This window comes from Streptomyces sp. B93, from assembly GCF_018070565.1.
In the GTDB taxonomy this organism is placed as follows: Bacteria; Actinomycetota; Actinomycetes; order Streptomycetales; family Streptomycetaceae; genus Streptomyces.
Genome location: NZ_JAGPXL010000012.1, coordinates 1 through 115,343, shown reverse-complemented (window position 1 = coordinate 115,343; position 115,343 = coordinate 1). Strand labels below are relative to the sequence as shown.

General features: G+C 70.8%; 87 protein-coding genes and 7 pseudogenes (1 of these 94 running past the window's edge). 35 read left to right on the top strand and 59 right to left on the bottom strand.

The window, feature by feature from the left end; genetic code table 11:
- The 4 genes from KBY47_RS14670 to ngcE all read right to left on the bottom strand — a co-directional run.
- Positions 1-772 carry the 5' portion of an ROK family transcriptional regulator gene (locus KBY47_RS14670; RefSeq protein WP_210921532.1) on the bottom strand. The gene continues 440 nt to the left of window position 1, outside the view, so the window shows 772 of its 1,212 coding nt (coding positions 1-772); the start codon lies at positions 770-772; its stop codon lies beyond the left edge, outside the window.
- A gap of 221 nt (positions 773-993) precedes the next feature.
- Positions 994-1,917, bottom strand: coding sequence for a carbohydrate ABC transporter permease (locus tag KBY47_RS14665; protein ID WP_210921531.1), 924 nt, complete (start codon positions 1,915-1,917; stop codon positions 994-996).
- Between the two features lie 16 nt (positions 1,918-1,933).
- On the bottom strand, positions 1,934-2,869 hold the full coding sequence (locus KBY47_RS14660; protein ID WP_210921530.1) for a carbohydrate ABC transporter permease: 936 nt from the start codon (positions 2,867-2,869) through the stop codon (positions 1,934-1,936).
- Positions 2,870-2,927: 58 nt separating this feature from the next.
- Positions 2,928-4,388 (bottom strand): N-acetylglucosamine/diacetylchitobiose ABC transporter substrate-binding protein, encoded by a 1,461-nt coding sequence (gene ngcE, locus KBY47_RS14655; RefSeq protein ID WP_210921529.1) that lies wholly within the window; start codon positions 4,386-4,388, stop codon positions 2,928-2,930.
- A gap of 479 nt (positions 4,389-4,867) precedes the next feature.
- On the opposite strand from ngcE, the gene KBY47_RS14650 reads away from it, so the two are divergent.
- The 3 genes from KBY47_RS14650 (at position 4,868) to KBY47_RS14640 (ending at position 11,937) form a co-directional block, all read left to right on the top strand.
- A complete protein-coding gene (locus tag KBY47_RS14650; protein ID WP_374103081.1) occupies positions 4,868-8,611 on the top strand; it encodes a GH92 family glycosyl hydrolase in 3,744 nt (1,247 codons plus the stop codon).
- 120 nt (positions 8,612-8,731) lie between these two features.
- Positions 8,732-9,889: a PP2C family protein-serine/threonine phosphatase gene (locus KBY47_RS14645; RefSeq protein ID WP_210921527.1), complete on the top strand. Its 1,158-nt coding sequence runs from the start codon at positions 8,732-8,734 to the stop codon at positions 9,887-9,889.
- Positions 9,890-9,957: 68 nt separating this feature from the next.
- A complete protein-coding gene (locus KBY47_RS14640; protein ID WP_210921526.1) occupies positions 9,958-11,937 on the top strand; it encodes an alpha-glucuronidase in 1,980 nt (659 codons plus the stop codon).
- On the opposite strand, the gene KBY47_RS14635 is transcribed toward KBY47_RS14640, so the two are convergent.
- From KBY47_RS14635 to KBY47_RS14610, 7 genes and pseudogenes are all read right to left on the bottom strand, one after another.
- Positions 11,931-12,650 carry a beta-galactosidase trimerization domain-containing protein gene (locus tag KBY47_RS14635; RefSeq protein WP_374103080.1) on the bottom strand — a complete coding sequence of 240 codons (720 nt, stop codon included), beginning with the start codon at positions 12,648-12,650 and terminating at the stop codon, positions 11,931-11,933. The genes KBY47_RS14640 and KBY47_RS14635 overlap by 7 nt on opposite strands.
- 14 nt (positions 12,651-12,664) lie before the next feature.
- Positions 12,665-12,910 (bottom strand): annotated as a pseudogene (locus KBY47_RS37370) (beta-galactosidase); the annotation flags it as partial.
- Entirely contained in the window at positions 12,907-13,584 is a 678-nt protein-coding gene (locus KBY47_RS14630) for a hypothetical protein (RefSeq protein WP_210921525.1), read from the bottom strand. The pseudogene KBY47_RS37370 and the gene KBY47_RS14630, both read right to left, overlap by 4 nt.
- Positions 13,581-15,092 (bottom strand): xylan 1,4-beta-xylosidase, encoded by a 1,512-nt coding sequence (locus KBY47_RS14625; RefSeq protein WP_210921524.1) that lies wholly within the window; start codon positions 15,090-15,092, stop codon positions 13,581-13,583. Before KBY47_RS14625 ends, KBY47_RS14630 begins: the two co-directional genes overlap by 4 nt.
- Positions 15,089-16,741: an extracellular solute-binding protein gene (locus KBY47_RS14620; RefSeq protein WP_210921523.1), complete on the bottom strand. Its 1,653-nt coding sequence runs from the start codon at positions 16,739-16,741 to the stop codon at positions 15,089-15,091. Before KBY47_RS14620 ends, KBY47_RS14625 begins: the two co-directional genes overlap by 4 nt.
- 35 nt (positions 16,742-16,776) lie before the next feature.
- A complete protein-coding gene (locus KBY47_RS14615; protein WP_210921522.1) occupies positions 16,777-17,649 on the bottom strand; it encodes a carbohydrate ABC transporter permease in 873 nt (290 codons plus the stop codon).
- Entirely contained in the window at positions 17,643-18,554 is a 912-nt protein-coding gene (locus KBY47_RS14610; RefSeq protein WP_210921521.1) for a sugar ABC transporter permease, read from the bottom strand. Before KBY47_RS14610 ends, KBY47_RS14615 begins: the two co-directional genes overlap by 7 nt.
- A 219-nt stretch (positions 18,555-18,773) precedes the next feature.
- Between KBY47_RS14610 and KBY47_RS14605 the strand changes: the two genes are divergently transcribed.
- Positions 18,774-19,763 carry an acetylxylan esterase gene (locus tag KBY47_RS14605; RefSeq protein WP_210921520.1) on the top strand — a complete coding sequence of 330 codons (990 nt, stop codon included), beginning with the start codon at positions 18,774-18,776 and terminating at the stop codon, positions 19,761-19,763.
- Positions 19,764-19,944: 181 nt separating this feature from the next.
- Here KBY47_RS14605 and acnA read toward each other — a convergent pair whose 3' ends face one another.
- From acnA to KBY47_RS14570, 7 genes are all read right to left on the bottom strand, one after another.
- Positions 19,945-22,662, bottom strand: a complete 2,718-nt coding sequence (acnA, locus tag KBY47_RS14600; protein WP_308405157.1) for an aconitate hydratase AcnA — start codon at positions 22,660-22,662, stop codon at positions 19,945-19,947.
- A 303-nt stretch (positions 22,663-22,965) separates the two neighbouring features.
- Positions 22,966-23,214: an acyl carrier protein gene (locus KBY47_RS14595; protein WP_210921518.1), complete on the bottom strand. Its 249-nt coding sequence runs from the start codon at positions 23,212-23,214 to the stop codon at positions 22,966-22,968.
- 25 nt (positions 23,215-23,239) lie between these two features.
- The gene (locus KBY47_RS14590) at positions 23,240-24,253 is read right to left on the bottom strand and encodes a beta-ketoacyl-ACP synthase III (protein ID WP_210921517.1); all 1,014 of its coding nucleotides are present in this window, start codon (positions 24,251-24,253) and stop codon (positions 23,240-23,242) included.
- Positions 24,253-25,257, bottom strand: a complete 1,005-nt coding sequence (locus tag KBY47_RS14585; RefSeq protein ID WP_210921516.1) for an AvrD family protein — start codon at positions 25,255-25,257, stop codon at positions 24,253-24,255. Before KBY47_RS14585 ends, KBY47_RS14590 begins: the two co-directional genes overlap by 1 nt.
- Before the next feature lie 37 nt (positions 25,258-25,294).
- A complete protein-coding gene (locus tag KBY47_RS14580) occupies positions 25,295-25,741 on the bottom strand; it encodes a nuclear transport factor 2 family protein (protein WP_210921515.1) in 447 nt (148 codons plus the stop codon).
- Positions 25,742-25,747: 6 nt separating this feature from the next.
- On the bottom strand, positions 25,748-26,359 hold the full coding sequence (locus tag KBY47_RS14575) for a flavodoxin family protein (RefSeq protein WP_210921514.1): 612 nt from the start codon (positions 26,357-26,359) through the stop codon (positions 25,748-25,750).
- 124 nt (positions 26,360-26,483) lie between these two features.
- Positions 26,484-27,194 (bottom strand): AAA family ATPase, encoded by a 711-nt coding sequence (locus KBY47_RS14570; RefSeq protein ID WP_210921513.1) that lies wholly within the window; start codon positions 27,192-27,194, stop codon positions 26,484-26,486.
- Between the two features lie 464 nt (positions 27,195-27,658).
- Here KBY47_RS14570 and KBY47_RS14565 point away from each other — a divergent pair, with 464 nt between their 5' ends.
- Entirely contained in the window at positions 27,659-29,188 is a 1,530-nt protein-coding gene (locus tag KBY47_RS14565; RefSeq protein WP_210921512.1) for a UDP-N-acetylglucosamine 1-carboxyvinyltransferase, read from the top strand.
- Positions 29,189-29,517: 329 nt separating this feature from the next.
- Here KBY47_RS14565 and KBY47_RS14560 read toward each other — a convergent pair.
- Positions 29,518-29,719, bottom strand: a pseudogene (locus KBY47_RS14560) (transposase); the annotation flags it as partial.
- A 235-nt stretch (positions 29,720-29,954) separates the two neighbouring features.
- On the opposite strand from KBY47_RS14560, the gene KBY47_RS14555 reads away from it, so the two are divergent.
- The 3 genes from KBY47_RS14555 to KBY47_RS14545 all read left to right on the top strand — a co-directional run bounded on the left by KBY47_RS14555 (position 29,955) and on the right by KBY47_RS14545 (position 32,748).
- Positions 29,955-30,899 carry an SDR family oxidoreductase gene (locus KBY47_RS14555; RefSeq protein WP_210921511.1) on the top strand — a complete coding sequence of 315 codons (945 nt, stop codon included), beginning with the start codon at positions 29,955-29,957 and terminating at the stop codon, positions 30,897-30,899.
- 411 nt (positions 30,900-31,310) lie between these two features.
- Positions 31,311-32,189, top strand: a complete 879-nt coding sequence (locus KBY47_RS14550) for a cyclase family protein (RefSeq protein WP_210921510.1) — start codon at positions 31,311-31,313, stop codon at positions 32,187-32,189.
- A gap of 166 nt (positions 32,190-32,355) precedes the next feature.
- Complete coding sequence (locus KBY47_RS14545; protein ID WP_210921509.1) at positions 32,356-32,748, top strand: ester cyclase; 393 nt, start codon at positions 32,356-32,358, stop codon at positions 32,746-32,748.
- A 389-nt stretch (positions 32,749-33,137) separates the two neighbouring features.
- Here the strand turns inward: KBY47_RS14545 and KBY47_RS14540 are convergent, their stop codons facing one another.
- The 5 genes from KBY47_RS14540 to KBY47_RS14520 all read right to left on the bottom strand — a co-directional run bounded on the left by KBY47_RS14540 (position 33,138) and on the right by KBY47_RS14520 (position 39,440).
- The gene (locus KBY47_RS14540; protein ID WP_210921508.1) at positions 33,138-35,390 is read right to left on the bottom strand and encodes a xanthine dehydrogenase family protein molybdopterin-binding subunit; all 2,253 of its coding nucleotides are present in this window, start codon (positions 35,388-35,390) and stop codon (positions 33,138-33,140) included.
- Positions 35,387-36,544: an XdhC/CoxI family protein gene (locus KBY47_RS14535; protein ID WP_210921507.1), complete on the bottom strand. Its 1,158-nt coding sequence runs from the start codon at positions 36,542-36,544 to the stop codon at positions 35,387-35,389. Before KBY47_RS14535 ends, KBY47_RS14540 begins: the two co-directional genes overlap by 4 nt.
- A 66-nt stretch (positions 36,545-36,610) precedes the next feature.
- On the bottom strand, positions 36,611-37,588 hold the full coding sequence (locus tag KBY47_RS14530) for a xanthine dehydrogenase family protein subunit M (protein WP_210921506.1): 978 nt from the start codon (positions 37,586-37,588) through the stop codon (positions 36,611-36,613).
- Positions 37,588-38,211 (bottom strand): (2Fe-2S)-binding protein, encoded by a 624-nt coding sequence (locus KBY47_RS14525; protein ID WP_210921505.1) that lies wholly within the window; start codon positions 38,209-38,211, stop codon positions 37,588-37,590. Before KBY47_RS14525 ends, KBY47_RS14530 begins: the two co-directional genes overlap by 1 nt.
- 389 nt (positions 38,212-38,600) lie before the next feature.
- Positions 38,601-39,440, bottom strand: a complete 840-nt coding sequence (locus tag KBY47_RS14520) for a helix-turn-helix transcriptional regulator (protein WP_210921504.1) — start codon at positions 39,438-39,440, stop codon at positions 38,601-38,603.
- 446 nt (positions 39,441-39,886) lie between these two features.
- Here KBY47_RS14520 and KBY47_RS14515 point away from each other — a divergent pair, with 446 nt between their 5' ends.
- The 5 genes from KBY47_RS14515 to KBY47_RS14495 all read left to right on the top strand — a co-directional run bounded on the left by KBY47_RS14515 (position 39,887) and on the right by KBY47_RS14495 (position 43,364).
- Entirely contained in the window at positions 39,887-40,189 is a 303-nt protein-coding gene (locus KBY47_RS14515; protein ID WP_210921503.1) for a DUF485 domain-containing protein, read from the top strand.
- Positions 40,186-41,739: a transporter gene (locus tag KBY47_RS14510; RefSeq protein ID WP_210921502.1), complete on the top strand. Its 1,554-nt coding sequence runs from the start codon at positions 40,186-40,188 to the stop codon at positions 41,737-41,739. The genes KBY47_RS14515 and KBY47_RS14510 overlap by 4 nt, the downstream gene beginning before the upstream one ends.
- A gap of 95 nt (positions 41,740-41,834) precedes the next feature.
- Positions 41,835-42,443, top strand: a complete 609-nt coding sequence (locus KBY47_RS14505) for a dihydrofolate reductase family protein (RefSeq protein ID WP_210921501.1) — start codon at positions 41,835-41,837, stop codon at positions 42,441-42,443.
- Between the two features lie 48 nt (positions 42,444-42,491).
- Entirely contained in the window at positions 42,492-42,815 is a 324-nt protein-coding gene (gene cutA, locus KBY47_RS14500; protein WP_210921500.1) for a divalent-cation tolerance protein CutA, read from the top strand.
- Between the two features lie 117 nt (positions 42,816-42,932).
- Positions 42,933-43,364: an OsmC family protein gene (locus KBY47_RS14495; protein ID WP_210921499.1), complete on the top strand. Its 432-nt coding sequence runs from the start codon at positions 42,933-42,935 to the stop codon at positions 43,362-43,364.
- Between the two features lie 35 nt (positions 43,365-43,399).
- Here KBY47_RS14495 and KBY47_RS14490 read toward each other — a convergent pair whose 3' ends face one another.
- Positions 43,400-43,987, bottom strand: a complete 588-nt coding sequence (locus KBY47_RS14490; protein WP_210921498.1) for a rhodanese-like domain-containing protein — start codon at positions 43,985-43,987, stop codon at positions 43,400-43,402.
- Between the two features lie 82 nt (positions 43,988-44,069).
- Here KBY47_RS14490 and KBY47_RS14485 point away from each other — a divergent pair, with 82 nt between their 5' ends.
- Positions 44,070-44,357 carry a metal-sensitive transcriptional regulator gene (locus KBY47_RS14485; RefSeq protein WP_210921497.1) on the top strand — a complete coding sequence of 96 codons (288 nt, stop codon included), beginning with the start codon at positions 44,070-44,072 and terminating at the stop codon, positions 44,355-44,357.
- A gap of 13 nt (positions 44,358-44,370) precedes the next feature.
- On the opposite strand, the gene KBY47_RS14480 is transcribed toward KBY47_RS14485, so the two are convergent.
- The 9 genes from KBY47_RS14480 to KBY47_RS14440 all read right to left on the bottom strand — a co-directional run bounded on the left by KBY47_RS14480 (position 44,371) and on the right by KBY47_RS14440 (position 55,749).
- The gene (locus KBY47_RS14480; RefSeq protein ID WP_210921496.1) at positions 44,371-45,117 is read right to left on the bottom strand and encodes a sulfite exporter TauE/SafE family protein; all 747 of its coding nucleotides are present in this window, start codon (positions 45,115-45,117) and stop codon (positions 44,371-44,373) included.
- Positions 45,114-45,470 (bottom strand): rhodanese-like domain-containing protein, encoded by a 357-nt coding sequence (locus KBY47_RS14475; RefSeq protein ID WP_210921495.1) that lies wholly within the window; start codon positions 45,468-45,470, stop codon positions 45,114-45,116. Before KBY47_RS14475 ends, KBY47_RS14480 begins: the two co-directional genes overlap by 4 nt.
- Entirely contained in the window at positions 45,467-46,816 is a 1,350-nt protein-coding gene (locus KBY47_RS14470; RefSeq protein WP_210921494.1) for an MBL fold metallo-hydrolase, read from the bottom strand. Before KBY47_RS14470 ends, KBY47_RS14475 begins: the two co-directional genes overlap by 4 nt.
- A 130-nt stretch (positions 46,817-46,946) precedes the next feature.
- Complete coding sequence (narI, locus tag KBY47_RS14465) at positions 46,947-47,708, bottom strand: respiratory nitrate reductase subunit gamma (RefSeq protein ID WP_210921493.1); 762 nt, start codon at positions 47,706-47,708, stop codon at positions 46,947-46,949.
- Positions 47,705-48,379 carry a nitrate reductase molybdenum cofactor assembly chaperone gene (gene narJ / locus KBY47_RS14460; protein ID WP_210921492.1) on the bottom strand — a complete coding sequence of 225 codons (675 nt, stop codon included), beginning with the start codon at positions 48,377-48,379 and terminating at the stop codon, positions 47,705-47,707. The genes narI (KBY47_RS14465) and narJ (KBY47_RS14460) overlap by 4 nt, the downstream gene beginning before the upstream one ends.
- Positions 48,376-50,043, bottom strand: coding sequence for a nitrate reductase subunit beta (narH, locus tag KBY47_RS14455; RefSeq protein WP_210921491.1), 1,668 nt, complete (start codon positions 50,041-50,043; stop codon positions 48,376-48,378). Before narH (KBY47_RS14455) ends, narJ (KBY47_RS14460) begins: the two co-directional genes overlap by 4 nt.
- Before the next feature lies 1 nt (position 50,044).
- The gene (locus KBY47_RS14450) at positions 50,045-53,722 is read right to left on the bottom strand and encodes a nitrate reductase subunit alpha (protein ID WP_210921608.1); all 3,678 of its coding nucleotides are present in this window, start codon (positions 53,720-53,722) and stop codon (positions 50,045-50,047) included.
- Positions 53,723-53,990: 268 nt separating this feature from the next.
- Complete coding sequence (locus KBY47_RS14445) at positions 53,991-54,479, bottom strand: hemerythrin domain-containing protein (RefSeq protein WP_210921490.1); 489 nt, start codon at positions 54,477-54,479, stop codon at positions 53,991-53,993.
- 19 nt (positions 54,480-54,498) lie between these two features.
- The gene (locus tag KBY47_RS14440) at positions 54,499-55,749 is read right to left on the bottom strand and encodes a NarK/NasA family nitrate transporter (protein ID WP_210921489.1); all 1,251 of its coding nucleotides are present in this window, start codon (positions 55,747-55,749) and stop codon (positions 54,499-54,501) included.
- 282 nt (positions 55,750-56,031) lie between these two features.
- On the opposite strand from KBY47_RS14440, the gene KBY47_RS14435 reads away from it, so the two are divergent.
- A complete protein-coding gene (locus KBY47_RS14435) occupies positions 56,032-56,469 on the top strand; it encodes a pyridoxamine 5'-phosphate oxidase family protein (RefSeq protein ID WP_210921488.1) in 438 nt (145 codons plus the stop codon).
- Here the strand turns inward: KBY47_RS14435 and KBY47_RS14430 are convergent.
- From KBY47_RS14430 to KBY47_RS14405, 6 genes are all read right to left on the bottom strand, one after another.
- Positions 56,466-57,470, bottom strand: a complete 1,005-nt coding sequence (locus KBY47_RS14430; RefSeq protein WP_210921487.1) for a nitroreductase family protein — start codon at positions 57,468-57,470, stop codon at positions 56,466-56,468. The genes KBY47_RS14435 and KBY47_RS14430 overlap by 4 nt on opposite strands.
- 59 nt (positions 57,471-57,529) lie before the next feature.
- A complete protein-coding gene (locus KBY47_RS14425; protein ID WP_210921486.1) occupies positions 57,530-57,973 on the bottom strand; it encodes a hypothetical protein in 444 nt (147 codons plus the stop codon).
- On the bottom strand, positions 57,973-60,564 hold the full coding sequence (locus KBY47_RS36540) for a multicopper oxidase domain-containing protein (RefSeq protein WP_210921485.1): 2,592 nt from the start codon (positions 60,562-60,564) through the stop codon (positions 57,973-57,975). Before KBY47_RS36540 ends, KBY47_RS14425 begins: the two co-directional genes overlap by 1 nt.
- The gene (locus tag KBY47_RS14415) at positions 60,561-61,775 is read right to left on the bottom strand and encodes a TIGR04053 family radical SAM/SPASM domain-containing protein (RefSeq protein WP_308405156.1); all 1,215 of its coding nucleotides are present in this window, start codon (positions 61,773-61,775) and stop codon (positions 60,561-60,563) included. Before KBY47_RS14415 ends, KBY47_RS36540 begins: the two co-directional genes overlap by 4 nt.
- Before the next feature lie 276 nt (positions 61,776-62,051).
- Entirely contained in the window at positions 62,052-62,543 is a 492-nt protein-coding gene (locus KBY47_RS14410; RefSeq protein ID WP_210921483.1) for a hypothetical protein, read from the bottom strand.
- Entirely contained in the window at positions 62,540-63,397 is an 858-nt protein-coding gene (locus tag KBY47_RS14405; protein WP_210921482.1) for a DUF2249 domain-containing protein, read from the bottom strand. Before KBY47_RS14405 ends, KBY47_RS14410 begins: the two co-directional genes overlap by 4 nt.
- A 521-nt stretch (positions 63,398-63,918) precedes the next feature.
- Here KBY47_RS14405 and epsC point away from each other — a divergent pair.
- From epsC to KBY47_RS14365, 8 genes and pseudogenes are all read left to right on the top strand, one after another.
- A complete protein-coding gene (gene epsC, locus KBY47_RS14400; RefSeq protein ID WP_210921481.1) occupies positions 63,919-64,530 on the top strand; it encodes a serine O-acetyltransferase EpsC in 612 nt (203 codons plus the stop codon).
- Positions 64,457-65,377, top strand: a pseudogene (gene cysK / locus KBY47_RS14395) (cysteine synthase A). The gene epsC and the pseudogene cysK overlap by 74 nt, the downstream one beginning before the upstream one ends.
- Positions 65,378-65,502: 125 nt before the next feature.
- Positions 65,503-69,189: a nitrate reductase subunit alpha gene (locus KBY47_RS14390; RefSeq protein WP_210921480.1), complete on the top strand. Its 3,687-nt coding sequence runs from the start codon at positions 65,503-65,505 to the stop codon at positions 69,187-69,189.
- Position 69,190: 1 nt separating this feature from the next.
- Entirely contained in the window at positions 69,191-70,723 is a 1,533-nt protein-coding gene (gene narH, locus KBY47_RS14385; RefSeq protein WP_210921479.1) for a nitrate reductase subunit beta, read from the top strand.
- On the top strand, positions 70,720-71,493 hold the full coding sequence (narJ, locus tag KBY47_RS14380) for a nitrate reductase molybdenum cofactor assembly chaperone (protein ID WP_210921478.1): 774 nt from the start codon (positions 70,720-70,722) through the stop codon (positions 71,491-71,493). The genes narH (KBY47_RS14385) and narJ (KBY47_RS14380) overlap by 4 nt, the downstream gene beginning before the upstream one ends.
- Positions 71,490-72,236 carry a respiratory nitrate reductase subunit gamma gene (gene narI / locus KBY47_RS14375; protein WP_210921477.1) on the top strand — a complete coding sequence of 249 codons (747 nt, stop codon included), beginning with the start codon at positions 71,490-71,492 and terminating at the stop codon, positions 72,234-72,236. The genes narJ (KBY47_RS14380) and narI (KBY47_RS14375) overlap by 4 nt, the downstream gene beginning before the upstream one ends.
- Entirely contained in the window at positions 72,233-72,844 is a 612-nt protein-coding gene (locus tag KBY47_RS14370) for a vitamin K epoxide reductase family protein (protein ID WP_247694696.1), read from the top strand. The genes narI (KBY47_RS14375) and KBY47_RS14370 overlap by 4 nt, the downstream gene beginning before the upstream one ends.
- A 43-nt stretch (positions 72,845-72,887) precedes the next feature.
- Complete coding sequence (locus tag KBY47_RS14365; RefSeq protein ID WP_210921476.1) at positions 72,888-73,199, top strand: cupin domain-containing protein; 312 nt, start codon at positions 72,888-72,890, stop codon at positions 73,197-73,199.
- Here the strand turns inward: KBY47_RS14365 and KBY47_RS14360 are convergent.
- Positions 73,174-73,398, bottom strand: coding sequence for a DUF397 domain-containing protein (locus KBY47_RS14360; protein ID WP_210921475.1), 225 nt, complete (start codon positions 73,396-73,398; stop codon positions 73,174-73,176). The two genes, KBY47_RS14365 and KBY47_RS14360, sit on opposite strands and share 26 nt — an antisense overlap.
- Positions 73,386-73,541 (bottom strand): annotated as a pseudogene (locus KBY47_RS14355) (XRE family transcriptional regulator); the annotation flags it as partial. The gene KBY47_RS14360 and the pseudogene KBY47_RS14355, both read right to left, overlap by 13 nt.
- Between KBY47_RS14355 and KBY47_RS14350 the strand changes: the two are divergent.
- A pseudogene (locus tag KBY47_RS14350) lies at positions 73,542-74,081 on the top strand (tyrosine-type recombinase/integrase); the annotation flags it as partial.
- Positions 74,082-74,222: 141 nt separating this feature from the next.
- Here the strand turns inward: KBY47_RS14350 and KBY47_RS14345 are convergent.
- From KBY47_RS14345 to KBY47_RS36535, 4 genes are all read right to left on the bottom strand, one after another.
- On the bottom strand, positions 74,223-74,594 hold the full coding sequence (locus KBY47_RS14345) for a hypothetical protein (RefSeq protein ID WP_210921474.1): 372 nt from the start codon (positions 74,592-74,594) through the stop codon (positions 74,223-74,225).
- Positions 74,595-75,137: 543 nt separating this feature from the next.
- A complete protein-coding gene (locus KBY47_RS14340; RefSeq protein ID WP_308405155.1) occupies positions 75,138-75,884 on the bottom strand; it encodes a class I SAM-dependent methyltransferase in 747 nt (248 codons plus the stop codon).
- Positions 75,881-77,353, bottom strand: coding sequence for an asparagine synthase-related protein (locus tag KBY47_RS14335; protein ID WP_210921473.1), 1,473 nt, complete (start codon positions 77,351-77,353; stop codon positions 75,881-75,883). Before KBY47_RS14335 ends, KBY47_RS14340 begins: the two co-directional genes overlap by 4 nt.
- 364 nt (positions 77,354-77,717) lie before the next feature.
- Positions 77,718-78,002: a hypothetical protein gene (locus tag KBY47_RS36535; protein ID WP_247694695.1), complete on the bottom strand. Its 285-nt coding sequence runs from the start codon at positions 78,000-78,002 to the stop codon at positions 77,718-77,720.
- Between the two features lie 200 nt (positions 78,003-78,202).
- On the opposite strand from KBY47_RS36535, the gene KBY47_RS14325 reads away from it, so the two are divergent.
- The 4 genes and pseudogenes from KBY47_RS14325 (at position 78,203) to KBY47_RS14310 (ending at position 82,153) form a co-directional block, all read left to right on the top strand.
- Positions 78,203-79,543 (top strand): tol-pal system YbgF family protein, encoded by a 1,341-nt coding sequence (locus tag KBY47_RS14325; RefSeq protein WP_247694694.1) that lies wholly within the window; start codon positions 78,203-78,205, stop codon positions 79,541-79,543.
- A 405-nt stretch (positions 79,544-79,948) separates the two neighbouring features.
- Positions 79,949-80,623, top strand: a pseudogene (locus KBY47_RS14320) (replication initiator); the annotation flags it as partial.
- A complete protein-coding gene (locus tag KBY47_RS14315) occupies positions 80,623-80,847 on the top strand; it encodes a helix-turn-helix domain-containing protein (protein WP_210921472.1) in 225 nt (74 codons plus the stop codon). The pseudogene KBY47_RS14320 and the gene KBY47_RS14315, both read left to right, overlap by 1 nt.
- Positions 80,847-82,153, top strand: a pseudogene (locus tag KBY47_RS14310) (tyrosine-type recombinase/integrase). The gene KBY47_RS14315 and the pseudogene KBY47_RS14310 overlap by 1 nt, the downstream one beginning before the upstream one ends.
- A 93-nt stretch (positions 82,154-82,246) precedes the next feature.
- Here KBY47_RS14310 and KBY47_RS14305 read toward each other — a convergent pair.
- The 6 genes from KBY47_RS14305 to KBY47_RS14280 all read right to left on the bottom strand — a co-directional run bounded on the left by KBY47_RS14305 (position 82,247) and on the right by KBY47_RS14280 (position 96,901).
- On the bottom strand, positions 82,247-82,915 hold the full coding sequence (locus KBY47_RS14305) for a hypothetical protein (protein ID WP_210921471.1): 669 nt from the start codon (positions 82,913-82,915) through the stop codon (positions 82,247-82,249).
- A gap of 6 nt (positions 82,916-82,921) precedes the next feature.
- Complete coding sequence (locus KBY47_RS14300) at positions 82,922-89,842, bottom strand: RHS repeat-associated core domain-containing protein (RefSeq protein ID WP_247694693.1); 6,921 nt, start codon at positions 89,840-89,842, stop codon at positions 82,922-82,924.
- A gap of 121 nt (positions 89,843-89,963) precedes the next feature.
- On the bottom strand, positions 89,964-94,274 hold the full coding sequence (locus KBY47_RS14295; protein ID WP_247694692.1) for a LamG-like jellyroll fold domain-containing protein: 4,311 nt from the start codon (positions 94,272-94,274) through the stop codon (positions 89,964-89,966).
- 312 nt (positions 94,275-94,586) lie between these two features.
- Positions 94,587-95,021, bottom strand: coding sequence for a DUF6299 family protein (locus KBY47_RS14290; RefSeq protein WP_210921470.1), 435 nt, complete (start codon positions 95,019-95,021; stop codon positions 94,587-94,589).
- A gap of 136 nt (positions 95,022-95,157) precedes the next feature.
- Positions 95,158-95,556: a RidA family protein gene (locus KBY47_RS14285; protein WP_210921469.1), complete on the bottom strand. Its 399-nt coding sequence runs from the start codon at positions 95,554-95,556 to the stop codon at positions 95,158-95,160.
- On the bottom strand, positions 95,546-96,901 hold the full coding sequence (locus KBY47_RS14280; RefSeq protein WP_210921468.1) for an acyl-CoA dehydrogenase family protein: 1,356 nt from the start codon (positions 96,899-96,901) through the stop codon (positions 95,546-95,548). Before KBY47_RS14280 ends, KBY47_RS14285 begins: the two co-directional genes overlap by 11 nt.
- Positions 96,902-97,018: 117 nt before the next feature.
- On the opposite strand from KBY47_RS14280, the gene KBY47_RS14275 reads away from it, so the two are divergent.
- From KBY47_RS14275 to KBY47_RS14255, 5 genes are all read left to right on the top strand, one after another.
- Positions 97,019-98,620, top strand: a complete 1,602-nt coding sequence (locus tag KBY47_RS14275) for an AMP-binding protein (RefSeq protein WP_210921467.1) — start codon at positions 97,019-97,021, stop codon at positions 98,618-98,620.
- Positions 98,621-98,648: 28 nt separating this feature from the next.
- On the top strand, positions 98,649-99,461 hold the full coding sequence (locus KBY47_RS14270; protein ID WP_210921466.1) for a PaaX family transcriptional regulator C-terminal domain-containing protein: 813 nt from the start codon (positions 98,649-98,651) through the stop codon (positions 99,459-99,461).
- Between the two features lie 185 nt (positions 99,462-99,646).
- Positions 99,647-100,198, top strand: a complete 552-nt coding sequence (gene cysC, locus KBY47_RS14265) for an adenylyl-sulfate kinase (RefSeq protein ID WP_210921465.1) — start codon at positions 99,647-99,649, stop codon at positions 100,196-100,198.
- Complete coding sequence (gene cysD, locus KBY47_RS14260; RefSeq protein ID WP_210921464.1) at positions 100,195-101,097, top strand: sulfate adenylyltransferase subunit CysD; 903 nt, start codon at positions 100,195-100,197, stop codon at positions 101,095-101,097. The genes cysC and cysD overlap by 4 nt, the downstream gene beginning before the upstream one ends.
- 2 nt (positions 101,098-101,099) lie before the next feature.
- Positions 101,100-102,317 carry a sulfate adenylyltransferase subunit 1 gene (locus KBY47_RS14255; RefSeq protein WP_210921463.1) on the top strand — a complete coding sequence of 406 codons (1,218 nt, stop codon included), beginning with the start codon at positions 101,100-101,102 and terminating at the stop codon, positions 102,315-102,317.
- Here the strand turns inward: KBY47_RS14255 and KBY47_RS14250 are convergent.
- Together KBY47_RS14250 and KBY47_RS14245 are read right to left on the bottom strand one after the other, a co-directional pair.
- The gene (locus KBY47_RS14250) at positions 102,286-104,622 is read right to left on the bottom strand and encodes a bifunctional salicylyl-CoA 5-hydroxylase/oxidoreductase (RefSeq protein ID WP_247694691.1); all 2,337 of its coding nucleotides are present in this window, start codon (positions 104,620-104,622) and stop codon (positions 102,286-102,288) included. The two genes, KBY47_RS14255 and KBY47_RS14250, sit on opposite strands and share 32 nt — an antisense overlap.
- Before the next feature lie 35 nt (positions 104,623-104,657).
- Positions 104,658-105,485: an enoyl-CoA hydratase family protein gene (locus KBY47_RS14245; RefSeq protein WP_210921461.1), complete on the bottom strand. Its 828-nt coding sequence runs from the start codon at positions 105,483-105,485 to the stop codon at positions 104,658-104,660.
- Between the two features lie 281 nt (positions 105,486-105,766).
- Between KBY47_RS14245 and KBY47_RS14240 the strand changes: the two genes are divergently transcribed.
- A complete protein-coding gene (locus tag KBY47_RS14240; RefSeq protein WP_210921460.1) occupies positions 105,767-106,222 on the top strand; it encodes an ATP-binding protein in 456 nt (151 codons plus the stop codon).
- A gap of 14 nt (positions 106,223-106,236) precedes the next feature.
- Here KBY47_RS14240 and argF read toward each other — a convergent pair whose 3' ends face one another.
- Positions 106,237-107,244, bottom strand: coding sequence for an ornithine carbamoyltransferase (argF, locus tag KBY47_RS14235; RefSeq protein WP_210921459.1), 1,008 nt, complete (start codon positions 107,242-107,244; stop codon positions 106,237-106,239).
- A gap of 102 nt (positions 107,245-107,346) precedes the next feature.
- Positions 107,347-108,570 carry an arginine deiminase gene (locus tag KBY47_RS14230; protein WP_210921458.1) on the bottom strand — a complete coding sequence of 408 codons (1,224 nt, stop codon included), beginning with the start codon at positions 108,568-108,570 and terminating at the stop codon, positions 107,347-107,349.
- A gap of 289 nt (positions 108,571-108,859) precedes the next feature.
- On the opposite strand from KBY47_RS14230, the gene KBY47_RS14225 reads away from it, so the two are divergent.
- Positions 108,860-110,161 (top strand): cation:proton antiporter, encoded by a 1,302-nt coding sequence (locus tag KBY47_RS14225; protein WP_210921457.1) that lies wholly within the window; start codon positions 108,860-108,862, stop codon positions 110,159-110,161.
- 12 nt (positions 110,162-110,173) lie between these two features.
- On the opposite strand, the gene KBY47_RS14220 is transcribed toward KBY47_RS14225, so the two are convergent.
- From KBY47_RS14220 to KBY47_RS14210, 3 genes are all read right to left on the bottom strand, one after another.
- Complete coding sequence (locus KBY47_RS14220) at positions 110,174-112,717, bottom strand: polynucleotide kinase-phosphatase (RefSeq protein ID WP_210921456.1); 2,544 nt, start codon at positions 112,715-112,717, stop codon at positions 110,174-110,176.
- Positions 112,714-114,177, bottom strand: coding sequence for a 3' terminal RNA ribose 2'-O-methyltransferase Hen1 (locus tag KBY47_RS14215; RefSeq protein ID WP_210921455.1), 1,464 nt, complete (start codon positions 114,175-114,177; stop codon positions 112,714-112,716). The genes KBY47_RS14220 and KBY47_RS14215 overlap by 4 nt, the downstream gene beginning before the upstream one ends.
- A 78-nt stretch (positions 114,178-114,255) precedes the next feature.
- The gene (locus tag KBY47_RS14210) at positions 114,256-115,179 is read right to left on the bottom strand and encodes an LLM class F420-dependent oxidoreductase (protein ID WP_210921454.1); all 924 of its coding nucleotides are present in this window, start codon (positions 115,177-115,179) and stop codon (positions 114,256-114,258) included.
- Between the last annotated feature and the right edge of the window lie 164 nt (positions 115,180-115,343).

The window sequence follows — 115,343 nt, the reverse complement described above, 5'->3', positions numbered from 1 at the left end:
CCCGGTTTCCGCACCGGCAGACGGGACCGGACTCATCGAGTGTAATATGACCGATTTCTCCAGCGGTGCCGCCGGGCCCCCGGTAGATCTTCCCATCGATCACCAGGCCCGCGCCGACACCGCTCGCGACCTTGATGTACGCCAGGTCGCGCACACCCTTGCCGCTGCCCCAGACCAGCTCGCCGAGCGCGCCGAGGTTGGCGTCGTTGTCCACGTGCACCGGCACCCCGAGCCGCTCCCGCAGCTCCTCGGCGGGCTTGGTGCCGCCCCAGCCGGGCAGGATGGCGGTCGAGCCCAGGGTGCCGGACTCCACGTCGATCGGGCCGGGTACGCCGAGGCCCACGCCCGCGACCTTGGAGCGGTCCACTCCGGTCGCCGCGATCAGCCGGTTGACCAGCTGTTCCGCCCGGTCGAGCCCTTGCGAGGCGGAGGCGTCCACGTCCAGCGGCTCGGACTCCTCGGCCAGCACCTGGTGGGCGAGGTTCCCGACCGCGACGCGCAAATGGGTGTGGCCGAAGTCGACGCCGACGACGATCCCGGCGTCCCCGCTCAGGGAGACGCTCCGGGCCCGGCGTCCGCCCGCCGAAGTGGGCGTGACCTCGACGGTTCCGCCTTCCTTCAACTCCCGGACGATGTTGGAGACGGTGGCTGCCGACAGGCCCGTCGTCCTCGCGATCTCCGCCTGGGTGAGCGATCCGGCCAGCCGCACGGCTCGTACGACACGCTCCAGGTTGGCTCGGTGCAGCGACGACTGCGACCCCGGAGTCTCCACGACGACCTCCTGCGCGCGGGACCGCTTCGATGAGGCCCCGTCCATGTCCAACTAGTGAACTCTAAGCTGAGCCGTTCGGGGTGCCGCCCGTCAAGAGGTTGAACAGTTTCCGTGAGCGTGCACAGACCTGCGCACGCCGTCACCAGGGGCGGGAACGGCGTGCGCACGGAGAACTGCGGAGGGCTACCGGGCCTTGTCTCCAGGGCCGGAGGTCGGCCGGGTCACTTCAGCGTGGCCGAGGTCAGTCCGGCCTGCACCTGACGCTGGAAGGAGAGGTAGACCACCAGCATCGGGACCATCGCGATCGTGACGCCCGCGAACAGGGCGGGCAGATCGGAGGCGTACCCCTGTTGCTGCTGGAGCTGGATCAGGCCCTGGGTGAGGACGTAGCGCTCGGGGTCGTCGCCGCTCTGCGGCTGCATGAGGACCGTCGGCAGGATGAACTGGTTCCACTGGCCCAGCGTGTTGAAGATCCCCACGCTGATCAGACCCGGCTTGGCCATCGGCAGCATCACCTGGAAGAAGGTCCGCGAGTGCGAGGCCCCGTCCAGGATCGACGCCTCGAAGACCGCCGTCGGCAGGGTCCGGAAGAAGGCGTGCATGAAGAAGACCGTGAACGGCATGGAGTAGGCGACGTACACCAGGATCAGGCCCTGGTAGGTGTTGAGCATGTCCAGCCGCCGGACCATGAAGAACAGCGGCACCAGGGCGAGGAAGACCGGGAACATCGCGCCCGCGACGAAGAAGTAGTACAGCAGCCGGTTGCCCCAGAACTCGTAGCGGGCGAGCACGTACGCCGCCATCGAGCCGAACAGCATCGTCAGCGGCACCGAGAAGGCCAGCACGATGACGGTGTTGAGGAAGTAGTCCCCGATGCCCTTCTCCCAGGCGCGGGAGAACACGTCGAGGTCCCAGTGCTGCGGCCAGCCGAAGGCCGAGCCGCCGATCTGGGCGTCGGTCTTGAAGGAGCTGAGCACCAGCCACAGCAGCGGCAGGACGATCAGCAGGGCCCACAGGGCGAGGAAGCCGTGCGAGAAGACGTTCAGGACGACGCCCTCGCCGCGCCGGTCGCCCGGCCGGAGGGCCGGGCTGTCCTCGGTCCGCCGGACGGGGGCGGCAGCGGGCTCCTTGATGGGTGCGCTCATGGTGGTCTCCCCCGCCTCAGAACTCGACGCGCTCGCGGCGGGTGGCGCGCAGCATCACGACGGACAGGATCAGGGTCAGCAGCAGCATGACCACGCCCATGGCGCAGGCGTAGCCGCTCTTGCCGTAGATGAGGAAGTTGCGCATCAGGACGGTCGCCATGACCTCGCTGTGGTGGTCGGGGCCGCCGCCGAACTCGCCCCGGGGCACGGTCATGGTGGAGACCAGGATGAACATGTCCATCGCGGCGATGCCGAGGTAGACCCAGGCGGTCTGCACCGAGTCCCACAGCAGCGGCAGGGTGATGCGGAAGAACGACTGGGCGCGGCCCGCGCCGTCGATGAGCGCGGCCTCGTAGACGTCCCTGGGGATGGACTGCATCGCGGCGGAGAACAGCACCAGGTAGAAGCCGACGCCGTGCCAGACGACGACCGCGATCAGCAGCCACAGGACGAGGTCGGGTTCGTTGAGCCATTCCACCGGCCGGTCGGCGTCGACCAGGCCGGTCTTGATGAGGAGGCCGTTGAGCATGCCGCCGCCGTCACTTCGGTACACCGCCTCGAAGAGCACCGCGAGAATGGCGAGCGACAGTACCTGCGGGAAGAAGTAGACGACCTTGTAGAACCGGGAACCGGCGACTCCGGAGACGCCGCCGGCCCGGCCGCGTCCGCCCGCGTTCAGCATGAAGGCGAAGAACAGGGCGAACAGAATGGTGATCACCGGGATGAACACCAGGAACAGGATGTTGTGCCAGATGGCCCGCAGGAAGACGTCGTCCTGGAACAGTGCCTTGTAGTTGTCCAGGCCGACGAACTCGAAGGTCTGCGACTGTCCCTTCCAGTCGGTCAGCGAATAGCCGAACGTCTGGAGGTACGGCCAGATGACGAAGATCAGATAAAGCGCCACAGGGGCGAAGAGAAACCCCGCGACGAACCGGTACTGCCCTTTGCGCATTGGCGTTCCTGCCTGCCCCTGGTGTTCCGGACGGTGACCTCTGGCACCCCTTTTGACGCTATTCCCGGCGGTTGTTCTTGGCGGAGGGGTCCTTCGCGGCCTCGTTGACGGCCGTCTGGGCCCGCTTCAGCCATTCCTTGGGCTGGATGCGCTGGGCCATCAGTTCGTTGGAGGCGTTCTGGATCGCGGTGTCCATCTCGCTGTACCACTCGGTGTACAGGTAGCGGAAGGTGTTGTCACCGGCCGCCTTGGACGCCTCGACCGTCGACTGGGTGCCGGGCCGCAGCTGCACGCTCGGGTCGACGCCGTCCTGGAGGATGGTCAGCGAGTTGGCCTCCTTGGCGAACAGCGTCGACCACTTCTTGGAGAGCATCATCCGCATGAATTCCTTGGCCGCGGGGAGGTTCCTGGCCTTGGACGGGATGATGAAGGGCTCGCCGGAACCGGCCCGGATCGCCTCGAAGGGCATGCTGCTGCCCTCCAGCAGCGGCATCGGCAGGAACTTCATGTCGAAGTCGTCCGGGGTCTGCTTCAGCTGCTCGTTCTCCAGCCAGGAACCGGAGGTGATGAAGGCGGCCTTGTACTGGTTCCAGCGGGTCTGCGACTCGGTGTGGGTCAGGCCGTTGGTGCCGGGCATCAAGTAGCCCTTCTCCACGACCTCGTAGATCGCCTCGACGGCCGCCAGGGCGGCGTCGGAGCCGACGAACGCCTTGGGGTCGAGGTTGTCGATCGCCTTCATGGCGTCCAGGCCGCCCTTCTTGGCGATCAGGTCCATGATGGCGACGTTGATGTAGTACGGGTACTTGCCCTGGTGGGCGAGGCCGCCGATGCCCTCGGACTTGGCGTCCTTGCAGATGGCGAGGAAGTCGTCCCAGGTCTGCGGCTCCTCCCAGCCCTTGTCGGCGAAGAGCTTGCCGGAGTACCACAGGCCCCACACCGTGTAGATGTAGTTGAGGGCGACGACCTTGCCCTCCTGGAGGCCCGGGTCGAGGGTGCCGGGAATGACGGTGTCGCGGACCTTCTTCGAGGGGTCGTCGACCGACGGGGCGTCCAGCACCTCGGCCAGGTCGAGGAGCTGACCGTTCTTGTAGAGCACATCGATCTTGATCTTCTGGGCGCCGGAGTTGTCCACGATGTCCGGCGGGTTGCCCGCGTTGAAGCGGGGCTGGAGCTTGCCGGTGATCTCCTGGGTGCCGGTGTGGCTGGAGGTGACGCCCCACTGCTTCTGGAAGTCGGCCTCCCACGCCTTGGCGTAGTCGTCGCCGTAGCCGCCCTTGAAGATGACGACGTCGAGTTTGCTGCCCTCCTTGAGACCGAAGGGGTTCTCCTCGGAGGTCTTTCCCTGGGAGTTGTCGTCACCGGAGTCGTCGCCCCCGCCGCTCGCGCAGGCGGAGAGGAAACTCATCGCGGGTACGGAGACCAGGCCAAGGGCCGCGGACCGCTTGATCAGGGAGCGGCGGCCGACGCCCGGTGCGCCGACATGGTCGGAACCGTTGTTCTCGGCGGAAGTGGATCCCATGCTCAAGTCCTCGCCTTCTTCCAGGACTCAGGCGGTGAACCGGATCCTCCCCGGCACCGCGGTGGGGTCAAGCAGGTCTTACGAGAAGCCGTGCAGGAAGTCGTGCAGGAAGCGCCGTGCATGTGAAGCCGTACTGCGACGTGCCCGTGTGCGTGCGAAGTGCCGACAGGTATAGTCCACTTCCCGCCAGCGGAGCAAGATCGAATGCAAGGTTGGCCGTTGGTCTTTTCCGAGTTGAGACCTCGCGGAAATATGAGCCGCCTGTGGGTGGCTTGCCGGAAAAATCCATGACATTGACCCCCAATGCCCCGAGCAACACCCTTGACAGCGCCCACCACTTGAGCCCCTACTGATCCTTGCGCACCTAAGGTGACAACGTTGTCCACAGCGCAGGGAGGTACGGGCGAATGCAGCGCGGAACGCGGCACAGAGTTGGGCCCAGATGGAGTACGGCGGTCGTGTGCACGGCCGCCTTTGTCATGGCCGTGGGCACCCCGGGCGCGGCGGTCGCCCTGCCCGAGGCACCCTCGGCGCCGGGCCGGGAGTTCGCGTCCTCGTTCGAGTCTGGCGAGCCGGCGCCCGACTGGCGGAACACCGTCGACACCGCACCGGACGGCAGCCCACGCGCCTCGGGCGTCGACGGCGGCTTCAGCAACGGCATCCCGGGCAATGTGACCGACCGGGTCACGGACGTCCGGGCGAACGGCGAGAACAGCGGGGCCGGGGAGGTGAAGGAGAACCTCGTCGACGTGGAGCCCGGCACCAAGTGGCTGGTCTTCCAGCCCACCGGCTGGGTCGAGTTCGACCTGGACGCGCCGGTGCGGCTGGAGACGTACGCGCTCACCTCGGCCAACGACTTCGCCGAACGCGACCCGAGGGACTGGACCCTGAAGGGCTCGGCGGACGGCACCGACTGGCAGACCCTGGACACCCGCACGGGCGAGACCTTCTCGGAGCGGTTCCAGACCAGGACCTACGACCTCGCCGAACCGGCCGAGTTCCGCCACTTCCGGCTGGAGATCACCCGCAACAACGGGGCGTCCAACATCGTCCAGCTCGCCGATGTGCAGTTCTCGACCGGCGGTGACTCCGACCCGATCCCGCCGGACATGCTGACGGGGACCGACCGCGGCCCGGTCGGCTCCCCGACCGCGAAGGCCGGGGTGGGCTTCACCGGCAAACGGGCACTGCGCTACGCCGGGCGGCACACGGCCGACGGCAGGGCGTACTCGTACAACAAGATCTTCGACGTCGACGTGGCCGTCGGACGGGACACCGAACTGTCGTACCGGATCTTCCCGTCGATGGCCGACGGCGACCTGGACTACGACGCCACGAACGTCTCGGTGGACCTGGTGTTCACCGACGGCACCTCGCTGAGCGGGCTGCGGGCGACCGACCAGCACGGCTTCCCGCTGTCCCCGCGCGGGCAGGGCGCGGCGAAGGTGCTCTACGTCAACCAGTGGAACAACGTCGTCTCGCGGATCGGCTCGGTCGCCGCGGGCAAGACGGTGGACCGCGTACTGCTGGCCTACGACTCCCCCAAGGGCCCGGCGAAGTTCCGGGGCTGGATCGACGACGTGTCGCTGAAGCCGGTCGCCCCCGAGAAGCCGAAGGCCCATCTGTCGGACTACGCGGTCACCACCCGCGGCACCAACTCCACCGGTGGCTTCTCGCGCGGCAACAACTTCCCGGCGACGGCCGTGCCGCACGGCTTCAACTTCTGGACGCCGGTGACCAACGCGGGCACGCTGAGCTGGCTGTACGACTACCAGCGGGCGAACAACGCGGACAACCTGCCCACCATCCAGGCGTTCAGCGCGAGCCATGAGCCGAGCCCGTGGATGGGCGACCGGCAGACGTTCCAGGTGATGCCGTCGGCCGCGTCCGGCACCCCGGACACCGCCCGCGCCGCCCGCGCCCTGCCCTTCCGCCACGAGAACGAGACGGCCCGCCCGTACTACTACGGCGTCCGCTTCGAGAACGGCGTCAAGGCGGAGATGACGCCCACCGACCACGCCGCGATGCTCCGCTTCACCTACCCCGCCGACGACGCCAGCGTCCTCTTCGACAACGTCACCGACCAGGCGGGCCTCACCCTCGACAAGGACAGCGGCACCTTCACCGGCTACTCGGACGTGAAGTCCGGTCTGTCCACCGGTGCCACCCGCCTCTTCGTCTACGGCGTCTTCGACAAGCCCGTCACCGACGGCGCCTCCAGCGGCGTCAAGGGCCACCTGCGCTTCGACGCGGGCGCCGACCGCACGGTGACCCTGCGGCTGGCGACCTCGCTCATCAGCGTCGACCAGGCCAAGGACAACCTGCGCCAGGAGATCCCGGAGGGCAGGTCGTTCGGTGCCGTGCGGGACGCCGCGCAGCGCCAGTGGGACCGCATCCTCGGCAAGGTCGAGGTGGAGGGCGCGACGCCGGACCAGCTGACGACGCTCTACTCCAGCCTCTACCGCCTCTACCTCTACCCCAACTCGGGCTTCGAGAAGGTCGACGGCAAGGACAAGTACGCCTCGCCCTTCTCCCCCATGCCGAACCCGGACACGCCCACCCACACCGGCGCCAAGATCGTCGACGGCAAGGTGTACGTCAACAACGGTTTCTGGGACACGTACCGGACGACGTGGCCCGCGTACTCCTTCCTCACCCCCAAGAAGGCGGGTGAGCTGGTCGACGGCTTCGTCCAGCAGTACAAGGACGGCGGCTGGACCTCACGCTGGTCCTCCCCCGGCTACGCGGACCTGATGACCGGCACCTCCTCCGACGTGGCGTTCGCCGACGCCTACGTCAAGGGCGTCGGCTTCGACGCGAAGGCGGCGTACGAGGCGGCGGTGAAGAACGCGACGGTCGTACCGCCGTCGGGCGGCGTGGGCCGCAAGGGCATGACGACCTCGCCCTTCCTCGGCTACACCAGCACCGCCACCCACGAGGGCCTGTCCTGGGCCCTGGAGGGCTACCTGAACGACTACGGCATCGCCAGGATGGGCCAGGCCCTGTACCGGGAGACCGGCGAGAAGCGCTACAAGGAGGAGTCGGAGTACTTCCTGGACCGCGCCCAGGACTACGTCAACCTCTTCGACTCCGAGGCGGGCTTCTTCCAGGGCCGCGACGCCAAGGGCGACTGGCGCGTGGAGTCCTCGAAGTACGACCCGCGCGTCTGGGGCCACGACTACACGGAGACCAACGGCTGGGGCTACGCCTTCACCGCCCCGCAGGATAGCCGCGGCCTGGCGAACCTCTACGGCGGCCGGAAGGCCCTGGCGGACAAGCTGGACGAGTACTTCAGCACCCCGGAGACCGCCTCCCCCGAGTTCGTCGGCTCCTACGGCGGTGTCATCCACGAGATGACCGAGGCGCGCGACGTCCGGATGGGCATGTACGGCCACTCCAACCAGGTCGCCCACCACGCCATCTACATGTACGACGCGGCGGGTGAGCCCTGGAAGGCCCAGAAGAACGTCCGTGAGGTGCTCTCCCGGCTCTACACCGGCAGCGAGATCGGCCAGGGCTACCACGGCGACGAGGACAACGGCGAGCAGTCGGCCTGGTACCTGTTCTCCGCCCTCGGCTTCTACCCGCTGGTAATGGGCAGCGGCGAGTACGCGATCGGCTCCCCGCTGTTCACCAAGGCGACCGTCCACCTGGAGAACGGCAAGGACCTGGTGGTGCGCGCCCCGAAGAACAACGCGCGCAACGTCTACGTCCAGGGCCTGAAGGTCAACGGCCGCCCCTGGACGTCGACCTCGCTGCCGCACTCGCTGCTCGCCAAGGGCGGGGTCCTGGAGTTCGACATGGGCCCGCGCCCGTCGTCGTGGGGCACGGGCGACGAGGCGTCCCCCGTCTCCATCACCAAGGGCAACCAGAAGCCGGACCCGCGCGCGGACGTCCTGAAGGGCGCGGGCGCCCTCTTCGACGACACCTCGGCGACGGAGGCGACGACGACGTCGGTGGACCTGCCGGTGCCGTCGGGCACGAAGGCGGTCCAGTACACGCTGACCTCCCCCGCCGACCGGTCGAAGGCCCCGACCGGCTGGAAGCTCCAGGCCTCCGACGACGGCACCAAGTGGCGCACCCTCGACGAACGCTCCGGCGAGTCCTTCGCCTGGGACCGCCAGCTACGCGCCTTCTCGGTGAACCAGCCGGGCACGTACACCAAGTACCGCCTGGTCCTGGCGGGCGAGGCCACGATCGCGGAGGTGGAACTCCTGGCCTGACCCGCCTCCCTTCCTTCCTCACCCGCTGATCGGCGAGGCCCCGGAGCCATCCTCCTCCGGGGCCTCGCCCCGTGGTGTCCTCGCTCGCAGGCCGATCCGTGTTGGTGCACTGTGGGAGGTATGAGCCGAGGAGAGCGACGCTTGGCCGACCTCGGGCAACCGTGGCCACCGAGCCACGTACTGCTGCCGATCACGCTCATGCTCATCGGCCTGATCACCGCCCTGGACATCGTGAGCACGACGAAGATCGTCCTCGGCCCCCTGCTGGTGATCGCGCCCGCGCTCATCGCCTGGTCCGAGGGCCCTTGGGTGACCGGAGGCGTGGGGGCGCTGGCCGTGGGTGCGCAGGCCCTCATCGGCTGGAACTCCGGCCTGCTGTTCTCCCGGGCCCTGATCATGCAACTGGTGGCTCTCACGGTGCTCTCGTGCCTGGTCGTGCTCCTGTGCGTGGTGCGCGACCGCAGCGCACGCAGGCTCGCGCAGGTACGGTCGGTCGCCGAGGCGGCCCAGCACGTGCTGCTGTGGCCGCTGCCCGGTACGCTCGGCCCGCTCCAGCTGGCCAGTCTGTACCTGGCCGCCGAGGACGAGGCCGAGATCGGCGGGGATCTGTACGCCGCGGCCCGTACCGATCACGCGACCCGCGTGATGATCGGGGACGTGCGGGGCAAGGGCCTGCCCGCCATCGGCGAGGCCGCCCTCCTGCTCGGCGCGTTCCGCGAGGCCGCCCACCAGCACTCCAGCCTGCCCGAACTGGCCGCCGCCCTGGAGCGGAGCGTCGTCCGCTACCTCGCCGACTTCGAACCCGTCGAGGAGACGGGGGAACGCTTCGTGACGGCTCTCCTGCTGGAGATCCCCGACGACGACCCGGTCATCCGGATGACCAGCTGCGGCCACCCCGCGCCCCTGCTGCTGCGTCCGGGCAGTGCCGTGGCCGTCCCCGACCTCACCCCCGCGCCCCCGCTCGGCCTCGGCCTGTCCGCTTCCGGCCTCTACACCCTCGACGCGGTGCCCTTCGGCGCCGGGGACACCCTCCTTCTCTACACCGATGGCGCCATCGAGGCCCGCGACCGTGACGGCGCCTTCTACCCCTTCAAGAAGCGCGCCGCCCAGTGGACCGGCTGCTCTCCCAAGGTCCTGCTCCGCCACATCCAACGCGACCTGCTCGCCCACACCGGCGGACGCCTGGGCGACGACGCCGCCCTCATCGCCATTCGCCGTACCCCCGCCTCACGCCCCTCGGACCACGGGCCACGCGCCGACACCACTCGCGCCGCATGATCTCCCACCACCTTGGTAAGGCTCAGCCAACCCCGTCATCGAGCCGAGCCCACCCGGTTGGAGCCGTCATGCCCTTCACCGTGCCCGCCCTGCCCGAAGGTGTCGACCCGGCCTGGCTGCCGCCCAGCGCCTTCCGGGCGGTCGGGTCCCGGCGGACGTTGATCCAGGGTTCCGGGCCGCTCGTGGAGACGGTGCACGGTGAAGCGGAGTGGGCGTGTGCCCGGTTCGGGGGCGGGGTGGACCGCGCCCCCGGGTCGGGGGCGTCGGCGTACGACTTGGTGTTCCGGGCCGAGGGGGGATTCCGCGACGAGGAGTTCGCCTGTGGGCGCTCGGGTGGCACGACCGTCGTCACCGCGTCCGGGGGGCGCGGGCTGCTGTACGGGCTGTTCCATGTCGTACGGCTCGGGGAGGACGCCTTCCGCGGGGAGCGGCCCGCCGAGATCCATCGTCCGGCGGTGGCGCTGCGCATGCTGGACCACTGGGACAACGTGGCCGTGCATCCCGTGATGGGGCAGGTGGAGCGGGGGTACGCGGGTGGATCGCTGTTCTGGGTGGACGGGCGGGCGCGCGAGCAGTGGGAGCGGGTGCGGGCGTACGCCCGGCTCCTTGCCGCCTGCGGGATCAACGCGGTGGCCGTGAACAACGTCAACGTGCACGAGACCGAGGCACATCTGCTCACCGACCGGATCGGTGACGTCGCCGCGCTCGCCGAGCAGTTCCGCGGCTACGGCATCCGCACCCACCTCTCCGTCACCTTCGCCGCGCCGGTCGTGCTGGGAGGGCTGGCCACCGCAGATCCGCTGGATGCCGGGGTGCGGGGGTGGTGGGCCGAGGCGACCGCCCGGGTGTACGAGTCCGTACCCGACTTCGGGGGGTACGTCGTCAAGGCCGACTCCGAGGGGCAGCCGGGGCCCTTCGCCTACGGGCGCAGTCACGCCGACGGCGCCAACATGCTGGCCGCCGCGCTGGAGCCGTACGGCGGTACGGTCCACTGGCGGGCCTTCGTCTACGACCACCGTCAGGACTGGCGGGACCGCTCCACCGACCGGGCGCGCGCGGCGTACGACCACTTCGCGCCGCTGGACGGGGGGTTCGCCGCCAACGCCGTGCTCCAGGTCAAGCACGGGCCCATGGACTTCCAGGTGCGTGAGCCGGTGTCGCCCGTCATCGGGGCGATGCCCCGGACCCGGCTCGCGGTGGAGTTCCAGGCCACCCAGGAGTACACCGGGCAGCAGCGGCACGTCTGCTGGCTGGGGCCGATGTGGAGCGAGGTGCTGCGGTTCCGGCCCGACGCCGAGACGGCCGTGGGGGCGCTCGCGGACGGTCTCGTCGCCGTGTCCAACGCCGGGGACGACCCGTACTGGACCGGACACCCGCTCGCCCAGGCCAACCTCTACACCTTCGGCCGGCTCGCCTGGGACCCCGGTGCCGGTCCAGGGGACGTTCTGCGCGAGTGGATCGGCCTCACCCACCCCGACGCCCCCGAGCGGCTGGTCGACGGGGTGCACGCCGTGCTCGACGGTTCCTGGCGGACGTACGAGAAGTACACCGCCCCGCTCGGGGTCGGGTTCATGGTGCAGCCGGGGCACCACTACGGGCCGAGCGTCGACGGGTACGAGTACAGCCCCTGGGGCACCTACCACTTCGCCGACCGTGACGGCGTCGGCGTCGACCGCAGCGCCGCCACCGGCACCGGGTACGCGGCGCAGTACGCCAAGGTGTGGGCCGAGGTGTACGAGTCGCCCGACACCTGCCCCGACGAGCTGGCGCTCTTCTTCCATCACCTCCCCTACGGGCACGTCCTGCGCGGTGGCTCCACCCTGATCCAGCACATCTACGACACCCGCTTCGAGGGCGTCGCCGAGGTGGAGGCGGCCAGGGAGGTGTGGGGCTCGCTGGCCGGCCTCATGGAACCGGCGCGGCACGCGCGCGTGGCGGAGCTGTACGAGGAGCAGCTGCGGTCGGCCCGGGAGTGGCGGGACCAGGTCAACAGCTACTTCTTCCGGAAGTCGGGGGTGCCCGACGCGCGCGGGCGGCGCATCTACTGAGCCGCGTGCAGGACGGCCACCCCGTACGGATCCAGCGTCAGGGGTCCGCCCCGCTCCAGCCGTTTGCCGGTCAGCAGGTCGACGGCCGTGCCGGCCGCGGTCAGCGACGCCGGGGCGGGGGCGTGGTTGAGGAGGAAGAGCAGGGGCGTGCCGTCGGCGGCGATCCGGGTCGCCGTCTCCACGCCGCGGTGATCCGCGTACCGGCCCAGCAGGCCGTGCCGGGACAGGACGCGGCGGGCGATCCGGTCCACGCCCCGCTGGTCGAGTACCGTCGCGACGTACCAGGCCTCGCCGCCACCGGCGCCGTGGCGGTTGCGGGTGACGGCGGGCGTGCCCGCGTAGAAGTCGGTGCCGTAGGTCGCGACCGCTTCGGCGCCGGTCAGCCGCACGATCTCGAAGACGAGCCGTGCCTCCGTCTCCAGCCGGTGTGCCAGGTCACCCTTGATCATGTAGAGGGCGGGGGCCATGGCCACGTCGTAGTGGCCCACGTCCGTCGTGTGCGGGACCACGTCCACGTCCGCGCCCGCCTCCCGTGCCGCCCGGTAGTGGGCGTGGACGACGTCCAGGTAGCGGACCAGCCGGGACGGGCCGTCGGGGGTCTCCAGGGCCCACCAGCTGTCCCAGTCGAAGACGAGCGCCGTCCGGGCGGGCGTGCGCTCGCCCAGCGTCGCGGCGCCCAGCGGTTGACCTCGGGGTGGCGTTTCGCCAGCCACGGCGGGACGGCGGCGGTGCCGGTCGCCGGGCAGACGCGGCGGCCCTCGGCGGCGGCGCGGGCGAGGACGCGGTCGAGGGCCGTGAAGTCATAGGTGTCCGGGCCCGGTTGGGTGAGGGACCAGGTGAAGACGCCGACCGTGAGGGTGTCGATCCCGGCCTCGGTGAACAGGCGGTGGTCCTCGTCCCCCACTTCCTCCGTCCACTGCTCGGGGTCGTAGTCGCCGCCGTAGGGGATCTTGGGAGTGCGGGGGGCCGTCATGCCGTGAAGTTCTCCTCGGTCTCGGCGATCACCGGTCGGCTGCCGTGCAGCAGGGAGAGCAGGAGCGGGGCGGCCAGCAGGGCGGGCAGGGCCTCGGTCAGCAGGGTGGTCGCCGTGGCGGTCAGCACCAGCAGGGACGCGGCGGCGAGGGTGGCGCGGCCGTGCCGGAGCAGGTAGTACGCGGCGAGGCGGGCGGTGTCGCGGGCGCGGAAGGTGAACAGGGAGGTCAGGACGAGGGAGTGGGCGCCCCAGAGCAGGGAGACCAGGCCGGTCAGCGCCAGGAGCGCCGCCCACCAGCCGGGCAGTCCGGTGGCCGGGAAGTGGGTCAGGGTGAAGGCGATCACCGTCAGCCAGGCCAGCAGCGGGGCCCACAGCTTCAGCGCGGGCAGGGCGTTGAGCCGCCAGCCTCGCCGGTAGGCGCGGGCAGGGTGGAGGTCGGTGAGGTCGCGGTCGCGGTGGTGCAGGGCGTAGACGGCGGCGGACAGGGCGGGGCCGAGCGGGAGGAGGCAGAGCGCGGCGAGGGGGAGGTTGGCGGGGTCCGGGCCCAGCAGGAGCAGTCCTGCTGGGCCCGGGGCGGCGGCGAGGAGCAGCAGCGCCTCGACGGTGACGAGGGTGTGGATCAGGGCGGCGGCGCGGGACAGGGGGCCCGCGCCGAAGTCCGTCGTCGTGCTCACGGTGCGGGGTTCCCGCCGAGCAGCCGCCGCTCGTCCCACCAGGGCGGTGTCTCGTCCTCGACGGGGGTCAGCTCGACGAGGGTGACCTCGTGGCGGGCCAGGGTGAGCGTCAGCTCCGCCCGTCCCTCGGTCACGGGGACGCGGGCGTGGGAGCGGGCGGGTTCGGCCGCGTCGTACAGCATGTCCAGCTGGGCGGGCCTGGGTGAGCGGGGGCTGCCCATGTGCCGCCAGGCGGTGTAGGCGTTGCCGCGTTCCTCGTCCACGGAGGAGCGTCGTACGAAGGCCTCCGCCCCGGCGAGGGGGAGGGACAGCCGGAGGGTGTGTCCGTCGGGGCCGGGGGTCTCGCCGGAGGCGTCGACCGGTGCCCAGGCGAGCACGGCGACGCGGCCGTCGCGGTGCCGGGTGACCAGGTGGTCGTCGCCCCGGGCCAGCAGTTCCTCGCCGGAGCGGGCCAGGAAGGCGTACAGGTGGTACGTCGGTTTGCGGACCTGCCGGTGGGTGAGCAGCCCGAAGCCGCCGTGGAAGAGCGCGGTCGGCACGCCCGCCTCCTCGAAGACGTCGCTGAACGTCCAGTAGGAGAAGGAGTCGGCGTGCGCGTGCCCGCCGGTGACGACGGGGGCGAGGTAGGCGGCGTTGAGGGCGGTGTCGTGGATGAGGTTGTCGGGGCAGTAGGAGGAGTTGAACTCGGTGATGTGCACGGGCAGTCCGGCCAGGGAGGTGTCCTCGAGGACGCGGCGCGGCGCGGCGAACTGGTCGAGCAGGTCGCCGGCGGGGGCCAGGGTCTGGTGGCTGCCGAAGGGGACGTGCTGGGCGGGGCCGGAGGCGTAGGCGTGCCGGGAGACGAAGTCGACGGGGGGCTTGCGCCGCTCGGCGAACTCGGCGAACCCGGTCAGCCACTCGTCGGCGCCGGGTGAGATCGCGGGCCCGCCGACCTGGAGTCCGGCGTCGACCTCCTTCACGGTGTGCGCGGTGATCTCGTAGAGCCGGTGGTACGCCGCCTCGTCTGTGTCGAGCCAGAACATGGGGAGGTTGGGTTCGTTCCACACCTCGATGGGCCAGGTGCGGACCTCGTCGACGCCGTAGCGGTCGATGAGGTGGGTGAGGGTGGCGCGGACCAGGGCCGCCCACTCCTTGAAGTCGGCGGGCGGGGTGACGTTGCCGCGCCACCAGAACACCGTGAGGTCGCCGGAGGCCAGGCCGGACGGCATGAACCCGAGTTCGAGGAAGGGGCGGATGCCCGCGTCGAGGAGGGCGTCGATGACCTGGTCGGCGTAGGTGAAGCTGTGGTGGACGTGCCGGGCGCCCTGCCACTCGTAGGGGCGGTGGATGCCCATGCCGTCGCTGAACAGGCCGTGGCCGCGCAGGTACCGGAAGCCGATGTCGCGCTGGAGGAGGCGCAGGGACTCCTGGTAGTCGTGGCGCAGGGCGAGGTCGAGGCGGCCGGTGCCGACGCAGTACCGCCAGGCGTCGGGGAAGGCGCCCTGGGGCTCGGCGGGGACGTGGATCATGCGTGCTCCTTCCGGAACCGCTCGTACGCCGTGTGGTGCAGCTCGATGAAGCGGTCCATGTTCTTGGCCTTCAGTTCGGAGACGTAGTCGTCCCACTCGGACAGCGGGCGCTTGCCGAGGATGAACTGGAGGGTGTTCTGGGTGACGTGGTCCTTGAGCGGGGTGTCCCAGAGGGTGGCCTGTTCCTGCTCGGTGGACTTCAGGGGGTGGGCGGGGTCGACGGGGAGCTGTTCGCGCTGGGCCATGGTGTCCTCGAACTCCTTCTCGTCCGGGCTGAAGGAGGAGGAGACCAGGTCCCAGCTGCCGCCGTAGGTGAAGACGCCGTTGAAGAAGCCGAAGTCCTTCTGGAGGTCCTTCGGGGCGTCCGGGTCGGAGCCCATGAGGCTGATGCCGTCGGCGAGTTCGTAGCGGCCGCCGGAGTGCTGGTAGGTGGTGCCCTCGACGCCCCACTTGCAGAACCGCTGGCCCTCGTCGGAATACCAGAGCCAGTCCACGAACTGCATCAGCGCGACGAAGTCGTCGCCGTCCAGCGCCTTGCTGGAGATCATCACGCCGTTCTCCAGGCGGGAGCCGCCGAGGACCACCGGCCCGGCGGGGCCGAGCGGTACCGGGATCATGTCGATGGTGGCGCCCTCGACCTGCTTGGTGAGGTTGTAGCGGTAGTTCTGCACCAGCTCCTGCGGGTTGGCGCTGATCGAGAAGGACCGTTCCGACAGGAGCTTCTTCACGGCCTCGTCGTCGGTCTGGGTGAAGCTCTCGGGGTCCATCAGCTTCTCGGCGACCAGTCTGCGCAGGTACTCCACGAACTGCCGGTAGGCGTCGGTGGCGCCGGTGAAGACGAACCGCTTCTGCCCCGCGTCCCAGCTGGTGTTGGCGTAGGCCCAGCCCGCCTTGACGCCGTACGCCTGGCCCAGGTAGCGGGTCAGGGCACCGGCGGGGAAGGGGGTGTTGGTGCTCCAGCGGTCGGAGAAGGGGTAGCGGTCGGGGTACTCGGCCTTGACCGCCTTGAAGACGTCGTACACCTCGTCCCAGGTGGTGGGCGCCGCGAGGCCCAGCCGGTCCAGGACGTCGGTGCGCAGGGCGAGGGAGTAGCCGGACTTGACCTTCTCGTGCAGGCCGGGCAGCAGGTAGAACTTGCCGTCGGACTGGCGGATCGAGTCCAGCTCGGGCGCCAGGTTCCACTTCTTGACGGTGTCCTGGAAGTGCGGCATGAGGTGGGTGTAGTCGCTGACCGGGAGGATCGCGCCGGAGGAGACGAAGGCGACCTCGGACGGGTGGTACGTCTTGGGGATCAGCAGGGGCGCGTCGCCCGCGCCGATGAGGAGGCTGCGCTTCTTCTCGTAGTCGCTGAGGGGGACGTTGACGGGCTTGAGGGTGATGCCGGTGCGGCGGGTGAGTTCCTTCCAGAACAGCCAGCCGTCCTTCATGGGGTAGGTCGGGTTGTCGTTGTGCAGCACGGAGAACGACAGCGGCCTGGCGGCCTTGAAGCGGTCGCCGACGCGGTAGTTCTTCATCGCGCCGTGTCGTTTCCTGGTGAGGTCCTTGGGGTCGCCGCCGTCGTCGCCGCTGCCGCAGCCGGTGAGGGCGGCGAGCGAGGCGAAGCCCGCGGCGGCGAGTATCTGGCGGCGGGACAGCTGTCCGGAGTTCATCGGGGCTCCCTGAGGTGGAGTCGTGGGGGGACGTCTCAGCCCTTGACCGCGCCGAGCATCACGCCCGAGACGAAGTAGCGCTGGATGAACGGGTACACGCACAGGATCGGGAGCGCGGTGAGCACGATCGTCACCGCCTGGATGTTCGCGGCGACCTGGGTGAGCTGTTCCGTGGTGGCTCCGGCGTTGCCGCCGCCGGTGGCGCCCGCGATCAGGTTGCGCAGGTAGACGGTGACCGGCATCAGCTCGGAGCGGTCCATGTAGAGGAAGGCGCCGAACCAGGAGTTCCAGAAGGACACCGAGTAGAACAGCACCATCGTCGCGACGACCGCCTTCGACAGCGGCAGCACGATCCGCAGCAGGATGCCGTACGTGCTCAGCCCGTCGATCTGGGCGGCCTCCTCCAGCTCGGTCGGCAGGTTCTCGAAGAAGGCCTTCATGACGAGGAGGTTGAAGACGCTGATGGCGTTGGGGACGGCCAGCGCCCAGATGGTGTTCTTCATGCCGAGGCTGGTGATCAGCACGTAGTTCGGGATCAGGCCGCCGGTGAAGAACATGGTGAACACGGCGATGCCGACCAGCAGTCCGCGTCCCTTGATGTGCTTCTTGGACAGGACGTAGGCGTAACAGGTCGTCAGCACCATGGCGACGGCGGTGGACACGACGGTGTAGAGCACGGTGTTGCCGTAGTTCCGCCAGAACATGGCGTCCTGGAAGACGATCTCGTACGTGGTGAGGTTGAACCCCTTGGGCCACAGGGTCACCTCGCCGGAGCGGATCTGGCGTTCCCCGCTGAAGGACCGGGCGACGATGTTGACGAAGGGGTAGAGGGTGACCAGCACGACCAGGCTGAGGATGACGCCGTTGACGCCCTGGAAGACCCGGTAGGAGCGGCTCGGTCTCACCACAGGCTCGTCCCCACCGTGCGCCGGGAGAGCTGGTTGGCGGAGGTGATCAGCACCAGGCCGATGACCGCCTCGAAGAGGCCGATGGCGGCGGCGTAGCTGAAGCTGTTGGACTCCAGGCCGGTGCGGTAGAGGTACGTCGAGATGACGTCGGCGGTCGGGTAGGTGAGGGGGTTGTAGAGCAGCAGGACCTTCTCGAAGCCGACGGCCATGAAGGTGCCGATGTTGAGGATCAGCAGCGTGATCATGGTGGGCCTGATGCCGGGCAGGGTGACGTGCCAGATCTGCCGCCAGCGGTTGGCGCCGTCGATGCGGGCGGCCTCGTAGAGGTCCTCGTCGATGGTGGTGAGCGCGGCGAGGTAGAGGATGGTGCCCCAGCCCGCGGTCTGCCAGATCTCCGAGCCGACGTAGATGGTGCGGAACCACTCGGGTTCCTGGATGAAGCGGACCGGGTCATGGCCGAACCAGCCGAGGACGTGGTTGACGGGGCCGTCGGTGGCGAGCATCTGGATGGTGATGCCCGCGACGATCACGATCGACAGGAAGTGCGGGAGGTACGACACCGACTGCACGAAGCGCTTCAGGGAGCGGCGGCGCACCTCGTTGAGGAGCAGGGCGAGCACGATCGGGATCGGGAAGCAGAACAGCAGCGTGAGCCCGCCGAGCCACAGGGTGTTCCGGAAGACCTGCCAGAACGTGGGGTCGGTGAGGAACATCTCGACATAGCGCAGCCCCACCCACTCCTCGCCGAAGATCGATCCGCCCGGTTCGAAGCGGCGGAAGGCGATCACGTTGCCGATCATCGGCAGATAGCGGAAGACCAGGAAGAACAGCAGCGGCAGGACGGCCAGCGAGTACAGCTGCCAGTCCCGGCGCAGCGCCCGGCGCCAGCTGGTGCGCGTGCTCATGCATGAGCCTCCCGGAGGGCGGGGCACCGAAACCGCTTGCCGTGGCGAAAGTTTCGGATGTGTCCCGGTAACTTTGCGGCAAAGTTAGGGGCCTGTTTTATGGGTGTCAATGGGTGTGACAGCCTGCACCCGGAGTGGGTTATGGCCTTGCAGAAGCCCGGCAACGCGAAACATTCAGAGATAGATCCGCAACGATCGGACGAGTGAACAGGAGGTCCCGTGCCCGCCTTCGACCTGCCGCTGGAGGAGTTGGAGCGCTACCGCCCGACCGTCGACGAGCCCCCCGACTTCGACGCCTTCTGGCAGCACACCCTGAAGGAGGCGGGGGCCGCCGAACCCGTGGTCTCGGCCCGCCCCGTCCCTACCGGGCTCCGGCTCACCCGCACCTGGGACGTGACCTTCCGCGGCTTCGCGGGCGACCCGGTGCGCGCCTGGTTCAGCCTCCCCGCCGACGCGCGCGAACCCCTCCCGGCCGTCGTCGAGTACGCCGGGTACGGCCGCGGCCGGGGTCTCCCCCACGAGCGGCTGACCTGGGTGAACGCCGGGTACGCCCATCTGCTCATGGACAACCGGGGCCAGGGCGACCAGTACGGCAGCGGCGGCGGCACCCCCGACCCGCACGCCGCCGCGCCGGGCGGTCCGGGCCCGGCCGTACGGGGCCTGCTCGCGCCGCACGACCACCACTACCGCCGCCTCGTCACGGACGCCGTCCGGGCGGTCGCCGCGGTGCGCGCCCTGCCCGGCGTGGACCCCGGCCGGGTGGTGGCGGTCGGCAACAGCCAGGGCGGCGGGCTGGCGCTCGCCGTGGCGGGGCTGGTGCCCGGCCTCACGGCGGCCCTGGTCACGGCCCCGCTGTTGTGCGGCATCCGGCGCGCGCTGGACCTCGCCGACGCGGGTCCCTACGGCGAGATCGCCGCGTACCTCGCCGTCCACCGCGGCGCCGAGGGGCCCGCCCACCGCACCCTCGCCTATCTGGAGGGCGTCTCCTTCGCCCGCCGCGCCCAGGCACCGGCGCACTTCGGCGTGGGCCTGCGGGACACGGTGTGCCCGCCGAGCGGGGCCTACGGCGCCTTCAACCGGTACGCGGAACTGACCGGCACCGATCCACGCCGGGAGATCCACGCCTACCCCTACAACGGCCACGAGGGCGGGGACGCCGTGCACGTTCGGCGGCAACTGGACTGGCTGGCGGGGGTGTTGGCCGAGTGAGCGGTCCGAGGCGGGGTGGGAGCGGAGAGGCGCGGCGGGTTCCGGTCCACAGCGCTTGGGAGCGCTCCCACCCCGGTGGAGTGGAAGGTAGCGCCGAGCGGGCCGGATGTAAACACGTACGGCGAGGGCCGCACCCCCGGGCGAACCGGGGATGCGGCCCTCGACTTCCGTGCCGTACCGCCTACTTGCGGATCAGGTTGCGCAGCACGTACTGCATGATGCCGCCGTTGCGGTAGTAGTCGGCCTCGCCGGGGGTGTCGATGCGGACGACCGCGTCGAACTCGACACCCGTGTCGGTGGTGACCTTGACCGTGCGCGGGGTGGTGCCGTCGTTCAGCTCGGTCACGCCGGTGATGGAGAAGGTCTCCTCGCCGGTCAGGCCGAGGGAGGAGGCCGAGGCGCCCTCCGGGAACTGGAGCGGCAGCACGCCCATGCCGATGAGGTTGGAGCGGTGGATGCGCTCGTAGGACTCGGCGATGACGGCCTTGACGCCGAGGAGGGCCGTGCCCTTGGCCGCCCAGTCGCGGGACGAGCCGGAGCCGTACTCCTTGCCCGCGAGCACGACGAGCGGGATGCCCTGCTCGATGTAGTTGCGGGAGGCGTCGTAGATGAAGCTGACCGGGCCGCCGTCCTGGGTGAAGTCGCGGGTGTAGCCGCCCTCGGTGCCCGGCGCGATCTGGTTGCGCAGGCGGATGTTGGCGAACGTGCCGCGGATCATGACCTCGTGGTTACCGCGGCGGGACCCGTACGAGTTGAAGTCGCGGCGCTCGACGCCGTGCTCGGTGAGGTACTTGCCCGCGGGGGTGTCGGCCTTGATGGCACCGGCCGGGGAGATGTGGTCGGTGGTGACCGAGTCGCCGAGCTTGGCGAGCACGCGGGCGCCGGTGATGTCCTCGACCGGGGCGGGCTTCATCTGCATGCCCTCGAAGTACGGGGGCTTGCGGACGTACGTCGACTCAGCGTCCCACTCGAAGGTGTTGCCGGTCGGGATGGACAGCGCCTGCCACTGGGCGTCACCGGCGAAGACGTCGGAGTAGGACTTGGAGAACATGTCCTCGCCGATGGCGTTCGCCACGACGTCGTTGACCTCGGCCTCGGAGGGCCAGATGTCCTTCAGGAAGACCGGGTTGCCGTCCTGGTCGGTGCCGAGGGCGTCCTTGGTGATGTCCACCTTCATGGAGCCCGCGATGGCGTACGCGACGACCAGCGGCGGGGACGCCAGGTAGTTCATCTTGACGTCGGGGTTGATACGGCCCTCGAAGTTCCGGTTGCCGGAGAGCACCGAGGTGACGGCGAGGTCGTGGTCGTTGACGGCCTTGGAGACCTCCTCCGGCAGCGGGCCGGAGTTGCCGATGCAGGTGGTGCAGCCGTAGCCGACGAGGTTGAAGCCGACCTTGTCCAGGTACGGGGTGAGGCCCGCCTTGTCGAAGTAGTCGGTGACGACCTTGGAGCCGGGCGCGAGGGTGGTCTTCACCCACGGCTTGCGGGTGAGGCCCTTCTCCACCGCCTTCTTGGCCACCAGCGCGGCGGCGACCATGACGTACGGGTTGGAGGTGTTGGTGCAGGAGGTGATGGCCGCGACGGTGACGGCGCCGTGGTCGATCTCGTACGACGACCCGTCGGGGGCGGTCACGGTGACCGGGTTGGACGGCGTGCCGTTCGGGGCGACGGCCGGGGCGTCGGAGGCCGGGAAGGACTCGACACCGGCCTCGTCGACGGCGTCGACGTAGTTGCGGACGTCCAGCTTGAACTGCTCGGCGGCGTTCGCGAGGACGATGCGGTCCTGCGGGCGCTTGGGACCGGCGATCGACGGCACGACCGTCGACAGGTCCAGCTCCAGCTTCTCGGAGAAGTCCGGCTCGGCCTTCGGGTCGAGCCAGAGGCCCTGCTCCTTGGCGTACGCCTCGACGAGCGCGACCTGCTGCTCCGAACGGCCGGTCAGGCGCATGTAGTTCAGCGTCTCGTCGTCGATCGGGAAGATCGCGGCGGTGGAGCCGAACTCCGGCGACATGTTGCCGATGGTGGCGCGGTTGGCGAGCGAGGTGGCGGCCACGCCCTCGCCGTAGAACTCGACGAACTTGCCGACGACACCGTGCTTGCGCAGCATCTCGGTGATGGTGAGCACCAGGTCGGTGGCGGTGGTGCCGGGCTGGAGTTCGCCGGTGAGCTTGAAGCCGACGACGCGCGGGATGAGCATGGAGACCGGCTGGCCGAGCATCGCGGCCTCGGCCTCGATGCCGCCGACGCCCCAGCCGAGGACGCCGAGGCCGTTGACCATGGTGGTGTGGGAGTCGGTACCGACCAGGGTGTCCGGGTAGGCCTTGCCGTCGCGGACCATGACGACGCGGGCGAGGTGCTCGATGTTCACCTGGTGGACGATGCCGGTGCCCGGCGGGACGACCTTGAAGTCGTCGAACGCGGTCTGGCCCCAGCGCAGGAACTGGTAGCGCTCCTTGTTGCGGCCGTACTCCAGGTCGACGTTCTGCTTGAAGGCGTCGTTGGTGCCGAACTTGTCGGCGATGACCGAGTGGTCGATGACCATCTCGGCCGGGGAGAGCGGGTTGATCTTGTTCGGGTCGCCGCCCAGCTCCTTCACGGCCTCGCGCATGGTGGCGAGGTCCACGACACAGGGCACACCGGTGAAGTCCTGCATGATCACGCGGGCCGGCGTGAACTGGATCTCCTGGGCGGGCTGGGCCTGGGAGTCCCAGCCGCCGAGCGCGCGGATGTGGTCGGCGGTGATGTTCGCGCCGTCCTCGGTGCGCAGCAGGTTCTCCAGCAGGACCTTCAGGCTGTAGGGGAGCCGGGCCGAGCCCTCCACCTTGTCCAGGCGGAAGATCTCGTACGACTCGTCGCCCACCTTCAGCGTGCTGCGGGCGTCGAAGCTGTTCGCCGACACGACAGTCTCCTTCATTTATGTGCGCGTACCACCGCAATCCTGCCGCCACGCCGTCTTGGCCGATCCGCTAAGGTAAGGCTAAGTTAGGTAACCCTTACCGAGGTGGCGGCTGCGGTGCGCCTCGGCAGATATCTCGATGTCGAGATAACTCTAGTACATGCGGGCTGGATGGTCATGCCCGGAGTCCCGTGTACCCGGTGTCGGCCGGTGCGGTGACTCGTGGGCGGCACGAAAAACTCGTGGCTCGCACGAAGAAAGGGCCCGGCGACCGCTTGCCGCGGTCGCCGGGCCCTGGGGGTCGGATCAGCCGGTGACGCCCTTCTCCGACAGCAACTCGGCCGTTCCGGCGGGGGTTCCGGCGGCCGCCAGTTCGTCTCCGGCCACCTCCACCCCGTACCGCTTGGCGAGGATGACACTCAGCTCGATCAGGACCAGGGAGTCCAGGTCGAGGCTCTCGAACCGCGTGTCGACGCCCGTGTCGGCGGGGACGTCGAAGTGCGTCTTGAGGAGGTCGAGCACGGCTTCCGGGTCGAGGGTGACTCGCCCTGTCATGGCGTTTCCTTTCGCAGAGCTGTGGTCATGCGGGAGTGGTCCCCGGCCAGGTCAGTGCGGCGGAGCCCCAGGTCAGACCGGCGCCGAAGGAGGTCAGCAGCAGCCGGTCACCGAGCTGGAAGCGGCCCTGGGCGGCGGCGTCGGCCAGGGCCAGCGGGATGGAGGCGGCCGAGGTGTTGCCCACCTGCTCCAGATGGGTGACGACGCGCGCCGGGTCCACGCCCAGCTGCCGGGCCAGTGCTTGCAGGATGCGCAGGTTCGCCTGGTGGCCCACCACGTGGTCGACCTGGTCGAGGTCCCAGCCCACCCGGTCGAGCACGGCCGACGACGACTGGGCCATCCGGCGGACGGCGTGCGGGAAGACCTCCCTGCCGTTCATCCGCACGTACTGGTCCCCGGGCTCCGGCGGGCGGTCGGTGGAACGCGACCGGGAACCGTTGCCCGGGATGACGACCAGATCGTGGAGCGTGCCGTCCGAGCCCAGGTCGAAACCCAGCACCGCACCGGCCTCGTCGGCGGTGCCTCGGCGCAGCACCACCGCTCCGGCGCCGTCGCCGAAGATCACCGCCGTACTGCGGTCGGTGGGGTCGAGGAACGGGCGGAACGTCTCCGCGCCGATGACGAGCACGCGTTCGGCGTGCCCGGCCACCAGGGCGGCGGACGCGGTGGCGAGCGCGTACACGAAGCCCGAGCAGCCCGCCCCGAGGTCCAGGGCGGCGACCGTGCCGAGGCCGAGGCGGGCCGCCACGTCCGGCGCGGTCGCCGGGACCTGCCGGTCGGGGGTGCTGGTGGCCACGACCACCAGCCCGATCTCGCCGGGCGCGTCGGCCGCCGCCGACTTCAGCGCCCGGTGTCCGGCCTCGACGGCGAGGTCGCTGGTGGCCACGCCGGGATCGGACCAGTGGCGCTGCCGGATGCCGGTCCGCTGGACGATCCACTCGTCGCTGGTGTCCAGGCTCCGGGTGAGTTCCTCGTTGGTGACGACCCGCCGGGGAACGTGGGTGCCGAGCCCGGCGAGGACGGCGGCGGGTGCGCTCATCATCCCTCACCTCCCCGGCCCGCGTGGTGCACGGGCTCGTTGAGGAGGTGCGCCACGGCGACCCGGGTCCGTACGCCGTGCAGGGCGCCGACCACCTCGGCCGACCGCCAGGTCCCGGCCGCGGTGGGCAGCCGCCGGGCCCGCTCGAGACGGGCCGTCACCTCGCCGTCGTACGGCGGCGGGGTGCCTTCGTCGAGCGTGAGGGTCGCCCGCCGCATCCAGAGGTTGTTGCTGTCGGCGCGGTCGACGCCGTCCAGCGTGTAGAGCATGACCTGCCCCAGCTGCATGACCGCGACCAGGGTGTCGATCATGGTGGCCGGCGCGTCGTCCTGGGCGACCCCCGCCCCGTCCGGGACCAGCGCCACCCGGGCCGACGCCTGACGGTCGTCCTCGCCGTCGCCCGTGACGCGCACATCGGTGAGCAGTTGGCGGCGCGCGGCGTGCGGGACGCCGTAGGGCCGGTCGATCCACGGGCCGGGCAACTCCTCCTCCAGGTAGTACGTCCCTTCGCCGCCGACCGGCCGGCGGCCGGGGCTGTGCCGGGCGCGCACCCGGGCCGACAGCGAGCCGACCCGGCAGTCCAGTGTGGTCGACCACTCCTCACCGGCCGTCTCGGCGGCGACGAGCCGGCCGCTCACCGGCATCTTCGCCAGGCCCTCCTCGTCCGGGCTGGAACCGGCCTTCATGTCGATCGACCGCACCTCGAACCGGGCGTCCGGGGCGAGGCCGTAGGCGTGCGCCGCGTACAGACCGGTGAGCCGGGCGGCGAAGAGCATCACGTCGATGGAGCTGAGATGGGGTTTCTGGTGCTGGTCGCCCTTGCGGGACCAGAGGCCCGGAATGGCGACATGGGCCGTGGCCTCGATGGCCCCGGCATCGTCGGGTCCCGGGGTTGCCGTGAGGTCGGTCAGCGAGTGTTCGACGCGTTTGAACCCCTCGCCGAGGAATCTGCTGTCTCGTGGTCCTAAGAAGTCGTCGATGGACGCGAGTTCCAGGGAAGGCACAGGTGCTCCTGTTCCCGCCGAAGAACCGCCGCCACGTTCAACGGCGGGAGCGGTCGGCTCGCTCGCCGCTGACTGCGGTGAAGGCTTCGGCGATGGCGTAGCTGTCCTCGTACATGTGGTAACGGACTATCTGTCCGTCCTCTACCGAGAAGTGCAGTGCGTAGGCGTTGGTGAAGGTCTTGCCGGTGGCCAGCACGCCGAAGGCGGACTCGGCCATGACCACCGCGTGCGGCCCGTCGACGAGGCGGGCGTGGAGGGTGAAGCTCTGCGGTGCGGTCAGCACCTTCGGGAAGACCCCGAAGAACTCGGAGATCTCCTGCCTGGTGGACCGGGCACCCGTCCAGGGCACCTGCGGGCTCCCCGACACCCGGAAGTCGACGCGCTCGGCGAACAGGTCGAGCAGACCGGGCAGGTCCCCGGCGCCGAACCTCTCGAAGAACGCGTCCACGACCGCCGCGGTGGTCTGCTGCTGTGCTGTCGTCATGTCACATCACTCCGCTCTCGACGGCTCGGCCGCCAGGGCCGCGCGGCCCGCCAGGTGGATCGCCGTCAACTGCGCGACGCGCTCGCCGAGGTGTTCGGCGGTGGCGATGTCCGCCTTGTGCATGACGTCCGGGGGCAGGTCACCGGGGAGGGTGGCGGCGGCGCCGTTGAAGTAGCCGAGGCGGTTGAGGTCGTTCTCGCTCTCGTGGCTGAGGTGCCAGCCCGGGAGCAGGCCGAGGCTGACCCAGATCATCCCGTGCTGGGCTCCCAGGGTCGCGAAGTAGCCGAGGGTGGAGTCCTTGTCGCCCGCCTTGCAGGCGCCGATGGTGAACCCCGACCCGAGCTTGTCCTTCCATGCCTGCCGGGCCCAGCGCTTGTTGGTCGACTCGGCGAAGGTGTGGAACTTCCCCGACGCCGATCCCATGTACGTGGGGGCGCCGAAGACGATCGCGTCGGCGTTGTCGAGGGCCTCCCACTTGGCGTCGTCCATGGTGTCGACGGTCACCATGGTCACTTCGGCGCCCGCGGCCAGCGCTCCGGCCCGGACGGACTGCGCCAGCACCTCCGTGTGTCCCCTGCCCGAGTGGTAGGCGATGACGATCACGGGTGGCTTTTCCATCTGCTGTTCTCCTTCGACCGGAAGGCGGTTTCGGATGACTTGCGGCGATTTCAGAAGACTTCAGGCATGTGAGGCTTCAGGCATATGAGGCTTGAGACATGCGGGGCTTCAGACACGTGAGGCTTCACGCACCGGCCGGGACCCGCTCGTGCTCCATGCGGAAGTCCTGGCGGCCGTACTCCTGCCGGGCCCGCTCGATGGCCTCGGCCGTGCTCATGACGGGCGTGAGGCCGAAGATCTCGACGATGGCCTCCAGCCGCTCCGCCACGGTGCCGCCGACCACGTGGTAGGGGATCTCCAGCTCGTCCAGCGTGGCGAGCAGCATCCCGTCGATGGTGGTGCGGAACTCGTCGTTCATCGGACGGTGGCCGTCCGCGGCGATCGGCAGTTCGTGGCGCAGATGGACGTAGGCGTCGTAAGTGGCCTTGACGTGCTGCTTGAAGGCCTGTCCGTACTGTTCGACGACCTTGCCGAAGAAGACCATCTCCTCCGGCGTGGTCCTCGCCAGGCCGTTGCCGCCGCCGGCGGTGGCGTTGGGGTTCATGCCGTAACGGAGGCGGGCGGCGCCGTAGAGCCATTCCTGGAGGGAGGACCCGTCGGAGATGAAGTGGTCCCCGAGCAGGGCCTCCTGGACCGCGCGGCCGGTGTGGCGGCGCATGGTGAGCTGGAGGAACTGCGCGGGCGTCACGTCCGCGAGCTTCACGCCCGGCAGGGCCTCCGGCATGATCTCCCGGATCGTACGGGCGAGCGAACGCGGTACGCCGGTGTAGTGCGACAGCGCCATCACTGTCGAGGTCTTGCCTGATGAGTAGGTTCCGGACACGGCTATCTTCATGGGTTCTCCAGTTCCGGACAGCGCCCTGCCGGGCGCGGGGCGCCGCCGCGCGGGGCGAAGATCGCGAGGAGGGGTGACTGCCTGCCGCGCCGGGCACCGGAAGGGGGCCCGGCCGCGGACCCGATCGTTCTCCAGTTCGAGCACCGGGGGTTGCGAACTCGGCTTCGGCTTCCACGAAACGGGCCGAAAAAGGCAGTCGCTCCCATTCACTGCCATACGACTGTTTTCGGGCAGGGGGAGCGTTCAGACAGCGTGACACGGACGACAACTTCACGCCAAGAGCCGCCAGGCGTGACGCGGGTCACATCAACTACCGCTGGACACAGGGAAGTTGGCATCCGGGCGACAGCACCCGCCGAGCCGGGGTACCCGCGGGACGGGAAAGCCCAGGTGACGCTGACAGCACGTCACCCGAACGGCCCCCTCGACAGGCGCCATCTCATATCTGAGATAACCTCGACCTCATGGCAGACGACTACCTCGTACGCATCGGCAGGCTCATCCGTGACGCCCGGCAACACCGGGGCTGGACGCAGTCCCAACTCGCGGAGGCGCTCGGAACCAGCCAGAGCGCGGTGAACCGCATCGAGCGCGGCAACCAGAACATCAGCCTTGAGATGATCGCCCGCATCGGTGAGGCCCTCGACAGTGAGATCGTCTCTCTGGGCTACGCGGGCCCGATGCATCTGCGGGTCGTCGGCGGCCGTCGCCTCTCCGGCGCCATCGACGTCAAGACGAGCAAGAACGCGTGCGTGGCGCTGCTGTGCGCCTCACTGCTCAACCGGGGGCGCACGGTGCTGCGCCGGGTGGCGCGCATCGAGGAGGTGTACCGCCTGCTGGAGGTGCTCGGCTCCATCGGCGTCCGCACCCGCTGGATCAACGAGGGCGTCGACCTGGAGCTGATCCCCCCGGCCGAGTTCGACCTGGACTCCATCGACGCCGACGCGGCGGTGCGCACCCGCTCGATCATCATGTTCCTGGGCCCGCTGCTGCACCGCATGGACCGCTTCAAGCTGCCCTACGCCGGTGGCTGCGACCTCGGCACCCGCACCATCGAGCCGCACATGATCGCGCTGCGGCGGTTCGGCCTCGACATCGCCGCGACGGAGGGCCAGTACCACGCGGTCGTCGACCGCACCGTCCGCCCGGACCGCCCGATCGTGCTGACCGAGCGCGGCGACACGGTGACGGAGAACGCGCTGCTGGCCGCCGCCCGGCACGACGGCGTCACCGTCATCCGCAACGCCTCCTCCAACTACATGGTCCAGGACCTGTGCTTCTTCCTGGAGGCGCTGGGCGTGCGGGTCGAGGGCATCGGTACGACCACGCTCACCGTCCACGGTATCCCGAACATCGACGTGGACGTGGACTACTCCCCCTCCGAGGACCCGGTCGAGGCGATGAGCCTGGTCGCCGCGGCGGTCGTCACCGAGTCCGAACTGACGGTCCGCCGCGTCCCCATCGAGTTCCTGGAGATCGAGCTGGCGGTCCTGGAGGAGATGGGCCTCGACCACGACCGCACCCCCGAGTACGTCGCCGACAACGGCCGCACCCGCCTGGTCGACCTCACGGTCCGCCCCTCCAAGCTGGAGGCGCCGATCGACAAGATCCACCCGATGCCGTTCCCCGGCCTGAACATCGACAACGTCCCCTTCTTCGCGGCCATCGCGGCGGTCGCCCAGGGCAAGACCCTCATCCACGACTGGGTCTACGACAACCGCGCCATCTACCTGACCGACCTCAACCGCCTCGGCGGCCGCCTCCAACTCCTCGACCCCCACCGCGTCCTGGTGGAGGGCCCCACGCGCTGGCGCGCCGCCGAAATGATGTGCCCCCCGGCCCTGCGCCCCGCGGTCGTCGTCCTGCTGGCGATGATGGCGGCGGAGGGTACGTCGGTCCTCCGCAACGTGTACGTCATCAACCGGGGGTACGAGGACCTGGCGGAGCGGCTGAACTCGATCGGGGCGCAGATCGAGATCTTCCGGGACATTTGATGTGACGATGCCGCCGCATCCCGCCTGACTTGCTACTTAGCGGGTCAGGGAGGGGTGCGGCGGCATCTCTGGGACCTTGGGCCTGCGGCGAGCTTCGGAAGTGGAAGTACTTCCGCAGCGTGAACCCGGGGTCGGAGTGCCCCATCCAGCTGCCAGGGAGACGATCGATTCGTCAGAGCGCCGTCGGAACTGCCCTCGTCCAGCGGGGCGATCACGGCCCGCCGTGGCCAGAGCGGGCTTCCGCACGCACGAGTTGAAATAGTTTCGGTTGATCGCCTTCCGCTCGCGTCCCGTCATCGGGAGACCGTAAGAGGGCACCTGATCTGTATTCATGCCATAGCGGCGGTCAAATCCGTTTCGATTCGCCACGTCGGTGTGGATTCTCCTGTGAGTTCGCGGGACGTTTTGTCGGCCGTCGCCCAGTGGATCATTCGCCTGGGAGCGCTCCGGGAGGGCTTCGCAGTCCCGTGCCAGGCGGCGGTGCCGCATCAGCCAGCCGAAGGTCCGCTCGATCACCCACCGTTTCGGCAACGGTTCGATCGCGTTGACGATCTCCCGCAAGTCGTACACCCGAGCCGCCACTGCGGTACGCACGACGAGCACTCACACCCCGCCCAACGACCGCCAGCACCGGCAGTCACAACAACATCCCTGACTACCAACGACATAGATCAGATGCCCCTAAGGGGTGGATCGTCAGGCCCTGAATAACGCCGTCCACTTCCGCGACAGTTGAGCCGACGACCTGACCTCTAGGAGTGAACCCATGTCACGCACACCCATCGACATCACCATCCCCGACCTGTCGGGAAAACTCGCCGTCGTAACCGGCGCCAGCGACGGCATGGGTCTGCGGATAGCCGCACGCCTCGCGCAGGCAGGTGCAGAAGTGATCATGCCCGTACGCAACCTGCGCAAGGGGGAGACCGCGATCAATGCGATCCGGGATTCCGTTCCCGCCGCGAAGGTCTCACTACGAAACCTCGACCTGTCGTCGCTCACGTCCGTTGCTGCACTCGGTGACTCGTTGCGCGAAGAGGGGCGACCCATTCACCTCCTGATCAACAACGCGGGCGTCATGACCCCACCGGACCGACAGACCACAGCCGACGGGTTCGAGCTGCAGTTCGGCACGAACCACCTGGGTCACTTTGCCCTCGTTGCGCATTTGATGCCGCTGCTGCGGGCCGGCCGCGCGCGCGTTACCTCGCAAGTGAGCATCGCCGCCAATCAGGGCTCCATCAACTGGGACGACCTGAACTGGGAACGCAGCTACGTCGGGCCTCGCGCCTACAGCCAGTCGAAGATCGCATTCGGTCTGTTCGGTCTGGAGCTCGACCGACGCAGCCACGCGGGCGGATGGGGTATCACCAGCAACCTCTCACAACCGGGACTCGCTCCGACGAACCTGCTCGCGGCGCGCCCCGAACTGGGCCGCGACAAGGAGGTGTCAGGCCGAAGGATGATCCGCCTCCTGTCCGGGAAGGGCATCCTGGTCGGGACGGTCGAAACGGCAAAGCTGCCCGCACTCATGGCCGCCACGGACCCCAACGCCAAGCCCGGCGGTCTCTACGGTCCACAATGGCCTGGACGCCTCGGGGGGCCTCCCGCCGAGCAGAAGCTCTACTCGCGACTGCGCAGCACGGACGAAGCCGCACGCGTCTGGGAAGTCTCCGAGCAGCTGACGAAGACGACTATCGGTGCCGTCTGAGAGGGACCGGGACCCCGTCACCCTCGTCGGCGTGTGAGCGCAGCGACCAGAACCCTCCCGGTGGCTGTCCGCCGCTCTTCCCTTCACATGGGCGACGACCCGGACGAGTCGGTCCGGGTCATCCACGAAGCACTGAACGCGGGGGTCAACCAGGCAGGGCTCACCGGATCGTCCCGCCCGGAACCGGCGTCGGACCTCTCGACCAGGCGTACGTGCCGCCGTCGATCGAGCGAACCGAACTGCGCCGCTGCCCCGTCGGCGAGCGGCTGATCACGTGAGACCGGTACGCCACCAGCTGCCAGCCGAGCCCGGAGCAAGGATGACGGCGCAGAAGTCAACCATCCGCCATTGCCGTTGCCGTTGCCGCGGCCATTGCAGTCCGAGCACATCATGACGAAAGGAGCCACCGACATGGCCGATACCAGCGAGACGGACCTGCCAGACAATTGGGGCCGATGGGGAGCGGACGACGAACTCGGCACGCTCAACCTGATTACCGACGAGGTCCGCGCCAGGGCCGCCGCGGAGGCGCGGACCGGCCAGTGGGTGTCGTTGGCACAGCCGATCACCCCGAGCGCGATGTTCTTCAGCCCGTTCTCGCCCGAGACGGTCGACGCATCGCCGGTGCAGCAGATGGTGTCCCACACCGGTGGACCCGTGGCAGCCGATCTGTCGGTGGTCTACAACCACCACTGGAAGTCGACGCACCTCGACGCGCTCGCACACTGGTCGACCGACGGCCAGGTCTATCCGGGCCGACCGAGGGAGCAGGTCGTCACCCCCGTCGGGATTACGCACGCATCGACGGCAGCTTTCGCCGCCGGGGTAGTGACACGTGGGGTCCTGCTCGATCTGGCAGTCGAAGGACCCCTTCCGCCCGCCTACGCGGTGACGTCGGATGACTTCGAACAGGCCGAGAAGCGGCAGGGAACCCGGGTGAGCTCCGGGGACGCACTGGTAGTCCGACTCGGCTGGACGGGACGCGCGCCTCACGACACACCGAGCCCGGGAATCAGCATGGACGCGGTGCGGTGGATGCACCGCCGAGGCGTTGCCATCGTCGCCCCGGACACGGGTGACGCTCATCCTCCCCTGAACCCGGCCGAGCCCTCCCCGCTGCACGCGGTAGCGCTCGGCCGGATGGCGATGCCTCTGATCGACGTGCCCCAATTGGATGACCTCGCGGCGCTGTGCGCGCGGCTGAACCGCTACAGCTTCCTGCTCACCGTCGCCCCGCCCCGCATCCACGGCCTGACCGGCGTACCAGTCAACCCCGTCGCGATGTTCTGACCGAACGATCATCAGCGCCCGGCCTCCCTGGGTAAAGAGGCTCACGCCCTTCCACTACCAGCCAGCACGCGCCGCTACCAGCCAGCACGCGCCGCGAACCGCGGCATCGGGCCGGGTGAGGCTGGTGCGCCCAGCAAGGTGCTGGATCACCACCAAGCGAGGAACCATGTCAGACACTGACCTGCGCGCCTTCTACACGCGCTACATCGAGACCCTCAATGCTCACGACTTCGCCGGCGTTCGTGAGTTCCTCAGCGACGACCTCACGTACTTCGGCGACACGGTTACGGCTGATCTGATCGTCTCGGCGCTGACCGATCTTGGAAACACTGTCCCGGACCTGCACTGGGAGATTCAGGAGCTTTCCGTAGATGGCGACCACCTGGCCGCGCGCCTGCTGAATACCGGCACGCCCGCCAAGGAGTGGCTGGGTGTGGCGCCCTCCGGAGCTTCCTTCGTCATCGTTGAGTTCGCCGTCTACCACGTCCGTGACGGCCGGTTCGTGCACATGACGAACGTGCACGACGCGGAGGCCTTGCGTCGGCAGCTGGCTTCGTGAGACAGGACCGCCATGAAGAAGACGGCGGTCCCGCTCCGTAGCAGCAGCCGTTGAAGGCCAGGCGGGAGTGGCCGGCGTCGGTCGGTGGCGGCCGATCCGCGATCTTGGACAGCGTGTGCAACGCCTGGCTCCGGGCCCGGGCGCCCTCCTAGCGGACCTCCCCGAGAAGGACAAATCCGGCTCGATCGCGCACCGCTCGACGGGCGTGCCGACGAATCGCGGGTCCGGCGCCGTGCCGACTGCCGGCGCCGTCCGCAAGCGGACCGGCCAGGAGGCGTCCGGGCGCCGCCCGCCACCCCGGCCAGTCGTCCGACGTGGTCGCCTCCGGGCCGCACGCAGGTCGACGGAACCCAGGGGAGCGCTCCCGTCGACGGCCACCGGCCACACCGCTACAGCAGTTTGTCGAGGGTGATGGGGAGCTTGCGTATCCGGATGCCGGTGGCGTTGAAGACGGCGTTGCCGACGGCGGCGGCCGAGCCTACGGTGCCGACTTCCCCGAGGCCGCGGGCGCCGAGGCTTCGGGTCCCGACCTCCCCGCCGTCCTCGCCGAGCGGCCCGGTGAGGTGCGGGTCGGGCCGGTCGAGGAGGTGCACGTCGATGTCGGGGATGTCGGCGTTCACGGGAACCAGGTAGTCGGCGAGCGTGCTGGCGGCCAGCCGCCCCGTGTCGCGTTCGAGGTGGTTCTCCTCCAGCAGGGCGCCCGAGATGCCGAAGATGACACCGCCGACGATCTGGCTCCGGGCGGCCCGGGCGTTGATGGTGCGCCCGGCATCCACGACGGTGGTGAACCGGGTGACGCGGATCTCGCGGGTGAACCGGTTGACCCGCACCTCGCAGAAGTGGGCGCCGAAGGTGTGGAACGTGTACCCGGAGGGATCGCCGACGGGCTCGGAGGCGGTGGCGTCCACGCTCCGCGACCCAAGGGCCTTGAGCAGCTCGCCAAAGGTCATCGAGCGATCGTTCCCGTGCAGTCGGCCCTGCTCGTAGCGTAGGTCCGCGGCATTCGCCCCGTGCCACGGTGAGCCGGAATGGGTCACCGCGAGCTGCTTGAGCGCGTCGATCGTGTCGCGGGCGGCCGCCACGACCGCCGGGACGGTGCTGTGCGTGGCGCCGGAGCCCACGGCGGGTGCGCCCGGGGGCAGCGCCGAGTCACCGATCTCTGGGGTCACTCGCTCAAGCGGGAGCCCCAGGGCGTCGGCGCCGGTGACCGCCACCATCGTCCACGCGCCCGTGCCCAGGTCCGAGGTCCCGGTCGACACCACCGCGGTGTCATCGTCGAACAGCCGGATCCTGACGCTCGCGGCCTGGCGGGCCGCCGGGTACGCCGCGCTGGACATTCCGGTGCCGAACAGCCACTCCCCGTCGACGCGCGAGCGGGGCATGGCGCTGCGGGCCGACCAGCCGAAGCGTCGTGCGCCGTCGCGGTAGCACTCGTCGAGGTGCTTGCTCGACCACGGCCGGCCCGTGGAGGGGCTGACGGTGGCGTAGTTGCGCAGTCGCAACTCGACGGGGTCGACACCGGTGGCGACGGCCAGCTCGTCCATCGCGGTCTCCAGGGCGAACGCCCCGGGGGCCTCGTTGGGCGCCCGCATCGCCCAGCTGCTCGGCATGTCGAGGATGACCTGCTGCGGGTTGATGCGCAGGTTGGGCGTGTTGTAGAGCGTGTCCGAGGTGGAGTGGCCCGGGATCATGTTCCAGCCACCAGCGGCCGGCCTCTCGGCGACGCTCTCGTGGCTGATGGCCTTGAGGACTCCGTTGCGAGAGGCACCGAGCCTGACCGTCTGGGTGAGGTGCGGGCGGTGGCCGACCAGGGTGAACATCTGCTCCCTGGTGAGGGCGAGCTTGACGGGACGGCCAAGCTCCCGGGCCGCCGCAGCGGCGAGCGGGGCCTCGCTCCACACGATGACCCGGGCCCCGAAACCGCCGCCGACGTACCTCCCGATCAGCCGGACCTGCTGTGGGAGGACGCCGAGCCGCTGGGCCAGCAGGATCGTGAACGGCGTCGGCATCTGCGCGCCGGCGTGGACGGTCACCCGGTCGCCGTCCCACTCGGCGAGGACGGTGTGGGGTTCCATCGCGACGTGGTGCTGGACCGGCTGCTCGAACTCGGCCTCCACTACGACCTCGCTGGCGGCGAGCGCCTCGTCAATCGACTCGACGCCGGGGGCGAGGATCGTGACGCTGCTCGGCTCCCCGCTGGACGCGGGGCCGGACGGTTCACGGGGTCCGTCCGCGAGGGAGGCACGCGGTGGCTGCGCGTCGTAGGTGACGGTGATCAGCGCCGCGGCGTCGCGCGCCTGCTCGACACTCTCGGCAACGACCACGGCGATGATCTGGCCGTGGTAACGAACGGTCGTGTCCTGCAAGGGGATGTAGTTCTCGCCGAAGAAACTGAACTCGGGTGCGAGCGGGTACAGCCTCAGGCGTCTGTCGCCCGCGACGTACACGCGCAGGACTCCGGGAGCGGCCAGCGCGGCGACGGTGTCGATGGAGCGGATCGTGCCCTTCGCGACCGTGCTGGTGACGACGTGGGCGTGGGACATGTTGGTGGCCGAGTAGTCGCCGGAGTAGCGTGCGGCTCCGGTGACCTTCAATCGGCCGTCCACGCGGGCGACTTCACGCCCGACTGGAGAGACGGTCATCCTGACTCCTGACTGCTGGGAACGGCGCCCGCCAGCGGGACGCCGGGGCGGTGGATGGGCACGCCGGTGCGCAGGGCGGCCCCGGTGCCGCCGTGCCGGTGGGCGACGATCTCGGCCGCGATCGACAGCGCGGTCTCCTGGGGGGTGCGAGCGCCGAGGTCGAGCCCGATCGGCGAACGCAACCGGTCGAGTTCGTGGCCGGTGAGACCGGCCTCGCGCAGCCGCGTAAGACGCTCCTCGTGGGTGCGGCGGGACCCCATGGCCCCCACATACGCAACCGGCATGCGCAGCGCTGCGGTCAGGAGCGGGAGGTCGAACTTGGGGTCGTGGGTGAGCACGCACACGACGGTGCGCTGGTCGAGCAGCCCGGCCTCGGCCTGGGACCCGAGATATCGGTGCGGCCATTCAACGACGACCTCCGCGTCCGGGAACCGTTCCGGGGTGGCGAACGTGGCCCTGGCGTCGCAGACAGTCACCCGGTAACCGAGGAAGGAGCCGAGCCGGGCCAGCGCGGCGGCGTGGTCGATGGCGCCGAAGACCAGCATCCGGGGCGGTGGGGAGCGGGTCTCCACCAGCAGGGTCATGGGCTCCCGGCAGTAGCTGTCGGCCACCCCGAGCTCGAGCGTGCCGGTCCGCCCGGCGTGCAGGGCGCCGGTGGTCTGTGCCTCGGCGACCTGGTCGAGCAGTTCGTCCCCGAGCGTTCCCGCGACAGGTCGCCCGGGCCGCACGGCGATCGTCCGGCCGAGGTGGGTCCGCGGGCCGCGCACGATCGTGGCCACGGCCACCGCCCGGCCGCTCGCGGCATCGGCCAGAGCCGGTTCGAGCCATGGTTCGGTGGTGGGGTCGTGGTGGCGCAGGAGCAGCTCGATGGTGCCACCGCAGGTCAGACCCACGTCGAGCGCGTCGGCGTCGCTGTATCCGAACCGCAGGGCCCGGGGTTGGTGGTCCCCGGCCAGCATCTCCCGACACGCGTCGTGGACCGCGGCGTCGACGCACCCGCCCGACACGTTGCCCAGCACAGTGCCGTCCGCGTTCACGACCAGGGTCGAGCCGGGCTGCCGCGGAGCGCTGCCGGCCACGCTGGTGACGGTGGCGGCCACGAACGGGGTCTCACAGCGGACACGTTCGACCAGGTCGGCGGCGATCTCAAGCATGGCCGCCGCCAGACCGGGAACCGCCTGCCCCGACGGTGTCAGGCCGGGCGGGGCCACGTCGGCCGCTCACCGGTTCTCCCGCAGTTCGGTCAGCGCCCGTACCAGGGTGCGACGCAGCAGTGCGGGCTTGAACCGGTTGTGCTCTCGTGGTCGGGCGCCCTCAGCGGCACTGGCGGCGGCTGCCTCGAACGTCGCGGAGGTGGCGGGCCGGCCCGCCAGGGCCCGTTCGACGGCCGTCAGTCTCCATGGCCTGGTCCCCACGCCGCCGGCGGCGATCCGGGCGTTCACGATGGTGCGCCCGCGCAGTTGGAGGGCGACGGCGGCGGAGGTGAGCGCGAACTCGTACGACTGCCGGTCGCGGATCTTCACGTACAGCGAGTGCGCCGCCCAGGGCGAGCGGGGCACGGTGATCCCGGTGATGAGCTCGTTCGGCCACAGCACGTTCTCGATGTCGGGGGTGGCACCGGGCAGGGTGTAGAACGTGTCCAGGGGCACGGTGCGCGTGCCACGTGCCGAGGCCAGGTGCACGGTCGCACTCAACGCCACCAGCGGGACAGCGAGGTCGCTGGGATGGGTGGCGATGCACGCATCACTGGTGCCCAGGACGGCGTGGCTGCGGTTGATCCCTTCCAGGGCTGAGCAGCCGCTGCCCGGCTCGCGCTTGTTGCACGCGGTCGTGACGTCGCGGAAGTAGCTGCACCGCGTGCGCTGCAGCAGGTTGCCGCCGATGCTCGCCATGTTGCGCAGCTGGGCCGAGGCACTCAGCTCCAGCGCCTGCGCGATCATCGGATAGTGTCGCCGCACGGCGGGTGCGGCGGCCACATCACTCATTCGTTCGAGCGCGCCGACGTGCAGACCCTCGTGGTCCAGGGTGATGCCGTCCAGTGGCAGCCGGTTGATGTCCACGACACGGTCGGGTGACATCACCTCGAGCTTCATGAGGTCCACCAGGGTGGTGCCGCCGGCGAGGAAGGCGGTGTCCGGCCCGGCGCCCCGCACGGCCTCACGGACCGTCCGCGCCTGGGCGTAGGTGTAGGGCCGCATCAGCGCATCACCTGCTGCGCGTCCCGGATGGCGTCGACGATGCGGGGGTAGGCGCTGCACCGGCAGATGTTGCCCGACATGCGCTCACGTATCTCTTCGTCGGAGCGGGCGGGGCCTTCGTTGTCGACCATGGCGACCGCGGACATGATCTGCCCCGGGGTGCAGAAGCCGCACTGCAGACCGTCGTGGTCGACGAAGGCCTGCTGCATGGGGTGCAGCCGGTCGCCGTTGGCCAGCCCTTCGATCGTGGTGACCTGGTGGCCGCTCGCCGTGGCGGCCAGCGTGAGGCACGACAGCACGCGTCGGCCGTCGATGTGCACGGTGCAGGCGCCGCACTGTCCCCGGTCGCAGCCCTTCTTGGTGCCCTTGAGGTCGAGCCGCTCGCGGAGTGTGTCCAGCAGGGTGGCCCGCGGGTCCACCCGCAGGGTGACCGGATCGCCGTTGACGGCTGCCCGTACCGTCACCGGCGTCACACCGTCGACAGCGGCCACCGAGGCGGCTTCTGCCGTCTCGGCCTGTCCGGTCAGCAGCGGCGCCACGGTGGCGGCGACCAGGCTCCCACCTACGAAGTTGCGCCGGGACACACCCGAACGGGCCCCTCCCACATCGTTCTCTTCGTTCATCAAGTGCCTCCTGGCTGGTCGCGAGTTCGGGCAAGGGAAGGCCGGCGCCGCAACCATCTGTGTGGCCGCCGGGTCAAGCGCTGTTCCAGGCTGGCCGTCGGGAGCAGGATCATCCAGGCTCTGCCGATCCCAGGCTGAGGTCGAGCCGACAGGGCTGGAGCAGTGGCTCACCGCTATCGCGGCCACGTCACCGACGCATCCCACGCCATGCCGGGGACATCAACGGCGGTCGCGTTCCGCGGTTGAGCCGGGGAACGCCGGGCATGCCGGACATGCCGCCGCCCTGCTCACAAATCCCAGGGAACGCCAGACGTCGAAGATCGAGTCGATGCCGACGTCAGACGTCGTCATGGCGGCATCCGGCCGAGTAGATCTTCGGGCCCGCCGGTTCAGTGCAGCGTCTGCGCGCCGATCACGGACAGGACCTGCAGCTTCTCGTAGCTCTCCGTGCCGGGGACGGCGGTATAGACCATCAGGGAGTGGGCCTGGTCCGGATCGATCAAGTGCTGGCAGTTCAGCTCCAGGGCACCGACCTCAGGGTGAACGAAGTGCTTGACCTCGCGCGGGCGGATCCCGATCTCGTGGTCGTCCCACACCCGCCGGAACTCTTCGCTGGAGTCCAGGAGCAGATCCGCCAGGTATGCGGCTCGGGAGTCGGGACCCCGGAGGGTGACGATCCCGCGCAGGCCTGCGGCGTACATCCGGGTCATGAACGCGTGCTGCTCCGGAGCGTAGAGGTCTCGGGCGCTCGGGTCGGTGAACCACCGGTAGCCAGAGCTTCGAGCAGGACCGGTGTACCGCGTCGTGTCGCCGGTGAGGGCGACGCCCATCGGTGTCTGCCGCAGGGTCTCGCCTAGCTCGGTGACGATCTCCGCGGGCGTGTCCTGCAGCCGGTCGAGAACGCGCAGCAGTCCGGGGCTGATGTGCTCACTGGAGCTGCCACGGGGCGGTGGGTTGTGCCCGGCCAGCCGGAACAGATGGTCACGCTCGTCCACGGACAGGTGGAGCCCCTGGGCGATCGAGGCGAGCATCTGCGTTGACGGCTGCGGACCACGCTCGCGCTCCAGACGGGAGTAGTAGTCGGCTGACATGTTGCACAGCGTCGCGACCTCCTCGCGCCGTAGCCCGCTGGTTCTGCGGCGCCGTCCCCGAGGCATGCCGACGTCCTCCGGCTGCAGTGCCTCGCGACGGTTGCGGAGAAAGCTGGCCAGCCCTGTGCGATCGATCACGACGCTTCCCCTTCTGAGAGTCGCTCACCTCTCCGTGCTGCTTCACTTCTATACGCCCGTGCATTCGCGTATCCACGGCCTGTCGATCCTCCCCTTACGACGCGCGTCGCCGCGTCAGGGCACGGTCGACGGGCCGTTCGGCCCGTCGCCGGTAGGGGCGGTGCGGCGCCCCCGTCACGCCGTCGGGGCAGGCGGCGGACCACCGGACACTCGCTCTGACACGTATGGGAAGAGGCCCCGCCGCTCCTCGTGGAGAGCCGCGGGGTCTCGCTGCGGAGTGCTCCGGCACCGTCCGCAGGGGTGTTCGTTGGGCGGGGGTACAGCGTTGGGGTCTGGGTGTGCAGGTTTGGGTGGGGGGCTGGTTGACTCCGCGGCCGTCCCCCCACACACCCAGCCGTACCCGCGCCCTTCCGGGTGGTGGGCCGACGTGAGCGGAGTCGTCATACATGTCCCTCGGACCGCAGGCCTGGCACGGGCCGCCGCAGCATGAGGAGTTCGCAGTCGAGGGGCGGCCCGTGGAGGAGGCGGCGCGGCTGCGGCTCGGGGTTCGGATCGCTGTCGTGTGGTTTCTGTATGTGGTGGTCGCCGCCCTCGCTCCGGGTGGGTACGGGGCTCGGGTCGTCGGGCCGGTGAGCTTCGGTGTGGTGCTGGCCGTGGTGCCGTTCGCCGTCGGGGTGCACGCGCTGGTGGTGTACGGGCGGCGGGTCGACCGGCTCGAAGCGCGGTCGGACGCCGGGAGCGGGTCATGACGACGCTGCTCGATCCCTCGTCCCGGTCCCTCGTCTTCGCCGTGTTCTCGGTGTTCGTGGTGATCTGTCTGATGCTGTGCATCATCACCAGCGCCGACGAGGACGACCGCGCTCTCGTACGCTCCGACAGTCGCCGTCTGCGGTCCTGGCAGCAGGGCATCGCGATGGGCGGCGACACCACCACGGTGGCGACGGTCACCGTGCTCGTGGGCATGGTCGCCACGTTCGGCTTCGACGGGCTCGGCGTCATGCTGGGCAGTCTGATCGGGGTCGTGCTGCTCCTGGTGCTGATCATCGAGCCGCTGCGCAAGCATGCCTCGCTGACGCCCCCGGACATGCTCGACGCGCGCGGCGGCGGTGGGCCCGCGGTGCGTCTGTCGTGGGGGCTCGTGACGCTGTTCGTCTGCTTTCCGCTGCTGGTCGTGCAGTTGGTGGTGGTCGGGAACGTGGCCGCGGCGCTGATCGGGCAGCCCGGTGCGCGGACCGGCTGCATCGTGGTGATCGGCTGTGTGATGACGGCGCTGGCGGTGAGCGGCGGAATCCGGGGCACGGGCGTGGTGATGATCGCGAAGTCGGCGATAGCCCTGCCCGTGCTGGTGGTCGCCGCCGTGCTCGTGCTGGACCGCTTCGGCTGGCATCCCGGGCGGCTGCTCGACGCCGCCGCGCACGGCTCGGGGATGGGCGAGGCGTTCCTGCGTCCGGGCGGCTACACCGATGACGGCTGGGTGGGCGCCGTGAACCGGGTCGGGCAGACCTTCGGCATGTCGTTGGCGACGCTGGCGATGCCCGCCGTGCTGATGCGGGCGATCGCGACCAAGAGCCCGCGTGGCGCGCGGACCGTCGGACGCTGGATGCTCGGCGAACTCGTCCTGCTGTACGGCGCGCTGGCCGTCGTCGGTGTGGGCGCGGCGGCCCTGGTCGGCGGGGTGCTGCGCGAGGCCGGTCCGTCGGCGCAGGTGTTCACGCCGCTGCTGCTCGGGCGGGCACTGGACGGCGGCGGCATCCTGGTCGCGGCGCTGGCCTGCGTGCTCTTCCTCACGGCGCTCGCGGCCGTGGTGGATGTGACGCTCGCGGCCGGTATCGCCCTGGGCCGGGACGTGCTGGGCAGGTCCGGCAAGGCCGACGGTGCCACGGCCCGGTGGTCGGCGGCGGCGACGGGGGCGGTCTCGGCGGCCGTGGCGGTCGTCGCCGTCGACTGGAACCTGGTGGTCGTCTCGACGCTGTGGCTCACCGTGTGCGGCGCCGCCCTCGCGCCGGTCCTGCTGTACGCCCTGTACTGGCCGGGGTTCACGGCCCGCGGCGCGCTGTGGTGCCTGTGGGGGGCCACGGCGCTGAGCGTGGTGGCGCTCGCGCTGTCGCCGTACACGTCCGGCACCCCCGAGTCGATCTTCCCGGAGTACGACTTCAGGGTCTGGCAGGTGACGATCCCGGGCCTGCTGACGGCACCGGCCGGGTTCCTGCTGGGCTGGCTGGGCAGCGTCACCGATCCGCGCCGGGCCGCGGGCCGTGCACCGGCCACGGGACGTCACCGGGAGCTGGACACCGTCTGACGACCGGCGTGCCGTCCACCGATGAGTTCCGGCGGGCGGCACGGTCGTATCCGGTACAGCGCGCGTCGCGCACCGCACCGGACCAGGAGGCCACCATGCCACGGAAGATCATCGCCAGCCTTTTCATCTCCCTCGACGGCGTCGTCGAGGCGCCCGACCAGTGGCACTTCCCCTACTTCAACGAGGAGATGGGCGCCGCCGTCGGCGCCAGCCTGAACACCGCGGAGGTGCTGCTCTTCGGCCGCGGTACGTACGACAGCTTCGCCGGCGCCTGGCCCGAGCGAGAGGCCGCGGGCGGCGAGGACGCGGGCTTCGCCAAGCAGCTCGGCGACCTGCGGAAGATCGTGTTCTCCCGGCAGCGGCTGGAGCTGAGCTGGCGCAACTCCGAGCAGGCGCGGGGTGACGTCGCCGAGGTCGCCGCGGCGCTGAAGGCTGAGCCGGGCGGTGACATCGCGCTGAGCGGCTCGGTCTCCGTCGTCCGGCAGCTGCTGGCCGCGGGCCTCCTCGACGAACTGCACCTCCTCGTCCACCCGATCGCCGTGCGCAAGGGCATGCGTCTGTTCGACGAGGGCGAGCCGTCCATCCCACTGCGGCTGCTGAAGTCCGAGACGTTCGCGACCGGGGTGCTGAACCTCGTGTACGGGCCCGACACCGCGCCGCCGACGGGCGGTTACGAGGAGGCCGTCGCCGCGCTCGGGGAGTGAGGGCGGCCCCTCGGCGGTCAGCTGGACCATATGGCTACGCTCACGTCCATGACCGATTCCGCGTACGCCATCGTGGTCACGACGACCGACGCCGAGGAGAAGGCCCGCGCGCTGGCCGCCGGGGTGATCGGGGAGAGGCTGGCCGCGTGCGCGCAGGTGTACCCGATCTCCTCCGTCTACCGGTGGGAGGGCGCCGTGGAGGAGGCGCGGGAGTGGCGGGTCGACTTCAAGACGCGCGGTGAGCTGGTGGCACGGCTGGCGGAGCGCATCGGTGAACTCCATGACTACGACACCCCGGAGGTGATCGCCGTACCCGTGGTCTCGGGCAGCGCGGCGTATCTGGGCTGGGTGGCGGCGGAGACGCGGGGCTGAGGCCCCGAGGGGACCCACAGGGACCAACGGTCCCCTTCCGCACCCTGTCGGCCTCTGCCCCGCACGCGTCCCGCGCGGTCGAATGGGCGTGGAACCGAGCGGAAGAGGGGTCATGCCATGACCAGCACCACCACCCAGGACCAGGGCACGGCGCACGTGCTCGACGTCGCCCATGTCGACGGTGACGCCTACGCCGTGGACGTCCGGGGGCACCGGGTCCTGGTCGACCAGCCCGTGGCGGTGGGCGGCGCGGACACCGCGCCCACCCCGACCGAGCTGTTCGCCGCGTCGCTGGCCACCTGTGTCGCCTTCTACGCGGGGCGCTATCTGGTCCGGCACGGGCTGTCGCGTGACGGGCTTCGGGTGCGCACCGAGTTCACCATGGCCACCGACCGGCCCGCGCGGGTCACCGCCCTGCACCTGACGGTCGTACCACCGCCCGGTCTGCCCGAGGAGCGGCGGGCGGCACTGCTGGCGGTGGCCTCGCACTGCACCGTGCACCACACGCTCCAGCAGCCGCCCGCCGTCGACATCGAGCTGGCGGACTGAGCCGAGCCCTCCGCCCTCCCGGTCCCCTTCCCGCCTCAGCGGGCGCGCAGGGCCGCCAGCGCCGTGTCCAGGTCGGCCTTGCGCGGCCGGTTGTGGGGCAGCTTGCCGAGCATGACCGCCATGCCGCAGGTGTCGGTGAGCGCCGAGAAGACCAGGCCGCCCGCGATGCCCGCGGAGAGCAGCAGGAAGGCGGGGTGCAGCAGGACACCGAGGGCGAGGCCGAGCAGGACCAGCGTTCCGGCGGTGAGGCGGACCTGGCGTTCCATGGCCCAGCCGGAGCGGGTGGCGCAGGCGGCGGGCCGGTGCAGTTCGTGGCCGTCCGCGGCCCAGGCGCCGGTGCCGCCGACGAGGGTGGCGGTGGGGACGCCCTGCGCGGCGAGCTGCTTGCAGGCGTTCTCGGAGCGGGCGCCGGAGGCGCAGACGACCAGGACCTCGCCGCGTTCGGCGGCGTGCCGGATCTCGGGGAGGGCGGACCTCAGGCTGTCCAGGGGGATGTTCAGGGCGCCGGGGAGGTGACCTGACGCATACTCGGCGGGGGTGCGCACATCGAGCACGGTGAACTCGTGCAGCCGGGTGCGCGCCTGGTCGACGCCGAGCGCGGCAGGGGTGGGAGAGGTGGTCATGGGGATGTGTTCCTTCGTGGTCGGCCTGGTTCCCGCAGAGGGAAACGTACAGTACCCCTAGGGGTATCTCTGAGGAGTGGTAGTGGAGCTTGAGCTTGCTGGTGCTGAGCTGAAGGCCGTGCTGAACCGGTTGCGCCGCGCGCAGGGTCAGATCGCCGGGGTGATCCGGATGATCGAGGAGGGACGGGACTGCGAGGACGTGGTCACCCAGCTCGCCGCCGCCTCCCGCGCCCTGGACCGGGCCGGGTTCGCGATCATCGCCACCGGCCTCCAGCAGTGCGTGGCGGACATCGAGTCCGGGCGGCGCGACGGCGAGGACACCCAGGCGATGCGGGCCCGGCTGGAGAAGCTGTTCCTGTCGCTGGCCTGAGCCCACCCGGCCGTCACAGCACCGCCTCCACCAGCATGAACGCGGCCACCGCCAGCAGCACCAGCGCGAAGACCCGCTGGAGGGTCGCGCCGGAGACCTTGGCGGCCAGCCGTTTGCCGTCCCAGGCGCCGAGGACCGCGGCCCCGGTGAAGGGGGCGACGACCGCCCAGTCCAGTCCGGTCAGGGTGTCCGCGCGAGTGGTCAGGGCGGCCAGCGAGTTGACGGTGATGACCAGCAGGCTGGTGCCCACCGCCACCCGCATCCGCAGGCCCAGCACCCCCACCAGCGCGGGTACGGCGAGAAAGCCGCCGCCGACGCCGAGTACGCCGGTGAGGCCGCCGAGGCCCGCGCCCGCGGCGGCCGCCGCGACCGGCCGCACCGGGGTGCGGGGGTCGGTGACCGGTTCCGTCCGCAGCATCCGGAGCGCGGCCAGCGCGGCGACGACCGCGAACGCCGCCGTGAGCAGCGCCGCCGGGAGGCGGGCGGCGAGCGCTCCGCCGACCATTGCCGGTACGGTCCCGGCCGCCGCGAAGAGCAGCCCGGTCCGCCAGCGGACCCGGCCGTCGCGGGCGTGCGCGGCCAGCGCGGCGACGGAGGTGAGGGTGACGATGACCAGGCTCGCGGTGGTGGCCGCGACCGGGGTGAAGCCGAGCAGGTAGATCAGGGCGGGGACGGCCAGCACACTGCCGCCGCCCCCGAGGGCGCCGAGCGCGAGGCCGATCACGGCCCCGGCGGTCAGGGCGAGGAGCAGCACACTCACGCGACGGTGCCGTTCCCGCCGTGCGCGTCCACCACGGGGAACCCGGCCGCCGCCCAGTCCCGCATGCCGCCGATCACGTCCACGGCCCGGGCGCCACGGGCGGCGAGCACCTCGGCGGCCCGCTGGGAGCGGTTGCCGGAGCGGCAGATCACCACCAGCGGCCTGGCCTGCGCGTCGTCGGGCAGCGCCGCACCGGCCGCCAGCGCGGACAGCGGCAGATGGACGGCGCCGGGGGCGTGCCCGGCGCGCCACTCCAGGGTCTCGCGGACGTCGAGGAGTACGGCGCCGTCCGCGGGGGCGACGAGCCGGGCGGCCTCCTGGACGGTGACCCGGCCGGGTCGGAGCGTCCTCATGCCGTCAGCCCCGCCTTCCTGGCCTCCTCGAAGGAGTCGTCCACGGCGACGACGTCCCGGCCCGCGGCGTCCAGCAGCGAGGCGGCGATGGCGGCGCGCATGCCGCCCGCGCAGTGCACCCACACCTCACCGGCGGGGATCTCGTCGAGGCGGCGGTGCAGGGTGTGCAGGGGGATGTGGACGGAGCCCGGTATGTGTCCGCCCGCCTGCTCCGAGGCGCGCCGGACGTCCAGCACGACGGCCTCTGGCGCCTCGGCCAGGTCGGCGAACGTGGCGCGGCGGAAGGTGGCCGGGGTCTCCCCCGGGCGCAGCCAGTCGGCCGGGCTGCCGGTGGCCGCGGCGGCGGGCCGGTCGATGCCGACCCGGGCCAGTTCGCGTTGGGCGGCGGCGAGCTGCTCCGGCGACTCGGCGAGCAGGGTGACGGGCTTGCCCCAGGGGATCAGCCAGGCGAGGTAGGTGGCGAGCTGCCCCTCCGCCTCGAAGTTGAACGAGCCCGACACATGGCCGTCGGCGAAGGCGACGCGGTTGCGCAGGTCGACGACCCACTCCCCCGCGGCCAGCCGGGCGGCGATCTCGGCGGCGTCGGCGACGGCGGGCGGGGTGAGGTCGACGGGGACCGGGCCGGTGGCGTTGGCGGGGCCCATGTGGGCGTAGTAGGCGGGGATGTCGTCGAGGCCGGCGAGCAGGTCGGCGACGAAGGCGTCCACGTCCCGGGTGAGGGCGTCGTTGGTCTCCTTCTCCTTGCCGATGGTCGTGGCGGTGCCCTCGGACTGGGTGGCGGAGCAGAAGCTGCCGAAGCCGTGGGTGGGCAGGACCTCGGTCGCCTCGGGCAGTTCGGCGGCGAGCCGGCGCGCGGAGGCGTGCTGGGCGCGGGCGAGGTGTTCGGTGAGCCGCGGTTCGACGAGGTCCGGGCGGCCGACGGTGCCGATGAGCAGCGAGCCGCCGGTGAAGACGGCGACGGCGGTGCCGTTCTCCTCCAGGGCGTAGGAGGTGTGGTGCGGGGTGTGGCCGGGGGTGGCCAGGGCGCGCAGGGTGAGACCGGCGGCGGGGTCGATCGCGGCGCGGTCGCCGTCGTGGACGGGGGTGCGGGCGAAGGAGACCCGGGCCCCGGCGGGCACGAGGTAGGCGGCGCCGGTGATCCGGGCCAGTTCCAGGCCGCCGGTGACGTAGTCGTTGTGCACATGGGTCTCGACGACCTGGGTGATGCGGACGCCACGCCGGGCGGCGGCCGCGATCACCTGGTCGACGTCGCGGGGCGGGTCGACGGCCACCGCCGTGCGTTCACCGCCCGCGAGGTAGCTCCGGTTGCCGAGGCCTGCCACCTCGATCGTGTCGACGAAGAACACGGGTACTCCCTTCCGCGAGTCATTACCCCAGGGGGTATACCTTCAACGGTACACGAGTACCCCAGGGGGTATCCACTCAGGCCACTCAGGCGGGGAGCCCTCGCCATCCGACGGAGGGACCCGCCCCCGGTTACCCGACGCGCTCCCAGCCGCGCCGCGGGGGAGGGGCGCCGAGCTGGGTGTCACGGCTGCGGTAGACGATGTACGGCCTGGTCAGATAGCCGAGGGGGGCGGTGAGCATGTGCACCAGCCGTGTGAACGGCCAGAACGCGAACAGCAACAGCGCGCTGACGGCGTGCAGCTGGAACAGGACGGGCGCGCCGGTCATCCGGTCCGGCTCCGGCTGGAAGGCGAAGATCGAGCGGAACCAGAGGGAGACGGTCTCGCGGTAGTCGTAGCCGCCGCCGACGATGTTGGCGACGACGGTCGCGGCCAGTCCCAGGCAGATGGTCACCACCAGCGAGAGGTACATCGCCTTGTCGTTGCGCGTGGTCGCGGAGAACACCGGGCCGACCGTGCGACGGCGGTAGACGAGGATGGCCGCGCCGCCCAGGGTGCAGATGCCCGCGACGGTGCCGAGGGCGACGGCGACGACGTGGTACGCGTCCTCGCCGATCCCCACCGCCTCCGTCCAGCTCTTGGGGATGACCAGCCCGACGATGTGACCGACCAGCACGACGAGGATGCCGAAGTGGAACATGGGGCTGCCGATCCGCAGCAGCCGGTTCTCGTACAGCTGGGAGGAGCGCGTGGTCCAGCCGAACTTGTCGTACCGGTAGCGCCAGACATGGCCCAGGACGAAGACCGCGAGGGACACGTACGGCAGCACGACCCACAGCAGGACACCGCCGGTACCGGTCTCGGCCGCCGTCGTCAGGGTCGGTGTGGTCATCGCGGGCCTCCCGGGAAGACGGGGTCGGGCAGGAACAGCGGGGAGGACGAGGAGGACCCGTACGGGGTCAGACCGACCTCTTCCTCCGGCGGGCCCTCGGCGGCCAGGCGGGCCACGGCCGCCCGGTCGTCGCCCTTCAGGGCGGGCAGGGTCGCGGCGACGGATTCCAGGACGGCGGCCCAGGGGGAGCCGTCGTCCGCGAGGGCGAGGCGCAGTAGTTCCAGGCCCGCTCGGTGCTCGGTGAGGAGTCGGTGGCCGGTGCCGGGTTCGGCGGCGGCGAACTCGAGGACCACGGCGAGGTGGTCGGGGAGTTCGTCGTCGGCCAGCCGCCAGCCCGCGGCGGCATAGGTCTGCTTCAGCCGGAGCAGGGCCAAGCCCCGTTTCCGGGTGTCGCCGTGGCCGTAGTAGGTCAGGTACGGGCAGCAGCGCCTGCGGTGGTCGAAGGTGGCGACGTAGGCGGCGGCCAGGTCGTCGGGCGGGATGCGTCCGGCGTCCGCGAGGAAGGCGCGCAGGGGGTCGGCGACCTGGGCGGGCAGGGGGTCGGCGGCCCGGCGGGCCAGGGCGAGGCGGGCCGGGTGGGCGTCGTCGGGGTAGGCGAGCAGCAGGGACTGGGTCTGCCAGGCGTGGGGGTGCCAGCTCTCCGGGCCGCCCGGGTTCCTCCGCCACCTCATGACGGCTTCTCCTCGTCCGGTCCGGGCGGGAACAGGCCCGGCGGTGCGCCCTTGCCGTCCCAGTTGAGGAGGTTGACGCGGGTCTCCTTGTCGACCGGGGCGGCGGGCGTCTCGGAGGTCTGCCGGTCGCGCAGGGCGCGGAAGTTCTCCACCGCGATGGGCGCGGCGCCGCCGGAGGCCTCCCCGAAGGGTCCTGAGCCGCCCATGCCGGGGCCGCCCTCGTAGTCAAGGCTGCACTCGGTGGCCAGCTCCTCCAGGCGGTGCGCCTGTTCGGCGTGGGCGGGCGGGATGACGTACCGCTCGTCGTACTTGGCCAGCGCCAGCAGCCGGTACATGTCGTAGAGCTGTTCGCCGCTCATGCCGACGGCCTCGGGGACGGTGTCGTCGGGTTCCCGGCCGAGGTTGATGTCGCGCAGGTAGGAGCGCATGGCGGCCAGGCGCCGCAGCACCGCGTCGACGGGGGCCGGGTCGCCCGCGGTGAACAGCTGGGCGAGGTAGTCGACGGGGATGCGCAGGGCGTCGACGGCGGCGAACAGGTTGCCGTGGTCCTCGGCGTCGTGACCGGTGTCGCGGACCGCGTCGACGACCGGGGAGAGCGGCGGGATGTACCAGACCATGGGCAGGGTGCGGTACTCCGGGTGCAGCGGCAGCGCCACCTTGTAGGTGTTGATCAGGGCGTGGATCGGTGAGCGCTGGGCGGCCTCCACCCAGTCCCGGGGGATGCCGGAGCGTTCGGCCGCGTCGATGACGTCGGGGGCATACGGGTCGAGGAAGACCCGCCGCTGCGCCTCGTACAGGCCGGTGTCGTCGGGGGTGGACGCGGCCTCCAGCACCTTGTCGGCGTCGTAGAGCACCGGGCCGATGTAGCGCAGGCGGCCGACGCAGGTCTCGGAGCAGACGGTGGGCAGGCCGACCTCGACGCGCGGGAAGCAGAAGGTGCACTTCTCGGCCTTGCCGGTGCGGTGGTTGAAGTAGACCTTCTTGTACGGGCAGCCGGTGACGCACATCCGCCAGCCCCGGCAGCGGTCCTGGTCGACGAGGACGATGCCGTCCTCCTCGCGCTTGTAGATGGCGCCGGAGGGGCAGGAGGCCGCGCAGGACGGGTTGAGGCAGTGTTCGCAGATCCTCGGCAGGTAGAACATGAAGGTCTGCTCGAACTCGAACCTGATCCTCTCCGCGACGTCGCGGAGCAGGACGTCCTTGCCGCCGTGGTCGGCGGAGCCGCCGAGGCTGTCGTCCCAGTTCGCCGACCAGGAGATCTTCATGTCCTTGCCGGAGATCAGGGACTTGGGGCGGGCGACGGGGGTGTGGTCCTGGAGCGGGGCGTTGGTGAGGGTCTCGTAGTCGTACGTCCAGGGCTCGTAGTAGGCGTCCAGGGGCGGCAGCTTGGGGTTGGAGAAGATCTGGATCAGCTTCTTGAACCGGCCGCCCGCCTTCAGCGTGAGACGGCCGCTCCTGTTCAGCTCCCAGCCGCCCTTCCACTGCTCCTGGTCCTCGTAGCGGCGGGGGTAGCCCTGGCCGGGGCGCGTCTCGACGTTGTTGAACCACACGTACTCGACGCCCGTGCGGTTGGTCCACGCCTGTTTGCAGGTGACCGAGCAGGTGTGGCAGCCGATGCACTTGTCGAGGTTCATCACCATCGCCATCTGGGCCATGACACGCATGTCAGTACGTCACCTCCTGGTTGGTACGGCGCCGGATGACGGTGACCTCGTCGCGCTGGTTGCCGGTCGGGCCCAGGTAGTTGAAGGCGTACGACAGTTGCGCGTACCCGCCGATGAGATGGCTCGGTTTGATCAGGAGCCGGGTGAGGGAGTTGTGGATGCCGCCGCGCCTGCCGGTGGTCTCGGTGCGGGGGACGTCGATGAGGCGGTCCTGGGCGTGGTGCATGTAGACGGTGCCCTCGGGCATCCGGTGCGAGACGACCGCGCGGGCGGCGACGACGCCGTTGCGGTTGACGCCCTCGATCCAGTCGTTGTCGTGGACGCCGATCTTCGCGGCGTCCTGGGTGGACATCCAGATGGTGGGGCCGCCCCGGGACAGCGACAGCATGAACAGGTTGTCCTGGTACTCGGAGTGGATGGACCACTTGTTGTGCGGGGTCAGATAGCGCACGGTCACCCCGAGTTCGCCGGTCTCGCCGACGCGGGGTTCGCCGAAGAGGGCGTCCATGTGCAGCGGGGGCCGGTAGACGGGGAGCTGTTCACCGAGGGCGGCGATCCAGTCGTGGTCGAGGTAGAAGTGCTGGCGGCCGGTGAGGGTGTGCCAGGGCTTGGACCGCTCGACGTTGACGGTGAACGGGGAGTAGCGGCGGCCTCCGGTCTCGGAGCCGGACCACTCCGGTGAGGTGATCACCGGTACGGGGGCGGCCTGGGTGTCGGCGAACGTGATCCGCTTGCCCTCGTGCTCGGCGGCGAGGTCGGCCAGTCGGGTCCCGGTGCGGGCCTCCAGGGTGTGGAAGCCCTGGGTGGCGAGATGGCCGTTGGTGGTGCCGGACAGGGCGAGGATGGCCTCGCAGACCTGGGTGTCCCGGGCGATCGACGGCCGCCCGGCGTTGACCCGGCCGCGCGCGGTGCCGTTCTTGTGCCGGAGGTACTCCAGTTCGCGGTCGAGTCTGAAGGTGACGCCCTTGGTGGTGGCGCCGAGGGTGTCCAGGAGGGGGCCGAGCGCGGCCATCTTCTCGGCCACGGCGCCGTAGTCCCGTTCGACGGCGACCAGTTTCGGCAGGGTGCGGCCGGGCACGGGCTCGCACTCGCCCGCCTTCCAGTCCCGGACCCTGCCGTGCGGGGTGGCGAGCGCGTCGGGGGTGTCGTGCAGCAGCGGGGCGGCGACCACGTCGGTGCGGGTGCCGAGGTGCTGGGCGGCCAGCCGGCTGAACTCGGCGGCCAGGGTGTGGAAGGCGTCGAAGTCGGTGCGGGTCTGCCAGGGCGGGGCGATCGCCGGGTTGAAGGCGTGGACGTAGGGGTGCATGTCGGTGGAGGACAGGTCGTGCTTCTCGTACCAGGTCGCGGCCGGGAGGACGACGTCGGAGTAGACGGTGGTGCTGGTCATCCGGAAGTCCAGGGTGAGCAGCAGGTCGAGCTTGCCGACCGGGGCCTCCTCGCGCCAGACCACGTCCCGGGGGCGGGCCCCGGGGGGCGCCTCGGTGGCGCGCAGGTTGGAGTCGGTGCCGAGCAGGTGCTTGAGGAAGTACTCGTTGCCCTTGGCGGAGGAGCCCAGCAGGTTGGCCCGCCACACGGTGAGCACGCGCGGGAAGTTGGCCGGGTCGTCGGGGTCCTCGCAGGCGAACCGGAGCCGTCCCGCCTTCAGCTCGTCCACCACGTGCTCCGCGACCGGGCGTCCGGCCGCCTCCGCGTCGGCGGCGAGGTCGAGCGGGTTGCGGTCGAAGGTCGGGTACGACGGCATCCAGCCGAGGCGGGCCGACTGGGCGATGACGTCGGCGGTGGCCTTCCCGGCGAAGGGGCCGCCGCCGTCGGCGCCGGGGCGGGCGGCGAGGGTGTCGGCGGAGAACGGGTCGTAGCGGAACTGGTCGCTGTGCAGGTACCAGTAGGCCGTCTGGATCATCTGCCGGGCCGGGCGGTTCCAGTCGGCGGCGGTCGCGATCGCCGAGTAGCCGGTGATCGGGCGGACCTTCTCCTGGCCGACGTAGTGCGCCCAGCCGCCGCCGTTGACGCCCTGGCAGCCGGTGAGGGTGGTCAGGGTGAGGAAGGCCCGGTAGATGGTGTCGGAGTGGAACCAGTGGTTGGTGCCCGCGCCCATGATGATCATCGAACGGCCGCGGGACTCCTCGGCGTTGGCGGCGAACTCCCGGGCGATCCGGGCCGCCTTCGCCGCCGGTACGCCGGTGACGGTCTCCTGCCAGGCCGGGGTGCAGGGCTCGGAGGCGTCGTCGTAGGAGGCGGGCCAGCGGCCCGGCAGCCCGGGGCGGGCGACGCCGTACTGGGCCAGCAGCAGGTCGTGGACGGTGGTCACCAGGCGTCCGCCGACGCGGCGCACCGGCACTCCGCGCAGCACGCGGTCCGCGGCGCCGTCCGGGGCGTCGAAGCGCGGCAGCTCCACGGCGACCGGGGCCTCGGCGGACCCCTCCGCCGACAGCAGCGGGTCGATGTCGCCGAGGTCGAGGTTCCACTTCCCGGCGCCGGAGTCGGAGAAGCGGTCGCCGAGCGTGCCGTTGGGGACCACGGGCGCGCCGGTGGCCGCGTCCAGCAGGACGGTCCGGAACTCGGCGTGCTCCTGCTGGCCGCCGAGGTCGGCGGCGGTGAGGAACTTGCCCGGGGTGTACATGCCCGGCTCGCGTTCGTCGAGGGTGACGAGGAAGGGCAGGTCGGTGAAGCGTTTGACGTAGTCGGTGAAGTACGGGGTGGCCCGGTCGACGAAGAACTCCTTGAGGACGACGTGCCCCATGGCCATCGCCAGCGCCCCGTCGGTGCCGGGCTGGGCCGGCAGCCACTCGTCGGCGAACTTCACGTTGTCCGCGTAGTCGGGGCTGACCGCGATCACCTTCTGGCCCCGGTAGCGGGCTTCCGCCATCCAGTGCGCGTCGGGCGTGCGGGTCACCGGCAGGTTGGAGCCCCACATGATGAGGTAGCCCGCGTCCCACCAGTCGCCCGACTCCGGTACGTCGGTCTGGTCACCGAACACCTGCGGGGAGGCGACCGGCAGATCGGCGTACCAGTCGTAGAACGACAGCATCACCCCGCCGAGCAGGGAGTAGAAGCGGGCGCCCGCGGCGTGCGACACCATCGACATCGCCGGGATCGGGGAGAAGCCCGCCAGCCGGTCGGGGCCGTGTTCCCTGATGGTGTGCACGTGCGCGGCGGCGACCAGTTCGACGGCCTCGTCCCAGCTCGCCCGGACCAGACCGCCCTTGCCGCGCACCGACTTGTAGCGGCGCGAGCGCTCCGGGTCGGAGACGATGTCCGCCCAGGCCGCCACCGGATCGCCGAGGCGCTGCCTCGCCTCGCGGTACATCCGGAGCAGTTCACCGCGCACGTACGGGTAGCGCACCCGGGTCGGCGAGTACGTGTACCAGGAGAACGCCGCCCCGCGCGGGCAGCCCCGCGGCTCGTACTCGGGGCGGTCCGGGCCGACGGACGGGTAGTCGGTCTGCTGGGCCTCCCAGGTGATGATGCCGTCCTTGACGTACACCTTCCACGAGCAGGAGCCGGTGCAGTTGACGCCGTGGGTGGAGCGCACCACCTTGTCGTGCGACCAGCGGTCCCGGTAGAACTCGTCCGCCCGCCGCCCGCCCGACCTGTGCAGGGAGCGCAGGTCCCGCGAGACCTCGGACCGGGTGAAGAACCGGCGCGAGCGCACCAGCGCCTCCGCCAACTCGCCGTCCATGCCCGGCGGTTCACCGCCCGCCCGTGCGTCTGCCGCCTCCGGTCCGGTCTCCGTGACCACGGCGCCGCCCCTTCCCGGGCCTGCACGGCCCCTTCGGATGCCCGCTTCGGGTGCTGCCGGTAGCGCAATGGCTCGTGCTACCCCGATGAGCCACGTCGACACCTGGGGTCACACCATCCCTACCGCGCCGGGCCGCGGCCCGCACCACGTACACGTCCGCCCGGCGCGGGGTACGCGCCGGGCGGACGTCGGGGACGGGCGGGGGACGTCAGGGCGAGGGTTTCAGGCCGAGGTCCTGGGGTACGGCGCTGCCCACCCGGGCGCGGACCGCCTCCACCGCCTCCCACTGCTCGGGGTCGAGGAACGCCAGGGCGGCGGGGAAGACCCCGTCCTGCTCCTTGAGGATGTGCTCGCGCAGCAGGTCGAGCGTGTCGATCAGCCGCCCCGGCCAGGTCGGGTCGGCGAGGAAGGAACCCTCCGCCTCGGCCAGCACCGCCTCGATCCTGCGGTGCTCGGCCTCCAGGGCGGCGATCTGCTCGGGGAACTCGACGGCCATCGCGGGGAACAGGCCGCCCTCCTCCACCTGCGTGTGCGGCACCAGCACCTCGGTGATGTGCCGGGCCAGCTCCGCCATGCGCGCGATGTGCCCGAAGCGGTGGGCGTCGCGCACCTGGGCGATGAGCCGGACGACCGTGTCGTGCTCCTGGGTGAGTTCGTCGATCGTGGTCAGGGACTGGCAGCCGCAGTACTCGCACATGGTGTGCTCTCCCCCGGGGTCAGTGGCTCTGCGCGGTCCGCGCGGGAACCTGGCGCCGGGCTACGGCGTGCCGCACCCCGGTGCTGGTGAAGGCGAGCGCCGCCGCCGCGACCGCGGCGAGCAGCAGCAGCCCGATCGCGTAGCTGCCGTACACCCCGTACAGGGCGCCCATCACCAGCGGCGGCAGGAAGCCGCCCAGGCCGCCCGCGGCGCCGACGACACCGGTGACCGAGCCGACCTTGTTCGCCGGGGCGAGCTGGGCGACCAGCGCGAAGACCGCGCCGCTGCCCGCGCCGAGCGCGGCGGCCATGGCGAGGAAGGCGATCGTGCCGACCGGGGCGAGGGACGGGGTGAGGGACTGGACGAGGGCTCCGGTGAGGACCAGGGCCAGCGAGCCGCCCAGCACCCGGACCGGGCCCACCCGGTCCGACAGCCAGCCGCCGACCGGCCGCATGGCGACCGCCAGCAGCACGAACCCGGCCATCCGGTTGGCGGCGTCCGCCTGCTCGAGGCCGTAGCCGGTCTTGAGGTAGGTGGGCAGGTAGACGGAGAAGGCCACGTAGCCGCCGAACGCGACCGCGTACAGCGCGGACGCCTGCCAGGTGACGCCGAGGCGCAGGGTGGCGCCCAGTCGGCGGGCCAGCGGCTCGGTGGGGACGGTACGGCCGGGCGCGTCGCGCAGCAGCAGCGCGGACACCACCGCGAAGACCGCGAGCGCGGCGGCGGTGATCAGGAACGGGTCCGCCATGCCGTAGGCGTCGACCAGCTTCACCGTGGTCAGCGCGCTGATCGCGGTACCGCCCATGCCGACGCCGAAGATGCCGATCGCCAGGCCGCGCCGCTCGGGCGGGAACCAGGCGCTGACCAGGGGCACACCGACGGCGAACGCGGTGCCGCCGACGCCGAGGAAGAAGCCGCCCGCCAGCAGCGCCGCCAGCGAGTCATGACCGGCGAGGCCGAGGAAGAGGACCGGGACGATGGTGACCGCCGACACCAGCGGGAACATCACCCGGCCGCCGAAGCGGTCGGTCAGCGCGCCGACCGGGATGCGGCCCAGGGAGCCGACCACCACCGGCACGGCCACCAGCAGGGACTGCTCGAAGGCGGACAGTCCCAGGGAGTCCTTGAAACGCGGACCGAGCGGGCTCAGCAGGGCCCAGGCCCAGAAGTTGACGGCGAAGCCGACGGTGGCCAGCGCCAGCATCAGCCATGCCTGCCTGGACACGGCCCCTGCCGGTGGCTCGCTCTGCTTTACAGACGGCTGGAGCATTCCGTCCGTCCCTTCCTGCTCGCGGTGGGCGGCCCCGAGTGCGGGTACGGGGGCCGCGGGCCGTCCGCTCACGGTGTGCGTGCCGGTGACCCGCAGCAACTATCCGCGCCGCGGTACGCCGCGCGGGTGGGCCGAACGGTCCTCACCGGCAGGCCCGGCGGTCCCCGTTTCCGGCTGCCGCGTTACCCGGGCGGCACCGGTGAAACGCGGCGGCCCGGCGGGCGGCGGATCAGGGCCGTTGGGCCCTAACGCGCGGTGGGTGCGGCAGGGGATGGTGGAGGGATGTTCGGCAACAACCGCCTCCGCGCTCTCGACCGGCGAGAGAGCATGCGCCTGCTGGCCAAGGCCCCGGTGGGCCGCATCGTGTACACCCGGCAGGCGCTGCCCGCGGTGCTCCCGGTCAACTTCGCCGTCGACACCGACGGCTCCGTGGTGCTGCGCACCGCGGCCGACTCGGACCTCGTGCGGGCCGTCGACGGGGTCGTCGTCGCGTTCGAGGTCGACGACTACGACGCCGAGGCGCAGACCGGCTGGAGCGTGGTCGTCACCGGCCGCGCCGACGTGGTCACCGACCCCGCCGAACACGAACGGCTGGCCCGGACCGGTCCGCGCTCCTGGGTGGCCAGCCGCAACGGTGTGTTCGTCCGCATCCACTCGGAGATCGTCACGGGGCGTGACATCGCCGCGGTGGCGGAGGACGGCGCCGGGGACGCCTCCTAGGGAGCCCCTTCGGGCAGGTCCGGGGCGTGGGTCCCCGCCCGTGGGCTGGGGGCGCCTTCCGGGCCGTAGCCGAAGCGGACCAGCAGGTGGGGGGAGCAGCGGCGCTGCGGGAGGCGGGCCGCCGCGCGCAGGTCGGGCCACTCCATCGCCTGGTGCAGCATCGAGGTGCGCACCCCGTGCGCGGCCGCCGTCAGCAGGACCCGCTCCAGACCCTGCCCGGCGCGCAGCCAGTCCTCCGCCCGGTCCCGCGCGGTCCACAGCAGGGCCAGCTGGACGTGCCGCTCGAACGGCAGCCTGGGCAGCCGCAGGGCGCGCAGCGGGCCGGTGAAGTCCCGCATCGGCATCCGCCCGGCGGCGTCCTGCGGGCCGAGGGCGGTGACGGGGATGCCGTAGCGGGAGTGCGCGTCCGGGGTGGTGACCCACGTACGGGCCTCGGCGGCACGGTCGGGGAAGGCGCGGTTGCGGTCCTCGGCGGCGGCGGTCAGGCGGAGCAGTCTGCGGGTGCCGCCGAAGTCCGGGAAGTACAGTCGGGCCCCCTCGGCACGGGCGGCGGCGGCCATCTCCGCCAGCACCGGCTCGGGCACCGGGCGGCCGGTGAACGGGAGCCTGCTGGTGTGGCGCCGGGCGATGGCCGGGTACAGGGAGGCGTGGTCGGGCAGGTCGGGTGGGTCACCGGCGGCGGTGACGAGCCGCACGGTCGCGAGCAGGTCGGGGTCGCGGTGGTCGGGCAGCAGGCGGACGACCGGTTCCCAGCCGAGGTGGGCGACGGCTACGCGCAGGTTGAGGACGGCGGTGCCCACGGAGAGGTACTGGGCGCGGCGGTCCGGGTCGGTGAGCGGCAGCGACCGGCGCCGGTCGAGGCGGACCGTGACGGTCCGGGTTCCCGGGTCCATTCCGAAGCGCCAGGGCTGGGTGTTGTGGATCGACGGTGCGGCGACGGCCGCGGCCAGCAGCGTCTCCAGTGCGGTGGCGTCGATCTGCGTGGTCTGCCTCGTCTGCATGACGGCTCCCTGACTGTGTCGTTCGGGGTCAACCCTTTGGGTGGGTGCGCAACCCGGGGCTACGCGGGCAACGCCGTGGCCAGCAGGACCACCCCCAACGAGCCGACCAGGGACAGGACCGCCAGGGACCTGGCCAGATCGGGACGGTGTTTGGCGTGGGCCATGCCGTGGCCGGCGGCGGCGAGCATGACCAGGACGAACAGGCCCAGTTTGGTCGCCAGGGTGCGGCCGTAGCCGGGTTCGGCGAGGGAGGCCCAGGTGACGCCCTTGTGCCAGGCGAGGGCCCAGCCGGTGCCGAGTTGGACGGGCAGGAACAGCGCGCCGGTGAGGATGCCGAACCGGCGGCCCGCCTCGGCGGTGAAGCGGTCCTTCGCGTCGGGGGCGAGCATGCGCCGGGCCAGCGGCAGGATCACCAGGGTCAGCGCGAGCTGACCGCCGACCCACAGGGCGGCCCCGGCCACGTGCAGGAACCGCACCACCGACCACCAGGTGACGGTGTCCATCACCGGCTCACCTCCACCACACCGTGGGCGCCGGACTCGGCGTGCCGCATGTCGTGGTCGACGAAGGAGTAGTGGCCCGCCTCGGGGAACGTCGTCTCCACGAAGCCGCCCTGCGCCGGGGCCAGGTCCAGCACCTGCGCGCCGCCGGGCTGGTCGGGCTTCAGCGAGTAGGCGCCCTCCTTGTAGACGGTGTCGAAGACCGTGCCGACGACGTGGAAGGCCACCCCGTCGGTCGGGCCCGCGGCCACCACCCAGAAGCGCGCCCGCTCCCCCGCCCTCACCTTCAGCGGCGCCTTGCCGTACTGCGCCGCGATGCCGTTGAACGCCCACGCGTCCGGCGTGCCCTCGCGCATCTTGGTCACCTGGGCGGTGGAGCCCGGGGTGCCCAGGTACAGCTCGGAGGAGACGAGGACGTACTCGTGGTCGACCTTCGGCAGGTCGGGCGGGTCGATGACGACCGCGCCGTACATGCCGTTGCCGATGTGCTGGAGCATCGGGGCGGTGGAGCAGTGGTAGAGCCAGGCGCCCGCCCGTTCGGCGCGGAAACGGTAGACCAGGCTCTCACCGGACTGGATGGTGCGCATGGGCCTGTCGGGTGCGAGGGACCCGGCGTGGAAGTCGATGCCGTGGCCCATGCCCTCGTCGTCGTTGACGAGCGTCACCTCGAACACGTCACCGACCTTGCCGCGCAGGGTGGGGCCGGGCGCGGTCCCGCCGAAGGTCCACATCTGCTGGGTGACGCCGGGTGCCACCTCGACGTCGGTGTGGGCGGCGCGCAGGGTGACCTGGTGGACGGTGCCGCCGGGCGCGGGGGCGAGTTCGGCGTCGCGGGCCTGCCAGCCGCCGGTGAACTCGGCGGAGAGGTCGAGCCCGGTGCCGCTGTCGGCCAGGGCGGCGTGTCCGTCGGAATGCCCGTCGGTGTGACCCTCGGTGGACCCGGTCACCACGATGTCGAGGGTCATCCCGGCGGCCCGGTGACCGGGCAGGGTGCACCACGCCTGCCGGTCCTCGGTAACGGGGCCGAGGTCGAGGGTGCGGGACTGGCCGCGGGAGAGCAGCGGGGTGGCGGGGCCGTCGTCGACCTTGAGGTCATGGCGCTGGGCGTCGTCGTTGGTGACCTCCAGGCGCAGGGCGGTACCCGCGGTGACCTCGATCCGGCTGGGCCGCACGCGCATGGAGGCCAGGGTGACCTCGACGGTGCGGGTGGCGGTCGTACCGCCGCCGCTGCCCCCGCCCGCGGCGACGGACGAACCGCCGGTGTCGCCGCCGCTGTTGGCGACCAGGACGGCCAGCGCGGTGACGAGGGCCCCGGCGGCGGTGCCCAGCAGCACCGGCCGCGGTGCGGGGCGTACGTCACGTGCCCCGCGCACCAGGACGGTGACGGTCAGGGCGAGGAAGGCCGCTCCCGCGAGCACCGCCGCCACCAGGCCCGCGGTGTCGAGGGGGCCGGGCAGCGCCAGCAGCGCGACCCCGGCGTTGAGCAGGGCCAGCCGCACGGTCCAGCCCCGCTCCAGGACCGCCCGCAGCGCGGCGCGTTCCTTGGGGGCGCCGCCGATCACGACCGGCAGCAGATAGGTGAGCGCGCCGATCAGCACCTGGGCGACGAAGCCCAGCAGCAGGACGGGGATCAGGGACCCCACGCCGTCCTGCGCCTCGGCGGGCGGACGCGCGGCCAGTACGCCCGCGTCCACGACGACACCGACGCACAGCCAGCCGACGGAGGCGCCCAGCATCCACGCCGCCGCCGCGGAGACGGGGCTGCGCCCGCGCACCGTACGGGCGAACAGCTCCACCGCCAGGGCCAGTCCGGCGGCGTACCCGGCGAGCCCGGCCACCGCCGCCCAGCGCCACCCGGCGGCCAGCGCGACGACGGTGACGAGCAGACCGGTGCCGGTCACGGCCAGCACCCGGCGGGCGGTCCTCGTGGTGCGCTCGGACATCCGGACGCCCAGCACGGTGGGCCAGAGCATGAACAGGGTGCCCAGCACCGGCAGTCCGATCCAGCCGAGCAGGGTGATGTGGACGTGGGCGAGGCGCAGCCCGGCGTACGCGCCGGTTCCGGCGTGGCCCGAGGCCAGCAGCCAGCCCAGCACCGCGCCGCCGAGCAGCGCCGCCGTGGCCGCCCGGTAGTAGCCGACGACGGGGGCGAGCCGCCCGCCGAGCGCGCCCCGGCCCATGCGCACCAGCACCACCAGATGGGCGGCGACGGCGGCGACGAGCAGCGCGCAGGCGGCGCCGGTCAGCAGCGGCAGGTCGGCCCACACCCCGGTGAGCAGTCCGGCTACGGCGACGTTGACGGCGGCCAGCCGGGCGGTGCTCCAGCGTTCGTCGGGCCGCCGGGCGTGCAGCAGCGCGGTGGCGAAGTGCTCGCTCCAGATGACGATGGCGGTGGTGGCGGCGCCGAGCAGGAACAGGTGGATCGCCAGCCAGCGGGCGATGGGCAGGCTCCGCTGGGCGAATGCCGCGGCCAGGGCCAGCGCGAGCCAGCCCGCCACGAGGACGTGGGCGCGCAGATGACGGGCTTTCACACCGGACGGCCGGTACCCGCCGTGGCGGGTGGGTGGTGCGAGGTCGACGGGCTTGCCGGTCACGTTGCTCCTTGCGAGGGCGCCCCGCCGGCCAGTACGGCCGCCAGCTCCCGCTGGTGGGGGAAGGTTCCGGGGCGGTAGCCGCACCAGGGCTCCTCGGCGTACGGGTCGCCGGTGACGCCGTAGGCGCGGGACCGGGAGCCGCCGCACACCCGGCGGAACTCGCAGGCCCCGCAGCGCCCGCCGAGCCGGTCGGCGTCGCGCAGTCCGGTGAAGAGTTCGGAGGTGCGGTAGATCTCGGTCAGCGGGGTGTCGCGGACGCTGCCCGCGCCCAGCGGGAGGAAGCCGCTGGGGTGGACGGTGCCGGTGTGCGAGACGAAGACGAAGCCGCGTCCGGCGTTGACGTCCAGCGGGGGCCTGCGGGCGCGTCGGCCGCCGGTGTCGAGGCCGAGGTCGGCGGCCCGCTCCCGCAACTCCTGGTACAGGGGCCCGAGCCGCAGCGCGCTCACATGGTCCTCGCCGAGGTCGGCGAGGATCTTGCGCTGGAGGGCGACGCGGCGGAAGTGGTGGGCCTCGGTGGTCTTGGCGGGGACGGTCAGGCCGACGTCGTGGACGAAGTTGAGGACGTCCTCGGTCTCGGCGGGGGTGAGCACGCCGAGCGCGCGGCCACGGCCGGTGGGCACCAGGAAGAAGGCGCTCCACAGCATCGCGCCGTGCTCGTGGACGAGTTGGACGACGCCGGGCAGGTCGTGCAGGTTGCGGCGGGTGACGGTGGTGTTGATCTGCACCTTCATCCCGAGGGCGCGGGCGGCGTCCCAGGCGTCCAGGGTCCACCTGTAGACGCCGGGCACGCCGCGGAAGCCGTCGTGGAGTTCGGCGGTGGAGCCGTCCAGGCTGAGGGAGAGCCCGACCGCGCCCGCCTCGTGCACCTCACGGAGGCGCTCGGGGGTGAGGGTGGGCGTGCCGGAGGGGGAGACGGCGACGCGGACGCCCGCCTGTTCGCCGTACGCGATGAGTTCGAGCAGGTCGGGCCGCTGGAACGGGTCGCCGCCGGTGATGACGAACAGCGGGGCGGGGTGTCCGAACGCGGCGACCTGATGGAGCAGGTCCTTGGCGGCGGCGGTGTCCAGCTCGCGCGGGTCGCGGTCGGGGACCGCCTCGGCGCGGCAGTGCAGACAGGCCAGCGGGCAGGCCCGGGTGGACTCCCAGATGACGATGAACGGCTTGTCGGCGACGTTCTGGTGCTGGCGGCGGATCGCCCGGACGGCGCTCACCGGTGCCACCGCGCGATGTGGGTGTGCTGGGTGGGTCCGGCCGCCCGGGAGTCAGGGCAGACGTGGTGGGCGGCCGGACGGTGACCGGCCCGGAGCCGGTACGGCGCCCGCCGCGGAGAGTGACGGGGGAGACAGCCGCACGGGCGCGGGTTGCGGTCGTACACGGGAGAACCTCCGGGTCGGTCGTGGATCAGCCTCCGGCATCGGAGGGGTGCGGCGCGGCGGCCGATGAGCCCTTGGCGGTGGGCCGAAGGTCCCTCGTCGCCGGACGAACCGTCAGGAGCGGGACCCGAGGGCGTCCGCGCCCGCCACCAGCACCGCGCCCACGCCGGTCAGCGCGGCCCCCAGACCCGCGACCAGGGTGGTGATCTCCCAGGCCTGGTAGGCGGAGAGGAGGGAGGCGCGCAGGGACTCGCCCATGAAGGCGGTCTGCCGCAGCTCGGTCAGCTTCTCGTCGTCGCCGCCGGTGGCGTGCAGTTCCTCCGTCACCTCGGCGTAGGCGCGTCCCCCGGTCGCCTTGGCGACATGGTCCTTGATCAGCTCGGCGTAGGCGCGGGCCTGCGGGCCGGTCTCCACGGTCGTGCCCGCGTACCGGGCGAGGTGGGCGGGCAGCCCGCCCTCGGGGAACGTGATCTTCTGGGCGGCCAGTTCGCCGCGGATCTGGGTACGGCCGCCGCGGGCGCGCCACAGCATCACGGGCCCGGCCGCGAGCAGACCCGCGCCGACCGTGGTGGCGAGGAGACCGGCCCGGTTACGGCACCCGCTCATGACGTCACTTCCTCGGCGCCGCGCGCGGCGCGGTGGCTGAACCGCAGCCGCCAGGTCTCGGGGCCGCGCTCCAGGTACTCGGTGGCGAAGACGCCGGGGCGGCGCTCCTCCAGCTGCGCGAGCAGCGGCAGCGGGTCGTGGGAGGCGACCAGCACCATGGAGTCGCCCGGGGGGACGGTGTCCAGGGTGTGGAAGACGGTGGCGTGCCGGACGGCGTGCGGGATGGTCTGTACGTCGAGTTCCAGCTCGCCGCTCTCCTGGGCGCCGCAGCCGCAGCCGCCACAGCCGCAGCCGTCCTGGGTCATCGGGTCGTCGGTCATGTTCTCGGCCTTCGTGCGATCGGTACCGGGGTCCGGGTCAGCGGGTGTCTCGTGGTCGATACGGTCGTGCAGGTCCGCGAGCAGGGCGGGCAGGGGGACTTGGGGTGCCGCCGCGAGCAGCGGCAGGACCAGGCCGTTCTCCTTGGCGAGATGCTCCTCGAACAGCACCTGGAGGGCGCGGGCCTCGGCGGCGGCGAGGGCCGGGTCGGTGGCGTGCCGCAGGGACTCGACGAGCGCGGCCAGACAGCGGTGCTCGCCGACCAGTCCCTCGATGAGCAGCCGGGTGTCGGGCAGCCGCCGGGCGACCGGGTAGAGCACCGTCTCCTTCGCCGCGGCGTGCGGCAGGAGGTCACGGTCGCAGAAGGCGACCAGGCCGGTGTGCAGCCGTCGGGCGGCGCCCGGGTCCCGGCCCGTGGCGGTGAGCAGCAGCGAGACACGTCCGGCCAGTTCACCGGCGATCCGCGCGTGGTGTGCCTCGGCGGCTTCGAGGGCGGTGGCGTCCTCGGGGGCCGACGCGAGGGTCAGAGCGCTCATGGAGGTTGGTCTCCAGTGGGTCAACGGCCGGGTCGGACCGGCCGGTGCGATGGGTTTTGTCCGCCACGCCCCTGAGGGAACCGGTGGACCGGCCGGGGCGGGTCGGGCCACCCGGGTGGGGCGTGGCGGACCGTCGTCCGGCGTGATCAGTCGGGGTGCCGGACGGTGTGACCTGACCGGAAGCGCGCCCCGCGGGCCGCGGCCCCAGGCACGAGAAGACGGGGCCCGGCGGCCGAGCGGCGGTCGTGGCGTCGGCTTCCGGTCGGTCGAGAACAGCTTCTCTCGTACGGGGGTGGTGGGGGCGTGGGCCGGACGGTCCCTGTGGGCGTGCCCACCGGTCCCCGTGTCCTGGGGCGGACAGGGTCCAATGGCCGGAGGGTGGGGGCTTGTCGGCCCAGGCGGGGGCTGGGCGCGGGTGCTTAGCGTCGCGGCCCAAGGGCTCCGCGATCTCGGGCCGCCCGGGGGTGGGTCACGCGGCCCGGCGCTGGCGGAGTACCGCCGCCGCACCCCAAAGGACGTGCATGTTCCTCGAAGATCTTCGGACTGCCTGTGTCAAGGACCCGGCGTTGCGTGGTGCCCGGCGGGTGGAGGTGTTGCTGTATCCGGGGCTGTGGGCCGTCTGGTCGCACCGGGTCGCGCACCAACTGCACCGGCTCCGGGTGCCGTTCGTGCCGCGTTTGCTGTCGCAGGTGGCCCGCGCGCTGACCGGGATAGAGATCCATCCGGGCGCGGTCATCGGGCGCCGGTGCTTCATCGACCACGGCATGGGTGTGGTGATCGGTGAGACCGCCGTCCTCGGTGACGACGTGATGCTGTACCACCGGGTCACCCTGGGCGGCACCGGCTGGTGGACGGACACGTCCGACGGGCGCCGTCACCCCAGCGTCGGCGACCGGGTGGTGCTCGGCGTCGGCGCCACGGTCCTGGGGCCGGTGCACATCGGCCACGACACGCTCGTCGGCGCCCACTCCCTCGTCCTGCGGGACGTCCCGGCCCACTCCCGGGTCTGCTCCCCCATGACCTCCCACCAACCCAAGCACCTACGCAGAAGGACGTCCCATGACAGCGATCCACCCCTCCGTCACCGCGTTGATCGGCCGCACCCCCCTGGTGGAGCTGCGCCGCTTCGGTGAGGACCTCCCGGCCCGGCTGGTCGCGAAGCTGGAGTCCGCCAACCCCGGCGGCAGTGTGAAGGACCGCATCGCCCTGGCGATGATCGAGGACGCCCGGGAGACCGGCGCCCTCCGCCCCGGTCAGCGGATCGTCGAGCCGACCAGCGGCAACACCGGCATCGGCCTGGCGATGGTGGCGGCGGCCCAGGGGCAGCCGGTGACGTTCACCATGCCGGAGAGCATGAGTGTGGAGCGCCGCGCCCTGCTGCGGGCGTACGGGGCGGAACTGGTGCTGACCCCGGCCGCCGAGGGCATGCGGGGTGCCGTCGCCCGGGCCGCCGAACTGGCGGACGCCCACGGCTGGTTCATGCCACAGTAGTTCCGCAACCCGGCCAACCCCGAGGTGCACCGCCGGACCACGGCCCAGGAGATCTGGCAGGACACCGAGGGCGGGGTGGACGTGCTGGTGGCCGGGGTCGGCACCGGGGGCACCGTGACCGGGGTCGGGCAGGTGCTGAAGGAGAAGAAGCCGGGGGTCACGGTGGTGGCCGTGGAACCGGCGGAGTCGGCCGTGCTGTCCGGCGGCGACCCGGGGCCGCACCGCATCCAGGGACTGGGCGCCGGATTCGTCCCGGATGTCCTGGACACCGATGTATACGACGCGGTACGGCGCGTCTGTCTGGCCGAGGCCCAGGACGCGGCCCGTCGGCTCGCCCGTACCGAGGGCGTCCTCGCCGGGGTCTCCAGCGGGGCGGCCCTGCACGCCGCCACCGCCGTCGCCCGGGACCCCCGGCACGAGGGGGACCTGGTCGTGGTGGTGCTGCCGGACACGGGTGAGCGGTATCTCAGCACGGACCTGTTCTCATGAACCCGCGCGCCGGTCCCGGGTCCGGAGGGCCCTCCCCCGGGGCCCGGGACCGGGCCGGTAGGTCGCCCGGTCAGGGACCTTCGGCCCCAGTTGCGAAACACGGCCGGAACCTAGCGTCTTCCCTCATGGAGAACGACCAGAACGCACGGCCCAAGCAGTCGCACGCGGCCCAGGACTGGCCGCTGGCGGCCCGGCGGCTGCTGACCCGCCGCGAGACGTCGGCCGACGGCCGCGCGGTGTTCGGTGAGAACGACGGAAAGTGGGAGGGCTTCTACCGGGACCGCTGGGCGCACGACAAGGTGGTGCGCTCCACGCACGGTGTGAACTGCACCGGTTCCTGCTCGTGGATGGTGTACGTCAAGGACGGCATCATCACCTGGGAGCACCAGGCCACCGACTACCCGTCGATCGGCGCGGACTGTCCCGAGTACGAGCCGCGCGGCTGCCCGCGCGGTGCGTCGTTCTCCTGGTACACCTACTCCCCCAGCCGGGTCCGCTACCCGTATGTACGCGGCGCCCTGCTGAAGCTGTGGCGGGAGGCCCGGCGCAGGCTGGGCGACCCGGTGGCGGCGTGGGCGGAGATCACCGGCGACCCGGCGAAGGCGCGGGCGTACAAGCGGGCCCGCGGCAAGGGCGGCCTGGTGCGCGCCGACTGGGACGAGGTGTCCGAGCTGGTCGCCGCCGCCCATGTGCACACGGTGAAGCGGTACGGGCCCGACCGGGTCGCCGGGTTCTCCCCGATCCCCGCGATGTCGATGGCGTCGTTCGCCTCGGGCGCCCGGTTCATGTCGCTGATCGGCGGCACGCTGCTGTCGTTCTACGACTGGTACGCGGACCTGCCGATCGCCTCGCCGCAGGTCTTCGGCGACCAGACGGACGTTCCGGAGGCCGCGGACTGGTGGAACGCCGGGTACCTGATCATGTGGGGCTCCAACATCCCCGTGACCCGCACGCCCGACGCGCACTTCCTCACCGAGACCCGCTACAACGGCACGAAGATCGTCGCCGTCAGCCCGGACTACGCCGACAACGTCAAGCACGCCGACGAGTGGATGTCCCCGCACCCGGGGACGGACGGCGCGCTCGCGATGGCGATGGGCCATGTGATCCTCAAGGAGTTCCTGGTCGACCGTGAGGTGCCGTACTTCCGGGACTACCTGCGGAAGTTCACCGACGCGCCGTTCCTGGTCGCCCTGAAGGAGCGCGGGGACGGGCACGTCCCGGACGGGTTCCTGACCGCGGCCGACCTGGGCCGTGACACCGAGCACGCCGAGTTCAAGACCGTCCTGCTGGACGCGGCCACGGGTGAGCCCGTGGTACCCAACGGCTCCCTCGGTTTCCGGTGGGGAGAGACCGGTCAGGGCCGCTGGAACCTTGAACTCGGCGACACCGTTCCCGAGCTGAGCCTGCTGGAGCGGGCCGAGGAGACCGTCGAGGTCACCTTGCCGCGCTTCGACGAGGGCGGTTCCACGATGGTGCGCGGAGTGCCCGTGCGCCGGGTCGGCGGGCGGCTGGTCACCACCGTCTTCGATCTGATGCTGGCGCAGTACGGCGTCGTACGGCCGGGGCTGCCCGGTGTGTGGCCGACCTCGTACGACGACGCCTCGCAGCCGTACACCCCGGCGTGGCAGGAGACCATCACCTCCGTGCCCGCCGAGCAGGCGGCGCGGATCGGGCGGGAGTTCGCGCGCAACGCGGAGCGGACCAACGGGCGGTCGATGATCGCGCTCGGCGCGGGCACCAACCACTGGTTCCACTCCGACACCATCTACCGGGCGTTCCTCGCGCTGGTGACGATGACCGGCTGCCAGGGCGTCAACGGCGGCGGCTGGGCGCACTACGTCGGCCAGGAGAAGATCCGCCCGATCACCGGCCTCCAGCACCTGGCGTTCGCCTTCGACTGGCAGCGGCCGACCCGGCACATGGCGGGCACCTCGTACTGGTACCTGAACACCGACCAGTGGCGGTACGAGGCGTTCGGCCCGGACGAGCTGGCATCGCCGCTGGGTGAGGGCCGGTTCGCGGGCAAGTCGACGGCCGACGTGCTGGCGCAGGCGGTGCGGCTCGGCTGGACGCCGGGGCACCCGGGCTTCAACCGCAACCCGCTCGACCTCACCGACGAGGCGGCCGAACAGGGCAAGAGCGTCCCCGAGCACATCGTGGACGAGCTGAAGTCGGGGAACCTGAGGTTCGCCGCCGAGGACCCCGACGACCCCGCCAACTTCCCGCGCGTGCTGACCGTGTGGCGGGCCAACCTGCTGGGCTCCTCCGGCAAGGGCAACGAGTACTTCCTGCGGCACCTGCTCGGCACCGACGCCGCCGTCCGCTCCGCCGAGACCCCGCCCGAGAGGCGCCCGCAGGACGTGGTGTGGCGGGACGAGGCGCCCGAGGGCAAGCTCGACCTGCTGGTCACCATGGACTTCCGGATGACGTCCACCAGCCTGATGTCCGACGTGGTCCTCCCGGCGGCCACCTGGTACGAGAAGGACGACCTGTCCTCCACGGACATGCACCCCTTCGTGCACGCCTTCACCCCGGCGATCGCGCCGCCCTGGCAGGCCCGCACCGACTACGACACCTTCCTCACCATCGCCGACCGGTTCAGCGAGCTGGCCCGCGAGCACCTGGGCACCCGCACCGATGTCCTCGCCGTACCGCTGCTGCACGACACCCCCGACGAACTCGCCCAGCCCGGCGGCGTCGTACGGGACTGGAAGACCGGCGAGTGCGAGCCGATCCCCGGCAGGACCATGCCGAAGCTCGTCGTCATCGAGCGCGACTACACCGCCGTGGCGGAGAAGATCCGCGCGGTCGGCCCGCTGCTCGACAAGCTCGGCACGACCACCAAGGGCGTCACCGTCCACCCCGACAAGGAGATCGAGGAGCTGCGCCACCGCAACGGCACGGTCCGCGACGGCATCGCCGCCGGACGCCCGTCGCTGGCGACCGCCACCCACATGTGCGAGGCGATCCTCGCCCTCTCCGGCACCACCAACGGGCGCCTCGCCACCGAGGGCTTCCGGGAGCTGGAGCGGCAGACCGGCAGCGAGGGCCTGGTGGAACTCGCCTCCGAGCGGGAGGCCGAGCGGATCACCTTCGCCGACACCCGCACCCAGCCGCGCGCCGTGATGACGTCGTACGAGTGGTCGGGCTCGGAGACCGGTGGCCGCCGCTACTCCCCGTTCGTCATCAACGTCGAGCACCTCAAGCCCTGGCACACGCTCACCGGCCGTCAGCACTTCTACGTACAGCACGACTGGATCAACGAGCTGGGCGAGCAACTGCCCGTCTACCGGCCGCCGTTGAACACGCCCCGGCACTACGGCGACGAGCAGCTCCGCGACCGGGGCCGGGCGGAGGTCACCGTCCGCTACCTCACCCCGCACTCGAAGTGGTCCATCCACTCGAACTACCAGGACAACAAGTACATGCTCGACCTGTCCCGGGGCGGCCCCACGATCTGGATGTCCACCACCGACGCCGAGAAGATCGGCGTCAGGGACAACGAGTGGATCGAGGCGTACAACCGCAACGGCGTCGTCGCCGCCCGAGCCGTGGTCACGCACCGGATGCCGGAGGGCACGGTGTACATGTACCACGCCCAGGACCGCAACGTGAACGTGCCGAAGACCGAGGTCAGCGGCAAGCGCGGCGGCATCCACAACTCGCTGACGCGGCTGCTGGTCAAGCCCACCCACCTCGCCGGCGGCTACGCCCAGTTCACCTACGCCTTCAACTACTACGGCCCGACCGGAAACCAGCGAGACGAGGTCACGGTCATCCGCCGCCGCTCGCAGGACGTGGAGTACTGACATGCGCGTGATGGCGCAAATCGCGATGGTCATGAACCTCGACAAGTGCATCGGCTGCCACACCTGCTCGGTCACCTGCAAGCAGACGTGGACCAACCGCACCGGCGTCGAGTACGCCTGGTTCAACAACGTCGAGACCAAGCCCGGCGTCGGCTACCCGCGCCGCTACGAGGACCAGGAGCAGTGGAAGGGCGGCTGGACGCTGGACAGGAAGGGCCGTCTGGTCCTGCGCTCCGGCGGCCGGGTGCGGCGCCTGCTGTCGCTGTTCTCCAACCCGGACCTGCCCTCCATCGAGGACTACTACGAGCCGGTCACCTACGACTACGACAACCTCGTCAACGCCCCCGCGGGCACCGACGTCCCCGTCGCCCGTCCGCGCTCGGTCCTCACCGGCAAGCCCACCGCCATCACCTGGGGCGCCAACTGGGAGGACGGCCTGGGCGGCGCGGCCGAGAACGCGGGCGGCGACCCCAACCTGAGCGGTGAGTGGGCCGAGAAGGTCAAGTTCGAGTTCGAGCAGACCTTCCTCTTCCACCTGCCCCGGCTGTGCGAGCACTGCCTCAACCCGGCCTGTGTGTCGGCGTGCCCGTCCGGCGCGATGTACAAGCGGGTCGAGGACGGCATCGTCCTGGTCGACCAGGACAAGTGCCGCGGCTGGCGGATGTGCGTGACGGCGTGCCCGTACAAGAAGGTGTACGTCAACCACGCCACCGGCAAGGCCGAGAAGTGCACGTTCTGTTTCCCGCGCATCGAGGCCGGACAGCCGACGGTGTGCTCGGAGACCTGTGTGGGCCGGCTGCGCTACCTGAGCCTGCTCCTCTACGACGCCGACCGGGTCGGCGAGGCGGCGGCGACGCCGGACGAGAAGGACCTGCTGGACGCCCAGCGGAACGTCTTCCTCGACCCGCACGACCCCGCCGTCATCGCCGCCGCCCGGGAGTCCGGCATCCCGGAGGACTGGCTGGACGCGGCGCGCCGCTCCCCGGTGTACGCGCTGGTGTCCAAGTACAAGGTCGCCCTGCCGCTGCACCCGGAGTACCGCACCCTGCCGATGGTCTGGTACGTGCCGCCGCTCTCCCCCGTCCTGGACGCGGTGACCAGCGCGGGCGGCAACCAGGACGACCCCGACCACGTCTTCGCCGCCGTCACCCGGCTGCGCATCCCGCTGGAGTACCTGGCGGAGCTGTTCACCGCCGGGGACACCGACGTCGTGGGCGGTGTGCTGATGAAGCTGACCGCGCTGCGCTCCTTCATGCGGGAGCGGACCCTCGGCGAGCCCGGCGACGAGACCGTGGTCAAGGCGGTCGGGATGACCGCCCGGGAGGCGGAGGACCTGCACCGGCTGCTCGCCGTCGCCAAGTACGAGGACCGGTACGTCGTCCCGGCCGCGCACAAGGAGGACGCGGCGGCGCTCACCGCCATGGAGGACCGCTGCCCGGTGGAGACGTCCGGCGACCCGCAGCCCACCGACGGCCGCCGCGTGATGCTCGGCATCCCGACCCTGCGCCGCGCCTCGACCGGAGGAAAGCCGTGAGCCCCCTGCCGACCACCGTGCCCGGCATCGTCCGCACCCGGGTGAAGGCGGCCCTGCGCCGCCCGCACCGGGACGCCGCCCCGCTCACCCCCGAGCAGGAGGAGACCCGCGCCCTGCTGCTGCGGCTGATGTCGCTGCTGCTCCAGTACCCGGACGACTCACTGGCCGCGGCCCGCCCGGTGCTGACGGCGACCGTCGAGGCACTGCCGCCGTCGGAGGCCGCGACGGAACTCGGTGAGTTCGTCCGCTATTTCGTGGACCAGGAGACGGACGAACTGGAGCGGCACTACGTCGAGATGTTCGACCTGCGCCGCAAGAGCAGCCTCTACCTGACGTACTACCTGCACGGCGACACCCGCCGCCGCGGCATGGCCCTGCTCACCCTGGCCCAGCGCTACCGCGCCACCGGCTGGGACGTCGACGGCGGTGAGCTGCCCGACCACCTGCCCGTGGTCCTGGAGTACGCCGCCCTCGCCGGGCCGCGCGCCGGGGAGGCGCCGCTGCGTCAGCACCGGCGCGGCATCGAACTGATCCACCGGGCGCTGACGGACGCGGACTCCCCGTACCGGCACGTCCTGGCGGCGCTGGTCACACTCCTGCCGCCGCCCACGGAGGCCGACCTGAACGCGGTCGCCGAACTGGCCGCGCAGGGCCCGCCGAACGAGGACGTCGGCCTGGACCCGTACGGCGCGGACGGGCTGTTCGCCCCGCCCGGCACCTTCGTCCCACCCGCCCCCGCCCCGCCGACGACCGTGGAAGGTCACCGATGAACGTCTCCGGAACCGACCTTGTGCTCTGGCTCGCCCTGCCCTACATCTGCCTCGCCGTGTTCGTCGTGGGGCACGTCTGGCGGTTCCGGCAGGACCAGTTCGGCTGGACCTCCCGCACCAGCCAGCTCCTGGAGCACCGCTGGCTGCGCTTCGGCAGCCCGCTGTTCCACATCGGCGCCTTCATGGTGATCGCCGGACACGTGGTGGGCCTCGCCGTCCCCGCGTCCTGGACGGAGGCCGTCGGCATCACCGAGCACGCCTACCACACCACCGCGGTGTGGGCGGGCTCGGTCGCCGGGGTCGCCATGGTGGCGGGGCTCGGCATGCTCTGCGCGCGCCGCCTGCTGACCCGCAGCATCCGCCTGGGCACCGACCGCAGCGACAAGCTCCTCTTCCCGCTGCTCGCGGCCACGGTGCTGCTCGGCATCGTCGCCACCGCCGCGCACAACGTCTTCGGCGCGGGCTACGACTACCGCTCCACCGTCTCCGTCTGGTTCCGCGGCCTGTTCACCCTCCAGCCGGAGCCGGAGGCCATCGCGGGCGCCCCGCTGCTGTTCCAGCTGCACGCCCTGACCGCCTGCCTGCTCTTCGCTGCCTGGCCGTTCACCCGCCTGGTGCACGTGTGGAGCGCGCCGGTCGGCTACCTGGTCCGCCCGTACGTGGTCTACCGCCGCCGGGCCGCCGCCCCGGCCCGGCAGGACACCACCGCCGCCGGCCAGCGGCAGCACCGCCGCGCGGCATGAGACCGGTCAGCGACGCCGGCCCGCAGCCCCGCACCGGACCGGCACCCGCCCCGTCGGCGGACCGGCGGACCGGCTGGCTGATGACGGTGACCGGCCTCGTCGGCTGGCTGGCGTCCTTCCGCCTCACGGTCGACGACTGGCACGTGCTGAAGGACCCGCACTACCGGCCGTCCTGCGACATCAACCCTGTGATCGGCTGCGGCAGCGCGATGGCCAGCCCCCAGGGCAACCTGCTCGGCTTCCCCAACATGCTGCTCGGCCTCGCCGCGTTCGCCGCGGTCGCCGCGCTGGGTGTGGCGGTGGTGACGGGCTCGCGCCTGCACCGGGGCGTATGGCTGACGCTCACCGCGGGAGCGCTCGCCGGGGTCGTCTTCGTTCACTGGCTGATCTGGCAGTCGCTGTACTCGATCAACCGTCTCTGCCCGTACTGCGCGGTGGTGTGGATCGTCACCATCGCCCTGTTCTGGTACCTGACCCTGCACACCTTCCGCCACCGCGTCGGCCTCGCCGTACGGGAGAACCACTGGCTGATCCTGTCCGGCTGGTACGGCGTGATCCTGATCCTCGTCGCCACCCGCTTCTGGACGTACTGGAGCGGCCTGCTGTGACGGAGTGCCTGTCCCTGTCCCTGCCCCCGAAGGAGCAAGCCCCATGTCCGCCACCGTGATCACCGACCTCGCCGCCGAACTCCCCCTCCCCGAGGACGGCACCCTCAGCCGCGTCCTCTACCGCGACGACCGCCTCCGCGTGGTCGGCTTCGCCTTCGCCACCGGCCAGGAACTGACCGAGCACACCTCGGCCCTGCCCGTCGTCATCCAGGTCGTCAAGGGCCGCCTCGACCTGGTCCTCGGCGAGGAGAAGACCGAGGCGGGCCCCGGCACCTGGGTCCACCTCCCGGCCCGCCTCCCCCACACGGTCCGCGCCACCGAGCCCACGATCATGCTGCTGACGATGCTGCCGTGAAGCCGCCCTCCTTGAGGGCACCGACGAACACCCGCCACTCATCGGCCCCGAAGGCTATGACGGGACCGTGGGGCCGCTTGCTGTCACGGACGGGGACGACGGCGGCGAACCCGTCGGAGACTTCGAGGCAGGCGCCGCCGTCTTGGTTGCTGTGGCTACTCTTGCGCCACGACGTTTCCCTGAGGCCGACGATTCGCACGGCGCTTCCTCCAACATGCGCAGGATGTAATTCCGTGACTCGGCCCGGGACAAGGCCAGGTCGCGCACAGAATCGTACGCCTTCTGGAGGCGCACAACGGGCGTGGATTCTTCGATGAGTTCGCCCCGGTAGCCGTTCTCGGTCGCTGGGAAGACCTCGACCTCGACGGCGGAACGGCCAGCATCCACCGCTCCCTCCAGCGCACCCGCACCAGCGGCCTGACCACCCTGGACACCAAGACCCGCGCTTCCGAACGCCGCATCGCCCTCCCCACCAAGTGCATTCACTCGCTCAAGAGCCACCGGGAACACCAGCAGGAAGAACGTCAGGCCGCAGAAACGGGCTGGACGGACAACGGACTCGTCTTCACCACCACAATCGGCAGCCCCCTCGACCCCACCAACCTGACTCGGCGCTTCGGCCGACTCCGCCGTCGGGCAGGGCTTCGCCGCATCCGTTTCCACGACCTCCGGCGCTCGACCGCCACTCTGCTCCTTGAGCAGGGCGTCGACCTCGTCGTAATCAAGGAACTCCTCGGCCACGCCCACATCGGCGTCACCGCTGGCGTCTACGCCCACGTACGACTCCGCCTCCAGCGCCAGGCCATCGATGCCCTCGGCACCGCCCTCAGCCCGACCGACGACGGCCCTGACGCCCCACCCTCCGCAGCCGACGTCCGCTAACGTTGCCGTCAGAGTGGGCCCGGGTGTCACAGAAACAATTTCCGTGACACCCGAGCCCACTCTTATTCGCCTGTTAGCGAATTAGAACTCCCACCATCAGGCAGATGACTCACACCTGAAATGGGGTTTCGCTTGCATCAGCTAGCGAGTTTCCTCACCCATTGCGACGAGAGCCCCACGGGCAGCGTCAATGACATCATCCCATACCCGCGTTTGGATGATTTCCGCATCAGATGATGACGGTACAGAAATTGCGCGGTCCAGCACCGAATTCAGGGCCTGCATAGCTGCAACTTCCTCTTCATCAACGAGGACGAAACCCAGCCTCCCGCGCGGTTCCGCGAGAACGCCAGAATCATCGAAAAAATCTAGCGCCTCATCGAGACCGGAAATGCCTGAATCCCTCGACATCCAGTTCTCCTCCTGCCAACCCTTGTCACTCAGCCTGACCAGCCAGTCGATCAACTGAGCGCGGATCCAAGGAGTCTGTAGTTCAGCGGTCTTAGGGGGCATTCCAGCTCCTCCATGTCTGCCACTCACTAAGGGGAACATGGGCTTCCACGGGGTAATCCTGAATTCTTGCTCCAGCTGGAAGCAACTGGCCCCCTCTGCCGACGATCCTGCCACCCGAGTTGATTATGACGTGATCAACCTGCTGACTCCCCCACTGCGAATTGGGATCCCCCCTATCGATACGAACACTGTCCTGGCCCCTCGGAGCCCGCCACACAAAACCTTGCTTACTATCGTTCTTCTTGAACTTCTTGGTCATGTTGGGGCCCGACCAGCCGCTGGGGATTTTTCCGCTTCCATACGGGAACCACCCCGGCCCGATCTCCGGGCAACCGCCAGAATTATGGACGAGTACTGGCGTGGCCCCCGCCAGCACATAGTACGTGTGCTACGCGGTACCCCTCTACCTGCTTTTTCGCTGGTCAGCGTGGGTTTTGCGTTCCGCTGGCGTCCGTGGTTGTGCGGGGGAATCCGTGGGTGTTGCCGTCGCTACTGCCGCCAGGAGCGGGCGGCTGGCGCTGGTGCCATTTCTCGCCCCGCCGGTCACCGTGGAGTTTGTCGGGCCACCGTGTACGCGGTCGGGCCAGTAAGCCCAGTCCCTGTGCCGTCGAGCATGTCCAGGACCTCGAAGCCGGCGCCCTCCGCGTAGCGTTCGAGCTCCTGGGGGAACAGGACACGTCTGCGGATCTCGTCTCGAGCCTCGTCGCCTGAGGGAAGCATCCAGTGCCGGTGCATGGTGTTGATCTGGGTCCGCAGGTCCCACGTGTGGCGGATGGTGACGGTCGCGGATCCCGTCGGGGTGTCGACCGTGGCGGTGGTTGTCTCAGTCCGGGTGATCGGGGCGACGGGAGAACACAGCACGAGCAGCGCTCCCGGCCGGGCGTGAGCCGCGAAAGTGGCGAAGACCTGACCGATGTCGTTGTTGTCGTGCACGTAGGCGAGGCTGTTGCCCATGCAGGTCACCACGTCCACGCGGCTGCCGAGTCGTACGGTGCGCATGTCGCCAGTGCGGATGTCGAGCCCGGGACGGGCCTGGTGGGCGTAGTCGACCAGGCCGGGCTGGAGGTCCACGCCGATGCACTCGAAGCGCTTGGCCAGGATCTCCAGGTCCCGGCCGGTACCGCATCCGAAGTCGACCAGGGTCCGGGCGTCCGGCCGGTGCGACTCGATCAGGCTCTGGCACATTCCGGCGCTTGTGCTGTCGGACTGGACCATGTCGTAAAGTGCCGGATCGCGGTACAGGAGGTTGGTGGCTTCCACGTGCTCGGCTTCCGTCTCGGGGCTGGTCACATGAGGCTTCGCAGTCCAACCTCCAGGGCGAGCACATCGCACAGCAGATCGGGGATGACCGGCGCGGAGTCGGCGTTCGTCCGCGCCTGGGCGAGAGCCTTGCCGTCAACGTAGCCGAGGTCCACCAGGATGGACTCCTTCAGCATGTCGTCCAAGACCGGCAAGCCGTAGGAACGTAAACCCTTCTCCAGGACGGCCAGGAAGTTCTCCGGTTCGGCCGGCGCGGCCACCCACTCGGGCAGCCCGGCCCGCCGGATCCGCTCGCGGAACAACGCCTTGCCGCGCTTGTACTCGTGCGGTAGCTGCTCCATGAACCGCACGATCCGCGGGTGCGCGAGCGGGTTCACCGGCCAGATCCCGGCCCGGAGGAATCCGGGGTTGTGCATCCCGAACGCCATCAGGGTCGGTACGGGCAGTACCGGGATGGGCGCCAGATGCTCGTTCACCTCGGCGAGTGCTCGGGCTGCCTTGGCTCCGAGCCACGGTGCGGGTTCGGGTGTCGGCAGTTCGGCCTGTGTCCTGGAGTGGTGGGCGTTGATCTCGTCGCCGCCGCTGCCCGTGAACATCACCTCGCACCGCCGTACGGCTGCCTGCTCGCGCACGACATCGAACGCCTCCTGATAGAAGGCTCCCGCCGGATCGTGCGGCTTGCACAGATCGCGCACGCCTCCAGCGCAGAAGGGTGGGTGCTGCATGGCGGGCGTGGCCGTGTCCCGGAAGCCGCAGTGCTCCACAAGGGCCCGACGCCGCTCGCTCTGTTGCCTGCCGGTGCTTCCTCCCACCAGCAGGCCGAAGCTGTACACCTCGGGGAAGCGGGCTGCTTTCACGGCCAGGGCGACGTTCCCGGAGTCCGCGCCGCCCGACAGCTCAACACCCACACATCCAATGGCCGTCGGTGCCTGGCGGATCACGTCGGTCAGCAATTCGTCCAGAGCGGCGAGTGGGTCAACGCCGGCACGCAGCGTACGTGGCTCAAGTACGTGTTCGGCGGGGTCGGGGTAGTGGATGCTGAGTCCCGAAGGGGTGAACGTGGCCGCTGCCCGTTCGGTGAGGCGGTAAACGCCTTGGAAGAGCGTCTCGGACGTGTAGCGGTGCTGCCTCGTCAGCGTTCGGGTGACAACGCGCGGCACCAGGCGGTCTGCCTGCATATACGGTCGCAGTAGTGTCAGGTCCCAAGAGGCGTGCAGTTCCTCGGCCTTCTCTGTCAGATAGAGCGGGGCTGTGCCGAAGACGCCCGCCGCCAGGCGGGCTTGTCCGGGCTCCATGGTGAGTTCGACGAAGTCGGCCTCGTCCCGCTTGCACTCCTTCACGCGGACCCGTACGCGCGGCGCTTGGTCGTCGTTGACCTCCATGACCAACGTGGACACGTTCGCGGGCTCGATCCAGCTCTCGCCGTTGGTCCAACGGCCGCCCTGTGATCTCCACTTGGGCTCCTGGAGATCGGCCAGGCGCAGACGCATCGACAACATGTAGTCCCCTTCCGATGTCGTGCGGCGGGGCGGGGCCGCGCACGGCCCCGCCCCGCCTGGCGTCAGCCCTGGATCACTTGCTGCAGTGGTCGCCGTTGTTGTCGCCGCCGCCCGGCATCTTGTCGAGCAGCGCGGCTTCGACGGCCGGGACGCCGGTGATCAGGTCGCCGGTGAACAGCTCGTCCACGTTCATCGTTTTCTCCCTATACGGTTTTCAGTGGACTCCGCGGCGGATGCTGCGGAGTTGGACCCGTCCGGCTGCCGGACCCTTGCGACGAAGGCAGCCGGACGGGGTGCCCACCGCTTCCGGCGGCGGGCCCTCTCTCGTCACAGGTGGGGAGCCTGGATGCGTGACGGGGAGGAGTCAGGTGGGGTTGGATGCGGCGGCGACGCCCAGGACGAAGCCGGCCGATCCCGAGATGGTGATGATCAGGACTGGTCCGGCGTAGCCGCCGACGGCTGCGGCTAACCGGTTCACAGCCGCTCCGCGGCTGCGCTGGTTGGCTTCGCGTACTGCGACGCTCAGCTTCTCCGCGCCGTACTCGGGCGTGGCACTACGGTGCTGCGGGCAGAGACACGGCGAGAACCGGTTCGAACCCGGCGGCAGGTCCGCGCCCTCGTAGGTGTTGATCCTCAACACCCCGTCCATGCCCCGATCCTCGGTCATCCGGGCCAGACGGGCCCGTGCTTCGCTTCTCATCCCTCAGCCCTTCAGACGACGGCTGCGGCGAGGACTCACCGTTGCCTGCTGCCACTACGCAACCGCACGACCACGCTCAGCGGTACCGTTGCCGCAGCGCCAGGACTTGAAAGCCTTGAAAGTTCGCAAGGTCACGGGGAGTTGAGGGCATGGCCAAGCGTGAACCGAACGTGGCGCTTGGGCGCCTGCTCGCCGAGAGCCGCTGGACTCACCGCCAGTTCGCGCGGGCGGTGAACCGCGTCGGCACCGAGACCGGAATCCCTCTGCGCTATGACGAGTCGGCGGTGAGCCACTGGCTCGGTGGCACCGTCCCTCGCGGTGCGGTGCGCGGATGCATCCTCGAGGCTCTCTCCCGCCGCCTCGGCCGCCCCGTCACCCATGCCGAGGCCGGGCTGCCCGTTCCACACGATCGCTCCTCCGCGGCTGCGGATACCGTGGAAGGGGTGATCGACCTGGGGAGGCTGGATATGGACCCGTCCCGCCGCAGCGTCCTGGGTGCCGGCCTGTTCTCCGTGGCCGTCACCATTCCCGGCTGGCCTGATGTGGTCGGGCGTGCCGATGCCGTCCAGTCCGGCCGCACAGCACGCATCGGCATGAACGAAGTGGACATGGTCGTCGCCATGACCGAGCGTGTCTCGGAGCTGGACGACGAGTTCGGCGGTCGTCACGCACGCCCCATGGCAGCCTCGTTCATGGTCAACACCGTGGCCTCCTACCTGCGTGCCGACGCACCTGAGGACGTACGCAAGGCGATGCTGTCCGCCGCCTCGGACCTGCTGTACCTGACCGGCTACATGGCCGTGGACGAAGGTCTGCACGGTCTCGCGCAGCGCTACTACGTCAAGGCTCTGGAGCTGGCGGGCGCTGCCGAGGACCACCTGACGTACTGCACCACCCTGCGGGGCATGAGCGTCCAGGCGGTCGACCTCCGCCACGGGGCGAAGGCTATGGAGCTGGCCGACGCTGCTGCCGCGGCTTCCCCGAAAGCCGGCCCTCGGATGCTGGCCTTCCTCGTCGGCCAGCAGGCGCATGCCGCCGCGCAGACCGGCGACCGTGCGAGCGCGCTGCGCTACATCCGGGAGGCCGAGGCGGCCATGGACCGTGCCGAGTCACGCGGAAAGGCGTTCGGCTCGTATGACCCCTCTTCGCTCAACTACCACGTCAGCCAGGTACGTTACGAACTCGGCGACAAAGCCGGAGCCGTCGAAGCCATGCAACAAGCGGACCGGCTCCGCCCCAGCGTGTACCAGCGCACACGAGTACACCGTCGCGGACTGTTGGCAGAGCGGCAGTTGGAACTCGGCCACCTGGAAGCGGCCTGCGCCACCTGGCACCAGGCCCTCGACGACTACCCCAAGGTGCAGTCCGGCCGCGCAGACGACCGCGTGAAGGCGATGCTCGGTCTCCTGCGCCCCCATCTTAAGAACGCGACGGCGCGCGATCTGTACGACCGAGCACGGACGATCGCGCCACCGTCGCTGGTCACATGATTCCCGTGGCACCTTCAAGCTCAGCCACAGAAAGTCAGCCACGGCGGCGGGTGCGCCGACAGATCACCGGCCACGTGTGTCTCCAGCAACCCCGCACCGGCCTCAACCACGCCTCTTCCTTCCGTCACAGCATCCACCCCGCTCCGGCCTGGCCGCTCGGCAGCGGGCTGGGCTGCTCGATCTGTGCCCTCGCCTGTGACCGCACGCCGACGACGCGCGGCTTTCGGCTGCCGCGGCCTGACGAGGTGCCGTGCGGCGTTCGGCGGAGACGGCCTGCGGCGCAGCTACAGGCCGATGCGGTTGCTTCCGGGATCGGGGTCGAATCGCTTGCCTGCTGCGCGCCGAGTGGCCGGTGGGCGTCGCCAGCGGGGCGGCAGACAGGAGCGGGCGGCGGTCACCGGCCGCCGGCGCGCGGCGGCCCGCGTCAGCGGGACGCCCTTGATCAACTCTGGGGAACGCGAACTCGCCTGGGGCGAACAGCTCGACGTACGCGAGATCGCCGCATTCGGCACCGACGCCGAATTCACCGACCAGGCCGTGGCCGCCTACGTGGCGAAGTACGCCACCAAGTCCGCCGACGCCTCCGGTGCCCTCGACCGTGCCCTGTTCTGCCGCCCCTGCCAGGGACGCGGCGCCACCGCCGTGCTGCCCCACGGAATGCCGCTCCCGTGCACCGCCTGCGACGGCACCGGACAGGCCCGGCCGCTGCCCCGCCTCGCCGTCGCCCGGCACGTACGGCAGATGATCCGCACCTGCTGGGAACTCGGCAGGCTGCCCGAGTTCGCCGACCTCAAGCTCTGGAAGTGGGCGCACATGCTCGGCTTCCGGGGCCACTTCTCCACCAAGTCGCGCTCCTACTCCACCACCCTCGGCGCGCTGCGCGCCGCCCGCCGCACCTGGCGTACTGAACAGGCCCGCGTCCACGCTGACCTGCCCAAGTCCGGCCCGACGACCACGCTCGTCGTCGGTCACTGGGATTACCTCGGCTCGGGCTATAGCCCCGGCGCGGCCCTCCTCGCGGCCGACGTCTGTCATCGCAAGGAACTGGAACGGCAGTTTGTGGCCGAAGGGGACTGCTGATGGCCTCGCCCCCGCCCGTAGTCCTCCGCGTTGCGGACACGGCGCTGGAATTGCTGACGGTGCCCCAGGTGATGACCCGTCTCCAGCTCGGCCGCTCCGCCGTCTATGCCCTGCTCCGCTCCGGCCAGCTCGCCTCGATCACCCTCGGCCGCGCCCGCCGTATCCCCACCCACGCCCTCACCGACTTCATCCGCACCCGCCTCGACCAGGAAGCCGCCGCCTGATGACCACACCCCGAGACACTCCCGCCTCCCGCCGTGTGGCGCCAACGGCGACGGAACCATCTACCAGCGCAAGGACGGCCGCTGGGAAGCCGCCGGATACGTCCTCGCACAGGGCAACAGCCGCCGCCGCGTCCGCGTCTACGGCACCACCCGCAAGGACGCCCTGGCCAAGCTCACCGAGAAGATCGCCGCCAGCAAGCGCGGCGTCCCCGTCCCGTGCTCGGCAGGCAGCGTGGCCGCGTACCTGACGTACTGGCTGGAGAGCGTCGCTGTCCACCAGCTACGCGAGAACACCCACACGCGATACGCCGCCTGCGTCGACCGGTACCTGATCCCCGGCCTGGGCAAGAAGAAGCTCGCCAAGCTCACCGCCAAGGACGTCCGCACCTGGCTCAACCAGCTCCGCACCACCTGCCAGTGCTGCGCACGCGGCATCGATGCCCGGCGTGATGCGCCCCGTTGCTGCGCCACCGGATCATGCTGCTCCAAGCGGCTCTCTCCGCTGACCCTGACCTACATCCACTCCGTGCTCAAGTCCGCCCTGGAACACGCCGTCCGCGAAGAGGAAATCCCGCGCAACGTCGCCCGCAACGTCCGCACCGGCTCCCCACGGCCCCGACGCTTCGAACCCCTCACCACCGACGAAGCCCGCCGACTCCTCACCACGGCCGAGGGTCACCGGCTCCATGCCCTGTTCGAACTCGCCCTTCACACCGGACTCCGCAAGGGCGAACTCCTCGGCCTGCGCAGGGAAGATCTCGACCTTGATCGGGGCACCGCTGCCGTCCGCCGCACATTGCAGCGCACCAGCAACGCCGGACTCACCACGTTGCCCACCAAGACCCGGGCCTCCGAACGCCGCATCGCCCTCCCCACCCGCTGCCTCCACTCGCTGAAGCACCACCACGAGCAGCAGCAGCGCGAACGGGAAGCCGCAGGCACCACGTGGCAGGACAGCGGGCACGTGTTCGCCACCACGCAGGGCGGAGCGATCGACCCGACCAACCTCACCCGCGCGTTCACCGCGCTCCTGCGCAAGGCCAGCCTCCGCCGCATCCGCTTCCACGACCTCAGACACTCCACGGCCACCCTGCTCCTGGAACAGGGCGTCGAACTCGTCGTCATCAAGGAACTCCTCGGACACGCCCACATCGGCGTCACCGCCACCGTCTACGCCCACGTCCGACTCCGCCTCCAGCGAGACGCCATCGACACCCTCAGCAACGCGCTCGGCAGCCCGGGGAACCCCAAGACGGCACGCTCCGACGGCGACGAACCGCCGTCTTGCGCAGCCCTCATCCGCTGACGTTGCCGTCAACTACTGCCGTCAGAAGCCGCTGGAGCCCCATCAGCGACAGCTGATGGGGCTCCAGATTCGCTACCGCGAACGCACATGATGTCAAGAACTGCCCGGCTGTGCGCCGCACAGCTCACGTTCAGCGCGTGAAACCAACTCGCCGAAAGACAGCCGTCGTCCCGCTACATCGGAAATCAGCCGCTCACGCTGCGCAGTGTTCATGCGGCGACCCATAACTCGCTCCGCTTGACGAAAAGCGGATGACTGCCTCTCGCTAACGCGTTCCTCCCACGGGATATCGGCCAGCAAGGAGTCGACCGGATCGCGCAAAAGCTTCTTCCAGCTACGTTCGATCAGGGTCCGCTCTGCGGGAAAGCGAGCTGAGAGCTTGCTAAAGAAATCCGAACCGCGCGAACGCAGAGCCTGAAGGAACTCGGACTCATTAGCGATGGCCCTTCTAGGCTCCCCATCCCCAGAGACAGTTATCTGCAGCACCCCCTTAGATGCTCGATCAAACTCAACCTGGATGGGCTGGTCCGGGAATCTGAAGGAGCCTGCCCCCGTCGCCCGTAGCGTCGAAACAGAATCTGCCAGATAAGCCCACAAGGGGTACAGGTAGTCCCAGAGCCGAGTGTCGACCAGAACACAGTCGTCAATAGCAATCTCGACTGCGCCTTCAATCAGGTCAATCTCTGTCGAGGTGTCCTGCACCGACTCGAATTGAATGAACTCGTGAGGGCGGATCATCGCGTAGCTCTCGACAACGATCATCGGTCATCAGTGCGGGTAGAACTGGCCAATTCTGCCATTGCTAATTCCCATCGTATAGGTCACCCCTCCGTAAACGCCTTCCACCTGATAGCTGTCGTTGACTCCTCGACTCGAAATCAGTCCACGATTCTGTTGAGTAACGCTTCTAATCGCATCCTCGACGTCTTGGATCGACATGCTCTTCCTGAAGTTCGTCTGCGTCGCCTTGTCCGGCCCCTTGCGGTATGAAGGGTGGTGACGCTCCAGTATGTGCTGCATCCGCTCTTTGGTCAGGCGCAGATGCTGGTCACCCATCTGGAAGTAGCGCGTTTGCCAGCCCTTCAGGGCGTCACCCACACCGCAGTTGCTGTTGTGAACGAGTACCGGCGTCTCGCCCGCCAGCACATAGTACGTGTGGACCCCGCTCACCGTGAGGTCGAAGGTGCGCTGCCGTTCGACGAACTCGCGTGTGGCGGCCACCGGCACAGTGGAGCCGTCTGCGGTGCGGATGGTCATGCCGGGGGATAGTTCACCGGCGTCCATCCACTGGTTCTCGGACACTGACCAGAAGGGATGGGTGGTCGTGGCGACGAGGGGCCCGTCACCGTTCCCCGTCCCCAGGGTGAGGTCGACGAAGTGCTTGTCGTCCTCGGTGATGATCGTGGCGACGACCTCTTGGACGGTTGTCTCGCCCGTTGTCGGGTCCGTGGCAGTGACTTTGTCTCCGATTTCGACGTCCTCGATCGGCTTCTTGGTGCCGTCTGCCATGAGGACTTCCGTACCGGCGGTGAAGCTGTGGGTGGCCTGTACAAGACAGTCAATGGCTACACTGTCGCCCTTTTTGAGAGCTTGCTTGAATGCCTTCGCGGCAACCTTTATCCCTTTACCGGCGGCGGCAGTGAGGACGGTGACGGACACGTCGATGGCCGCTCCCTTGCAGCCTTCGCCCTTCACGCAGTCAACGTAGTCGCGGACGCCAAGCACTTCCAGCGCATCGAAGTCGGGATTGCCGCCGAACCACCCGAGCGCGTTGGCGCCGTTACAGAATTCTGAAGAGGCATTGGAAGGGCCGCACTCGGAGCGGGCCCACAGCTCCAGGTTCGACTGGTAGGACAAGTTTTCGGAATAGTACGGGAATACAGACGGGAGTTCTTCCTCGGTCGGTACGTACTTGCCTCCGACGGTGATCGAATCGCCGTAAGGCCGTACGGCGACAGGCCCGTCTCCCCTTTGACCGATGTTGCCGCCCCCGGTCGGGTTTCCGTTGTGGGAGAGGCTTCCGCCCGAATCAGTGACGACGCCGGTCCCGCAGCCCATGCCGAATTCCGGTCCGCAAGCCAGACGCAATCCGGTGGGGTCGGCGAAGGTGAGCGGGTTCTGAGCCGCGTAGCTGTAGCCGTTGAGGGTTTGCGGCTTGTCGATCTCCAGGAGCGGGTCGAGGCTGAGGAAGCGACCGATAGCGGGGTCGTACTCGCGGGCGCCCAGGTGGGTCAGGCCCGTCGCTGCGTCCCGGGTGCCGCCGACGAAGCCCTTGGTGCCGGGCCAGTTGGTGGCCTCGGTGCCGCGCGTTCCTCCGAAGGGCAGGGTACGACGCTGGGTGAGCTGCTGGGTTGCCGTGTCGATGGCGAGCTGGGCGGTGCCGTGGTGGTCGGCCAGGGTGATCGAGACACTGCCGTCGTTGGCCTGGACCGCCTGGTTGCCGCCGCCGAGGTCGATGTACCGGGTGGCTTTCGGGGTACTGGTGCCCTTGGCCAGGGTGAGTTCGGTGTTGCCGAGGTAGACGGTGGTCTCGGTCGGGGTCCGGCCGATCAGACGGTTGCCCTCGGCGTCGTACAGGTACTCCGTGACCTTGTCCGCGCCGCCCTCCACCGGTTCGGTGACCTTGGCGAGGTGGCCCTCGGCGTCCCAGAGGAGGGTCTGGGTGTCGCCTCCCAGAGTGCGGGTGATGGTATCGCCGGTCTCGTTGTAACCGTAGGTGTCCTGCGCGGTACCGGTCGGGCCGGTGGTGGTGACCGAGGTCAGCTTGTGCGGCTGCGCGTTGCCCGCGCCGGGGTAGGCGTAGGTCCGCTGAATGTCCTTGGCCGTGTTGCCGCCGGTGTCATGGATGGTCTCGGTCTTGCGGTTGCCCACCTTGTCGTAGGTGTAGGAGTGCCAGTACGGGGCCGGGCCGCCCAGTCCGCTGCCGCTGGGGACGGTGGCGCAGCTGGCGGTGTTCTGGGTCCATGCCTCGGTCAGGCGCCGCAGGCCGTCGTAGGTGAAGCACTGGGTGTCGGTGCCGGAGCGGGAGACGTCCGAGACCGACAGGACGTTGCCCGCCTCGTCGTAGCGGTAGCTGCTGTTCTGGTCGACCCCGGCGACCTCCTCCCGGTCGACCCGCGAGGTGGCCAGGCGCTGGGTACCCCACTCGTAGCCGTTGGTGACCCAGGTCTTCCGGCCGCCGCTGTTGGACAGTTCGTACTGGAGCGGCTTGCCCGTGAGGCTGTAACTGACGGTCGCCTTCATGCCCCGTGTCTCACTCAGGGCGATGGGCCGCAGCGTGGCGTCCTCGTAGGTGAAGACCACGCCGTTGGCGGACAGGGCACCGGCCTTGGGGAAGCTGATGCTCTGCACGGTCCCGGACACGTTGAACGCCGTCGCCGACAGGTACGTTCCCGCCAACGCGCCCTCGGAGGACGGGATCGTGACGGAGCTGCGCAGGGTGCGGTAGAGGCGGTCGTAGGCGACCACCTTGGTGGTGTAGGCGTTGCCGTTGTCGTAGCGGGTGGATTCGGCGAGGTGGCCCTTGGCGCCGCTGATCGTGTCGTACACCCACTTGGCGCGCAGGGTGCCGGTGGCGGACCCTTCCCTCAGTTCGGTCTGGCGGCCGAGGTTGTCGTAGACGTGGGCGAGCGTGGTGTTTCGCGCGTCGGTGGTCGAGAGCAGCTGTCCCCGGTCGTCGTACGTACTGAGCGTCTTGCCCCTGTCCGGGTCGGTGGACCTGGTCTGTCGGCCGAGCAGGTCGTACTCGTAGGTCCAGGCGTTGCCCGCCGCGTCAGTGACCTTCGCCAGCTCGCCGCGCGGTGTGTAGGCGTAGGCGGTGGTGTCGTACGCGGCACTCGCGCTGCGGGTGTGGTGCTGGCGCAGTGCGGTCATCTGGCCGCGGGCGTCGGTGAGCGTGGTGGTGGCGGTGCCGCCGACGGGTGGGATGACGGTGGTGCGGTCGCCGCCGTAGATGGTTTTCGCCGTGCCGAGAATGGTGCCGCCGTCGCCGTTGCCGGCGATCTGTCTCACCTCGGTGGTCCGTCCGAGGCCGTCGTAGGTGTAGCGGTTCTGTGTCTCGACTGCCAGCGCGTCGTCCTGCTTGAAGAGGCTGGTGGTGGGGGCGCCCTCCGTGTAGTAGGGCGCGAACTCCTTGACTACCAGGCCGCGTTCGTCGTAGAAGGTGTCCGCCAGCAGACGCCCGCCGTCCGGGCCGGGCTCCTGGCTCTGACGTGGGCGCAGGAAACCGTCGTACAGGGCGTAGGAGGTGCGCTGGACACCGCTGTTGCCGATCGTCTTGGTGCCGACCGCGACCGGCTTGCCCTCGGCGATCGTGTAGCTGAACTCGTAGGTGGGGGTCTGCCCGGTGAGCCGGTCGGCCAGCCACACCTTCGCCGAGCGGCCCAGCGCGTCGTAGGCGAAGTTGGTGACCTTGCCGTTGGTGTCGGTCTGCGTCAGTACCAGGCCGCGCAGCGTGTCGTGGGTGGTGGTGGAGGTCTGCGCCGAGGTGGCGTCACCTGCCGTCGCCGGAGGCGTGGTCACCTTTGTGGCCGTGGGAAAGCCCGTGGCCGGGGTGCGGTCGGTGGTGGTGGTGCGGCCGTCACTGCGCGCGGTACGCGTGAGCGCACCGGCCGCGGTCACCTTCACGTCCGCTGTCAGGTCGGTGCTGGTCAGTGTCCGTCCGTAGGAGTCGAACGTGGCTCCGGACTCCAGGTAGACCGCGGTGGTGCCGTCGTACTCCTTCAACAGTGCGACCGCCGTCACGTCACCCTTCGTCGGGGACGCGCCGTAGGCACCGCCGTCATAGGCGGAACGCACATCGGACATCACGTCAGCGGGGCGGCTGACGGTCGCGTCACATGCCTTGGCCACCGTCTCCATGCGGGAGGGGAGGTTGAGAATGTTGAGCCCGGCGTTGGTGGCGTAGGTGGTGCGCGTGCACTGGTTGTCGGCGGACGTGCTGTCGTCGCCGTGGTCATCGACCTGAGTGACGCGCCCGGCCACGGTGTCGTACGTCGTGGCCGCCGAGGTGGTGCGCCAGTTGGCGCCCGCGCCGTCGTCGAGGGACGTGAAGGTCTTGGTGTGGGCGGTGCCGGTGAAGTTCGCGGTGACCGTGCCCCAGCTGCGGGTCTTCTCCGCCGTCCGGTGGTGCCAGGGGCGGCTGACCGTCTTGGCCAGGACCTTGCCGCCAGGGCCGGAGTAGCTGACGGTCTTGTAGGCGAAGCCCGCCGCCGACTCGTGGTCGGTGATCGGGGCACCCTCGCCCTCACCGAGGGTGAGGGCGACGGACTTGGTCCCGCCGGAGGCATCCTGGCGGTCGCCGTCCATGCCGCGCAGGAAGTACGTGTCCGCCTGCGACCTCATCGCCGAGGCACCGCCCTGGCCGCCGGTCTGGACGCGTACGTGGCCGTAGCCGCGCCACTGCGACCAGGTCTTGAACTTCTCCTTGGTCAGGCCGTCGTCATCGTCGTAGTGCCAGGCCGCGCCGCCCAGGTACTGGTACGAGGTGACCTGGTCCGGAGCGCCGCCCGTGCGGTCGGTCGCTGTGACGGAGGTGACCACGTACTTGTTGAACCACTGCCGCTCGGGGTCGTCGGTGGTACTGCCGCCGATGTACTGGGGGAAGCAGCGGGTGGTGTTGGTCTGTGGGGTCGGCAGTGCGTTCCAGTCGCAGACCGGGGCCGAATAGCCCACGTCGATCTGTCCGCCGGACTCGTCGGCGACCGTCGACAGCCGGTCCTTGACGAAGGGGGCGTAGCCGTCGCCGGTCCTGTCCAGGCGATTGGCGAGCTGAGTGTAGGCGAAGGTGGTCTTCGGCAGGGTGATCGCCGGGTCGGCGGTGCGACCGGTGCGCTGGACGGAGTCGAGGAGCAGTTGGTAGTCGGTGTCCGCCTGGCCCCAGCGGTGGGCCAGTTTCCAGGAGTCGACGTTCTTGTAGGCGCTGCCGTCGTACACCTGGGTGGTCACCTGGGTGAGCCGTTTGCGGGTGAAGAACGACGGGGAGAGACGGCCCTGATCGCAGTCCTCGCCGCTGTCGCAGTTCAGGTCCCATGGGGTGTCGTACCAGTAGAAGGCGTCCGTGCTGATGGACGAGCAGGTGGTTGCGGAGTCCGGCAGGCATCGCTCGCCGTTGGTGAAGTCGACGCGGGCCAGCGCCTTCACGCTGTACATCGAGGACGTCTTCAGACCGTACTCGACGCGGTCGAGGGTGCCGCCGCGCACATAGGGGGTGTCGTCCGCGGCCTTGAGGTTGCGGCCGTAGGAGTTGGTCTCCTTGTCGTAGTAGTAGGCCACGGCGTTGCCGTGTACGTCCAGCACGTAGTCGAGGTTCCATCGCCAGCCCTGCTGGCACCACGAGTCGGCGAACGTGCTGGCGTGGCAGGGCTCCCCTGAGTCGTCCCCGAAGACGGGCGCGGTCCAGGTGGAGTCGGTGGTCTCCTTGCCGTCCGACCAGCCCGGCAGCCGGTTGTAGCCGAAGTAGTAGCGGGTACCGTCCGGGGCGGTGATCCTCCAGTACTCGTCGTCGCGGGCGCCGTTGCCGCGCGTGGTGGTGTTGGCCCCGTAGTACCGTTCGACCTTCGTGCCGTCGTCGTCCCTCAGCTTCCAGGAGTTGGCGCCGGTGGGCACCAACTCACCGGCTTTGCCGTTGAAGGAGAGGAACGCGTTGTCGTAGGCCCAGCACAGGTCGCCCGGCTTGTTGCCGTCCGCGTTCTGTACGCCGTCCTCGGCACACGATTTGTAACGCCGTTCGATGAAGCCCGGCCACATCTCGAAGCCGTCGCCCACCCAGGACGCCTGGTTGTTGGTGTTCCCCGTCCGCCCGTCAACGGAACCCGAGGAGTAGGACAGCCCGACCTTCGGGGTCAGACCACCGGGGACGTCCGGCACCGGCATGTCGTAGGACCAGGAGAAGGCACCGGTGTTGAGGTCGGTGCTCCAGGTCGACGAGGGGGAGAGCGGGGTCGCCTGGTAGTCACTGTTCGCGCCCTGCGCCTCCGCCACGGCGGCCAGCACCGTGGGGGCGGCGGCGCTGAGGGTCACGCTCTGTGCGGTGAGGGTCTGCGTCTCGGTGTCGTTGACCGTCCCGACCGGTTCGGAGGTGCGGCACTGCGGCTTCTCCGGCGTGGTGAGCGAACACGCGGGCAGTTCGACCAGCGTCAGCCGGGAAGCGTATCCGCCGCCGTATGCCTCGGCGAAGGCGGAGTAGTCGAGGCGGGCGCGTACCCGGCCGGACTGCCCGTCCTTGGCGCGAAGGGTGAACAGCAGCCCGTCGGCCCCTGCCTTCTCGGCGGCCTGGTGGCTCAGCACGCGTGCCTCGACCGCGCCGCTCGCCGGGTCCTTGCCCGCCTTGCCCCGCGTGTCCAGGGTCAGGGTCAGCGGCAGGCCCTTGGCGCGGACAGCCTCCGGCGCGCTGCTCTTCGCGTTGGCGCCCGGCAGGTCGACCACCGCGGTCGCAGCCTTCGGCCAGGCCGCCTCGGGTGGTGCCTCGGGTGTGCGGGGCCCCTTCGCCAGGGTGCGCGGCTTGACCTTGGCGGTCGTACCAGGCACCGGCCTTTCGGAGACGGGAAGGTCAGGGCGCCCCATGCCGTCGTCCACGGCGGCGGCCGGCTGCGCCACCCCCTGTAGGAGCGTGCCGACCATGACGGCGGCCGAGGCCAGCGCGACACGTCGCCGCGGCGTACGGAACCGTCTGCTAGATCTGCCGTTCATCCTGTGATTCGTCCTTCGCTACGGGCTCCACCCGCACGTCGTGCGGGTGGGCGGGCCGGAGGTCGAGTGTCAAGCCGGGAGGGCCGTGGCGGCCCGGAGACCGGGCTCGCGACGGCGGAAGTCAGCTACTGCCAGGAACCACGGTGTCCATACCGGCAACGCCACGAGCCAGGTCGCCGATCTGCGCCTCAGTCAATGCGCCCTGGAAGGTCCACACGTCCGAGAGCGCACCTGACCAGTAATCCGTGCCCGACGTGCCCGCCGTGGCGCGCCCGATCTCCAGCGACCGCGCCGCCTTGAACGTCAGGACGTTCTCGGCCCGCGACGTCTGGTCGCCGCAGACCGCGTTATCGGGCTCCCCGTCGCCGTCGGTGTCCGGGCAGGCCACCTGCTCCAGCTCACCGTTGACATACAGCCGCAGTTCCGCGGCGAATCCGTCGTAGACCAGTGCCACGTGGTTCCACTCCTCCAGGCCGTAGAACTGCCTGTTCTCCACGCGGCTGAGTGAGGCGTCGGCCGTGTCCTTGTCGACGACGGTGATCTGCCAGCGTCCCGGGTCGGGCCCAGGGTTCTCGCTTGGCACGTATCGCACTGAGAAGGCGTTCTGTTGCGCGCCGGGTGCGCTGAGCAGGGTCATGGCATCGGCCGGAGTAGCCGCGGACCACGCGAACGCCGAGACCGTGAAGCTCATGCTGGTGTCCACTGGTACGGTCGCGGTCGACGCGTAGTCGTTGACGCCGTCCAGTTCCAGGGCGCCGTCGACCCAGCCCACCCCGGTCGTCGCGCCGTTGTACAGCGTCAGGGCATGGCCCTCTGACGAGGCGTCGGGAGTGACCGGCGGGTTACCGGTGGCCTCCTCGAACTTCCAGCGGCTCTTGACCACGGGGTTCTGCCTGAACAGCTGGCGTACCTCGTCATCCGAGACAGTCCGGTCGTACAGGCGTACGTCGTCCAGGTCGCCCTCCAAGGGGTACCGCGGACCGCTGGGGGTGAGGGTCTGGCCGAGGGTGAGCGGACCGGTGGCCAGCCAGGGCGTGGTGAACGACGTGGTGCTCTTCAGTACGCCGTCGACGTAGAGCCGGATCTGCTGGGCGTCGTAGTCGTGGACGCCGACCACGTGCGACCACTGGCCCAGACGGGCCGCCGCGCAGTTGGGGGTGGTGGAGGGACAGGCGTTCTGCTCGGCGCGAACCACCGCGGACGTGCTGTTGTCGGACTGTTCCCGGGCGAACACCCAGCCGCCCAGCGCCGAGGAGTGGTACAGCTCGAACCCCGGGTTCGTGGAGCCCGCCTGGCTGGCGGCGGTCATCGGCCGGTTCTCCTTGTTCGCGGGTAGCCTCGCCCACAGCGACACCGAGAAGCTGCGCCCGGTGTTCAGCACCGGCTGGGCGGTGGCCGCGCGGTCGTCGATGCCGTCCATGTGCAGGGAGCCGCCCGCGACCCCAGGTGCGCCGAACGTTGCGCCCCCGGCCACAGTGGCGGTCACCTTCTGGGCACGGCCCGTCACCGCCGTCGACTTCAGCGGGTCGTCCTCCATCGACCAGATGAGCTTGGCCGGGCGGTAGGCGGAGTCCACCGGCTGCTTGTCGTGCAGCCGGGCGACCTGGGCGTCGGTGAGCTGGTAGTCGTAGAGCTGCACTTCGTCGAGGTCGCCGGAGAAGAAGCCGTTGGGGGTGCGGGCGGTCTCCGTGGCGCCCAGCAGGGTGCCGCCCCGGGCGTCCCACGGCCCGTTGTACGGCACCGTGGCGACCAACTCGCCGTCTACGTACAGCTTCACCAGCCCTTCGGGACGGTTGAACGCGCCGACCACATGGGTCCACCGGTCGAGCCTGCTGCCCATGCAGGCCGTGTCACCGGCCGCGCAGGCCGGTTGCATCGCCCTCGACGCCGTCGCGGTCTCGGAATCGGCGGAATGCCGCACGAACACCCAACCGCTGCGGGACGGCGAGAAGTACAGCTCGAACGCGCTCTTCTCGCTGCCGGCCTGTGCGACGGCGACCGCGCCATGCGACGGGTCGAGGTCGCCGAGCCTCGCCCACACCGACACCGAGAAGCTCGTACTGGTGTCCAGGACCGGAGAGACGGTGGCCGCCCGGTCGTCCACACCGTCGAAGTGCAGCCCCTTGCCGGTGACTCCCTGTCCACCTGGCGTCGCTCCGCCGTGCAGTGCTGCCGGCCAGGGGCCGCCCGAGCCACTCAACGCAGCCGCACCGGCGCTCTCGTCGAGGTCCCAGGTGAGCCGGTCCGGTTGTCCCGCACGGACCCGGAAGTAGTAGGTGCGCGGTTCTGAGCCGTTGCCCGCGGCGTCGAATGCCTGCGCGGTGACGAAGTTCAGGCCGAGGCGCGTGGGCATGAACTTCACCGTCCTGGTTCCACCGCCCGATGTCGTCAGGGTGTGCTTGCTGCTGGGGTCCGCGTTGATGCCGAACCAGTACTTCGTCACATCCGACGACGTGGAATCGATGCTGAAGGTCCCGTAGCGGCCGACACCGTCCCACCAGGGGTCGTCCGGGTCCTCCGCGTTGGACACCGGGTACTGCCCGGAGGTGATCGACGGCCCCGCAGGCACGCTGGTGTCGTACACGACGTAGCAGCCGTGCGCGTTGGTCGAGCTCCACGGCGACCACTGCGCCCCGTCGTAGGAGCGCGCCATCCACACGATGGTCTTGTTCGTCGGCAGGCCCGTCGGTTTGAGGGAGAAGTCGGAGCCGGATGCCTTGAACGACGACTTCGGTGGCGTCCAGTGCGGTTTACGCCCGTCGCCCTCGTCCCACAGTGCCCGGAACTGCACCGCGACGCGGTCGCCGTCCGGATCGGTCACATTCGTCGCGCGCAGGGTGGGCTGCGAGCGCACCCGCCGCATCTTGTCGGCCTTCACGCATGTGCCGCCGGGGTCCATGGTCAGCTGCGAGGTACTGATCTGCGACGGCGGACGGTTGTACTGCACCCGCAGATACGCCGCGTCCGAGAAGCGTTTCCAGCCGTACGGGTCACCCTCGTCGGACGCCCGCATCCCGAACGTCATCGTCGACCACTTGCCGTTCGCCGCCTGCTGCACCGCCGCCTTCACGTCGAACTCGGCGTCCTTGGCAGCACAGCCCTCATAGCCGTGGGCGAACGACGCGGTCCTCAGATGGTCGATCCAGAACTCGGAGTTGTTCTGGGCGTTCCAGGTCGTGGAGGTGGAGATGTCCTTGGTCCGCCACAGCTGTACCCCGCGGGCGTTGCAGGACGCGGACCACACGTTCCGCACCACGAACTCCGCAGACAGAATGGTCTTGCCCGCGAACTTCGAGACCGGAATGCGGTAGAAGAGCCGCTTGGTGTCATTCGGCTGGCAGTACGACCAGCCGCAGTAGCCCATCCCGGCGTTGGGCTCGCCGTTGAACTTCCATTGCGGCGACGACGCCCAGTACTTCGACGCCATCGTCCACGCCGACGCCCTCGGCGAGTACCACTGAGGATCGATGAACACCGGATACGTGGTGTCCTTGCCCTTCAGCACGTCCGGATCCGGGGTCAGAACCAGCTCGTCCCCGCCGGACGAGACGTCCACGCCGACCGGCGCCAGCTTTCCCGACTCGCCGGCCGCGGGTTCACCGTGGGCGTCCGCCGCCGTGGCCGACACTGACTTCGTCGGCGTGCTGCCCGCCGTCGGCTGGGGACCTGTGCTGGAGTCCCACATCTGCGGCTCGGGCGCCTCGAACACCGTGCCTTGGGCGCCCCGGTCGACCGCTTCCAGCCCGCCTTCCGACGTTTCACGGACGTCCACGCCTTCCGCCGCCAACTCCAGCCGCAGCTCCGCCAGTTGCTCACTGGCCGCCGCCTCGGCCGACCTGACGACCAGCAGCTGGGTGAAGCCGTCGACTTGCGCCCCCATCCGCAAGTCGACGTCCGGGAGTACGTTCCGGTAGGTCGCCGTGGCGCCGTCCAACTCCGGGACGGGCAGCTCGCCCGGCCAGGACAGCGCCAGTTCGCGTCCCGCCTTCGTCATCCGCACCAGCGGTGCGTTCCCGCCCGCGGAGAACTCCAGCCCGACCGTGGTCGCCTTCGGAGACACCGCCCCCGCCGAGTTCTTCGCTAACTCGGTGTCGACCGGCTGCCACTTGCCCCCGACCCGCGTACGCACCGGCCGCAGATACTCGCGGGCCTCCAAGTTCCCGTCAGGCGTGGCATGCACGTCACGGCTCTCACCGCGCAGCGACCCGACCTCGACGCTCCTGCCTAAGCTCTTCGCCTTGGCCAGAGCGTCATCTATGGTCACCGCTGCGGGGTCGGTTTCCTCCGCCGCAGTCTTCGTTTGCTGAGCCCCGGGCGCATCAGCCGCGTGCGCCGTCGACGGCACGCCCGCCCCCGCCATGACCGCCGCTGCTGCCAGCGCCCAAGCTAACCCCCGGCCACGTCTGCCGTTTCCACCCCTACGCGCACGCATGCCCACCCCACAGCTACGGCCGAATGCGAAATCCCTTGGTCAGGGACGCCAGCATCGGACGCTAAGTGGAAAGTGAGTGGAGATCCAGAAGAGCTTTTTAGTGCATCCTGGACAGATCGCAAGCAGCAAATGTGACGTCGAACACGGTTGCACGCTGCAAAACGTCGGTTCAATGAACAGATGGCCAGGCGAGAGGAAACTCCCCCCAGTCTGGAAAACGGAACCTGCCCGTCGCCGGTGCGCCCGAACTGTGCTGTCAGTGCGGAGTGTTCGGACGCGTCCGGCAGCGGGGCACGGTCGAATTTCCCGCGGTCAGCCCTCCGTCAGGGTCACCGCCTGGCCGCGGTGGGCGTGGAAGCGGGGCAGGGGGAGGCCCGAGTCGGTGGTGAGTTCCATCAGGGTGGCTTCGACGTGGGCGGGGCCCGAGTGGAAGGTGGTGGCCGTGGCGGGGCGGCCGGTGTTGGTCCAGCGGCGTTCGACGCCGTCGCAGATCGCGCGGGTGCCGTTGACGCCGTACCGGACCTCGTCGGGGTCCTGGCGCAGGGAGGAGCTGACGAAGACGGGGCCGGTGCCGCCGGTGCAGCGGTAGGTGCCGGTGAGGGTGACGGTGCCGTCGGGGGCGACGCGGGCGGTCGGGTCGACGGTGACCGTCTCGTGGGCGTCGGCCATCCCGCGGGCGTCGGCGGACGCGGGGGCCGCGAGCAGCAGGACCGCGGCGGCGGCGCCGAGCAGGGCGCGTACGGGCATGGGGAGACCTCCTGGAGAGGGGAAGGGAGCGGGTGCTCCACTGGTACCCGGCGGGCGCGCCGAACCCCGTCACCGTCACCCCTTCGGGGCGATTCCGTGCTGCTCACGGGCTACGAGTACGGCCTACGTGTACGGCCTACGGCAGCATCGCGAAGCCGTCGAGTTCCACCAGTGCCGCCTCGTCCCACAGGCGGACGACCTCCACCACGGCCATCGCCGGGTAGTCACGGCCCGCCAGTTCCCGCCAGACGCGGCCCAGTTCGGCGGCGTGGGCGCGGTAGGTGGCGACGTCCGTGGTGTAGACGGTGACGCGGGCGAGGTCGGCGGGGGTGCCGCCGGTGGTGTGCAGGGCGGTGAGGAGGTTGGTGAGGGCGCGGCGGAACTGGTCGGGGAGGGTCGCGCCGACGACCTCGCCCGCCTCGTCGAGCGCGGTCTGTCCGGCCAGGAAGACGACGCGGGTGCCGGTGGCGACGACGGCGTGGGAGAAGCCGGTGGGCGGGGAGAGGTCGGGCGGGTTGACGCGTTCAGCGGTCATTCCGGCTCCTGGCGTAGAGGTGGCGGGCGATGATGTCGCGCTGCACCTCGCTGGCGCCCTCGTAGACGCGGGGGGCGCGGACCTCGCGGTAGAGGTGTTCGAGGAGGTGGCCGCGGCGCAGGGCGCGGGCGCCGTGCAGTTGGACGGCGGTGTCGACGACGTACTGGGCGGTCTCGGTGGCGAGGAGTTTCGCCATGGCGGCGCGCTGCGGGACGTCGGCGGCGCCTTCGTCGTACGCCGTGGCCGCCGCGTAGACCATCAGCCGGGCGGCCTCGGTGCGCAGGGCCATCTCGGCGACCTGGTGGGCCACCGTCTGGAGGTCGCTGAGGGTGCCGCCGAAGGCCCGGCGGTGGGCGGTGTGGGTGACGGTGGCGTCCAGCGCGGCCTGGGCCATGCCCACGGCGAAGGCGCCGACGCTGGGCCGGAAGAGGTTGAGGGTGCCCATCGCGACCCGGAAGCCGTGACCCGGTTCGCCGAGCATGTCGTCGGCGGTGACCGGTACGGCGTCGAAGCGGAGGGTGCCGATCGGGTGCGGGGAGAGCATGTCGAGGGGGGAGCCGGTGAGGCCGGGGCGGTCGGCCGGAACGAGGAAGGCGGTCACGCCCCGCGCGCCCGCTCCGGGTCCCGTGCGGGCGAAGACGGTGTAGAAGTCGGCCTCGGGGGCGTTGGAGATCCAGCACTTGTCTCCGGTGAGCCGCCAGCCGGAGGGGCCGTCGGGTTCGGCACCCAGGGCGACCGCCGCCTCCCGGCTGCCGCCGCCCGGGTCCGGCACGGCGCCGGTCCGTGCGCCCGGCGATTCCCCGGACTGCCGCGCCCGCCCGTCGCCTGGCGGTGCGAACAGCGGGTCGCCGGGACGCCCCGCCGGACCGCCCGGCCCAGCTTCCGGCGAGGCGGCGGGTCGGCCCGTCGGTCGGGGCGCGGCGGGGGTCCGGGCGGGCTCCGGCGTCGCCCGCAGCGCCAGCGCCGCCGCGTCCGAGCCCGCGTCCGGTTCGGTGAGGGCGAAGGCTGCCACCGTGGTGCCGTCGCTGACGCCCGGGAGCCAGCGGGTGCGCTGGGCGTCGGTGCCGTGGGTGTGGACCGGGTGGGCGCCCAGGCCCTGGAGGGCGAGGGCGGTCTCGGCCTCGGTGCAGACGGCGGCGAGGGACTCGCGCATCAGGCAGAGGTCGAGCGCGCCGGAGGTGAACAGGCGGGAGAGGAGACCCAGGCCGCCGAGTTCGGCGAGGAGGGGGCGGTTGACGCGGCCCGGTTCGCCCTTGTCGGCCAGGGGGCGCAGGCGGCGGTCGGCCAGGGCGCGTAGTTCGGTGCGCCACCTGAGCCGGTCGGGGTCGAGCGAGAATGCGGGCATCGCCGGTCCTCCTCACTGGGCCTGACCCGACGGTATCGCGCTCCGTTGACTGTCGTCACCAACGCGCTACGCTCCGGTTGACCACACGCCGCCCACCAGCCGAGGGGGCGCACCGCCATGGACGGTCCCACCCGCTCCGCCCACGTCGACACCTTCGCGCGGGACCACCTCCCGCCGCCCGACCAGTGGCCCCGGCTCACCTTCGACCTCCCGGAGCTGCGCTACCCGGAACGGCTGAACTGCGCCGTCGAACTCCTCGACGGCCCCCCGTCCGGCCGCCCCGTCTTCCGCACCCCCACCGGTCCGCCCTGGAGCTACGGCGACCTGCGCGCCCGCGTCGACCGGCTCGCCCACGTCCTCACCGACGGTCTGGGCGTCGTACCCGGCAACCGGGTGCTGCTGCGCGGCCCGACCACCCCGTGGCTGGCGGCCTGCTGGCTGGCCGTGCTGAAGGCGGGCGCGGTCGCGGTGACCGTGCTGGCCCAGCAGCGCCCCGGCGAGCTGCGCACGATGTGCGAGATCGCCCGGGTCGGGCACGCGCTGTGCGACATCCGCTCCGTGGACGACCTCGCCAAGGCGGAGATACCGGGGCTCAGGATCGTCACCTACGGCGGTGACGGCCCCGACGACCTGCTGGGCCGCCCAGCACCCGACACCCCGTACCCGGCCGTGGACACCGCCGCCGACGACGTCGCGCTGATCGCCTTCACCTCCGGCACCACCGGCCGCCCCAAGGGGTGCCTGCACTTCCACCGGGACGTCCTCGCGATCGCCGACACCTTCTCCCGGCACGTGCTGCGGCCGAGCGCCGACGACGTGTTCGCGGGCAGCCCCCCGCTCGGCTTCACCTTCGGGCTCGGCGGGCTCGTCGTCTTCCCGATGCGCGCCGGGGCCAGCGCGCTGCTGCTCGAACAGGCGGGCCCCGCCCAGCTGTTGCCCGCGATCGCCGAGCACCGGGTGTCGGTGCTGTTCACCGCGCCGACCGCGTACCGCGCGATGCTCGGCGACCTCGACGGGCACGACGTGACCTCGCTGCGCCGCTGTGTCTCGGCGGGCGAGAACCTGCCCGCGGCCACCTGGCACGCCTGGCACGAACGCACCGGCCTGCGCGTCATCAACGGCATCGGCGCCACCGAACTGCTGCACATCTTCGTCTCCGCCGCCGACGAGGACATCCGCCCCGGCACCACGGGCCTGCCCGTCCCCGGCTGGCACGCGCGCGTGCAGGACGCCGACGGCGAGCCCGTGCCCGACGGGGAGCCCGGACTGCTGGCGGTGCGCGGGCCGGTCGGCTGCCGCTATCTCGCCGATCCCCGGCAGCGGGAGTACGTCCGCGACGGCTGGAACCTCACCGGCGACACCTACGTCCGTGAACCCGACGGCTACTTCCGCTATGTCGCCCGCGCCGACGACATGATCATCTCGGCCGGGTACAACATCGCCGGACCGGAGGTCGAGGACGCGCTGCTGCGCCACCCGGACGTGGTGGAGGCGGCGGTCGTCGGCCGCCCCGACGAGGCCCGCGGGACGGCGGTGGTCGCCTTCGTCGTCGTACGGGAGGGCGTGCCACGGGACGGCGACGCGCTGCGCGCCTTCGTCAAGTCCGAGCTGGCGCCGTACAAGTGCCCGCGCGAGATCGTCTTCCTGGACGCGCTGCCGCGCACCGCGACCGGCAAACTCCAGCGGTTCCGGCTGCGTACGGCGGGTGACCAGCGGTGATCCATACGGCGATCCCCGACGCCGTAAGATGATCAACGTGTCCGACCAGCATGCTCCTCGGTCTCTGATCGTCACGCTCTACGGCGCCTACGGCCGGTTCCTGCCCGGCCCGATGCCCGTCGCGGAGCTGATCCGCCTGCTGGCGGCGGTGGGCGTGGACGCGCCGTCGGTCCGCTCCTCGGTCTCCCGGCTCAAGCGGCGCGGCCTGCTGCTGCCCGCCCGCACCGCGCAAGGCACCGCCGGGTACGAACTCTCCCCGGACGCACGCCAGTTGCTCGACGACGGCGACCGCCGCATCTACGCCACCGCGCCCGCCGGGGACGAGGGCTGGGTGCTCGCCGTGTTCTCGGTGCCGGAGTCGGAGCGGCAGAAACGTCACGTACTGCGCTCCCGGCTGGCCGGACTCGGCTTCGGCACCGCCGCGCCCGGCGTGTGGGTCGCGCCCGCCCGGCTGTACGAGGAGACCCGGCACACCCTTCAGCGGCTGCGGCTCGACGCCTACGTGGACTTCTTCCGCGGCGACCATCTCGGCTTCGCGCCCACCGTGGAGGCGGTCGCCCGCTGGTGGGACCTGGCGGCCATCGCCAAGCAGCACGAGGCGTTCCTCGACCGTCACGCACCCGTGCTGGCCGACTGGCGGCGGCGGGCCGGCACCCCGCCCGAGGAGGCGTACCGCGACTACCTCCGCGCCCTCGACTCCTGGCGCCACCTCCCCTACGCCGACCCCGGGCTCCCCGCCCATCTGCTGCCCGCCGGCTGGCCGGGCGCGCGGTCGGCCGCGGTCTTCAGGGAGTTGCACGAGCGGCTGCGGGACGCGGGGGCCGAGTTCGCCGGGCTGTGAGCCCCGACGAGAGCGGAATTGTGATTTCCGCTACAGCCCGCGAGTGACTCGGGCGACCACAGCCCTGTGACCTCGGGCACATCACCGGACCCTTATGGAACCCTCACGGTCTTCTCTTCCTCTTCTCAAGTTTCTTACCTAGCGTTCGTTGAGCCCCATGCCAGCAGAGAAAGAGGATGTCGCGCATGACCACACCGGCAAGGGCTCAGGGAGCCACGATCTGGCTCACCGGGTTGCCGAGCGCGGGCAAGACGACGATCGCCCGCCTGCTCGGGGACCGGCTCAGATCTGAGGGACACCGGGTGGAGGTGCTCGACGGCGACGAGATCCGCCGCTTCCTCTCCGCCGGGCTCGGCTTCTCCCGTGCGGACCGCAACACCAACGTGCAACGCATCGGCCTGGTCTCGGAGGTGCTGGCCCGCAACGGTGTGCTGTCGCTCGTCCCGGTCATCGCCCCGTACGCCGACAGCCGCGAGGCCGTGCGCAGACGGCACGAGGCGAGCGGAACGCCGTACGTCGAGGTGCATGTGGCGACCCCGGTGGAGGTGTGCAGCGAGCGGGACGTGAAGGGCCTGTACGCCAGGCAGGCCGCGGGCGAACTGACCGGGCTGACCGGCGTCGACGACCCGTACGAGGAGCCGGTGGACCCGGCGCTGGTGCTCAAGACGCAGGACCAGACCCCGCGCGAGTCGGCCGACCTCGTCCACTCGGTGCTGGTGGAGCGGGGGCTCGTATGAGTGATTTCGCGCTCTCCCACCTGGACGCGCTGGAGTCCGAGGCGGTCCACATCTTCCGTGAGGTGGCGGGCGAGTTCGAGAAGCCGGTGATCCTGTTCTCCGGCGGCAAGGACTCCATCGTCATGCTGCACCTGGCGCTCAAGGCCTTCGCCCCCGCGCCCGTCCCCTTCGCCCTGCTCCACGTGGACACCGGGCACAACTTCCCCGAGGTCCTCGCCTACCGCGACCGCACCGTCGAACAGCACGGCCTGCGCCTGCACGTCGCCTCCGTACAGGACTACATCGACCGCGGCATCCTCAAGGAACGCCCCGACGGCACCCGCAACCCCCTCCAGACCCTCCCCCTCACCGAGAAGATCCAGAACGAGAAGTTCGACGCCGTCTTCGGCGGCGGGCGCCGGGACGAGGAGAAGGCACGCGCCAAGGAGCGGGTGTTCTCACTGCGCGACGAGTTCTCCCAGTGGGACCCGCGCCGCCAGCGCCCCGAGCTGTGGAACCTCTACAACGGCCGCCACGCCCCCGGCGAACACGTCCGCGTCTTCCCCCTGTCCAACTGGACCGAACTCGACGTCTGGCAGTACATCGCCCGCGAGGGCATCGAACTGCCCCAGATCTACTACGCCCACTACCGCGAGGTCTTCCGCCGGGACGGCATGTGGCTCACGGCCGGTGAGTGGGGCGGGCCGAAGGAGTCCGAGACGGTGGAGAAGCGGCAGGTCCGCTACCGCACCGTGGGCGACATGTCCTGCACCGGCGCGGTCGACTCCGACGCCGACACCATCGAGAAGGTGATCGCCGAGATCGCCGCCTCCCGCCTCACCGAGCGGGGCGCCACCCGGGCCGACGACAAGCTGTCCGAGGCCGCGATGGAAGACCGCAAGCGCGAGGGGTACTTCTAAGCATGAGCACCACCACGACCGTCGACACCCTGCGGTTCGCCACCGCCGGTTCCGTCGACGACGGCAAGTCCACCCTCGTGGGACGGCTGCTGCACGACTCCAAGTCGGTCCTCGCCGACCAGTTGGAGGCCGTGGAGCACGTGTCCCGCAACCGGGGGCAGTCCGCCCCCGACCTGGCCCTGCTGACGGACGGTCTGCGGGCCGAGCGGGAGCAGGGCATCACCATCGACGTGGCCTACCGCTACTTCGCCACCCCGCGCAGGCGGTTCATCCTCGCGGACACCCCGGGGCATGTGCAGTACACCCGGAACATGGTCACCGGCGCCTCGACCGCCGAACTGACGGTCGTCCTCGTCGACGCCCGGCACGGCGTGGTCGAGCAGACCCGGCGGCACGCGGCGATCGCCGGACTCCTGCGGGTCCCGCACGTCGTGCTCGCCGTCAACAAGATGGACCTCGTCGACTACCGGGAGGCGGAGTTCGAGCGGATCGCCGAGGACTTCGCCGGGCTCGCGGCCGAGGTCGGGCTGCCCGGCTTCACCCCGATCCCCGTCTCGGCGCTGGCCGGGGACAACGTCGTCGAGCGGTCCGCGCGCATGGGGTGGTACCGGGGCCCGGCGCTGCTGGAGTTCCTGGAGAGCGTGCCGGTCGGCCGCACCTCGGCCGACGCGCCGGCCCGCTTCCCGGTCCAGTACGTCATCCGGCACGGCGAAGTCCGGCAGTACGCGGGCCAGTTGGTGTCCGGCGCGCTGCGGGTCGGCGACCGGGTGACCGTCCATCCGTCCGGCGAGACCTCCGAGATCACCGGCATCGACGCGCTCGGCCGGGACGTGCGGGTGGCGTACGCGCCGCAGTCGGTCGGCGTGCGGCTGGCCGACCAGCGGGACGTGTCGCGCGGCGACATGATCACCGCCGGGGTGGACGCGCCGACGCTCACCCAGGACGTCCGCGCGGCGGTGTGCCACCTGGCCGACCGTCCGCTGCGGGTCGGCGACCGGGTGCTGCTGCGGCACACCACCCGGACCGTGAAGGCCCTGGTCAAGGACCTGGACGGCGCGAGCGAGCTGGCCGCCAACGACCTGGGCAGGATCGCGCTGCGCACCGCCGAGCCGCTGGCCCTGGACGACTACGGGGTCTCCCGGCGCACCGGAGCGTTCATCCTGATCGATCCGGACGACGGCGCGACGCTCACGGCGGGGATGGCCGACCTGGGCCGTTGAGCGTCAGGCGGGGTCGGGGCGCGTCGGTGCGGCCCGTGCGGGGCGGGCGGCTGCCCGCGCGGTACGGGGCGGGCCAGACGGCGCCCGGACCGTCGTAGCCCTGCTCGGCGGCGGCGTGCAGGGTCCAGTGCGGGTCGTAGAGGTGCGGGCGGGCGAGGGCGCACAGGTCGGTGCGTCCGGCGAGGATCAGCGAGTTGACGTCGTCCCAGGAGGAGATCGCGCCGACCGCGATCACCGGGACGCCCGCCTCGTGCCGGACGCGGTCCGCGTACGGCGTCTGGTACGAGCGGCCGAACTCCGGCCGCTCGTCGGCGACCACCTGCCCGGTCGACACGTCGATCGCGTCGGCGCCGTGCGCGGCGAAGGCGCGGGCGATGGCGACGGCGTCCTCGGCGGTCGTGCCGCCCTGTGCCCAGTCGGTGGCGGAGATCCGCACCGTCATCGGCCGGTCCTCGGGCCACACGGCCCGTACGGCGTCGAAGACCTCCAGCGGGAAACGCAGCCGCCGCTCAAGCGGGCCCCCGTAGGCGTCGGTGCGGTGGTTGGTCAGCGGGGAGAGGAAACCGGAGAGCAGATAGCCGTGCGCGCAGTGCAGTTCGAGCAGGTCGAACCCGGCGCGGGCGGCCCTGCCGGCGGCGGCGGCGAACTCCTCGCGGAGGTCGGTCAGTTGGGCACGGGTCAGCTCGCGCGGGGTCTGGCCGTCCGGCCGGTACGGCAGCGGGGAGGCGGCCACCAGGGGCCAGTTGCCGTCGTCCAGCGGCTCGTCCATGCCCTCCCACATCAGCTTGGTCGAGCCCTTGCGGCCACAGTGGCCGAGCTGGACGCCGATCGCGGTGCCCGGGGCCTGGGTGTGCACGAAGTCGGTGATCCGCCGCCACGCCTCGGTCTGGCGGCCGTTCCACAGTCCGGCGCAGCCCGGGGTGATGCGCCCCCGCTCGCTGACGCAGACCATCTCCGTCATCACCAGCGCGGCCCCGCCGAGGGCGCGGGCGCCCAGGTGGACGAGGTGGAGGTCGCCGGGGACGCCGTCGGTCGCCGAGTACAGGTCCATCGGGGAGACGACGACCCGGTTGCGCAGGGTGAGGCCGCGCAGCCGGAACGGGGTGAACATCGGGGGTGTGCCGGGCGGGCAGCCGAAGGCGCGCTCGACGGTGGCGGTGAAACGGGGGTCGCGCAGCCTCAGGTTGTCGTGGGTGACCCGGCGGCTGCGGGTGAGCAGGTTGAACGCGAACTGCCGGGGTGGCTGGCCGACGTACCGGCCCAGGTCCTCGAACCACTCCAGGCTGGCGCGGGCGGCCCGTTGGGTGGAGGCGACGACGGGTTTGCGCTCGGCCTCGTAGGCGGTGAGCGCGTCGGCCGTGGTCGGCTGTTCCTGGAGGCAGGCGGCGAGTGCGAGGGCGTCCTCGACGGCCAGTTTGGTGCCGGAGCCGATGGAGAAGTGGGCGGTGTGGGCGGCGTCGCCGAGCAGGACGACGTTGCCGTGCGACCAGCGTTCGTTGACGACCGTGCGGAAGGTCGTCCACGCCGAGGTGCCGCAGCGCAGGGGGCGGCCCCCGAGGGTGTCGGCGAAGGTCTTGGCGCAGCGGTCGACGGACTCCCGCACGTCGAGGTCGGCCAGGCCCGCCGCCCGCCAGACCTCCTCGCGCATCTCGATGATGACGGTGGAGGCGTTGGGGGCGTACGGGTAGCCGTGCAGTTGCATCACGCCGTGCTCGGTCTCGGCGATGTCGAAGCGGAAGGCGTCGAAGGCGAAGTCGGCGGCGAGCCAGATGTAGCGGCAGCGGTGGTGGGTGAGCCGGGGGCGGAAGGCGTCGGCGTACGCCTCGCGGGTCGTGCTGTGCACGCCGTCGGCGGCGATGACCAGGTCGTGGCTCTCGGCGAGCCAGGCCGGGTACGGGGCCTCGGTGCGGAACCTGAGGTCCACGCCGAGGGCGTGGCAGCGGTCCTGGAGGACCTTGAGGAGACGGTGCCGGCCCAGCGCGGCGAAGCCGTGTCCGCCGGAGGTGTGGTGGGTGCCGCGGTGGGTGATGTGGATGTCGTTCCAGCGGGTGAAGTGGGGCTGGAGGGCGGCGTGGACGGTGGGGTCGGCGTGTTCCATGCCGCCGAGGGTTTCGTCGGAGAGGACGACGCCGAAGCCGAAGGTGTCGCCGGGGGCATTGCGTTCCCAGACGGTGACCTGGCGGTTCGGGTCGAGTCTTTTCAGGAGGGCGGCGGCGTAGAGGCCGCCTGGGCCGCCGCCGACGATCGCTATGTCCTGCGGCTGCGGGTTGTGGGTGGCTGGTCGCGCCCCGCGGCGGAGCCGCATATCGGCACTGCCCCGCGCCCCTGGGGACGCCATGCTCACCGTCCCCGCCATTTCGGGGGGCGTTTTTCCTGGAAGGCTCGGTGGAACTCCGTGTAGTCCTCGCCGTGCATCAGCAGGGCCTGGGTCGCGGCGTCCAGTTCGATGGAGGCCGCCAGGGGCATGTCCAGTTCCGCCGTCAGCAGGGCCTTCGTCTGGGCGTGGGCCAGGGCCGGGCCGTCGGCGAGACGGTGGGCCAGAACGCGGGCGGTCTCGTCGGCGTGGCCCTCGTCCGTCAGTTCGGAGATCAGGCCGATGCGTTCGGCCTCGGGGGCGTGGACCGGTTCGCCGAGCATCAGCAGGCGGGTGGCGTGGCCGAGGCCGACGACCCTGGGCAGCAGGTAGGCCGCGCCCATGTCGCCGCCGGAGAGGCCGACACGGGTGAAGAGGAAGGCGAAGCGGGCGGTGGGGTCGGCCACCCTGAAGTCGGCGGCGAGGGCGAGGACCGCCCCGGCGCCCGCGGCGACGCCGTGCACCGCGGCGATCACCGGGAAGGGGCACTCCCGTACGGCGCGGACGACCTGGCCGGTCATCCGGTTGAAGTCGAGGAGCTGGGCGGTGTCCATGGACAGGGTGGCGCCGATGATCTCGTCGACGTCGCCGCCGGAGCAGAAGCCGCGCCCCTCCCCGGCCAGCACCAGGGCGCGCACCGCCCGTTCCCGGGACAGCTCGGTGAGCAGGTCGCGCAGGTCGGCGTAGGCGCCGAAGGTGAGGGCGTTGAGCTTGTCGGGGCGGGTGAGGGTGACGGTGGCGACGGGGCCGTCGTGGTCGACGCGCAGGTGACGCCAGCGGGGGGTGCGGGTGGCGGAGCCGGTGAAGGGACTCATGACGTGCGGCCTCCTCGGCGGTCACGGTCTCACTGCGCTCTGTGCACCGAAGTTATCACCGATCTGTGACTGTCGTCACGAGTGCGCGATACAGCGAGGAGGACGCGGCGTCTCCTCCGTCACACGGTCACCGGATGTCCATAACGTCGTAACAGCGGGCTCAGGCGGGCGAGACCGGCCGTTCAGCGGGGTAGGTCGCCGGTGCGCCCGGTGCCCGTCGAGCCGTCTCGGCGGGTGGCGCCGTACCATTCGTCGTACTGAAAGCAGGACGGCCTGCTGCCATGAACGGACTCACCTTGCACGAACGCCCCTCCGCCTCCGCCTCCTGGCGCATCGCGCTGCCGCATTCCGCCGCGGCCGTGCCGGTGGCGCGCGCCCTGGTCCGTACGGCGCTGGCGGAGCTGGAGCACGGGGCCGACAGCGACACCGCGGAGCTGTTGACGGCGGAGCTGGTCGCGAACGCCGTGGAGCACACCAGGGGCGGGACGCCGCTAGAGCTGGTGGTGGAGCTGCTGCCGACCGGCTGCCAGGTCGAGGTGCACGACCCGGACCCGGCGCCGCCCGGCGACCTCACCCGCCCCACGGGCGGCGCGCCCGACCCCTGGCAGGAGCATGGGCGCGGCCTGCTGCTGATCCGCACCCTCAGCTCGTCCTGCGGGCACCGCCCCACCCGGACCGGCAAGGCGGTGTGGTTCCGGCTGCCGGTCGTACCGCACCAGCGGACGCGTCCGGCGTAGGCGGTCGGCCCCGGTCAGGCGAGTGTCGCCACCAGGACGGCCTTGATCGTGTGCAGGCGGTTCTCCGCCTCGTCGAAGACGACCGAGTGGGACGACTCGAAGACCTCGTCGGTGACCTCCAGGGAGTTCAGGCCGTGACTCTCGTGGAGCTCCCTGCCGACCTTGGTGCCCAGGTCGTGGAAGGCGGGCAGGCAGTGCAGGAACCGCACGTCGGGGTTGCCGGTGGCACGCAGGACGTCCATCGTGACGGCGTAGGGCGCGAGGGCGGTGATCCGCTCGTCCCAGACCTCCTTGGGCTCCCCCATGGACACCCACACATCGGTGGCGACGAAGTCGGCGCCCCGTACGCCCTCGGCCACCTCCTCGGTGAGGGTGATCCGGGCGCCGCTCCCCTCGGCGAGCTGGTGGGCGCGGTCGACGATCTCCTGGGCGGGCCAGTAGGACTTCGGGGCGACGATGCGTACGTCCATGCCGAGCAGGGCGCCGGTGACCAGGTAGGAGTTGCCCATGTTGAAGCGGGCGTCGCCGAGGTAGGCGAAGGCGATCCCGGTCAGCGGCTTGGCGCTGTGCTCGGTCATGGTGAGGACGTCGGCGAGCATCTGGGTGGGGTGCCAGTCGTCGGTGAGGCCGTTGTAGACGGGGACGCCCGCGTACGCCGCCAGCTCCTCGACGGCCGACTGCTCGTCACCCCGGTACTGGATGGCGTCGAACATCCGGCCGAGGACGCGGGCGGTGTCCTTGACGGACTCCTTGTGGCCGAGCTGTGAGCCGGAGGGGTCGAGGTAGGTCGTGGCGGCGCCCTGGTCGGCGGCGGCGACCTCGAAGGCGCAGCGGGTACGGGTGGAGGTCTTGGCGAAGATCAGCGCGATGTTCCTCCCGCGCAGGTACGGCGTCTCGGTCCCGGCCTTCTTGGCGGCCTTCAGCTCGGCGGCCAGCTCGATCAGGCCGCGGAACTCCTGCGCGGTGAAGTCCAGCTCCTTGAGGAAGTGGCGGCCGGTGAGGGCGGTCGGGACTGTCGCCATGAGAGGGCTCCGGGGGTGCAGGGACAGAGACCTTGGAAGTCTATACGAACATCGGCATTTATATACAGGGTCCCCTTCATGCACAGGCCCACGACCGGGTCGTCACACCGCGTCCCGCTGCACCGGGCAGCTCATGCAGCGCGGTCCGCCCCGGCCCCGTCCCAGCTCGCTGCCGGGGATCTCTATCACCTCGATGCCCCGCTTGCGCAGATGCGTGTTGGTGGTCGCGTTGCGTTCGTAGGCGATCACGACGCCCGGCTCGACGGCGAGCACGTTGCAGCCGTCGTCCCACTGCTCCCGCTCGGCGGCGTGCACGTCCTGTGTGGCGGTCAGCACCCGGATCTCGCTCAGCCCGAGCGCCGCGGCGATCGCCCGGTGCATGTGCTCCGGCGGATGGTCGGTGACCTTCAGCTCCTTGTCCCCGGCGCCCGGCTCGATGGTGTACGAGCGCAGCATGCCGAGCCCCGCGTACTGGGTGAAGACATCGCCGTCGACCATCGTCATCACCGTGTCCAGGTGCATCAGCGCCCGCCGCTTGGGCATGTCGAGGGCCACGATGGTCCGCGCGGAGCCCGCCGCGAACAGCTTGTGCGCCAGCATCTCCACGGCCTGCGGGGTGGTCCGCTCGCTCATGCCGATGAGGACGGCGCCGTTGCCGATGACCAGGACGTCGCCGCCCTCGATGGTGGAGGGGTAGTCGGCCTGCCCCTCCGACCACAGGTGGAAGCCCTCGTCGCGGAACTGCGGGTGGTGCCGGTAGATCGCCTCGAAGTGCACCGTCTCGCGCTGCCGGGCGGGCCAGCGCATCGCGTTGATGGAGACGCCGTCGTAGATCCACGCGGAGGTGTCCCGGGTGAAGAGGTGGTTGGGCAGCGGGTCGAGCAGGAAGTCGTCCAGCTCCATGACGTGGAAGCGCACGGACGCCGGTTCCGCGTGCCCCTCCAGGAACTCCCGCTTGGTCATCCCGCCGACCAGCGCCTCCGCCAGCTCCCGGGCGGGCAGCGCCTCGAAGGCGGCGCGCAGGTGGTCGGTGGCGAGGGGGCCGTACTCCTTCTCGTCGAAGACCCGGTCCAGGACCAGGGCGCGGGCCGCCGGGATGTCCAGGGACTCGGTGAGCAGGTCACCGAAGAGGTGCACCGTCACCCCGCGGTCGCGCAGGACGTCCGCGAAGCCGTCGTGCTCCGCACGCGCCCGGCGCACCCAGAGCACGTCGTCGAAGAGCAGGGCGTCCTTGTTGCTCGGGGTGAGCCGCTTCAGCTCGAGGTCCGGGCGGTGCAGGATGACGCGGCGCAGCCGCCCGGCCTCGGAGTCCACGTGGAATGCCATGCCTCCATCCTGACCAATCGGGCGCCTGTTCACCCCTGTATCAGGCAAGGCCCGTCGTATCAGGCAAGGCCCGTCGTATCAGGCAAGGCCCGTCGTATCAGGCGGGCCCGCTGTATCAGGCAGGGCCCGCGCCCCTCGGGCGCATCGGGGCCGCGGGTGTGCATCCCGTCGCCCGGGGATCATGACGGCCGTCGGCCCGTGCTCCCCGTACGACGGTCGATGAGACCTCACAGCGGGCCCCGCCGCTCCTACGCTCGACGGGACGAACCGGGCGGTGGGGGGAGGGCGCGTGAGCCCTGAGGTGCTGATCAGCCACTTCGTGGGGGCGTCGGCCGTGATCCTGGTGGCCGCCCACGCGGGGGGCTGGCTGGCCCGGCGGCTGCGGCAGCCGTACATCGTGGGCCAGCTGACCGCGGGCATCGCGCTCGGCCCGACCCTGCTCGGCGCGCTCGCCCCCGACGCCCACGACGTCCTGTTCCCCGCCGGGATCGGCCCGGCGCTGACCGGGTTCGCGCAATTCGCGCTGGTGGTGTTCCTGTTCGGGGTGGGCTACGAACTCGATCTGCGGCTCCTCGGCGACCGGGCGCGTACGGCGGTGACGGTGGCGCTGGCCGCGTTCCTGGTGCCGATGGCCGTCGGCGGCGGCTGTGCGCTGCTGTTCCGGGACTGGCTGCACGGCCTGGGCATGCCCCGGGACCTGTCGCCCTCGATGGTGGTGTTCGCGGGGGTCGCGCTGTCGATCACGGCGGTGCCGGTGCTGACCGCCATCGTGCGGGAGAACGGGCTGGCGCCGACCGTGCCCGGGGTGGTCGCGGTCTCCGCCGCCGGGCTGCTGGACGTGCTCGGCTGGACCGTGCTCGCCGGGACGCTGCTGGACGGCGGCGAGGGACGGGGGCTCGGCTGGGCCTGGCGGGCGGTGCTCGCCGTCGGCTTCACCGCCGTGATGCTGCTGTGCGCCCGGCCGCTGCTGCGGCGACTGCTGTGGCGGCCCCGGGTGGAGCCCTCACTGCGGCTGGCGCTGCTCCTCGGGTTCGCGCTCGGCTCGGCGTGGGTGACGCACTCGCTGGGACTGCACGTGATCTTCGGTGCGCTGCTCGCCGGGGTGGTGGTGCCCCGCGAGGCGGGCGGCACCCTCGATCCGGACCTGGTCCGGCCGCTGCACGAGGTGGGGCAGTTGTTGCTGCCGTTCTTCTTCGTGCTGTCCGGACAGTCCGTCGTCCTCACCGGCATCGACGGTGCCGGGTGGGTCACCCTGGCCGTGGTGACGGTGCTGGCGGTGGTGACCAAGGTGGGCGCCGGTACGGCCGCCGCCCGGCTCGGCGGGCTCGACCGGGACGACGCGCGGACCGTCGGGGTGCTGCTGAGCGCCCGAGGCCTGACCGAGCTGATCGCCCTGAACGCGGGACTGTACGCGGGACTGCTGAGCACTCCCCTTTACACCGTGCTGGTCTTCATGGCCCTGATCACCACGCTCCTCACCCAGCCCCTGCTGCACCTGGTCCGCCGCCTCGCCCGCCCACCACGGGAGCCGCTGCCCGCGCACACCCGGACCGAGCCCGGCCGGCCCGCGTCCACGGCACGGGCCGACTGAACCGGCGGCGGCTCACAGCCGGGGGTCGACCGGCTCCGACTCCAGGGCCAGCACCCCGAACACCGCCTCGTGGACCCGCCACAGCGGTTCGCCGTCCGCCAGCCGGTCGAGGGCCTCCAGACCGAGCGCGTACTCCCGGACCGCCAGCGACCGCTTGTGGTTGAGGAACCGCTTGCGCAGGCGCTCCAGGTTGTCCGGGCGCGTGTACTCGGGGCCGTAGATGATCCGCAGGTACTCGCGGCCCCGGCACTTGACGCCGGGCTGCACCAGGCGGCCCTCCGGCCCCCGGACCAGCGCGTCGAGCGGCTTGACGACCATGCCCTCGCCGCCCCGGCCGGTCATCTCCAGCCACCAGTCGACACCGGCCGCCACCGACTCGGGGTCACCGGTGTCGACGTACAGGCGCCGGGTGGTCTGGAGCAGACCGGTGGTGTCGTGCTCGACGAGGCGGTCGAGGAGGGCGAGCTGCTCGTCGTGCGGGAGGGCGGCGAGGCTGCGGCCCTGGACGGCGAGGATCTGGAACGGTGCCAGGCGGACGCCGTCCAGGCCGTCCGTGGTCCAGCAGTAGCGCCGGTAGGCGTCGGTGAACGCGCTCGCCGCCTCCGCCCGCTCCCGCTGCCGGGCCAGCAGGGCGCCCACGTCGACACCGCGGGCGGCGGCGCCCTCCAGCGCGGCCAGCGCGCCCGGGAACGCGGCCCCGGACGCGGCGCCCACCGCGGCGTACTGCGACCGCAGCAGCCCGGACGCCTTCAGTGACCACGGCATCAGCTCCGCGTCGAGCAGCAGCCAGTCCGTCTCCAGCTTCTCCCAGAGGCCCGCCTCGCCGATCGCCGTGCGGACACGGCCGAGGACCTCCTCGGTGACGGAGTCGTCGTCGAAGAAGGGACGGCCGGTACGGGTGTACAGGGACCCGGTGGGGCCACCGTCCACGCCGAAACGCTTCGCCGCGGTCTCCGCGTCCCGGCACACCAGCACCACCGCCCGCGAACCCATGTGCTTCTCCTCGCACACGACCCGCGCGACCCCGTCCGCCGCGTACTGCGCGAACGCCTCCGCCGGGTGCTCCAGGTACCCGTCGACGTGCGATGTCGGCGTGGGCGCCATGGTCGGCGGGAGGTACGGCAGCAGCCGCGGGTCGACGGCGAAGCGGCTCATCACCTCCAGGGCCGCCGCCGCGTTCTCCTCCCGGATGCCCACCCGGCCCTGGTGGCGGGTCTCCACCACCCGGCGCCCGTGCACGTCCGCCAGGTCCAGCGGCCGTCCGTCGTGCCCGCCGGGCGCCTCGCCGCGCAGCGGCTTCACCGGCTCGTACCAGACCCGCTCCGCCGGTACGTCGACCAGTTCGCGCTCCGGCCAGCGCAGCGCGGTCAGCCTGCCGCCGAAGACGGCGCCGGTGTCCAGGCAGATGGTGTTGTTCAGCCAGCTCGCCTCCGGCACGGGTGTGTGCCCGTACACCACGGCCGCCCGGCCCCGGTACTCCTCCGCCCACGGGTAGCGCACCGGCAGCCCGAACTCGTCGGTCTCGCCGGTGGTGTCGCCGTACAGGGCGTGGCTGCGGACCCGGCCCGAGGTGCGGCCGTGGTACCGCTCCGGCAGACCGGCGTGGCAGACGACGAGGCGTCCGCCGTCCAGGACGTAGTGGCTGACGAGGCCGTCGATGAACTCCCGTACCTCGGCGCGGAACTCCTCGCTCTCCGACTCCATCTGCTCGATGGTCTCGGCGAGTCCGTGGGTGTGCTGGACCCTGCGGCCCTTGAGGTGGCGGCCGTACTTGTTCTCGTGGTTGCCCGGCACGCACAGCGCGTTACCCGACTTCACCATGGACATCACACGGCGCAGCACACCGGGGCTGTCCGGGCCGCGGTCGACGAGGTCGCCGACGAAGACGGCGGTACGGCCCTCGGGGTGGACGCCGTCGGTGTAGCCCAGCTTGCCGAGCAGCGCCTCCAGTTCGGACGCGCAGCCGTGGATGTCGCCGATGATGTCGAACGGGCCGGTGAGGTGGGTGAGGTCGTTGAAGCGCTTCTCGGTGACGACGGTGGCGTGCTCGGCCTCCTCCACCCCGCGCAGGACGTGCACCTTGCGGAAGCCCTCGCGCTCCAGGCCGCGTATGGAGCGGCGGAGTTCACGGATGTGCCGCTGGATGACCCGGCGCGGCATGTCCGCGCGGTCGGAGCGGCCCGCGTTGCGCTCGGCGCACACCTGCTCGGGGATGTCGAGGACGATGGCGATGGGCAGCACGTCGTACCGCTTGGCCAGGTCGATCAGCTGGCGTCGGGCGTCCTGCTGGACGCTGGTGGCGTCGACGACGGTCCGGCGGCCGGCGGCGAGGCGCTTGCCCGCGATGTAGTGCAGGACGTCGAAGGCGTCCTTGGTGGCGCCCTGGTCGTTCTCGTCGTCGGAGACCAGCCCCCGGCAGAAGTCCGACGAGATCACCTCGGTGGGCTTGAAGTGCCTGCGGGCGAAGGTGGACTTGCCGGAGCCGGAGGCGCCGACGAGCACGACGAGGGAGAGGTCGGTGACGGGCAGGACACGCCCGGGCGGCGACTGGTTCACGCTGCCTTCGCCTCCTTCACGGTCTCGAGGATGAACACGGCCATCTGGGTGGGCGGGCCCACCTCGGGGTCGTCGGGGCCGACGGGCTCGAACTCGACGGCGTACCCGTGCCGTCCGGCGACCGCCCTCGCCCAGTTCCGGAACTCGGCGCGGGTCCACTCGAAGCGGTGGTCGCCGTGCCGGACGTGCCCGGCGGGAAGGGACTCCCAGCGGACGTTGTACTCGACGTTCGGGGTGGTCACGAGGACCGTGCGGGGGCGGGCTGCACCGAACACCGCGTACTCCAGCGCGGGCAGCCGGGGCAGGTCGAGATGCTCGATCACCTCACTCAGCACGGCCGCGTCATACCCCTTCAGACGACGGTCGGTGTAGGCGAGGGAGCCCTGGAGGAGCTTCACCCGGGCGGCCTGCCGCTCCCCCATGCGGTCCAGCTTCAGCCGCCGGGAGGCGATGGTCAGCGCCCGCATCGACACGTCCACGCCGACGATCTCGGTGAACCGGGCGTCCTTCAGCAGCGCCTGCACCAACTGCCCCTGGCCGCAGCCCAGGTCGAGCACCCGGGCGGCACCGGCGGCGCCCAGCGCGGCGATGATCGCGTCCCGGCGCCGCACGGCGAGCGGGGTCGGCTTCTCCTCGGCCTCGGTCTCGTCCTCGACGGCGTTGTCGATCTCCTCGACGTCGCTGTCATCGGCCTCGGCCAGCCGCACCAGCTCAAGCCGCTCCATCGCCTCCCGCGTCAGCGACCAGCGCCGGGACAGGTACCGGCTGGTGATCAGCTTCTGCTCCGGGTGGCCCGGCAGCCAGCCCTCGCCCGCCCGCAGCAGCTTGTCGACCTCGTCGGGCGCGACCCAGTAGTGCTTGGCGTCGTCGAGCACCGGCAACAGGACGTACAGATGGCGCAGCGCCTCGGCGAGCGTCAACTCCTCCGACTCCAGGGCGAGGCTCACGTACCGGGAGTCCCCCCACTCCGGGAACTCGGTGTCCAACGGCACCGGCTCCGCGCCCACCGTCCAGCCCAACGGCTCGAACAGCCGCCGTACGAGGGCGGCGCCGCCGCGGGCGGGCAGCGCGGGCACCTCGACACGCAGCGGCAACGGCTGCCCGGCACGCTCGGGGAGGGCCTTGCACACGCCGCGCATCGCAGTGGAGAAGACGGCGCTCAGCGCCACGGCGAGCAACGAGGAGGCCGCGTACGGACGGTCGTTGACATACTGCCCGAGCGCCGCATCCGGCGCGCCGCCCCTGCCCTTCCCCTTCCCACGCCTGACCAGCGCCACCGCGTCCACCTCCAGCAGCAACGCCGCCGTACACCGCTCGACGCGCGCCTCGGGGTAGAGGACGTGCGCCGTGCCGTAGGAGGTGGAGAACGCCTGCACCCGCTCAGGATGCTTGTGCAGCAGGAACCCGAGATCGGTGGCGGGGCGTTCGGGCGTGCCGGTCGTGGTGAGGGTCAGGAACATGTGCTCGAGTGTTCCAGAGGTGGTCGCCGTGACCACCTGGTTTTCCGGTGGTCACGGCGGCCGTCGCGCGCGGTGGCGTTATGACAGTTGCGACTGCACCTGCGAGGAGATCAGGTCCAGGTGGTCCAGGTCGGAGAGGTCGAGGATCTGGAGGTAGACGCGCTGTGATCCGGCCTCGGCGTAGTGGCCGAGTTTGTCGACGACCTCCGCCGGGGTGCCCGCCAGGCCGTTGGTGCGCAGTTCGTCGACCTCGCGGCCGATCGCGGCGGCGCGGCGGGCGATCTCCCGCTCGTCCTTGCCGACGCAGACCACGAGCGCGTTGGAGTACACCAGGTCGTCGCCCTTGCGGCCCGCCTTCTCGGCGGCGGCCCGGACCCGGGCGAACTGGCGCTCGGAGTCCTCGACGGAGGCGAACGGCATGTTGAACTCGTCGGCGTACCGAGCGGCGAGGCGGGGTGTGCGGGTGGCGCCGTGACCGCCGATCAGGACCGGTACCTTGCGCTGCGCGGGCTTGGGCAGCGCGGGCGAGTCGGTGAGGTCGTAGTACGTGCCGTGGAAGTCGTACGTCGCGCCCGGCTCGGTCGCCCACAGACCCGTGACGATCTCCAGCTGCTCCTCCAGGCGGGCGAACTTCTCCGCCGGGAAGGGGATGCCGTACGCCTTGTGTTCCTCCTCGAACCAGCCTGCTCCCAGGCCCAGCTCGATCCGGCCGCCGGACATCTGGTCGACCTGTGCGACCTGGATGGCGAGGACGCCGGGCAGCCGGAAGGTCGCCGCGGTCATCAGGGTGCCGAGCCGGATGCGCTTGGTCTCCCGGGCCAGCCCGGCGAGGGTGATCCAGGCGTCGGTGGGGCCGGGGAGACCGTCCGTGTCGCCCATCCTCAGGTAGTGGTCGCTCCGGAAGAAGGCGTCGAAGCCGAGGTCCTCGGTGGCCTTGGCGACGGTGAGCAGGGTGTCGTAGGTCGCGCCTTGCTGGGGTTCGGTGAAGATGCGGAGATCCATACCCCCCATCCTGCACGCCGGCTCAGCTCACCTCCGGTTCCGGGGTCGTCTCCGGCGCGCAGGTCGGCTCGTCCCCGGGCGGGGTCGCCGTCGGGCTCGGGGACGGGGTGGGGCAGTCCGAGGGGTCGGCGGTGGTGGGGCCGGGGGTCGGCTCGGTGCTCGGG

Bases quoted from the DNA above. Each gene is read 5' to 3' on its own strand.
- KBY47_RS14625 (WP_210921524.1), bottom strand. From the start codon at position 15,092: ATGATCCACGTCCCCGCCGAGCCCCAGGGCGCCTTCCCCGACGCCTGG.
- KBY47_RS14450 (WP_210921608.1), bottom strand. From the start codon at position 53,722: ATGGACGGCGAGTTGGCGGAGGCGCTGGTGCGCTCGCGCCGGTTCTTC.
- KBY47_RS14495 (WP_210921499.1), top strand. From the start codon at position 42,933: ATGACCAGCACCACCACCCAGGACCAGGGCACGGCGCACGTGCTCGAC.
- KBY47_RS14580 (WP_210921515.1), bottom strand. From the start codon at position 25,741: ATGACGACAGCACAGCAGCAGACCACCGCGGCGGTCGTGGACGCGTTC.
- KBY47_RS14570 (WP_210921513.1), bottom strand. From the start codon at position 27,194: ATGAAGATAGCCGTGTCCGGAACCTACTCATCAGGCAAGACCTCGACA.
- KBY47_RS14620 (WP_210921523.1), bottom strand. From the start codon at position 16,741: ATGAACTCCGGACAGCTGTCCCGCCGCCAGATACTCGCCGCCGCGGGC.
- KBY47_RS14435 (WP_210921488.1), top strand. From the start codon at position 56,032: ATGTTCGGCAACAACCGCCTCCGCGCTCTCGACCGGCGAGAGAGCATG.
- KBY47_RS14595 (WP_210921518.1), bottom strand. From the start codon at position 23,214: ATGACAGGGCGAGTCACCCTCGACCCGGAAGCCGTGCTCGACCTCCTC.
- cysD (WP_210921464.1), top strand. From the start codon at position 100,195: ATGAGTGATTTCGCGCTCTCCCACCTGGACGCGCTGGAGTCCGAGGCG.
- KBY47_RS14530 (WP_210921506.1), bottom strand. From the start codon at position 37,588: ATGCGGCCCTACACCTACGCCCAGGCGCGGACGGTCCGTGAGGCCGTG.
- KBY47_RS14410 (WP_210921483.1), bottom strand. From the start codon at position 62,543: ATGAGCGGGTGCCGTAACCGGGCCGGTCTCCTCGCCACCACGGTCGGC.
- KBY47_RS14610 (WP_210921521.1), bottom strand. From the start codon at position 18,554: ATGAGCACGCGCACCAGCTGGCGCCGGGCGCTGCGCCGGGACTGGCAG.
- KBY47_RS14240 (WP_210921460.1), top strand. From the start codon at position 105,767: ATGAACGGACTCACCTTGCACGAACGCCCCTCCGCCTCCGCCTCCTGG.
- cysC (WP_210921465.1), top strand. From the start codon at position 99,647: ATGACCACACCGGCAAGGGCTCAGGGAGCCACGATCTGGCTCACCGGG.
- KBY47_RS14555 (WP_210921511.1), top strand. From the start codon at position 29,955: ATGTCACGCACACCCATCGACATCACCATCCCCGACCTGTCGGGAAAA.
- KBY47_RS14275 (WP_210921467.1), top strand. From the start codon at position 97,019: ATGGACGGTCCCACCCGCTCCGCCCACGTCGACACCTTCGCGCGGGAC.
- KBY47_RS14300 (WP_247694693.1), bottom strand. From the start codon at position 89,842: ATGAACGGCAGATCTAGCAGACGGTTCCGTACGCCGCGGCGACGTGTC.
- KBY47_RS14535 (WP_210921507.1), bottom strand. From the start codon at position 36,544: ATGCTTGAGATCGCCGCCGACCTGGTCGAACGTGTCCGCTGTGAGACC.
- KBY47_RS14245 (WP_210921461.1), bottom strand. From the start codon at position 105,485: ATGAGTCCCTTCACCGGCTCCGCCACCCGCACCCCCCGCTGGCGTCAC.
- cutA (WP_210921500.1), top strand. From the start codon at position 42,492: ATGACCGATTCCGCGTACGCCATCGTGGTCACGACGACCGACGCCGAG.
- KBY47_RS14215 (WP_210921455.1), bottom strand. From the start codon at position 114,177: ATGTTCCTGACCCTCACCACGACCGGCACGCCCGAACGCCCCGCCACC.
- narI (WP_210921493.1), bottom strand. From the start codon at position 47,708: ATGACCACACCGACCCTGACGACGGCGGCCGAGACCGGTACCGGCGGT.
- KBY47_RS14545 (WP_210921509.1), top strand. From the start codon at position 32,356: ATGTCAGACACTGACCTGCGCGCCTTCTACACGCGCTACATCGAGACC.
- KBY47_RS14440 (WP_210921489.1), bottom strand. From the start codon at position 55,749: ATGCTCCAGCCGTCTGTAAAGCAGAGCGAGCCACCGGCAGGGGCCGTG.
- KBY47_RS14390 (WP_210921480.1), top strand. From the start codon at position 65,503: ATGGAGAACGACCAGAACGCACGGCCCAAGCAGTCGCACGCGGCCCAG.
- KBY47_RS14210 (WP_210921454.1), bottom strand. From the start codon at position 115,179: ATGGATCTCCGCATCTTCACCGAACCCCAGCAAGGCGCGACCTACGAC.
- KBY47_RS14505 (WP_210921501.1), top strand. From the start codon at position 41,835: ATGCCACGGAAGATCATCGCCAGCCTTTTCATCTCCCTCGACGGCGTC.
- KBY47_RS14660 (WP_210921530.1), bottom strand. From the start codon at position 2,869: ATGCGCAAAGGGCAGTACCGGTTCGTCGCGGGGTTTCTCTTCGCCCCT.
- KBY47_RS14590 (WP_210921517.1), bottom strand. From the start codon at position 24,253: ATGAGCGCACCCGCCGCCGTCCTCGCCGGGCTCGGCACCCACGTTCCC.
- KBY47_RS14475 (WP_210921495.1), bottom strand. From the start codon at position 45,470: ATGAGGACGCTCCGACCCGGCCGGGTCACCGTCCAGGAGGCCGCCCGG.
- KBY47_RS14515 (WP_210921503.1), top strand. From the start codon at position 39,887: ATGTCCCTCGGACCGCAGGCCTGGCACGGGCCGCCGCAGCATGAGGAG.
- epsC (WP_210921481.1), top strand. From the start codon at position 63,919: ATGTTCCTCGAAGATCTTCGGACTGCCTGTGTCAAGGACCCGGCGTTG.
- KBY47_RS14430 (WP_210921487.1), bottom strand. From the start codon at position 57,470: ATGCAGACGAGGCAGACCACGCAGATCGACGCCACCGCACTGGAGACG.
- KBY47_RS14325 (WP_247694694.1), top strand. From the start codon at position 78,203: ATGGCCAAGCGTGAACCGAACGTGGCGCTTGGGCGCCTGCTCGCCGAG.
- KBY47_RS14640 (WP_210921526.1), top strand. From the start codon at position 9,958: ATGCCCTTCACCGTGCCCGCCCTGCCCGAAGGTGTCGACCCGGCCTGG.
- KBY47_RS14230 (WP_210921458.1), bottom strand. From the start codon at position 108,570: ATGGCATTCCACGTGGACTCCGAGGCCGGGCGGCTGCGCCGCGTCATC.
- KBY47_RS36535 (WP_247694695.1), bottom strand. From the start codon at position 78,002: ATGGACGGGGTGTTGAGGATCAACACCTACGAGGGCGCGGACCTGCCG.
- KBY47_RS14255 (WP_210921463.1), top strand. From the start codon at position 101,100: ATGAGCACCACCACGACCGTCGACACCCTGCGGTTCGCCACCGCCGGT.
- KBY47_RS14335 (WP_210921473.1), bottom strand. From the start codon at position 77,353: ATGTTGTCGATGCGTCTGCGCCTGGCCGATCTCCAGGAGCCCAAGTGG.
- KBY47_RS14345 (WP_210921474.1), bottom strand. From the start codon at position 74,594: ATGCCCCCTAAGACCGCTGAACTACAGACTCCTTGGATCCGCGCTCAG.
- KBY47_RS14250 (WP_247694691.1), bottom strand. From the start codon at position 104,622: ATGCGGCTCCGCCGCGGGGCGCGACCAGCCACCCACAACCCGCAGCCG.
- KBY47_RS14365 (WP_210921476.1), top strand. From the start codon at position 72,888: ATGTCCGCCACCGTGATCACCGACCTCGCCGCCGAACTCCCCCTCCCC.
- KBY47_RS14295 (WP_247694692.1), bottom strand. From the start codon at position 94,274: ATGCGTGCGCGTAGGGGTGGAAACGGCAGACGTGGCCGGGGGTTAGCT.
- narH (WP_210921479.1), top strand. From the start codon at position 69,191: ATGCGCGTGATGGCGCAAATCGCGATGGTCATGAACCTCGACAAGTGC.
- KBY47_RS14645 (WP_210921527.1), top strand. From the start codon at position 8,732: ATGAGCCGAGGAGAGCGACGCTTGGCCGACCTCGGGCAACCGTGGCCA.
- KBY47_RS14550 (WP_210921510.1), top strand. From the start codon at position 31,311: ATGGCCGATACCAGCGAGACGGACCTGCCAGACAATTGGGGCCGATGG.
- KBY47_RS14370 (WP_247694696.1), top strand. From the start codon at position 72,233: ATGAGACCGGTCAGCGACGCCGGCCCGCAGCCCCGCACCGGACCGGCA.
- KBY47_RS14280 (WP_210921468.1), bottom strand. From the start codon at position 96,901: ATGCCCGCATTCTCGCTCGACCCCGACCGGCTCAGGTGGCGCACCGAA.
- KBY47_RS14575 (WP_210921514.1), bottom strand. From the start codon at position 26,359: ATGGAAAAGCCACCCGTGATCGTCATCGCCTACCACTCGGGCAGGGGA.
- KBY47_RS14285 (WP_210921469.1), bottom strand. From the start codon at position 95,556: ATGACCGCTGAACGCGTCAACCCGCCCGACCTCTCCCCGCCCACCGGC.
- KBY47_RS14290 (WP_210921470.1), bottom strand. From the start codon at position 95,021: ATGCCCGTACGCGCCCTGCTCGGCGCCGCCGCCGCGGTCCTGCTGCTC.
- KBY47_RS14315 (WP_210921472.1), top strand. From the start codon at position 80,623: ATGGCCTCGCCCCCGCCCGTAGTCCTCCGCGTTGCGGACACGGCGCTG.
- KBY47_RS14525 (WP_210921505.1), bottom strand. From the start codon at position 38,211: ATGAACGAAGAGAACGATGTGGGAGGGGCCCGTTCGGGTGTGTCCCGG.
- KBY47_RS14540 (WP_210921508.1), bottom strand. From the start codon at position 35,390: ATGACCGTCTCTCCAGTCGGGCGTGAAGTCGCCCGCGTGGACGGCCGA.
- KBY47_RS14565 (WP_210921512.1), top strand. From the start codon at position 27,659: ATGGCAGACGACTACCTCGTACGCATCGGCAGGCTCATCCGTGACGCC.
- KBY47_RS14510 (WP_210921502.1), top strand. From the start codon at position 40,186: ATGACGACGCTGCTCGATCCCTCGTCCCGGTCCCTCGTCTTCGCCGTG.
- argF (WP_210921459.1), bottom strand. From the start codon at position 107,244: ATGGCGACAGTCCCGACCGCCCTCACCGGCCGCCACTTCCTCAAGGAG.
- narJ (WP_210921492.1), bottom strand. From the start codon at position 48,379: ATGAGGTGGCGGAGGAACCCGGGCGGCCCGGAGAGCTGGCACCCCCAC.
- KBY47_RS14270 (WP_210921466.1), top strand. From the start codon at position 98,649: ATGATCAACGTGTCCGACCAGCATGCTCCTCGGTCTCTGATCGTCACG.
- narH (WP_210921491.1), bottom strand. From the start codon at position 50,043: ATGCGTGTCATGGCCCAGATGGCGATGGTGATGAACCTCGACAAGTGC.
- ngcE (WP_210921529.1), bottom strand. From the start codon at position 4,388: ATGGGATCCACTTCCGCCGAGAACAACGGTTCCGACCATGTCGGCGCA.
- KBY47_RS14305 (WP_210921471.1), bottom strand. From the start codon at position 82,915: ATGATCGTTGTCGAGAGCTACGCGATGATCCGCCCTCACGAGTTCATT.
- narI (WP_210921477.1), top strand. From the start codon at position 71,490: ATGAACGTCTCCGGAACCGACCTTGTGCTCTGGCTCGCCCTGCCCTAC.
- KBY47_RS14445 (WP_210921490.1), bottom strand. From the start codon at position 54,479: ATGTGCGAGTACTGCGGCTGCCAGTCCCTGACCACGATCGACGAACTC.
- KBY47_RS14490 (WP_210921498.1), bottom strand. From the start codon at position 43,987: ATGACCACCTCTCCCACCCCTGCCGCGCTCGGCGTCGACCAGGCGCGC.
- KBY47_RS14650 (WP_374103081.1), top strand. From the start codon at position 4,868: ATGGCCGTGGGCACCCCGGGCGCGGCGGTCGCCCTGCCCGAGGCACCC.
- KBY47_RS14665 (WP_210921531.1), bottom strand. From the start codon at position 1,917: ATGAGCGCACCCATCAAGGAGCCCGCTGCCGCCCCCGTCCGGCGGACC.
- KBY47_RS14425 (WP_210921486.1), bottom strand. From the start codon at position 57,973: ATGGACACCGTCACCTGGTGGTCGGTGGTGCGGTTCCTGCACGTGGCC.
- KBY47_RS14405 (WP_210921482.1), bottom strand. From the start codon at position 63,397: ATGAGCGCTCTGACCCTCGCGTCGGCCCCCGAGGACGCCACCGCCCTC.